At 36.9% G+C, this 115,343-nt stretch carries 86 protein-coding genes and 2 tRNA genes (2 of these 88 only partly in view); 28 read left to right on the forward strand and 60 right to left on the reverse strand.

Annotated elements, in window-relative coordinates:
* The 3 genes from BXY64_RS17435 to BXY64_RS17445 form a co-directional block, all read right to left on the reverse strand.
* Nucleotides 1–362: the 5' portion of a TonB-dependent receptor plug domain-containing protein gene (locus tag BXY64_RS17435; RefSeq protein ID WP_170150695.1), read on the reverse strand. The gene continues 310 nt to the left of window position 1, outside the view; the window shows 362 of its 672 coding nt (coding positions 1–362); it begins with the start codon at nt 360–362; the stop codon falls past the left edge of the window.
* A gap of 220 nt (nt 363–582) precedes the next feature.
* On the reverse strand, nt 583–1,851 hold the full coding sequence (locus BXY64_RS17440) for an ABC transporter permease (RefSeq protein ID WP_120241261.1): 1,269 nt from the start codon (nt 1,849–1,851) through the stop codon (nt 583–585).
* Nucleotides 1,852–1,902: 51 nt separating this feature from the next.
* On the reverse strand, nt 1,903–3,129 hold the full coding sequence (locus BXY64_RS17445) for an ABC transporter permease (RefSeq protein ID WP_120241262.1): 1,227 nt from the start codon (nt 3,127–3,129) through the stop codon (nt 1,903–1,905).
* A 616-nt stretch (nt 3,130–3,745) separates the two neighbouring features.
* Between BXY64_RS17445 and BXY64_RS17450 the strand changes: the two genes are divergently transcribed.
* Complete coding sequence (locus tag BXY64_RS17450; protein ID WP_120241263.1) at nt 3,746–4,372, forward strand: class I SAM-dependent methyltransferase; 627 nt, start codon at nt 3,746–3,748, stop codon at nt 4,370–4,372.
* Here BXY64_RS17450 and BXY64_RS17455 read toward each other — a convergent pair.
* The 3 genes from BXY64_RS17455 to BXY64_RS17465 all read right to left on the reverse strand — a co-directional run bounded on the left by BXY64_RS17455 (nt 4,369) and on the right by BXY64_RS17465 (nt 9,185).
* Nucleotides 4,369–4,773 (reverse strand): acyl-CoA thioesterase, encoded by a 405-nt coding sequence (locus BXY64_RS17455; protein WP_120241264.1) that lies wholly within the window; start codon nt 4,771–4,773, stop codon nt 4,369–4,371. The genes BXY64_RS17450 and BXY64_RS17455 overlap by 4 nt on opposite strands.
* A 57-nt stretch (nt 4,774–4,830) precedes the next feature.
* The gene (locus tag BXY64_RS17460; protein WP_120241265.1) at nt 4,831–5,910 is read right to left on the reverse strand and encodes an adenylate/guanylate cyclase domain-containing protein; all 1,080 of its coding nucleotides are present in this window, start codon (nt 5,908–5,910) and stop codon (nt 4,831–4,833) included.
* 326 nt (nt 5,911–6,236) lie between these two features.
* Nucleotides 6,237–9,185, reverse strand: a complete 2,949-nt coding sequence (locus tag BXY64_RS17465; RefSeq protein WP_120241266.1) for a C25 family cysteine peptidase — start codon at nt 9,183–9,185, stop codon at nt 6,237–6,239.
* Nucleotides 9,186–9,745: 560 nt separating this feature from the next.
* Between BXY64_RS17465 and BXY64_RS17470 the strand changes: the two genes are divergently transcribed.
* Nucleotides 9,746–10,444, forward strand: coding sequence for a DNA-binding domain-containing protein (locus tag BXY64_RS17470; protein WP_120241267.1), 699 nt, complete (start codon nt 9,746–9,748; stop codon nt 10,442–10,444).
* 447 nt (nt 10,445–10,891) lie between these two features.
* Here the strand turns inward: BXY64_RS17470 and carB are convergent, their stop codons facing one another.
* From carB to BXY64_RS21380, 10 genes are all read right to left on the reverse strand, one after another.
* Complete coding sequence (gene carB, locus BXY64_RS17475) at nt 10,892–14,134, reverse strand: carbamoyl-phosphate synthase (glutamine-hydrolyzing) large subunit (protein WP_245996692.1); 3,243 nt, start codon at nt 14,132–14,134, stop codon at nt 10,892–10,894.
* 74 nt (nt 14,135–14,208) lie between these two features.
* On the reverse strand, nt 14,209–15,291 hold the full coding sequence (gene carA, locus BXY64_RS17480) for a glutamine-hydrolyzing carbamoyl-phosphate synthase small subunit (RefSeq protein WP_120241268.1): 1,083 nt from the start codon (nt 15,289–15,291) through the stop codon (nt 14,209–14,211).
* A 62-nt stretch (nt 15,292–15,353) separates the two neighbouring features.
* Nucleotides 15,354–16,691, reverse strand: a complete 1,338-nt coding sequence (gene argH / locus BXY64_RS17485) for an argininosuccinate lyase (protein WP_120241269.1) — start codon at nt 16,689–16,691, stop codon at nt 15,354–15,356.
* A gap of 25 nt (nt 16,692–16,716) precedes the next feature.
* Nucleotides 16,717–17,793: a M20 family metallo-hydrolase gene (locus BXY64_RS17490; protein WP_120241270.1), complete on the reverse strand. Its 1,077-nt coding sequence runs from the start codon at nt 17,791–17,793 to the stop codon at nt 16,717–16,719.
* Between the two features lie 7 nt (nt 17,794–17,800).
* The gene (argB, locus tag BXY64_RS17495) at nt 17,801–18,577 is read right to left on the reverse strand and encodes an acetylglutamate kinase (RefSeq protein ID WP_120241271.1); all 777 of its coding nucleotides are present in this window, start codon (nt 18,575–18,577) and stop codon (nt 17,801–17,803) included.
* 34 nt (nt 18,578–18,611) lie between these two features.
* Nucleotides 18,612–19,748: an aspartate aminotransferase family protein gene (locus BXY64_RS17500; protein WP_120241272.1), complete on the reverse strand. Its 1,137-nt coding sequence runs from the start codon at nt 19,746–19,748 to the stop codon at nt 18,612–18,614.
* Nucleotides 19,749–19,763: 15 nt separating this feature from the next.
* The gene (gene argC, locus BXY64_RS17505; RefSeq protein WP_120241273.1) at nt 19,764–20,729 is read right to left on the reverse strand and encodes an N-acetyl-gamma-glutamyl-phosphate reductase; all 966 of its coding nucleotides are present in this window, start codon (nt 20,727–20,729) and stop codon (nt 19,764–19,766) included.
* A 1-nt stretch (nt 20,730) separates the two neighbouring features.
* Nucleotides 20,731–21,930, reverse strand: coding sequence for an argininosuccinate synthase (locus BXY64_RS17510; RefSeq protein WP_120241274.1), 1,200 nt, complete (start codon nt 21,928–21,930; stop codon nt 20,731–20,733).
* Between the two features lie 30 nt (nt 21,931–21,960).
* A complete protein-coding gene (locus tag BXY64_RS17515; RefSeq protein WP_245996695.1) occupies nt 21,961–22,548 on the reverse strand; it encodes a GNAT family N-acetyltransferase in 588 nt (195 codons plus the stop codon).
* A 10-nt stretch (nt 22,549–22,558) separates the two neighbouring features.
* A complete protein-coding gene (locus tag BXY64_RS21380; protein WP_170150696.1) occupies nt 22,559–22,699 on the reverse strand; it encodes a hypothetical protein in 141 nt (46 codons plus the stop codon).
* A gap of 843 nt (nt 22,700–23,542) precedes the next feature.
* Here BXY64_RS21380 and BXY64_RS17520 point away from each other — a divergent pair.
* The 4 genes from BXY64_RS17520 (at nt 23,543) to BXY64_RS17535 (ending at nt 30,980) form a co-directional block, all read left to right on the forward strand.
* Nucleotides 23,543–23,818 (forward strand): hypothetical protein, encoded by a 276-nt coding sequence (locus BXY64_RS17520; protein WP_120241276.1) that lies wholly within the window; start codon nt 23,543–23,545, stop codon nt 23,816–23,818.
* Nucleotides 23,819–24,265: 447 nt separating this feature from the next.
* Nucleotides 24,266–28,786 carry a glutamate synthase large subunit gene (gltB, locus tag BXY64_RS17525; RefSeq protein ID WP_120241375.1) on the forward strand — a complete coding sequence of 1,507 codons (4,521 nt, stop codon included), beginning with the start codon at nt 24,266–24,268 and terminating at the stop codon, nt 28,784–28,786.
* Nucleotides 28,787–28,871: 85 nt separating this feature from the next.
* Nucleotides 28,872–30,293, forward strand: a complete 1,422-nt coding sequence (locus tag BXY64_RS17530) for a glutamate synthase subunit beta (RefSeq protein WP_120241277.1) — start codon at nt 28,872–28,874, stop codon at nt 30,291–30,293.
* Between the two features lie 183 nt (nt 30,294–30,476).
* Nucleotides 30,477–30,980 carry a DUF6155 family protein gene (locus BXY64_RS17535; RefSeq protein WP_120241278.1) on the forward strand — a complete coding sequence of 168 codons (504 nt, stop codon included), beginning with the start codon at nt 30,477–30,479 and terminating at the stop codon, nt 30,978–30,980.
* On the opposite strand, the gene BXY64_RS17540 is transcribed toward BXY64_RS17535, so the two are convergent.
* The 7 genes from BXY64_RS17540 to BXY64_RS17570 form a co-directional block, all read right to left on the reverse strand.
* Nucleotides 30,981–31,928, reverse strand: coding sequence for an NAD(P)H-dependent flavin oxidoreductase (locus tag BXY64_RS17540; protein WP_120241279.1), 948 nt, complete (start codon nt 31,926–31,928; stop codon nt 30,981–30,983).
* Nucleotides 31,929–32,001: 73 nt separating this feature from the next.
* Nucleotides 32,002–32,083, reverse strand: a tRNA-Leu gene (locus BXY64_RS17545).
* Nucleotides 32,084–32,291: 208 nt separating this feature from the next.
* Nucleotides 32,292–33,623: a Na+/H+ antiporter NhaA gene (nhaA, locus tag BXY64_RS17550; protein ID WP_120241280.1), complete on the reverse strand. Its 1,332-nt coding sequence runs from the start codon at nt 33,621–33,623 to the stop codon at nt 32,292–32,294.
* A 201-nt stretch (nt 33,624–33,824) separates the two neighbouring features.
* Nucleotides 33,825–34,478, reverse strand: coding sequence for a response regulator transcription factor (locus BXY64_RS17555; protein WP_120241281.1), 654 nt, complete (start codon nt 34,476–34,478; stop codon nt 33,825–33,827).
* Nucleotides 34,479–35,732, reverse strand: coding sequence for a sensor histidine kinase (locus BXY64_RS17560; RefSeq protein WP_120241282.1), 1,254 nt, complete (start codon nt 35,730–35,732; stop codon nt 34,479–34,481).
* A gap of 263 nt (nt 35,733–35,995) precedes the next feature.
* Nucleotides 35,996–36,934: a universal stress protein gene (locus tag BXY64_RS17565; RefSeq protein WP_120241283.1), complete on the reverse strand. Its 939-nt coding sequence runs from the start codon at nt 36,932–36,934 to the stop codon at nt 35,996–35,998.
* 11 nt (nt 36,935–36,945) lie between these two features.
* Nucleotides 36,946–37,752 carry a hypothetical protein gene (locus BXY64_RS17570; protein WP_120241284.1) on the reverse strand — a complete coding sequence of 269 codons (807 nt, stop codon included), beginning with the start codon at nt 37,750–37,752 and terminating at the stop codon, nt 36,946–36,948.
* Nucleotides 37,753–37,906: 154 nt separating this feature from the next.
* Between BXY64_RS17570 and BXY64_RS17575 the strand changes: the two genes are divergently transcribed.
* Nucleotides 37,907–38,212, forward strand: coding sequence for a hypothetical protein (locus tag BXY64_RS17575; protein ID WP_120241285.1), 306 nt, complete (start codon nt 37,907–37,909; stop codon nt 38,210–38,212).
* A 109-nt stretch (nt 38,213–38,321) separates the two neighbouring features.
* Entirely contained in the window at nt 38,322–38,945 is a 624-nt protein-coding gene (locus tag BXY64_RS17580) for a YqaA family protein (protein WP_120241286.1), read from the forward strand.
* Nucleotides 38,946–39,214: 269 nt separating this feature from the next.
* Here the strand turns inward: BXY64_RS17580 and BXY64_RS17585 are convergent.
* From BXY64_RS17585 to BXY64_RS17595, 3 genes are all read right to left on the reverse strand, one after another.
* A tRNA-Leu gene (locus BXY64_RS17585) sits at nt 39,215–39,296 on the reverse strand.
* A gap of 154 nt (nt 39,297–39,450) precedes the next feature.
* On the reverse strand, nt 39,451–39,801 hold the full coding sequence (locus BXY64_RS17590; protein ID WP_120241287.1) for a hypothetical protein: 351 nt from the start codon (nt 39,799–39,801) through the stop codon (nt 39,451–39,453).
* Between the two features lie 46 nt (nt 39,802–39,847).
* Entirely contained in the window at nt 39,848–40,183 is a 336-nt protein-coding gene (locus BXY64_RS17595; RefSeq protein ID WP_147376028.1) for a DUF6686 family protein, read from the reverse strand.
* Nucleotides 40,184–40,422: 239 nt separating this feature from the next.
* Between BXY64_RS17595 and mnmE the strand changes: the two genes are divergently transcribed.
* Nucleotides 40,423–41,820 carry a tRNA uridine-5-carboxymethylaminomethyl(34) synthesis GTPase MnmE gene (mnmE, locus tag BXY64_RS17600; protein ID WP_120241289.1) on the forward strand — a complete coding sequence of 466 codons (1,398 nt, stop codon included), beginning with the start codon at nt 40,423–40,425 and terminating at the stop codon, nt 41,818–41,820.
* A 138-nt stretch (nt 41,821–41,958) separates the two neighbouring features.
* On the opposite strand, the gene BXY64_RS17605 is transcribed toward mnmE, so the two are convergent.
* The 25 genes from BXY64_RS17605 to BXY64_RS17730 all read right to left on the reverse strand — a co-directional run bounded on the left by BXY64_RS17605 (nt 41,959) and on the right by BXY64_RS17730 (nt 79,172).
* Entirely contained in the window at nt 41,959–42,954 is a 996-nt protein-coding gene (locus tag BXY64_RS17605) for a hypothetical protein (RefSeq protein ID WP_120241290.1), read from the reverse strand.
* A 491-nt stretch (nt 42,955–43,445) separates the two neighbouring features.
* Complete coding sequence (locus BXY64_RS21385; protein ID WP_170150697.1) at nt 43,446–43,586, reverse strand: hypothetical protein; 141 nt, start codon at nt 43,584–43,586, stop codon at nt 43,446–43,448.
* Nucleotides 43,587–43,932: 346 nt separating this feature from the next.
* Complete coding sequence (locus BXY64_RS17610; RefSeq protein ID WP_147376029.1) at nt 43,933–44,682, reverse strand: DUF6261 family protein; 750 nt, start codon at nt 44,680–44,682, stop codon at nt 43,933–43,935.
* 718 nt (nt 44,683–45,400) lie between these two features.
* The gene (locus BXY64_RS17620; protein ID WP_245996697.1) at nt 45,401–46,105 is read right to left on the reverse strand and encodes a transposase; all 705 of its coding nucleotides are present in this window, start codon (nt 46,103–46,105) and stop codon (nt 45,401–45,403) included.
* 256 nt (nt 46,106–46,361) lie between these two features.
* A complete protein-coding gene (locus BXY64_RS17625) occupies nt 46,362–48,149 on the reverse strand; it encodes a restriction endonuclease subunit S (protein ID WP_120241293.1) in 1,788 nt (595 codons plus the stop codon).
* A 56-nt stretch (nt 48,150–48,205) separates the two neighbouring features.
* On the reverse strand, nt 48,206–49,633 hold the full coding sequence (locus BXY64_RS17630) for a type I restriction-modification system subunit M (RefSeq protein WP_120241294.1): 1,428 nt from the start codon (nt 49,631–49,633) through the stop codon (nt 48,206–48,208).
* Between the two features lie 228 nt (nt 49,634–49,861).
* A complete protein-coding gene (locus tag BXY64_RS17635; protein ID WP_120241295.1) occupies nt 49,862–50,611 on the reverse strand; it encodes a RipA family octameric membrane protein in 750 nt (249 codons plus the stop codon).
* A gap of 12 nt (nt 50,612–50,623) precedes the next feature.
* Complete coding sequence (hsdR, locus tag BXY64_RS17640) at nt 50,624–53,002, reverse strand: EcoAI/FtnUII family type I restriction enzme subunit R (protein ID WP_120241296.1); 2,379 nt, start codon at nt 53,000–53,002, stop codon at nt 50,624–50,626.
* A 325-nt stretch (nt 53,003–53,327) separates the two neighbouring features.
* On the reverse strand, nt 53,328–55,277 hold the full coding sequence (locus BXY64_RS17650; protein WP_120241298.1) for a glycoside hydrolase family 97 protein: 1,950 nt from the start codon (nt 55,275–55,277) through the stop codon (nt 53,328–53,330).
* 9 nt (nt 55,278–55,286) lie between these two features.
* Complete coding sequence (locus tag BXY64_RS17655) at nt 55,287–57,668, reverse strand: hypothetical protein (RefSeq protein WP_147376030.1); 2,382 nt, start codon at nt 57,666–57,668, stop codon at nt 55,287–55,289.
* 368 nt (nt 57,669–58,036) lie between these two features.
* Nucleotides 58,037–59,671, reverse strand: a complete 1,635-nt coding sequence (locus BXY64_RS17660) for a RagB/SusD family nutrient uptake outer membrane protein (RefSeq protein WP_120241300.1) — start codon at nt 59,669–59,671, stop codon at nt 58,037–58,039.
* A 42-nt stretch (nt 59,672–59,713) separates the two neighbouring features.
* A complete protein-coding gene (locus BXY64_RS17665; RefSeq protein WP_120241301.1) occupies nt 59,714–62,803 on the reverse strand; it encodes a SusC/RagA family TonB-linked outer membrane protein in 3,090 nt (1,029 codons plus the stop codon).
* Between the two features lie 69 nt (nt 62,804–62,872).
* Nucleotides 62,873–63,127: a hypothetical protein gene (locus tag BXY64_RS21245; protein ID WP_147376031.1), complete on the reverse strand. Its 255-nt coding sequence runs from the start codon at nt 63,125–63,127 to the stop codon at nt 62,873–62,875.
* A gap of 363 nt (nt 63,128–63,490) precedes the next feature.
* The gene (locus BXY64_RS17675; protein WP_211334535.1) at nt 63,491–66,094 is read right to left on the reverse strand and encodes a helix-turn-helix domain-containing protein; all 2,604 of its coding nucleotides are present in this window, start codon (nt 66,092–66,094) and stop codon (nt 63,491–63,493) included.
* 701 nt (nt 66,095–66,795) lie between these two features.
* Nucleotides 66,796–67,254, reverse strand: coding sequence for a V-type ATP synthase subunit K (locus tag BXY64_RS17680; RefSeq protein WP_120241304.1), 459 nt, complete (start codon nt 67,252–67,254; stop codon nt 66,796–66,798).
* Entirely contained in the window at nt 67,254–69,083 is a 1,830-nt protein-coding gene (locus tag BXY64_RS17685; RefSeq protein ID WP_147376032.1) for a V-type ATP synthase subunit I, read from the reverse strand. Before BXY64_RS17685 ends, BXY64_RS17680 begins: the two co-directional genes overlap by 1 nt.
* An 8-nt stretch (nt 69,084–69,091) precedes the next feature.
* Nucleotides 69,092–69,700, reverse strand: coding sequence for a V-type ATP synthase subunit D (locus tag BXY64_RS17690; protein ID WP_120241306.1), 609 nt, complete (start codon nt 69,698–69,700; stop codon nt 69,092–69,094).
* Nucleotides 69,700–70,185 (reverse strand): hypothetical protein, encoded by a 486-nt coding sequence (locus BXY64_RS17695; protein WP_147376033.1) that lies wholly within the window; start codon nt 70,183–70,185, stop codon nt 69,700–69,702. Before BXY64_RS17695 ends, BXY64_RS17690 begins: the two co-directional genes overlap by 1 nt.
* Nucleotides 70,186–70,208: 23 nt before the next feature.
* Entirely contained in the window at nt 70,209–70,811 is a 603-nt protein-coding gene (locus BXY64_RS17700; protein WP_147376034.1) for a hypothetical protein, read from the reverse strand.
* A gap of 19 nt (nt 70,812–70,830) precedes the next feature.
* Nucleotides 70,831–72,141, reverse strand: a complete 1,311-nt coding sequence (locus BXY64_RS17705) for a V-type ATP synthase subunit B (RefSeq protein ID WP_120241309.1) — start codon at nt 72,139–72,141, stop codon at nt 70,831–70,833.
* Nucleotide 72,142: 1 nt separating this feature from the next.
* Nucleotides 72,143–73,909, reverse strand: coding sequence for a V-type ATP synthase subunit A (locus BXY64_RS17710; RefSeq protein WP_120241310.1), 1,767 nt, complete (start codon nt 73,907–73,909; stop codon nt 72,143–72,145).
* A 475-nt stretch (nt 73,910–74,384) separates the two neighbouring features.
* The gene (locus tag BXY64_RS17715; protein ID WP_120241311.1) at nt 74,385–75,314 is read right to left on the reverse strand and encodes a universal stress protein; all 930 of its coding nucleotides are present in this window, start codon (nt 75,312–75,314) and stop codon (nt 74,385–74,387) included.
* A gap of 12 nt (nt 75,315–75,326) precedes the next feature.
* Entirely contained in the window at nt 75,327–76,112 is a 786-nt protein-coding gene (locus BXY64_RS17720; RefSeq protein ID WP_120241312.1) for a hypothetical protein, read from the reverse strand.
* 448 nt (nt 76,113–76,560) lie between these two features.
* A complete protein-coding gene (locus tag BXY64_RS17725) occupies nt 76,561–77,856 on the reverse strand; it encodes a hypothetical protein (protein ID WP_120241313.1) in 1,296 nt (431 codons plus the stop codon).
* Nucleotides 77,857–78,146: 290 nt separating this feature from the next.
* Entirely contained in the window at nt 78,147–79,172 is a 1,026-nt protein-coding gene (locus tag BXY64_RS17730; RefSeq protein ID WP_120241314.1) for a hypothetical protein, read from the reverse strand.
* 603 nt (nt 79,173–79,775) lie between these two features.
* Here BXY64_RS17730 and BXY64_RS17735 point away from each other — a divergent pair.
* The 15 genes from BXY64_RS17735 to BXY64_RS17805 all read left to right on the forward strand — a co-directional run bounded on the left by BXY64_RS17735 (nt 79,776) and on the right by BXY64_RS17805 (nt 97,297).
* Complete coding sequence (locus BXY64_RS17735) at nt 79,776–83,024, forward strand: FtsK/SpoIIIE domain-containing protein (protein ID WP_120241315.1); 3,249 nt, start codon at nt 79,776–79,778, stop codon at nt 83,022–83,024.
* A gap of 8 nt (nt 83,025–83,032) precedes the next feature.
* Nucleotides 83,033–83,299 carry a hypothetical protein gene (locus BXY64_RS17740; protein ID WP_211334536.1) on the forward strand — a complete coding sequence of 89 codons (267 nt, stop codon included), beginning with the start codon at nt 83,033–83,035 and terminating at the stop codon, nt 83,297–83,299.
* A complete protein-coding gene (locus BXY64_RS17745) occupies nt 83,289–83,552 on the forward strand; it encodes a hypothetical protein (protein ID WP_120241317.1) in 264 nt (87 codons plus the stop codon). The genes BXY64_RS17740 and BXY64_RS17745 overlap by 11 nt, the downstream gene beginning before the upstream one ends.
* 90 nt (nt 83,553–83,642) lie before the next feature.
* On the forward strand, nt 83,643–84,674 hold the full coding sequence (locus BXY64_RS17750) for a hypothetical protein (RefSeq protein WP_120241318.1): 1,032 nt from the start codon (nt 83,643–83,645) through the stop codon (nt 84,672–84,674).
* 30 nt (nt 84,675–84,704) lie between these two features.
* Nucleotides 84,705–85,142 (forward strand): hypothetical protein, encoded by a 438-nt coding sequence (locus BXY64_RS17755; RefSeq protein ID WP_120241319.1) that lies wholly within the window; start codon nt 84,705–84,707, stop codon nt 85,140–85,142.
* Nucleotides 85,143–86,035: 893 nt separating this feature from the next.
* Nucleotides 86,036–86,161, forward strand: a complete 126-nt coding sequence (locus tag BXY64_RS21615; RefSeq protein WP_262706524.1) for a hypothetical protein — start codon at nt 86,036–86,038, stop codon at nt 86,159–86,161.
* 116 nt (nt 86,162–86,277) lie between these two features.
* Nucleotides 86,278–86,499, forward strand: coding sequence for a hypothetical protein (locus tag BXY64_RS17765; RefSeq protein WP_120241321.1), 222 nt, complete (start codon nt 86,278–86,280; stop codon nt 86,497–86,499).
* A gap of 46 nt (nt 86,500–86,545) precedes the next feature.
* Nucleotides 86,546–87,469 (forward strand): carboxypeptidase-like regulatory domain-containing protein, encoded by a 924-nt coding sequence (locus BXY64_RS17770; protein WP_120241322.1) that lies wholly within the window; start codon nt 86,546–86,548, stop codon nt 87,467–87,469.
* Nucleotides 87,470–88,073: 604 nt separating this feature from the next.
* On the forward strand, nt 88,074–88,820 hold the full coding sequence (locus tag BXY64_RS17775) for a hypothetical protein (protein WP_120241323.1): 747 nt from the start codon (nt 88,074–88,076) through the stop codon (nt 88,818–88,820).
* Nucleotides 88,821–89,067: 247 nt separating this feature from the next.
* Entirely contained in the window at nt 89,068–91,878 is a 2,811-nt protein-coding gene (locus BXY64_RS17780) for a TrlF family AAA-like ATPase (RefSeq protein ID WP_120241324.1), read from the forward strand.
* Between the two features lie 546 nt (nt 91,879–92,424).
* Nucleotides 92,425–92,970 carry an HD domain-containing protein gene (locus BXY64_RS17785; RefSeq protein ID WP_120241325.1) on the forward strand — a complete coding sequence of 182 codons (546 nt, stop codon included), beginning with the start codon at nt 92,425–92,427 and terminating at the stop codon, nt 92,968–92,970.
* Between the two features lie 175 nt (nt 92,971–93,145).
* Nucleotides 93,146–94,822: a DUF262 domain-containing protein gene (locus tag BXY64_RS17790; protein WP_120241326.1), complete on the forward strand. Its 1,677-nt coding sequence runs from the start codon at nt 93,146–93,148 to the stop codon at nt 94,820–94,822.
* Between the two features lie 194 nt (nt 94,823–95,016).
* On the forward strand, nt 95,017–95,607 hold the full coding sequence (locus BXY64_RS17795) for a DUF6624 domain-containing protein (RefSeq protein WP_120241327.1): 591 nt from the start codon (nt 95,017–95,019) through the stop codon (nt 95,605–95,607).
* A gap of 342 nt (nt 95,608–95,949) precedes the next feature.
* Entirely contained in the window at nt 95,950–96,687 is a 738-nt protein-coding gene (locus BXY64_RS17800) for a class I SAM-dependent methyltransferase (RefSeq protein WP_120241328.1), read from the forward strand.
* A 391-nt stretch (nt 96,688–97,078) separates the two neighbouring features.
* Nucleotides 97,079–97,297, forward strand: coding sequence for a hypothetical protein (locus BXY64_RS17805; protein WP_147376036.1), 219 nt, complete (start codon nt 97,079–97,081; stop codon nt 97,295–97,297).
* A gap of 401 nt (nt 97,298–97,698) precedes the next feature.
* Here BXY64_RS17805 and BXY64_RS17810 read toward each other — a convergent pair whose 3' ends face one another.
* A complete protein-coding gene (locus tag BXY64_RS17810) occupies nt 97,699–99,750 on the reverse strand; it encodes a TonB-dependent receptor plug domain-containing protein (protein WP_120241330.1) in 2,052 nt (683 codons plus the stop codon).
* A gap of 397 nt (nt 99,751–100,147) precedes the next feature.
* On the opposite strand from BXY64_RS17810, the gene BXY64_RS17815 reads away from it, so the two are divergent.
* The 4 genes from BXY64_RS17815 to BXY64_RS17830 are packed head-to-tail and all read left to right on the forward strand — an operon-like array spanning nt 100,148 to nt 102,698.
* Complete coding sequence (locus BXY64_RS17815; protein ID WP_120241331.1) at nt 100,148–100,405, forward strand: hypothetical protein; 258 nt, start codon at nt 100,148–100,150, stop codon at nt 100,403–100,405.
* Between the two features lie 25 nt (nt 100,406–100,430).
* The gene (locus BXY64_RS17820; protein WP_120241332.1) at nt 100,431–100,775 is read left to right on the forward strand and encodes a hypothetical protein; all 345 of its coding nucleotides are present in this window, start codon (nt 100,431–100,433) and stop codon (nt 100,773–100,775) included.
* A gap of 21 nt (nt 100,776–100,796) precedes the next feature.
* Nucleotides 100,797–101,039 (forward strand): hypothetical protein, encoded by a 243-nt coding sequence (locus tag BXY64_RS17825; RefSeq protein WP_120241333.1) that lies wholly within the window; start codon nt 100,797–100,799, stop codon nt 101,037–101,039.
* 3 nt (nt 101,040–101,042) lie between these two features.
* Nucleotides 101,043–102,698 (forward strand): hypothetical protein, encoded by a 1,656-nt coding sequence (locus BXY64_RS17830; RefSeq protein WP_120241334.1) that lies wholly within the window; start codon nt 101,043–101,045, stop codon nt 102,696–102,698.
* A gap of 657 nt (nt 102,699–103,355) precedes the next feature.
* Here the strand turns inward: BXY64_RS17830 and BXY64_RS17835 are convergent.
* From BXY64_RS17835 to BXY64_RS17870, 8 genes are all read right to left on the reverse strand, one after another.
* Nucleotides 103,356–103,619, reverse strand: a complete 264-nt coding sequence (locus tag BXY64_RS17835; RefSeq protein ID WP_120241335.1) for a hypothetical protein — start codon at nt 103,617–103,619, stop codon at nt 103,356–103,358.
* A gap of 84 nt (nt 103,620–103,703) precedes the next feature.
* The gene (locus BXY64_RS17840) at nt 103,704–105,026 is read right to left on the reverse strand and encodes a DUF4302 domain-containing protein (protein ID WP_170150699.1); all 1,323 of its coding nucleotides are present in this window, start codon (nt 105,024–105,026) and stop codon (nt 103,704–103,706) included.
* Nucleotides 105,027–105,047: 21 nt separating this feature from the next.
* The gene (locus tag BXY64_RS17845) at nt 105,048–105,956 is read right to left on the reverse strand and encodes a zinc-binding metallopeptidase (protein WP_120241337.1); all 909 of its coding nucleotides are present in this window, start codon (nt 105,954–105,956) and stop codon (nt 105,048–105,050) included.
* 84 nt (nt 105,957–106,040) lie between these two features.
* Nucleotides 106,041–107,552: a RagB/SusD family nutrient uptake outer membrane protein gene (locus BXY64_RS17850; protein WP_120241338.1), complete on the reverse strand. Its 1,512-nt coding sequence runs from the start codon at nt 107,550–107,552 to the stop codon at nt 106,041–106,043.
* Between the two features lie 31 nt (nt 107,553–107,583).
* Entirely contained in the window at nt 107,584–111,186 is a 3,603-nt protein-coding gene (locus tag BXY64_RS17855; RefSeq protein ID WP_211334537.1) for a SusC/RagA family TonB-linked outer membrane protein, read from the reverse strand.
* A gap of 149 nt (nt 111,187–111,335) precedes the next feature.
* The gene (locus tag BXY64_RS17860) at nt 111,336–112,520 is read right to left on the reverse strand and encodes a FecR family protein (RefSeq protein ID WP_120241340.1); all 1,185 of its coding nucleotides are present in this window, start codon (nt 112,518–112,520) and stop codon (nt 111,336–111,338) included.
* Nucleotides 112,521–112,661: 141 nt separating this feature from the next.
* Entirely contained in the window at nt 112,662–113,180 is a 519-nt protein-coding gene (locus tag BXY64_RS17865; protein ID WP_147376037.1) for an RNA polymerase sigma-70 factor, read from the reverse strand.
* A gap of 301 nt (nt 113,181–113,481) precedes the next feature.
* Nucleotides 113,482–115,343, reverse strand: the 3' portion of a protein-coding gene (locus BXY64_RS17870) for a tetratricopeptide repeat protein (protein WP_120241342.1). The gene runs 1 nt beyond the window's last position; the window shows 1,862 of its 1,863 coding nt (coding positions 2–1,863); only part of the start codon is in view: it crosses the right edge, with 2 bases visible at nt 115,342–115,343; it ends in the stop codon at nt 113,482–113,484.

Consider the following 115,343-nt stretch of genomic DNA (forward strand, 5'->3'; position numbering starts at 1 on the left):
AACTTATCCAACTCTAGTATATGAACAGCTTTAATTGCCTTCTCTCCTGAACCTGTTTTAGAAGAAAGCTTCAAATCAATGATAATATTTTCACTCTCGTTCTTTTTAATTTTATATGTTTTCTTAATAAAACCTATTGCTGAAAATGTAATTTTATCCTTCATTTGGCAAACACATGTAAATGCTCCCGTCTCATCAGTTTTAACAGTCTTTTTACTACTTTGAATAATTACATTAGCGTTTACTACAGGTATTGCTTTATAGGTTGTAAGTTTTCCTTTAATTACAATTTCTTGGCTAAAGCAATTTAAATGAGAAAATATTAGCAATAGTAGAATTATTGTGCTTGTGAAAGTTTTCATGATAATTAATATTTTATGATTCTTCCAAATTAACAAAAATAACATAAAATTCAAACCATTCACTTTACTGATATTCATCCAATTTTGAAATCTTTATGAACAGTATTATAATCAATGGCCGACCTGGTTTTTATTAGCAAGGCCTTACCTTCCTCATAAAATTTCATCCACTCTTAATGCAAATTATCAGCCAAAATAAGATAGTAATGAAATTAAAAAATCATCCATCATCTCTAATTGCTTCAATTGGACGAACCGCCATTGCTTTTTTAGCTGGAATTATCCCGGCAACCAAGCCTGAAATGATTAAAATTACCAAAGCAATTATTGCAATATTAAAGTCAACCTCTGGATTGGAGAACATGCTTTGATCTCCTCCACCATTTTGGATCGCTTTTGTAATGATCTCCAATAAAAACACGCCAAAAACAAGACCAATCCAACCTGCTATGGCTGTTAACACTACAGATTCTGTAAGTATTGAACTAATGATTACTGACGGAGAAGCTCCCAAAGCTCGTTGTATTCCAATTTCTTTGGTTCGCTTTTTCACGATGAATAGCATGATATTACTAACTCCGATGATTCCTGCAAGGAGTGTGCCTGTTCCAACAATCCATATTAAGCCAGCTATACCTATAAATAGATTGTTAATTTGAATAAACTCTTTCTCTACATTGTTACTTCCAAATGCTCTTTGATCATTAGGATGAATTGCATGACGTCTTCTTAACAAATTCTTCACCTTTTCTTCAACCAAACTTGCAGAGTATTCTTTTTTTGAAGTAATAGAGTAATGCCCCACTCGATTGCCGTAATTATATGTCTTTTGCAATGTTGTAAATGGAATAATAACACATTGATTTTGCCAGTCACCCCACCCTTGATTATGCATGGATTTAAAGGTTCCTACTATTTGAAAATAAACTCCATTAATTTTAATATACTTTCCTAAAGGCTCCTCGTCTTCTTCAAATAGAACTTCAATTACTCGCCTACCAATTACTGCAGTCTTTCTCTTGTCTCTAATGTCCATCTTGTTGATAAATCTACCTGCAGTAATCGTCACAGGATCAATATCATTAACCTCTGGAACATCTCCTAGAATACTAAATGCACCCGTTTTTAATCCTCTGATTACATTATTCTCACCATCTCCACCACCCCAAGCCTGAATACGGGGTGCTAAAATCTCAATTTCGTGAATGTTATCCAAAATGGCTTTTGTGTCCTGATTGGTGAAATTATATCGTCTCCCTTGTTTGTATCCTTTATATGGTTTACTCGTTGGCTGCGCCCATATAAATACTGAGTTTGTTGCAAAATCTCCCATGCCATGGTAAACACCATTCTCTAGACCTCTCCCAGAACCTAGCATGATGATTAACATGAAAATCCCCCAGAAAACACCAAAAGCAGTTAGGAATGTTCTTAATTTGTTACTCTTAAGTGCCATATATATTTCGGTCCATCGATCTCTGTCAAACATGATAATTCATTTAGCGGTTTAAAGTTTATTTTATTGAAATGAGTTTTACTTTTATTCGTCAGCCAAAGCTTCTATTGGCTTTACATTTGCTGCCTTCCAGGCTGGGAAAAATCCTGCCAATAAACCAGCAATAACCAGTACAGCCGTTGCCTGTAAGCCAACACTCAAGTCTACTGATGGATTCATAAAAAATTCTATTTGGGTATGTGGGGCCAGAAGCTCTAATAACAACACTCCCATAACCAAACCCATATATCCTGCCACAGAAGTAATTAAAACAGATTCTAGTAAAATTAATGCTACAATAGATTTAGGAGTTGCACCAAGTGCTTTTCGAATCCCAATTTCACGGGTTCTTTCACGCACAACAATAATCATGATATTACTAACACCTACAATTCCTGCAATAATGGTAAATGCTCCAATGATCCAAACAAAAATTCTAATGCCTGAAAACAATGCCATAGTGCGCTGATAACCTTCCATGTTGTTATTAATCCACATGGCTCTTCTGTCTTTTGGATCAAACTTGTGACGGGCAGCAAAACTCTTTCTTAAATGATTCTCCATTTGTTGTAATGCCTCAATATCATTAGTATTGGTTGTAAAAGACATATTGGAAATTCGATTGGCTCCATTAAACACTCTTTGAGCAGTTGATACTGGGACATAAACTCTTTGTAAATCTCTATCTGAATGATCGGTAAAGACTCCTATAACCTGAAATGGAATACCATTGATTTTAATGTATTTTCCAACAGGTTCTTCTTTTTTAAAAAGCGCATCTTCTAAAATGGTGCTTATTGCAACCACTTTTCTAAATTGATTTATATCAACATCATTTAAGAATCTTCCTTTAAGTGATGTTGTGTTCTCTAAAACTTCAGTGTCGGGATGTACTGCAATAATTTCATAGGAAACGTACTCTGATTTGTATGAAATCACGTTATTTCTATAAATGGAATAGCGAGAACTAATTTTATCTACATCAAGTCCAGAATCTTTAGTGCGAGTATAATCCTCATTAGTAAACTGTATTCTTCTGCCAGGTTGCATGCCATCAAAAGCCATGCTGGTTCTACCGCTATAGATCCAAAGACTATTCATAGCATCGCGTTTGAACTGATCTAAAACCCCATTTTGTAGTCCATTACCAGATCCCAAAAGGATAATCAGCATAAATATTCCCCAGGAAACACTAAAGCCTGTAAGGATGGTTCGAAGTTTATTTTTTCGGATGGTTTCAAAAATCTCCTGCCATTTGTCAAGATCAATCATCAATTAAAGTATTAGAGTTACACAATTAGCAATGAAAAAATTCAGTGCCACAATTTGTGATATCCTAATATTTTGGTGGTAATAAAATAATTGGAAGGCTTTCTACCTGCAATATAGAGAAACTAGAAATAGATGTCAATGTAAAAATGAAAAAAGATCATCATCTCAAGTGTTAAATAATGTTTAAAAATGCACATTTTCTACACTGAAGGCTTGCTATTTCACAAATACTTTCTACTTTTGCGGCGAATTAAAGCTCACATAGGTATTACTGCTTGTTATTGTCAGGATATCAAGCCAGTAGACCAATTGAAAATTAGGGGATTTTCATAAACTGAGTTTTTAGTTAGTTGGTTAATGGTTAGATAAAAATGGCTGAAGAATTCAGCCATTTTTTATTCTATTACATTTAATCTTTTTTAACTTTCCTTTGCAGCTCTTAACCGCGTATTGCCTTACCTTTGAAATGTATTCAATAAGAAAAAAGAGTAGAGTAGTTTTATCATAGATTGAGATTAAGGTTAACACTTAGTGTTAGGAAAGGATCGGAGGAGTTCGATCCTTTTTTGTTGCCTTAACTTGATAATTCTTCTGTTTTTTTCTTCCTTAGATAAGTATGAATAGGAAAGACATTTATAAAGGAATACCTTTTGATAAAATACCATGGAAACGTGAGACTCCTCCTGATATTTTAATCAATACCATGAGCTTAGCTCCATTATCTTCGCATTTACTCGATTTAGGATGTGGATTGGGACATTATGCAGCCTATTTTGCACAAAAAGGATACAAAATATCAGGAATTGATATTTCTCATACAGCTATCAAGTATGCTAAGCAATTGTTTGAAACCAAGAAGTTAAAGGGAGATTTCTATGGGCTTGATTTGTGTAAACCAACCAATATTGCATTGCCCCCAATAAAACTAGCCTACGAATTTGAAGTCCTACATCATATTTATCCCGAATATAGGGAAAGGTATGTGCAGAATGTTTGTAAGCTTTTGTCCGAAAAATCATATTACCTTTCTATCAGTTTTAGCGAAAAGGATCAAAACTTTGGAGGAAAAGGCAAGTATAGAAAGACTCCAATTGGAACCGAACTCTATTTCTCATCCGTAAAAGAAGTTCAGGATTTAATGAGTAAGTATTTTAGAATATTGGAGATTAAGGAAATAGAATTGGAAGGAAAGCCTATTCCACACCAGGCAGTATTTTGCCTGATGCAGAAAGTTAAATTTTAAACAAGATATTCTCCAAACAGTTCATCGAAGACCTCTCCTTTACTCAATCTGCCATTTACAAGGCAAATGACAAATACTTTTCCTTTGGCGCAAAGTTTATTATCTGAAGTTCGGTAAATATCCTCGTTGAATACCAATTTTAAACCTTCTCTTTCAATATTTAAACGCACTTCAAACTCATCACCACTGGTTAAAGAGGTTTTGTAGTCAATCTCTATGCGTGACACCATTGCATCAACTCCTTCTTCGTGCAATTTCTTAAAATTACTTCCAATCGATTCTAAAAACTCATGACGAGCATGCTCTAAATAGTTTTGGTAAACCGAGTTGTTTACTACTCCTTGAATATCGCACTCGTAATCGCGTACTTTAAGTGGTAATGTATAGATGTATTTGCTCATTTGATATTTGTTTTGAAAGCATAAAACTATACAAATGATTTGAGGAATTTAAAGGTTTTATGAATTTTGAATGTAATCGTTAATGGAATATACAATAAGCGGCCTCATTTTTCCTTTTAACCTGAGTTGAGCTGTCGGCTTATAATTGCTAAAACCATTTTGTTTCTTCAGCTCATTCATTACATTTTCAGAAACCAAAATACTACTATCAAACTCATTGCATCTTTTACACAAGCGAGAAGCTGTATTAAGTGGATTACCGTGATATGCCAACTCTTTCTTGATCTCTCCTACCTCTGCAACTGTAACCATTCCCAATTCCGATCCAGCTTTAAACTTAGGTATCATCCCATATCTTTTGGTATAATAGGCACTCTTTGTTTTCATCATGGTTTGATATCGAAAAAAAACATTCAAACAATCTTTGTATTTGATATCTGCATTTTGTTTCCAGGTTAGTACAACTTCATCGCCTACATACTGATAGATTTGCGCTTCTGTATTGGATATTATCTTAGTTAAGTCATAAAAACAATCCTGAATCATCTCACTGTACTTAATATGGCCTAACTTCTCGGCATAAGTGGTTGACGAATTAAGATCCATGATTAAAAATAACCTTGATTCTTCGCGCGGACGATGATACTTGCCCAACAGAAAATTCACCAATACTCCTTGTCCAAATTTCTCAGCAACACCAAGCACAAACAAAGCAAGAAATACACATCCAGCCCAAAATAATATTCCTGTGAACATTCTCCATGAAATAACATAGTCGGTATAATGTATCCATACCTGGCGATCGAGCTTAAATCCTTCCTGTTTAAAGGCAGAAACAAGCATTATAACAAGAGAATTAAATATGATGATATTGAACAAGTAGAATGAGGATTTTACCAAAAGAGCATAAAGAAAACTCTTTTTACGAAACATTCTTGACAAGTATCTAATTTCGAGAAAGGCTATTAGCCCTGCACTTAAAAAAGTAATTAATAAACCTATACTTAACACGATAGGCAAATCGAAAGGGACTCCTTCAAATCGTAATACCGACCACTCGTAAATAATAATAAATACTGCTGCCAATATCCAAAATGATATCAGAAACAATACTTTATTTCTATCGGTACGGTTCATTAAATCAGGCTCAAAGTGAAAGTATTAACCCGAGTTCAATTCAAGCTGTGGCTATATTTTTAATTGAACTTAGGGTATTAGTAAAGTTACGGTTTATTGAGAATATCATTACAATAAGATTTGTTGACTCATAATAGATTGTGTACTGATATAAAAAGAACCGGAAGATCGATTTGCATCGAAAATCCGGTTCTACACTACTACTTAAACTTACGCCTAATTTTAACTTAGGCAGACCAATTGGTGTGACTCATGCACCAAATTAGTAAAGTGTGGGACTGCGATTAAGGGGATTTCAACAGTCCCGTGGCGAATAGCATATCTAATTATTTCACCACTAACTTCTTAGTCCAGCTTTCTTCTCCAGAGCTTATTTGTACAATGTATATTCCACTGCTTAAATTGCTGATATCAAACTTATCTGAGCCATCTGAAATAAATGTATTAACAACTGTACCTGCAAGGTTGATAATCTTTACACTTAGTTCTCCTGAAATTCCATTTTGTTCCAACTTAAAATAATCAGTTGCAGGATTAGGATACAGCTTAATGCTTGTATTCTCACCTAATGCTCTGTCTCTAGAGCTGCTTCCACTTCCTACCTGAATGCCATAATCCTCTATTTCACCATAGGTAGTATTTCCACAAGCCTGAGGTGTTACATTGTAAGTAACGCGCACTCTCATTCGTGTAGCACCTATGCTGGCTGTTGCAGGAACCTGAATACTACCAGTAGCTGTTCCAACACTGCTTCCGTAATTGTAGTTTAATACATATTCTTCGTCCGCTCCGCTAAACTCTCCATCGCGATTCCAATCGAACCATGCACTTACCTGGTTTCTTGAATCAGGACGACCTATGCTTACTGTAATATCATAGCTCTGTCCCTGTTCAACATTTGCTACCTGAGAAGTATTGTCAGAATACCCATTGCAAGTTGTATTGTTATTGATCGTTTCAAATGAAACGTTCGAAATGTACTCGTAAGAACTACAGCCATTTGTTGTTGCTTCACAGTAAGTTTGAGAAACTGGTGCGCTTACCGTAATCATATTGGTAATGGTTTTGGTATCGGTGCTACCGCTATTGGCTGCCGTTAAAGACACCGAGTAAGTTCCTTCAGTATTATAGGTTACTGTAGGGTTTTGAGAGGTACTTACCGTTGGAGTACCACCTGTAAAAGACCAATTCCATGAAGTAGGATTATTGGATGATAAATCCGTAAAGTTGATGCTTTCTCCAGTGGAAATACTTGTTTTATTTGCAGTAAAATTGGCTACCACTTCTTCTGCGCCACTTCCTGTGATGTTGATATCGGCAACATACGGAATCTTGTTGTAAGCTGTAACTGTTAGCTTAATCACTCCACTCGATGGCAATGGACTAATGCTCACATTTGCTGATCCATTGTTAATTTTAGCAGTACCAATAATCTCACCATTAAGCGTCATCGAAACCCATGCATCGTTGGTATTACTGTTTACACTAAAGCTGTTAGAACCCGGCGTAGCCGTTGCAGTATGATTCACCTGCATAGCTGTAGGTGTCTTGGTTCTTACTTGTAAAGAAGGATCTCCAAATACAGTCCAGGTATCAATCATCTTCTCTCCGCCCGATCCGTAAACATCTACCATTTTAAACATCCCGTTAAGTGCCATTCCAGTAAAAGTTCTTCTAATGTTATTGGCATAGCTCTCAATTAGAATGTCGTTCATCTCATTCTGTGCAATCATAGGTGGTACCCACGATTGATTAATGGTAGAAGCACAAATGGCCATTGCACCTGTAGGTTTGCCATTGTGAGTAGCGCGCAACCAAGTTTCAGCAAAACAAGTCATGTTCTTAAAGTTCCCGTTCACACAAGCCACATCGAAAATAAAAGGCAGTTTGTTATCATTGGTAAGGTTGTTCACATTGGTATTGGTATACACCATACTTGCGAAGCCGGTATTGGATCCGTGCCCAACATAATTTATGATTCCTTTACCGGCATTCAGCAAGTTGGTTAATTGTGCAGCCGATCCACCATCCTGGTAACAGTGAGAAATGGTATATCCATAACCTTCCAGTTTGGTTTGAATGGCGTTCATATGCTCTTCGTCAGATGGGTTATACCCTTCGTCGGATGCAATTCCTACACCCGATGCAAGCCATGTATCGGTAGAATTAACATCACGTTCGTAATGTATGGTTCTTTCTACTTGAGTGGTAACCTGTGCAGCGGTTTGTGCCGAAAAACGACCCACAAAAATGTCGATGTAATGATCGTTCCCTACAATAAAACCATAGTTATTATCTGAGTCACCTGCACTTGTAGATGATGTAGGAACCTGTGGTGCATCACCAACCAATAACAAATAAGTTAAACCATTGGTGTTGTAATAATTGCTTACATAGGTTTTAATAGCCGATGCACTACCAATGGTGCTGTATGCAACCATCTCAACAGGAATCCCTTTCTGCTTTTTCCAGGCAACGAAATCAGCCATTTCGTCCATATAGTCGTCGTAACAAATAATCAGCATGTTACCTGGTTCATCGTTCAAGGCCGTGTATTTGGTATTCGATGGCGCATAGTTCAAGAAATGAGATTCATATACCTTATCGAATCCTTTATCAGGTGCTGCAGATTTGGCTCCGGATAAAGTGTTCTTGGTAGATGCTTTTCCGGTTGCACTCACCTTCAGCTCCATATGTGTATAGATTCTTAAGATATTCTGAATCGGATTGTATGCAATTGGGTTCACTACCAATGCCTGACCACGAACGCTTCTTAAGATGTAAGGATCGTTAAGTGAAGCCAAATTAGTTGGGTAGTAATCATCGTGCTGATATGCCTCTCCATAGGCATAAGGAATAGACTTTGGATCGATATCGCGAGTAAGATCACCTTTTGAAGGAACCACATTGAAATTCTTGATCTCGATAAATTCTGAGGACAAAACTTCCACTTGCATATCCGCACTCGATGGAATCATAATGGACTGAGCAAAACGTGGTAAAGCCGGGTTTCCCTTCTCAAGAATGTCTCCCATATTGTTGGCTTCCACCTTGTAAGCATTCTCTGAAGCTATGTAGAGCAAATCATAGGAGTTTAGCTTAAAGTCGATTAGGTAATCACTACCAACGGCCGATTTTAAAACCAGCTCATTCTTGTCGTAACGAGTGTTTGGATCAATCTTAATGTGTTCTCGCTTCTGAGCCGAAGCACTTACTGAAATGAGCATGCCTATGGCAATAACCCATACTCTAAAAAAGTAAATATTCTTTTTCATAAATTAAAATTTAGAATTAGTTAATATGTATTATCAATAAATAAATATTAAAATGGTAGTGAGTCAAGTTACCACCTATCTTTCGATAGATTTATTCATTTATTACACCCCTTAATTCCGAATAAAGCAAAAAGGTAACCCTCGAAATAAGAAAAATTATAGTTTATTTTAAATATTTATTATTTGAAAGCTCTACACCTCCTACGAACACTACATGTGTAGCATAATAAAATAAAGTAAAAAAAAATTAAAACCTCTATAAAGCACTAATAACAAGTGGTAATACATCTTACAATACAACTACACTTATCTGGTGAATATTCTTATTTAGAATAAAAATTACTTTAAAAACCACTTTAAAACACATCTATAAAATGAGAATCAATTCATTAGCCTGTTAAGTAAATATTTTTCTTTTTGTTGTTCACCGACGAAAAATGGCGGTGAAGTATAGCTTGGAATGAAAACAGAGAATAATATTTACATATTAATTGATTAATTTTTTATCATGCAATTAATAAATCTTAACTTTAACTTCATGTAAATGAAATAATATCAGTATGATTCCCTATTACCTACAGAAAAACCCTTTTAATAAGGATGCAAAAAAGTACATTGGAAAAGCAGTTTTAATGGAAAAACTGGATGTCAATGAGATTATTTCACTCTGTGCTGCAAGAGGAAATAAAATACCTGAGTATATGGTTGAAAGTGTTCTGAAGCGATTTGAAGAAGTAATTGAGGATGCTCTAAAGAAAGGAATTGCAATAAATACTCCCATCATTAACATTGCTCCTACTTTAACCGGCACTTTCAATGGGCAACATGATCAATTTGATAAGAACAGACATCAACTACATTTTCGTGTATCAGAAGGAACATTTTTAAAAAGACTTGCAGAAGAAAGTGAACTATTTAAAGTGGATCCACCAAATTCCTTTGTACAGATTCACTCCGTTAAAAGTTTAAGCTCTCCTACTGAAGACTATCAATTTGAAGCTGGGTCGATACTTGAATTAAAAGGGAAAAGCCTCAAATACGATAAACAAGATCAGCAGCAAGGCATATTCCTGGTGAATGAAGAAAGTCAAAAGGAGTACCGAATGGAATTAAGCATTAAAAGTACCAAGAGTTATCAAATGTTCCAGATTCCTTTGGATATTGAAAAAGGTAGTTACATGCTTGAAATACGATGCCTGCCTCCTCGTTACACAAGCATTAGGCATGGTCGCTTCTACAAAGCCATTAGTATTTTATAAACTTCGTCTACTACTTGTTATCGTATTAAGTACTTGAAATGGACCGTATCAAGCCTATGATACGGTGTGAATCAAGACTATGAAACGAAAAGGATCAAGCTTATGATACTGTGCGAATCAAGGCTATGAAACGTAACGTTGCAAGGCTTGATACGATTGGCATGAAGTATCTGATACGGTAGGTTTCCTTATAATTAGATAGCATAAAGTTGCTGGGGAATATAGCTTTCGTTAGTCTACTACGAGACACTACTCTCCGGATAGATTGCTTTAATTATTGCTATACCTGTCAGGTTAGAAAAACAAAAACCTGTCAGGAATAATACCTGACAGGTTTCGCATTTTATATACTTTCTGAGGGTATCACTCAAAGTGATGCTCTCAGTTTTTTTATTGCAAGTAGCCATTGATACCCTCACTTGGAGTGAGAGCATCAAAGAATCTTTTCTACCAATCCTGCTTTTGCTCTACGTAATCGCTAAAGCTTTCGATTTTAAGATCGGCTTCGGACTTTTTGCAGATAGAATAGATGAAGGCAGATGCCAAACGTGCATTGGTTACCAATGGAACGTTTAAGTCGATGGCAGTACGTCTGATTTGGTAATCGTTGTTCAGCTCATCCTTGCTTAAGTTCTTTGGAATATTTACAACCAAATCAACCTTACGATCGCGAATCAAACTTACTGCTGTTTGCTCCTCGTTTTCATCTGGCCATGCTACGGCTTCAACCGTTACACCATTTTCCTGAAGGAACTTTGCAGTACCTCTTGTTCCGTATAACTTATAGCCACGCTCTTCCAGCATCTTCGAGCTCTTCAATAGCTCTATCTTCGAGCGAATAGGACCACTACTAATCAACACCGCCTTCTTCGGTACGCGATAACCAACTGATATCATTGATTTTAATATTGCATCGTAGTAGTCGGCGCCCAAACAGCCAACTTCACCGGTTGAAGACATGTCTACACCCAATACAGGGTCGGCTTTTGACAGTCTTGAGAAGGAGAATTGTGATGCTTTTACACCAATATGTTCCAGCTCAAACATTGATGGAAGATTGTTTGGAATCGGTACATCCAACATGGCCTGAGTTGCCGTTTCTACGAAATTATAGTCCATTACTTTCGATACAAATGGGAAACTACGGCTGGCACGAAGGTTACACTCGATTACCTTAATGTCGTTGTCTTTTGCCAACAACTGCATGTTGAATGGTCCAGTAATGTTCAATGATTTTGCAATCTTACGCGCAATCTTTCTGATTCTGCGTATGGTTTCGAAGTACAATTTCTGTGGTGGGAACACCAGGGTTGCATCTCCAGAGTGAACCCCTGCAAACTCAACGTGTTCAGAAATGGCATCAATCACAATTTCACCATTCTTGGCAACTCCGTCGAACTCAATCTCTTTGGCTTCCTGAATAAACTCACTCACAACTACCGGATACTGCTTAGAAACCTGTGCAGCCAAATCAAGGAAGTGTTCCAACTCCTCGCGGTTCGATACCACGTTCATGGCAGCTCCTGAAAGCACGTAACTCGGACGAATTAATACAGGGAATCCCACTTCATCAATAAACTCGTGAATGGCTCCAATACTGGTCAACTCGCTCCATCGTGGCTGATCAACTCCCAATTCATCCAACATGGCCGAGAAAGTCTGACGATTCTCTGCTCTGTCAATCGATTCAGGAGAAGTACCCAATACATTCACATCAGCATTATGAAGACGCATTGCCAGGTTCTGTGGAATCTGTCCACCAACCGATACAATCACTCCTCTTGGCGATTCCAAATCGATGATATCCAACACTCTTTCGAAGGAAAGTTCGTCAAAGTACAATCTGTCGCAAACATCGTAATCGGTACTTACCGTTTCCGGATTGTAATTGATCATTACCGAACGTAAACCTTCTTTGTTTACTGCATTCAGGGCATTTACACTACACCAGTCGAACTCTACCGATGAACCAATACGATATGCTCCCGATCCCAACACAATAACTGATTTGTTATCGGATACATAGTCGATGTCATTTTCATCGCCACTATAAGTCAAATAAATGTAGTTGGTTTGTGCAGGATACTCCGCTGCAAGGGTATCAATTTGCTTCACAACCGGAACAATTCCCTTCTCTTTACGATGCTTTCTTACTGCCAACAATTCGGCTTCCATATTGGTATTTTCCGGCTTCAGAACGAATCTTGCCAACTGGAAATCCGAGAATCCATATACTTTAGCTGCTTTAAGCAATTCATCAGGTAAAGTCTGTAAGTTACTATGCTTTTGCAGATCCCACTTAATCTTAGTGATGTGCTCTAACTTGCTTAGGAACCATTTGTCGATCTTGGTTAGGTCGTGTACCTGATCGATGCTGTAGCCCTGTTCGAATGCCTGTGCAATGGAGAAAATACGCATATCGGTTGGATGCGTAAGCTCCTTCTCTACATCTTCGAACTTGGAGTGTACATTCCCAACAAATCCGTGCATTCCCTGTCCAATCATACGCAAACCTTTCTGTATGGCTTCCTCGAAGTTACGACCAATGGCCATTACCTCACCAACCGACTTCATACTCGATCCGATCTCTTTGGTCACACCTTCGAATTTGTTCAAATCCCAACGAGGAATCTTACAAACTACATAGTCAAGCGCTGGCTCGAAACATGCAGTTGTGGTTTGTGTTACCGCATTCTTTAGCTCATGTAGTGCATAGCCTAAACCAAGCTTGGCAGCTACAAATGCCAATGGATAACCCGTTGCTTTCGATGCCAGTGCCGATGATCTCGACAGACGTGCATTCACCTCGATCACACGGTAATCTTCTGATTCAGGATCCAGTGCATACTGTACGTTACACTCTCCCACAACGCCCATGTGACGGATAATCTTAATGGCCAAAGCTCTTAACTTGTGATACTCCGAGTTGGTAAGTGTTTGAGATGGTGCAATTACAATACTTTCCCCGGTATGGATTCCCAGTGGATCGAAGTTTTCCATATTACAAACCGTAATACAGTTGTCGTAAGCATCACGTACCACCTCATATTCTACCTCTTTCCAGCCTTTCAGCGACTCTTCAACCAAAATCTGGCTAGAGTAGGATAAAGCGTTCTCAGCAAGCTTTTTCAGCTCATCCATATTGGAACAGAAACCTGAACCTTGTCCTCCCAAGGTAAAGGCTGCACGCACAATAATCGGGAAACCTAATTTCTCTGCTGCATCCAATGCCCCTTGCACCGATTCTACAGCATAAGATTGAGGCGTTTTTACATCGATTTTGCGCAATTCGTTGGCAAAAATCTCTCTGTCCTCGGTTTTGATAATGGCTTCGATTGGTGTACCCAATACCTTTAGGTTGTACTTTTCAAGAATTCCTGATTCGAAAAGTTCTACCCCGCAGTTCAGCGCAGTTTGTCCTCCAAAAGCTAAAAGAATACCATCAGGTTTTTCCTTTAAGATTACTTGTTCCACAAAAAAGGGAGTAACCGGCAAAAAATAAATTTGATCGGCAACTCCCTTGGAAGTTTGTACGGTTGCGATATTCGGGTTAATCAATACGGTGTAAATACCTTCCTCTTTCATGGCTTTTAATGCCTGCGATCCGGAATAGTCAAATTCACCAGCTTCACCAATTTTCAGGGCTCCTGAACCTAATACGAGTACTTTCTTTATTTTATCTTTAATCATTTCTGTCATCTTTTATCCACTAGCTAAAGCTTGTGGCAATTCATCAATTACCTTTTTCCTTTACACTTTTTCCTTTACCCTTGATTCTTTTCCATCATTTCAATGAAATCATCAAAAAGGAATTCTGTATCAGTTGGACCGCTGGATGCTTCAGGGTGAAACTGAGAAGCGAAAAATGGTTTGCTCACATGCTTGATTCCTTCACAGGTATTGTCGTTGGCATTAACGAATAATGGCTTCCACTCTTTCGGTAAAGTATCATTGTTGATTGCATAACCATGGTTCTGAGAGGTAATAAAACAGCGTTTGGTTCCTTCCAAAACTACAGGCTGATTGTGACTTCTATGTCCGTATTTTAGTTTATAAGTATCAGCTCCGGCAGCCAATGCCATTAACTGAGTTCCCAGACAAATTCCCATAATTGGTGTATCCTGCTCAAATGCTTTCTTTAGGTTAGCAATGGCAGCTGTATTTTGCTTCGGATCACCGGGACCATTAGAGATGAATAATCCGTCGTATTCTTCCTGGGTAAAGTCATAGTCGTGTGGAACTCGAATGACTGTTGTATCGCGCTTTAAAAGACATCTGATGATGTTGTTCTTTACTCCGCAATCCAACAATAGTACCTTGTGCTTTCCTTCGCCATAAACTTTCTTCTCTGGTGTGCTAACCTGTGCAACCAAGTTTTCAAGGTTAGGATCTTTCCATTCAGGTTCATTCTCTTCAAAAACAATTTTAGCCAGCATACTTCCCTGTTCACGAAGTTTTTTGGTCAATGCACGTGTGTCTACACCGTAAACTCCTGGAATTTTGTGCTCTTTCATCCAATCTGCAAGACTTAAACTTGCATTCCAGTGACTAAATTCTTCTGTGTAATCCGATACAATAAATGCTGATACCTGAATCTTTTCTGATTCGTAAAATCGGAACAGATCATCCTCTTGCAATGTTCCCGGAACACCGTAGTTCCCAATCAATGGGAAGGTACTCACCAAAATCTGCCCTTTATACGAAGGGTCAGTCAAACTTTCCGGATAACCGGTCATTGCTGTGTTAAACACCATCTCTCCTGCCACGGAGCCCTCATACCCAAAAGATGTACCGATGTACTCTGATCCATCTTGTAAAATTAGTTTTGCTTTTGTCTGTTGTGACATAAAAGTTCTATAAAATGGTTATTAAATTCGATTAATAGTTAAATGTGCAGTTTCTACTACCCTTATATTCTATTTAGTAAGTTCATATAAGCCTCCTTGGTCTTGTGGAAATTGAATGCCACGAATGTTTCATTCATTTTGCATACAATTCTGTCGTTGCATAAATTCCCAAGACTTCCTTCGTGAACATGATTAATTTCGCCCTCGTGCTTAAACGCTCCTTCTTCTACCAATTGTCCTACCTTCTTGTATGCATCACGGAAAGGAACCCCGTCCACAACCATCTTGTTCACTTCTTCAACCGTAAACAGATACTGGTAACGCTCGTCATTTAACACTTCTTCGTTTATCTTCACTTCTGATAGCATGATTCTGGTCATTTCCAGGCATGAAAGCATCTTATCAAACGAAGGCATAAAGAATTCCTTGGTCAGCTGATAATCTCTGTGATATCCTGATGGAAGATTAGAAGTTACTGCCTGAATTTGCGCAGGAAGCATTTGCAATGCATTGGCATTTGCTCGAATAACCTCGAATACATCAGGATTCTTCTTGTGTGGCATGATACTACTACCTGTTGTTAACTCATCAGGAAAACTTAGGAAGTTAAAGTTCTGCGAGTTGTACAAGCATGCATCCATGGCTAGTTTGGCAATGGTCATGGCCATATTGGCTAGTGCTGATAGAACTGTAAACTCCATCTTTCCACGCCCCATTTGCGCGTATACAACATTGTAGCTAAGGTTATCAAAACCTAGCAAATCGGTTGTCATTTGACGATTTAAAGGGAAAGATGAACCGTATCCTGCTCCCGATCCCAATGGATTTTGATTTACTACTTTATATGCTGATTGAAGCACCAGTAGGTCGTCCGTTAAACTTTCAGCATATGACCCAAACCACAAACCAAAAGATGATGGCATCGCCACTTGCAAGTGTGTATACCCTGGAATCAGGACATCCTTATATGTATTACTTTTTTCAATCAACAAGTCGAATAGTAATCTTGCCTCACGAACGATCTCCTCTAGTTTGTTTCGAGTAAACAGCTTCAAGTCCAAAAGAACCTGATCATTTCTCGATCTTCCACTGTGTATTTTCTTACCGATATCTCCTAAAGCTTGAGTAAGTAAATATTCAATTTGAGAGTGAACATCCTCGATACCGTCCTCAATCACAAAAGCATCGTTTTTAATGGATGAATATATTTTTCTTAGTTCTTCCTGAATTAACTTCAATTCCTTCTTTTCCAACAGACCAATAGACTGTAGCATTTCAATGTGAGCAAGTGATCCAAGTACATCAAATGCAGCCAGTTCCAAATCTAATTCACGGTCCATTCCAACCGTAAATTGTTCAATCTTCTTATCAACTTGTACGCCTTTATCCCAAAGTTTCATATTCGTGTGATTTAAGTATTTTAGGTTATTTATTTGTTGTCAATTTTAATCCGTTCAACAAGTTATAATATTTTTCGATGCCTTCCCCAATTTCTTTCACATAGATAAACTCATCTGCTGTATGTGATCTTGCTGAATCTCCTGGGCCCAATTTTAATGTGGGAAATCCTTTCATTATTGCCTGATCGGATGTGGTTGGAGAGCCATAATAGTCCATTCTTTGCTCTAAACCAGCTTGAATTAATGGGTGTTCCAAAGGAATACCTGACGAGTTCATTCTGAATGATCTTGCCTTTACATCGCTTTCAACATTCGCTTTAATAATTTCAAAAGCTTTCTCGTTAGAGTAATGCTCGTTGGTTCTAACATCCACAACATAGGTACATGATGCTGGAATTACATTGTGCTGTTTTCCTGCATTAATCTGCGTTACAGTCATTTTAACCGGCCCAAGCATTTCTGATTCATTCTCAAACTTAAAAGAATGAAACCATTCGATATCTTTTAAGGCAAGACTTATGGCATTTACACCTTCGTTTCTGGCAGCATGTCCAGGAACTCCAATGGCTTCACAATCAAGCACCATTAGTCCCTTTTCTGCAATGGCCATTTCCATTAGGGTTGGTTCTCCTACAATGCCAACGTCAATTCTTCCAATTTCATCCTGAACCAGCTCAAAGCCATTCTTTCCTGATATTTCCTCTTCTGCTGAAGCACAAAATACTCTATTGTACTCTTGCTCGGTCTCATCCAGTGCCATGAAAGTTGCCATTAGTGATACCAAACAACCTCCTGCATCATTACTTCCCAATCCGTAAAGTTTATCATCTACATCTTCAGGATTGTAAGGATCTTTGGTCCACTTTTCGTTTGGCTTTACGGTATCCAAATGAGAATTCATAAGCAAAACTGGTTTACCTTCCTTAAAATTCTTATTGAATATCCATACGTTATTGCCTTTTCTGTACACCTTATATCCAAAGTCTGATAGCTTCTTCTCCATCACATCAGCAACAAGGTTTTCCTCTTTACTGAAAGACTGGATCGAAATCAGCTCTTTTAATGTACTTAGGGCGATATTTGTGTATTTATCTAAATTCATAGTTCGTCTATTGAATAATCTGCGTGCCTGATGAATGATTGCTCTCCATTGAAACAAAATTACCGATGATTACTTCCTCAACTCCTTTCGATAAAGCATAAAATGCATTTTCAGTTTTTGGCATCATCCCAGTATTAATGACACCATCTTTTACCATTTGGGCACACTGTTCTGTATTCAAAACCGGCATTACACTACTATCATCATCGGCATCCATTAAGACTCCTAACTTTTCGAAACTGTATACTAGCTTCACCTTGTAAAAACGGCTTAAAGCAGCAGCAACTTCGGTTGCAATGGTATCTGCGTTGGTGTTTAGCAATTGACCTTTACCGTCATGTGTTATCGGCGCAATTACCAAAGTAGAGTTGCACTCAATCTGTTTGCACAAAGCCAATGTATTCACTTTCGTGATGTCGCCTACAAAGCCAAAATCAATTGTTGGATGATTACGCTTTTCTGCCAGAATTAAATCTTGATCAGCTCCACACATTCCCATCGCATTAACTCCTCTGGCCTGAAGTGATGCCACAATATTCTTGTTCACCAATCCAGCATAGACCATGGTTACCAGCTTTAAGTTTTCAGCATCGGTAATTCTTCTGCCATTCACCATTTTGGTTTTCACTCCAAGTTCTCCTGAAAGATCCGATGCCAGCTTTCCTCCTCCATGTACCAAAACCACTTTGCCACTCAAGTTTGAAAATGCATCCAGAAAGTCATTCAGTTTATCTGGATCATCAATTACGTTTCCACCAATTTTTACTACTGTTAGTTCGCTCATTTCTCTTTACAATTTGGGTTTTTACTAGTTTGTGTTAAGCCGCGCAAGTGCTTGCCAATACACAATTAAATGCTTCAATGAATTGGTCTGCCTCTTCCTTTGTAATCGAAAGTGGTGGCAACAAACGAAGTGTGTTCTGTCCTGAAGAACCTGTAAATATTCCATGTTCTTTCAATAGCTTCGTTCTAATTTCCGACATGTTTTTAATGTCGATACCAATCATTAAGCCTTTCCCCCTTATTGCTTTTATCGCTTGGTTTTCTTTTAATTTATCGATTAAATAATTACCAATTTCTACTGCATTTTCAAGCAGATGCTCTTCTTTAATTGTTTCCAGAACAGCTGTTGCAGCAGCACATGCCAGATGATTTCCTCCAAATGTGGTTCCCAACATTCCTTTCCATGCTTTGATTTCTGGTGCTATCAGAACTCCTGCAATTGGAAAACCATTTCCCATTCCTTTTGCTGTGGTAATGATATCTGGTTTTACATCTGAATACTGGTGTGCAAAAAACTTTCCACTTCTTCCAAAACCCGATTGAATCTCATCCAAAATCAACAGCACATCATTCTGTTCGCATGCTGATTTTGTTGCTTTCAAGAAATCGACACTTGGTTCAAATACACCATTAACACCTTGAATTCCTTCTATGATCACCGCTGAAACATCACCTTTTTCAAGTTCTTTTACCAGACTCTCCGTATCATTCATTTCAACAAAAATCACATTGTGTTTTGCATTGAATTCTGACGATAATTTTGGATTGTCAGTAATCGAAAGTGCTCCCCCGGTTCTACCATGAAATGCTCCTTTAATAGAGATTATTTTTGATTTCTGATTGTGGAATGATGCTATTTTCAATGCATTCTCATTGGCTTCCGCTCCCGAGTTGCATAGGAATAGCTGGTAATCATCATATTCGCTAAGCTGGCCTAATTTACTGGCCAGCTTATCTTGCAATTCGTTCTTTACCGCATTGGAATAGAAACCTAAACAATGCAGTTGATTTTCAATCCTAAACATGTAATGTGGATGAGAATGACCTATGGAGATCACTCCATGGCCGCCATAAAAATCCAGGTATTGATTTCCCTTGTCATCAGAAAGTTTCATGCCTTTTCCGTTAACAAGATTTATATCGTAACAATTATATACGTCGAATAATTTCATCTTTTTTTCCTCCTTTTAAAAACCTACAGGTTTTAAGCCTAATCCTTCTTTTTCATTCAATCCAAACATGATGTTCATGTTCTGAACTGCCTGTCCTGATGCTCCTTTTAATAGATTATCTACGACCGAGATAATCATTAATTTATTTCCATGTTTCTCAAGATATAACACGCATTTATTGGTGTTAACTACTTGTTTTACATCAGGTGTTACATCAGAAATTGAAACAAAAGGGTGTTCTGAATAATAAGATTGATATTTCTCTTTTGCTTCTTCAATGCTCCACTTGCAATCAGTATAGATTGTTGCCATGATTCCTCTGCTAAAATTCCCTCTTACCGGAATAAAGTTGATTGCTTTTGAGTAATCAGGCTGCAACTGAAGCATAGATTCAGTAATTTCAGCCAAATGTTGATGTGTAAAGGCTTTGTAAACTGCTACATTGTTATTCTTCCAGCTAAAATGAGAAGTTACCGTTGGATTTTGTCCTGCTCCGGTCGATCCTGTTATAGAATTTACATGGATTTCTTCATTTAATTGCTTTTCTTCTGCCAATGGAAGTAAGCCCAATTCAATACAGGTAGCAAAACATCCTGGATTTGCAATTCTATTAGCCGTTTCAATGCTTTCCTTATTCAATTCTGGCAATCCGTAAACAAAACCACCATTATTGTTTTTAGGTCTGTAATCAGTACTTAAATCAATAATATACAAATCATTCGGCAAGTTATTCTGTTCTAAGAAAGCCTTGGTTTTTCCATGGCCCGAACAAATAAATATCACATCAACCACTGAATAATCAGCTTCTCCAAAAATTAAATCTGTATCACCAAGTAAATCCTTGTGCACATCAGTAATTGAATGGCCTGCATGGCTTGTACTTTGTACAAAAGCAATATTTACAATTGGGTGCCAAACTAATATGCGTAGCAATTCTCCTGCAGTATATCCTGCACCACCTATAATTCCAACATTCACCATCTTATTGCTTATTTACGGTATGATAAATTTGAAGAGAATTTGCAAGGATGTTTGTAAAACCTTTTACATCATCTGCTGTCCAACCTTCATTGCTTTCGCCATATTGACCAAACAAGTCAGACATCAAATCATTTGGAGATTCAATTCCTTCAACAAGAAACTGTTTTGGGCTCATATTAATGAAAACTGTACCATTCACATTCTTTTGTGAATCAAGAAGGAAAGTTTCCATATTTCTCATTACTGGCTCCAAATATTGCGCTTCGTGAAGCAACATTCCATAGAAATTGGAAATCTGTTCTTTCCAGTACATTTGCCACTTTGTTAAAGTGTGCTTTTCCAAAGTCTCATGAGCTTTTATAATCATTAGAGGAGCTGCAGCTTCGAATGCTACTCTACCTTTCGTACCAATAATGGTATCACCTACGTGCATGTCTCTTCCGATACCGAAAGCTGCACCAGCGGCTTCTATTTTTTGTATTGCCTCTAAAGCGTGGGCTACCTTTTCGCCATTAACTGCCACCAATTCACCTTCTTTAAACTCAATGCTTAACTTCTCAGGCTCTGTTTTTTCAACTTGCTTTGGATAAGCTTCCTCAGGCAATGGCTCGCTTGAAGTTAGCGTCTCTTTTCCTCCAATACTGGTTCCCCAGATTCCAGCATTAATCGAGTACTTCATTTTCTCGAAGTTCGCATTAATACCATGATCTTTCAAGTACTGAATTTCAGTTTCTCTGCTTAATTCAAGATCTCTGGTTGGAGTAATAATTTCGGCATTTGGAGCCATGATTTTAAAAATCAAATCGAATCGAATCTGATCATTTCCAGCTCCCGTGCTACCGTGAGCAATATAATCTGCATTAATGGAATGAGCATATTGAGCAATGGCCATTGCCTGAAATGCTCTCTCTGAGCTTACTGATAATGGGTATGTATTGTTTTTAAGCACATTCCCCATAATCATGTACTTGATACATTTTTCGTAGTATTCTTTTGTAATATCCAGCGATACGTGTTCAACAACGCCCAATTGTTTGGTTCTATCTTCAATTTCAGCCAGTTCTTCATCGCTAAAACCACCTGTATTTCCTAATGCTGTGTACACATCCATCCCCAACTCCTTAGAAAGGTAAAGTGCACAATATGTTGTATCTAATCCGCCGCTATATGCTAATACTACTTTTTTCTTATCTGTTGTCATTGTTTTTTCTTTTTAGATTGATTGAATTGTTTATTTGCTTTCGTTTGGATTGGGTGTACCATTTTTACTCGGATTGAATAACATCCCTGTACAAAGGCACATTTTCCTATCCGTTCTTTGCAGAATATCGTAGTTCACACAACTACTACATCCTTTCCAAAATGATTCATCAGCTGTTAATTCTGAGAATGTTACTGGTCTGTAACCCAAATCCGAATTGATCTTCATTACAGGAAGGCTGGTGGTTAAACCAAAGATTTTAGCTTGAGGATATCGCTTCCTTGACAACTTAAATGCTTCTGCCTTGATTAATTTCGCTAATCCTACCGCTCTGTATTCCGGATCAACAATTAAACCTGAATTGGCAACATACTTACCATGTTCCCAGGTTTCTACATAACAGAATCCTATTACTTTAAAATCGTCAAAAGCAATGATAGCTTTTCCTTCCTGAATCTTTTGCACTAGGTACAAAGGATTTCTTTTTGCAATTCCGGTACCGCGAATTTTTGCAGCCCTTTCAATCATATCACAAATTTCTGTCGCATAATCAATATGCCTTAAATCTGCTACAATGACACTTATTTTTTGCTCAACTTCCATTAATGTGTCTATCATTTGTTAGTCTCTAGGTTTCCCAAAATAATGCTACACCAGTAAGGCATAACCACTTGTTATTAATATCAATAAAGAATGTTTCTTTTAGTTTGCTGTTGTTTAAATTCCGAAACCATCGTCGTCGGAATTCTAAGGAGTTGTTTCTAATCATCTTATTTTGTTTTAATTATTTCACACAAAAAAAGCCTACCGCAGGAACGGTAAGCTTAATACAGTTTATATATATCTGACAATCAGATACAGCAAGCTCATCCGTCCCTCCTGGGTAACAGTTACTTCGCAAATGGCGTCGGCTTTCTGTATAGATTATACTTTTCATTTTTATATTCTTTAATTCAATTGCTTTTCAATAGTTCAAAAAAAAGGCTTACCGGGAAAAACGGTAAGCCTTCTAAATATTGTTCTTAATCATTGATTACACGACAACAAGACTAAATCCGCTTTCCCTAAAGGTGCGCTCATTCGTCGTCGTCGGATGTAAAACAATTGAATCATTTGGTTTTTCTTATTCATTAAATTTCAAAAAAAAACTTTCCGAATTGGAAAGCTTGGAAAAAATCATACCAACACTTGTCCTTATCGTTACAATAAAGATCTTAAAATGCGTCGTCGAATGATTAATACTTTTTCCATGTTTCTTTTGATTTGTTGGACACAAAGATAAGGGCAAAAAATATTAAAATCCTAATGAAAAAGTATTTTTTTTACAATACTCTATTTTGAAAACCTTTGCGTAAGAAAAACTGAAATAAATTACTAATACCCCATTAAAAAGCAAGGGTAAAGATTTGATTATCTTGCTTTATAGCACCTTTTAGCATATACACCTTCTACATGTAGACAACAATTAAAGATACATTAGTCTTTTTTTATGTTCTCACTCATAGCTTAATTAATGATTTTTAACACTTTAAATGTTGATTTTTTTCAAACCATTTATAAATTACGTCGTAGAATTGCTTTAGTTGTCAAAAATTAAATAGTTGAAATCATTATGGAGTGGAAAAAAATTGTTGGGTTTGTGTTGTTTGGTTTAGCTGTTGTTACTTTTATTCTTACTTTCTCCTTTCCTTTTATTCTTGCCGGAACTAAAAAAGTTGTTTTCTTAACTGCTTCTGTTTACGTCTTAAATAAAGTATTCTTTTATTCTTCTTTGTATATTTTGGGTCAGCAATTCATTACAAAGATTGGCAAGTATCTTCCTAAATGGATTGAAAAGAAACTTCTTAAAATTTTAAGAGTTCAACCAGTTGTTGAAACTACAAAATAATGTTCGACCATTTGAATATTAAAATGCTGTCGGTATTAATATCCTTTTTTAGGATATTTTTTTGCCCAACTATCACTTAACATTAATTTTAAATTAGTATTTTAGGTGTTCTATTAAGCTTTCAGATAGGAAGTTTTGTAATCAACTGAATATCACGAAAACCTTTGCAAGAAAAAAATATGACTTTTTTCAGGTTTTAAAACGTTTCCGAAGATGAACTAAACAATAATAGTTGTTTAAAAGCATTTTTTTAAGCTATATTTGTTGCAACGGATTAGACAAGCTTAAATTTTTATCACTACATTTTTAGAATGAATTCTTAAAAGACAGCGACAATCGGATTCATTGTGTCGCTACTGATTAGTAAAGAAAGTTGGGGACTTTTTCATTAATCAGTGTCTTCTAAAAAGAAAAATCATGTCCTGGCTTCGCACTTAAATAATGCCTATGCGAAACCTAAGACCAAGCCGACAGGGTCTGTACGACCCGATGAATGAACATGACAATTGTGGAATTGGCTTTGTAGCCAATATTAAAGGAAAAAAATCGTACGAAATTATTACGCGCGGTCTGGAAGTTCTATGCAATATGGAACACAGGGGTGCTCGTGGTGCCGATAATGTAAGTGGAGACGGTGCTGGTATCTTAATGCAAGTACCACACAACTTTTACAAGAAAATCGGTATTAAACTGCCATTACCTGGAAAATATGGTACTGGCTTAATATTCTTGCCTCAAGACGAAGCAGAAGAAAAATTCTGTATTGAAGTTTTAATTCAAATTCTGGAAGAAGAAGGATTGGAATTTCTTCAATTACGTGATGTGCCTACTGACACTAACGCAATTGGGGAAATTGCAAGACAATCAGAGCCAGTAATTAAGCAAATCTTTGTTGGCGGAAACTACGAACAAGATGATTTGGAACGTCGTTTGTATCTTGCCAGAAAACAAGCAGAAAGCTATGTTAGAGCAACCAAGATGAAAGAAAAGGAGATGTTTTACATACCAAGTTTATCATCCAAGGTACTTGTTTACAAAGGAATGTTTGCCAGTGACCAACTGGGAAAATACTTTGGAGATTTACAGGATCCGAGAATGGAGTCTGCCATTGCTATGGTACACTCAAGGTTTAGTACTAATACCTTCCCTTCGTGGGATTTGGCGCAACCTTTCCGCATTGTTGCTCATAATGGTGAGATTAACACCATTAAAGGAAACAGATTGTGGATGCAAGCTCGCGAATCACTTCTTAAATCAGAATTGTATGGTGAGGATATCAAGAAATTATTCCCTGTTGTAGAACCAAATAAAAGTGACTCAGCATCTTTTGACAATGTATTGGAATTCTTATTCTTGACAGGCAGAAGTTTACCTCATGCCTTAAGTATGATGGTGCCTGAATCATGGAATGAAAAGAATCCAATTCCAGATAGTTTAAAGGCCTTTTATGAGTACCACTCAACTTTTATGGAACCTTGGGATGGTCCTGCATCTTTGGTATTCTCTGATGGTAGATACATTGGAGGAACCTTGGATAGAAACGGATTGCGTCCATCTCGTTATGTCATTACTCAGGATGATATGATTGTTATGGGCTCGGAAGTTGGAATCCAAAACTTTAAAGCAGAAGAAATCAAGGAAAAAGGAAGATTACGTCCTGGTAAATTACTGTTAGTAGATACTCAATTGGGGATTATTATTCCTGATCAGGAAGTAAAATCGCAATTGACCTATAGAAATCCATATCAGAATTGGCTAAAAGAGAATAGATTAGATCTTAAAGCAATTCCTGTAGAAAAAAGGATGCCGTCAGATATCGGAGATCATTTTGAAGTTTGCAAAGATGTATTTGGTTATTCCAAAGAGGATTTTGAGAGAATTATTTTACCTATGGCTACAGGTGGTCAAGAGCCTGTTGGATCAATGGGTAATGATTCTCCTATTCCAGCATTATCCGAAAAGCCTCATTTACTTTTCAACTATTTCCGTCAACTTTTTGCACAAGTTACCAATCCACCTATTGATTCGATTCGTGAGAATTTGGTAATGGATTTGACTAACTATATTGGAGCAGTTCAAAAGAATCTTTTGGATGAGACACCACAGCATTGTAAGTTGATTCGTTTTAAAAGTCCACTGATTACTAATACAGATCTTGGAAAAATCAAGAAACTGAGACATGAAGAATTTAGACATGCAACACTTGATATGTTATTCAAGGCGGCAGATAATGGACAAGGGCTTGAAGATGCTTTAGATTCTCTTTGTAAGCTTGCAGAAAAGGCTGTAGATGATCAAAAGAACTATATCATTCTTACAGATAGAAATGTAAGAAAAACAATGGCACCTATTCCTGTTTTGTTAGCAGTTGCTGCTGTTCACCATCACTTAATCAAGAAGCGTAAGAGAATGCAAATTGGTTTGGTTGTTGAAACAGGAGAAGCTCGAGAGGTGAATCATTTTGCATTGCTAATTGCCTATGGTGCAAGCGTTATAAATCCTTACATGAGTTATGCCGTAATTGATAAGCTTGTAAAAGAAGGTAGAATTAGCTTAGAATATAAGTCAGCACGTAAAAACTATATCAAATCTGTTGATAAAGGATTGCTTAAAGTAATGTCGAAAATGGGAATCTCGACCATTGGAAGTTACTTGGGAGCACAAATTTACGAAGCATTAGGTATCAGCAATGATGTAATCAGCAAGTATTTTACAGGTACTGCATCCCGAATTGGTGGGGTTGGCTTAAAAGAAATCTCTGAGGAAATGTTATGCCATCATAAGAAAGCATTTACAGAGAAAAATCCTTTTGAAAATCAGGACTTATTAACCAACAATGGAAGTATTCACTACCGTAAGAATGGTGAGAAACACAGTTGGAATCCAGAATCAATTGGATTATTACAGTGGTCGACAAGAACAAATAACTATGCAAAATATAAGGAGTATTCTAAATTAGTTGATACTGAAACAAGAAATCCAAACTTCTTGCGTGGATATTTCGATTTCAAATCAAATCCGATTGATATTACTGAAGTTGAGGCTATAGAAAATATCATGAAGCGATTCTGTACAGGTGCAATGTCTTATGGATCTATTTCCAAGGAGGCACATGAGGCACTGGCAATCGCCATGAATAAGATCGGTGGTAGAAGTAATACTGGTGAAGGTGGAGAAAGTTCCAAAAGATTCTTCTCTAGTGCACGTAGTTCCATCAAACAAATTGCTTCTGGTCGATTTGGTGTGAACACTGGCTATTTGGTAAATGCTGATGAGTTACAAATTAAAGTAGCTCAAGGTGCTAAACCTGGAGAAGGTGGACAGTTACCTGGATTTAAGGTGGATAAGATTATTGCCAAGTTGAGAAATTCAACACCTGGAATTACCTTGATCTCTCCTCCTCCACACCACGATATTTATTCGATTGAGGATTTGGCACAGTTGATTTATGATTTAAAGAATGTGAATCCAACGGCATGTGTAAGTGTGAAATTGGTATCAGAAAATGGAGTTGGTACTGTAGCCGCTGGCGTTGCGAAAGCTAACGCTGATTTAATTGTAATTAGTGGTGCTGAAGGTGGAACAGGTGCAAGTCCATTGAGTTCTATTAAAAATGCAGGTTTACCTGTAGAACTTGGGCTAGCTGAAGCTCAGCAGACATTGGTGCTTAATGACCTTAGAGGAAGAATTAAGCTACAAACCGATGGACAGTTGAAAACTGGTAGAGACATAGTTTCCATGGCTTTATTAGGAGCTGAAGAATTTGGTTTTGCTACAAGTGCACTTGTTGTACTAGGTTGTGTAATGATGCGTAAGTGTCACCTAAATACATGTCCTGTTGGGATTGCAACTCAAAATAAAGAATTACGAGAAAAATTCCTTGGACGCTCGGAATGGGTAGTTAACTTCTTCACTTTCCTTGCAGAGGAATGTCGTGAATTAATGGCTGAACTTGGAGTTCGTAAGTTTGATGATTTGGTTGGTAGATCTGATCTATTAGTAAAACGCAAGGATATCAAGAAATGGAAAGCTGATACAGTTGATATTCAAAACTTATTACACCTACCAGAAACAGACGGACATGAACTGTGTGGTGTTAATGCAACAATTAAATCGATTGGTGAAGTATTGGATCATGAACTAATTAAACAAGCTGAAAAAGCCTTACACGATGGTGAAAAAGTATGGATTGATTCTAAAATAAAGAATACCGATCGTACAACAGGCGCCATGTTATCAGGTAAAGTTGCGGCTTTAAAACCAAAACGAGAATTAGAAGAGGATACCATATATTGTCGATTTAGAGGCTCTGCAGGACAAAGTTTTGCAGCATTCCTTGAGAAAGGTATCACATTTAAATTGGAAGGTGATTCCAACGATTATTTCGGAAAAGGTCTTTCAGGAGGTAAAATTGTAGTACAACCACCAAACAAAACAATCTTCAAACCAGAGAAGCAGATTATTATAGGTAATACTGCAATGTACGGTGCAACAAATGGTGAAGCCTACATCAGAGGTATGGCAGGTGAAAGATTTTGCGTAAGAAACTCTGGTGCTAAAGCGGTAGTTGAAGGCGTTGGTGATCATGGTTGTGAATACATGACTGGTGGACGAGTTGTAATTCTTGGACCTACTGGTAGAAATTTTGCTGCAGGTATGAGTGGTGGTATTGCTTATGTCTTGAATATGGAAGGTCAATTGGACTACTTCTGTAATCAAAGTTTAGTATCTCTTGAACCAGTAGAAAATTTACAAGATATTCATGAGTTACAAGGCATGATACATCAACATTTACTTCTAACTCAAAGTAGTGTTGCCTCTAAAGTTTTAACTCACTGGGAAGAATATCTTCCTCACTTTGTTAAGGTAATTCCTTACGAATACAAGAAAGTATTGGAAGAGAAGAAACTGAAGAAGATTCGTCGCAAGCTAAAGCAGGCGCAATCACAAACAGAGGTGCATGAGTAAATCAATGAACAGTGAACAGTTATCAATGAACAATACTGTTTTTCGGATTGATAACTGGTTACTGATAACTGAAAATTGAAAGATTATGGGAAATCCGAAAGGTTTTTTAGAGATAAAAAGAAAAGAGGCCGGTTATCGTCCGGTAAGAGATAGAATTGGAGATTTTGGAGAAGTAGAACAAACTCTGAACTTAGAAGATAGAATAGATCAGGCATCCAGATGTATGGATTGTGGTATTCCATTTTGTCACTGGGCTTGTCCTACTTCAAGTAAAATACCTGAATGGCAAGATGCAATATATAGAGAAAACTGGGAAGAAGCAGCTAAGATTCTTCAGTCAACCAATAGTTTTCCTGAGTTTACAGGAAGAGTTTGTCCTGCTCCTTGCGAAAAATCATGTGTATTATCATTGCACAATTCGCCAGTTACCATTCGCGAGAATGAAGCATCGGTAATTGAGAAAGCATTTGATTACGGATATATCAAAGCAAGACCTGTTACAAAAAGAACAGGTAAAAAAGTAGCTGTAATTGGGTCAGGACCTGCTGGCTTGTCTGTGGCCGACCTTTTGAACCAGGCAGGGCACAGTGTAACTGTATACGAAAGAGATGATGCCATTGGTGGTTTGTTAAGATATGGCATTCCAGATTTTAAACTTGATAAATATGTAATTGATCGCAGATTAGAATTATTTATTGAAGAAGGAATTGTGTTTAAAACCAATCAAGATGTTGGAGTAAATATTTCATTTTCTGATCTGGAAAAGGAATATGATGCAATATGCTTGGCTATTGGCGCTATGAAACCACGTGATTTACCCATAAAAGGTCGTGATTTAAAAGGAGTCCACTTTGCTATGGATTTTCTAAAACAACAAAATAAAGTAGTTCGCGGTGATGAATATAGCAAACAGGAAAGAATCTCTGCTAAAGGTAAAAATGTAGTTGTAATTGGTGGTGGCGATACCGGTTCAGACTGCGTTGGGACCTCAGTACGCCAGAAAGCAAAATCAGTTACACAAATTGAGTTAATGCCAAAACCTCCTGAGCAAAGAGAAGAACAAAACCCTTGGCCTTATTGGCCTGACACTTTACGAACCTCAAGCTCTCATATGGAAGGCTGTAAAAGACGGTGGTCATTAAGTTCGAAACAATTCAAGGGAGAAGATGGGCAAGTTAATGAACTTGAAATTGTACAATTAGACTGGACAAGAGGTTCAAATGGCCAATATCAAATGAAAGAAATAGCAGGAACGGAAGAAATTCTTGAAGCAGATCTAGTATTATTAGCAATGGGATTTGTTCATCCTGTGCACGAGGGCCTAGTAAATGAGTTGAATATTGAGTTGGATTCCAGAGGGAATATTAAAACCGATATCAGTGGTAAAACCTCAAATGAAAAAGTTTACTGTTGTGGAGATGCTACTACCGGTGCAAGCCTTGTTGTGCGTGCCTTAGATAGTGGAAGAAAAACAGCCCATTCCATCCATAAGCAATTGATAAAATAAAGATTAGGCAATAAGTTAACACTAAGCATAGGCAGTTAAATGTGAGAGCCGATAGTTAAATTTTAGTAGCTATCGGTTCTTTTAATTGCTTCTATTGAGCATGGTTACTAACCTACAAAATGCCACTAGTCAAATCTTGATTCACATGCTATTTATCGTACCTTTGGATTTCAATTTCCAGATATGAGCAAGAAAGACTTAAAAGAATACATTCATCAACTTACTAAAGAGCAATTACAAGATCAAATACTTGACTTGTATACCAGATTTAAAGATGTTAAGGAATATTATGACTTTGCTTTTAATCCAAAAGAGAACAAACTGATTGAGGAATGTAAATTCAAAATCTCCAAAGAATACTTTCCTGTTAATGGCAGAAAAGCAAAAATGAGACGATCGGTTGCCCAAAATTACATACGACATTTTAAAAGACTTGGCGTAGATTCTTCCTTAATTGCGGATATCATGCTCTATAATATTGAAGTTGCTCAAACCTATACATCTGAGCAATTTATCAAACAGGAATCATTCTATAAAAGTATGCTTAAATCATTTCAGGAGGCTGTAGCATACATTCGCGACAATGGTCTGGATAATGAATTTAAAGCTCGCTTGAATAAAATCGTAGATGAATCAATAGATCAGAGCTGGATGAATAGCAAGGGATTTATGTTGGCTTACAAATGATCACGCCTCAATTAAATCCTGTATAATTTCCTTTACGGATCGAATCTCACTGATCGCACCAATTGCCGGTCCGGCACACCACACATTGTCATATCCTGCCTTGAATGCTGATTGCTGCACTTTTTGCATTCCTTTCCATGCCAATAACATTTTAGCATACTTTTTCGTTTGTGGACTGTTATTGATCAACCATTCCAGTAAGTTTGCCTTTGTTCCGATTTTCTGTACATATGGAGTATTGATTACTGTTAAAGGAGATCCAGTTAATTTTGTTGTTTTTACAATATCACCTGTGCCAAAATCCACAAGAGCCTGTTTATATTCACTACTTACTGGTGACTCATGACTTGCAATAAAAATAGTTCCTACAGACACACCAGCAGCACCAAATTCGAGCATTGATTTAACATCATGAGCATTACTTACCCCTCCTGCTGAAATAATTGGAATATTGATTTCTTTTTTTAGCTGCTGAATCAATTCTTTAGCCTTAAAACCACCACAATGTCCACCTGCGTCCGAATTTACAGCAATTACGGCATCAGCGCCAATATTTTCAACCTTTTTCGCATACTTCACATCAACTACATCACAAAACACTTTAATTCCCAATGGCTTACATCTTTCAATTACCTCATGCGGACTCCCTAATGAAGTAATGATAAAATCAACCTTAAGATCAAGAAGGCTTATGAGTTGCTTTCGGTATTTGGGATTCGATTTATTCACAATCAGGTTAAAACCAAAAGGCTTATTGCTTTTCTTTCTGACTTCATGAATAGCCTGTCGCAATTCCCTATCAGTTCTGTAGTTATGTGCAGGAATAGCCCCCGTACAGCCCATTTCCAAGGCAGAAATAATCATATCAGCATTCGACACCAAAAACATTGGTGCCATCAAAATAGGATGTTTGATGTTCAGAATATGAGAAAGTGTTTTTTCTGTCATATTCTGAAGATACGAAATCTCACTAAACGGCTATATAAAAAAAAGGATCAACTGTTGTTGATCCTTTCTTAAGTGCGGATGAAGGGACTCGAACCCCCACGCCCGAAGGCACTAGATCCTAAGTCTAGCGCGGCTACCAATTACGCCACATCCGCCTTGCGTTTGATTGCGATGCAAATATGGTGGATTTTTTCTTTACTACAAAACATTCTGATAAAAAAATATCTCCACATTCCCCTATTTTAGGGCTATTCAACACTAAACCATCTGATAAACAAGCAAATTATATGATGGTTTTTTTTCAAAAAAAAGCCGAAGTATAAACTTCGGCTGTCAATTAAACAATGAAAACTTATGAAAAAACTATTTTTGATTTTTACAAAACAGTTTCAGTATTATAAATCCTGTTATTCCCGAGAAAAGAGATGCAATTAATACCGCAAATTTCGCTAAACTCAGAACTTCAGAATCCGTAAATGCCAATTGAGACACAAAAAATGACATGGTAAAACCAATTCCTCCCAGGAAACCAATTCCCAATATCTGTGACCAACATATTTCACTTGGTTTTTGTGCTAGCTTTATTTTTACGCCGATCCACGAAAACAAGAATATTCCCAATGGTTTACCTGCAAAAAGCCCTAGAATAATTCCAATAGATATAGGCTCAAATACCTTATTGGTTAATTCTGTATCAATAATAACACCCGCATTTGCAAATGCAAACAGAGGAACAATTAAATAAGCTACCCATGGGTGGAACATATGCTCCAATCTTTGGAGTGGTGAGATTACCTTTATACAATTGCTCTCAATAGAACTAACTGATGCTTGTATAAACTTCTCGTTTGGTTTATTAGGAAGCTCAGCTGTTTTTGCTTCCAGGTTCACCAAAAGCTCCTGATTTGAACCAATAAACTCGAATAGATTTCTACTTGCCCGTGCTGGTATGGTAAGAGCCAATAAAATTCCTGCCAAAGTAGCATGTACACCCGATTTTAAAAGAACATACCAAAGGAATACTCCTAATATCAGGTAAACTGATATATTTCTTACTTTTAAACTATTGAGAGTCCAGAGGATCACATAAATTCCTCCACCATATACAAGGTAAATCCAATCAATTTCGCTGGTATAGTACAATGCAATTACCATTACAGCGCCAATGTCATCAACAATAGCGATAGATGTAAGTAGCAATTTAAGCGAAGTTGGTATTCGTTTGCCCAAAAGAATCAAAATACCCAATGCAAATGCGATATCTGTTGCCATTGGCACTCCCCAGCCATGGGTACCACTTCCCTGCGTATTAAAACCTACATATATTAATGCAGGAATTAACATTCCACCAATGGCCGCAAAAATTGGCAAACTTGCTTGCTTTATGGATGACAAACCACCTGTCAACAATTCTCTTTTGATTTCTAATCCGACAACAAAGAAGAAAATTGCCATTAAGCCATCGTTAATCCAATGAAGGAATGATTTTTTCAGAGTCCATTCACCAAACTGAACGCCGAAATAATTGGTCCAATAAGAAATAAAAGATTCTCCTATGGCAGAATTGGCAAGCACCAATGCCATAATGGTAAAAAACATTAAAACAATACCACTAAACGCCTCTAATCGAACGAACTCAGTTAAAGGATCTTTAATCCTTCGAAATAATTTTTGTCTTTTTAAAAATTGAATCATCTTTCCCTAAAATTTAATGCTAACACCCTATGGTTTTATCTCGAAAACTATGGTGTAAGCATCTCGTTAACCAATCAAATATGTTGCGAAAATATCAATCAGAAGTGCTATATACAATGGGGGTTTCCCTACTTCGCACCTAAATTTAAGGAATAACAATTGAGACCAATTGATTGTTCCAAATAAAAGATATGGTAAAATCTAAAATTTAATGATTTGATGCTTAAATGCATAAATCACCAAATTAACAGTATTGTAAGTTCCTGTTTTTTGGAACAAACTGCTTTTATGCTTTTCTATGGTCTTAATACTTAAAAAAGTTGCCTCTGCAATTTGCTTGTTGCCGTATCCCTTGCAAATCAGTTCCAATACCTCTTTTTCTCTATCTGTAAATTCAGGTAAGTCATCTTTCTTCTTTCTCTTTTTACGAAGCATATTCAACTTATCAGATAAGAGGCTTACAATCTCATCAGAAAAATAATTTCCTCCTTCATATACCTTTACAATGGCCTTTTCAAACTCTTCTATTTCGGCACTTTTTAGCATATAGCCTTCTACTCCAGCCATAAGCATCTGTTCCAGGTAATCATCATCAAGAAATGTGGTTAAGGCAATAATTTTTAGATCAGGATACTTTTCGAGTGCTTTTTGACTTGCCTCTACTCCATCAAGCTGTGGCATATTAATGTCCATAAAAATAATATCGGCCTGATGATCTTCAATCAAATCAAGAAACTCATTTCCATTTGATGCTTCGGCAATGACTTCCACAAAGGAAAAAGACTGTAGTAGCATGCGAAATCCATCTCTAAATATCTTATGATCGTCAACTAATATGATTCTTATTTTATCCATCTATTTTTGATTTGATTTACTAAGTGCGAATTGTATTTTTATCTTAAAGCCCTTATTCTTTGAAGTTTGAATATCATAACTTCCATTAATGGATTCAACTCGCTCAATTATATTCTGTAAGCCCATGCCTTTGCCATTTTTGGCTTTCATTCTGTCAAAATCAAAGCCAACACCATTATCAGAGTACTGAAGTATAAGAATCCCTTCTCCAGATAATTTTATTTGTATATCGCTTGCTTTAGCATGCTTTAAGGTATTATTTATCAATTCGCTACATATCCTATAAATTACCACCTGCGTACTTTGCATAGGTTTACCCTTAAATTCATTCAATTGTAAAGTTACATCTACATTATCAAGGTTGTTAATTTTATCCACCAAACGCTGTAGTGATTCCTGAAGATTGTAACGGTTTAAAACAGAAGGATTCAAATTGTTAATCACTTCGGATACAGTATCAAGTGCTTGCTTTGACAGTTGATTGATTTGTTGCACTTTATCCAATGAACTTTTGTTCTCTGTTAACTCTTTTCCCAACATTTTGCCATACAAACCAATACTGGATAGCAGAGCCCCCAGCCCATCATGCAGTTCTCTTGCAATTCTTTTTCTTTCGCGTTGTTCCACCGTCATGGTATTGCGTACCAATTGTAAGTGAGCATTGGTTAATGAGTTCATTAATCGGATGACCAAAAACAGACTTCCGAAAAGTAAAACCAGGATAAAAGAAAGTAGGAAAAAGATATTTCGCTTAAACTTTTGATTGGTTTGATTGATATAAAGGTGCAATGCCTTCTCGTAATCAGCGAAAGCCTCTGTAAATATCTTAACCTTTTGTTTGAAGTTTTCATCCTGAGCAGGAACTTGTTCATTCTTAATTAATGAATCGAGATCGAGAATAGCACTCTTTAGTTTCATGAGAGCTATGATGAAATTGCTATTCTCGCTTGTATTGAATTCATACTCACGAGAAGCAATGGTTTGAATGTTTTCGATATTCTGGTAGGCTTTTGCAAAGAGCGAATCGATAGCGAAGGATATTACTGCATCTACTTTCTCCTGATAGTCGTCATACTTGATACGAATATCATACACCTTAATTTCAATTTTTTCTGAGTTTTCAACCAGTGCAATGTGCTCATTATCCAGTTTTGAACTACGATCTAAAGTATACAAGATGGCAGCTATAGCCACAAGGCTAAAACCAATTAAAATCAGGGCAATCTTTTGCTTTACAAAAAACCTTCTATTCATCGAAAATTATATCCAGATATTATATTTAAATCAAATCTACTAAATATTTTATTGTAACGAATATTTGATGAATAGTAATCGTAAAAATTTAACTTGCACGATCAGAGAGGAAAGCTTCCTGAAACTAACTATGGTATCATTATCTCAATATTAAATTGGAAGCTTTCCAAAGAAAATCATTCGTATATCCCCTAATAATCAATTATAAATTATGATTTTCCCTTCTGATCTGCCTTGGTTAGTTTGTGTATGTATAATTGTAATTACCACTTAAATGCTCTATTGGATATTCTTTCCGACAGTTCTACCTGTTTGCTTTTCATCATTAGCAAACTGGAAACAAGTCCTTCGTCTTTTACCGGCAAACTGAAAATTGGTCTGCTCGAACTTTGCAAGAAATCACTCAATAGTTTTTCGCTTGTCGAGTTACTAAACATTAATTCCTGAGTTCCTTGAACCAATAGGATATCCGCCGATGTTTTTCTTGCCCCTTCAATCAAAACATCGTTTCTGGCGTGATTCTCCTTCTCCACAATATCCACCGAACACTGCACCCCTTCACGTTCGATAAGATGCTTCATGATCATGGTTTTCTTATAAGCCAAGCTTCGCTTAAGCTCTATATTAACCGTTAATGCAGCAAGTAGTTTAATTTTTGCATTGAATACTGTGCCCAGCTTTATCGACCAGTTCACCAAATCTCTCGATTGCCTTGAAATATCAACCGGAACCAATATGCTTCTAATGCCACTTCCCGTCCATCTATCATTTACACTTATAATTGGACATCTTGACTCGCGTACGATCTGATTCACACTATTGCTATTGTATCTTTCCGACAAACCATCAATTCGATTGCTTCTGTTTAGAATAACCATATCGAAAGGTTCTGAATCGATTATACTTTTGATTGTTTGGACATGATTGCCCACTTCCACTCTAAGATTCACATCGTCTGGTATTCTTCCCCTGAAATGCATTTTAGCAAAACGAATTAAGCGAACCATTCCCCTTCCTTGTAGACTGTTTTTAAGATTTGGCTGAAACACATTAGATAAGCCCCCCATCTTCTGAACCACATGCAACAAAGTGATTTCAGCTCCAAACTTTTTCCTGAAATACAATGCCTGCTTAAAAGCTGTAGTACTTTCAACAGCCAAGCTCACTGGTACCAATATCCGATTAAATCTATTTGTTTTCATCCTCACTCACTTTAAAAATTACCAACAGTTATCCCCTTACTCTTCACAAACCATTTGTCGAAATAGCTAATCAGATTTTTCTCTTCGAATTCGGTTTTCTTCTCATTGTATATCCATAGCATACAATCATTTCGTGTTAGGTCTGGCTTATGATTTTTTGTTAGATTCTCAAATCTTAAGGTAGCATCATGGCATGAAGCTGAATACAATTTTACCAGTTTCGCTTTATCATGAATGGAAATATCGTTTATGTCTAAACCTATATGAAACTTACATTTCTGATTTGTACATATTTTTTGCAATGGCACAAGTATAGATTCTGAAACTTTTGAATTCGAATTGCTGATATATATACTCTTCACATTGGCCCATGGCTTACAATTATTTAATACATAAAGAGGTTGATTTACCGATGCAATGATATTTTTAAACCTTGGATTAAAGTGCAAATCGTTGTGCAATTCATTTAAAGCGAACACAACCTGCCAGGAATGCTGCTTATAGGTTTCTGTATTGAAAAATTCGGTCAATTCACCTTCATATGATAGCAAGTCAATATCTGAATGATTCACTTGATAATTCTTTACAGCATCCGCTTTTAAAGCTTGTAACTCTCGATTAGAAATATCTTTCAGGATTGGAGTCAAATCTCTTACCATTGACGCTCCATATGAAGGTTTTTGCCAGGTTTGAATAAAACATATCTTTGAACCTTCAGTAAAAAGATAATTCATAGCAAAATCTACTGCTGCCTGATTTCCTTCTGAGAAATCTGCCAGAATCAATATTCTGTTGTGATCTTTGTTCCTGTTCTCCATATCATTTTGTTTTGATACAAAAGTATGGCTGTATGCAAAGATGTAAAACAGGCGCAATCCTAAATCGTGTGGGGGTTTTCCCTACTTGTTAAAGTTTCATAATTTTCCCTTCAATAGGTTTTTTGTATGTCTATTTTTAATACTTTTGCCTATCATGTTATCGAAAATGAAAGAGAAACCAATATTTGTTTTGCTGGTAAGTTTACTACTGGTACTGGCTACCGTGCTGAATTCAATCAACATTCAGCAGGAGACTTCTCTTTCCTTTAATGTTGAAAATTGTTCCGATTCACAGGATACATCTTCCGATTTAGAAGAAATGGACAGTGAAGATCTGGATGAGTTTTCGAAATACAATTATGTCTTTTTCGCTAATGTAATTACTCAGGGGCATGTTCATAATTGCCTGATATCTGACAGTAAAGTCTTTCAGTTAACTACCCCTCCACCCCAGGTGTAAACCAGTATTTTACCTTATCTATTACCTTATTAAACTCCTTTTTTACGAGTTAGGTAGTTCATGTTTAATTTTTTAGATCTTGCTTAACTGCAAGAATTACAGTTGTTTTATGAAATTACAATCAAGCAAGAAGAGCCGTAAACCAAGACTTGTGCTCTTACATCAATACTATTCGTACACCGGATTTTATAATTTTATCATTACAAATTTGAAGAAGGCGATTTTACCCTTACTTCTGATTGTAGGATTATTGTTCTTTCTGGAATACTATGTGCTCGATTTTGAGAACCTATTCTATACAACTACTAAGGATCTGCCTACCATTGGCCTGTTGAGCGTATTCTTTATCTCGGAATCCTTCCTTGGACTCATTCCCCCGGAACTATTCATAGCATGGGTTAAAACCCTTCCAAGTCCTATCGTTTACCTATCGATATTGGCGCTTCTATCCTATTTGGGAGGTTGTGTTTCATATGCCATTGGGCGATTGGTACTACGTATCCCAAGTTTGAAGAACTGGATTGAAGTAAAGATTGGCAAACACATCCAAAACATACGAAAATGGGGAGGCTTTCTGATTATTGTAGGAGCATTGCTCCCAATTCCTTTCTCCATTGTAAGTATTGCTTCCGGTATTATCCGATTTAGCTTTAAAAAGTACTTGTTCTATGGTTTATTCCGCTTTTTGCGATTCTATCTGTTCGCTATCGCGATATTTAAACTAATGTCTTAATCAGTGATCAGTAAACAATGAACAGTGAGCTATAAAAAGAATACAAGCAAAAGTCCCCTTTCTGGGATTTAGGGGTAAACGAAAAAGCTTGCTTTTAAATTTACTTGGACAATAATTCTCCTTCGTAGATACGGCAGGAATGCCGTATTTACAAAACCAATTTGAGGAGCCTCTCCTTGCACGTTCATCAGTATATAAAGAAGCCTGAAACATCACATCAGAATTATGGATATAAAAAAAAAGGACCAACTTTCGTTGATCCTTTTCTGTGCGGATGAAGGGACTCGAACCCCCACGCCTCTCGGCACTAGATCCTAAGTCTAGCGCGGCTACCAATTACGCCACATCCGCGTTTCGTTGATTGCGGTGCAAATATGAGGTTTTTTTCTTTTCCCACAAAATTCTTTTCGATAAAAAACCTCTCCAATCCCTTTAAAAATGCAAGATTCAGCTACAACAGCCTGATTTTCAAACGAAGATTTTTTACAAAAAAATTTCACTTTAATTACTCAATTGGTTTCATCACAAAAACACCATAACACTCATGGTGATCGTAGCTGTGACCCACAATTTGGTTCTGAGAATTTAAGAGCCCTTCCCAGGTATCCAAATGATACTCAAACTGTTTTTCACAATCCAAAAGCTCCACTTTTGTACCAGTTACACTAAAGTTAGTGCCATCAAAACTTCCTTCTACATCTTGCTGAACACGAAAAGGAGTTTCTCCTTCAATTCTTTCGGTATAAACTACAACTCCGGTAATCTTCTCTCCTTCTTGGGTAAATTCGGCAAAACCTTCATCGGTACCAAAGCCAAAATCTTCGTTAAATGACCAACGTCCTGTAATGTTCTTCATTAATTTGAGGTATTTAATAAATGAGAAGCAAAAGTAGGAAACTTATTTAGTTTAGGCTAAAATCGATCTCAAGTTTCGACATGTTGAGAATATTTGTATCGAGCTGCAGTAGGCAAAGTCTTTTTAAGTCCTCTAACTCACCAGGATGCAACATGAAGTTACAACCACCGCCTCCAATGGGAATTACAATTTTTCTTTGATAAGGTGAATGAGCATTCTGCTTTACCGCCGCCTCAATATTAATATCGTGCAGGTATTCAGCAAACTGATAGTATTTATCCTTTGTCGAGAAATTGATATTCATATTATTGAATTCCATATGGATAGACTGGCAAGAATCACATTTAAATAGACAGCCATTGGACGTTCTGTTGTATATCATACTGTTCTTATTTAGATTAAATATACAAATCAATCGAAAATATGATGCTTTAACAATACCAAGATGTTGGGATATTTGATAATCAAACCCCAAAAACAAATTCCCAAATCCCATTTTTAAAATTCACAATTGATAATTCATCATTCCGCATTTATAATTCATAATTCTCAACTATCTTTGTTGATTCTAAATCTGGAACGGGCAATACTGCCTGTATTCAATATTTAAATGATTTGTTTATGATCGATCAATCTACCATATGCGCAATATCAACTGCTCCGGGTAATGGAGCCATTGCCATTGTGCGCCTTTCGGGTGAACATGCTCTCGACATTTGCGAGAAAGTTTTTACGCCTGTTAAAAGCAAAAAAATAAGCGAACAAAAAGCCAATACCGTACATTTTGGAACCATTCAGGATGAAGGTGAGATTATTGATGAAGTACTGGTAAGCTTGTTCAAGGCTCCTCATTCTTACACTGGTGAAAATTCGGTTGAAATAGCTTGTCACGGTGCCCCTTTTATTCAGCACCGCATTCTACAAACTTTGATTAAGAATGGAGCTCGTACAGCCAATCCGGGTGAATTTACCCAGCGTGCCTTTTTGAATGGTAAAATGGACCTTTCACAGGCCGAGGCAGTTGCCGATTTGATTGCTTCCAACTCTGCTGCCGCCCATAAAGTTGCGCTACAGCAAATGCGTGGTGGCTTTTCAAGCGAAATTGCCGGTTTGCGTGAGCGATTGCTCAACTTCATCTCTTTAATTGAGTTGGAGCTTGACTTTAGCGAAGAGGATGTTGAATTTGCCGACAGAACGCAATTGACCAAGCTGGTGAACGAAATCAAATCTTTGATTGAAAAACTAGTGAATTCCTTTGAATTGGGGAATGTAATTAAGAATGGAGTTCCTGTTGCCATTGTTGGAAATACCAATGTAGGGAAATCTACCTTGTTGAATGCCCTTTTAAACGAAGACAGAGCCATTGTATCGGATATTGAGGGTACTACACGCGATGTGATCGAAGATACCATCAATTTGGGTGGAATTACCTTCCGATTTATCGATACTGCAGGTATCAGAACTACGAAGGATCGTATCGAAAGCATGGGGATTGAACGTACCTACAGCAAGATGAAGCAGGCACAAATTGTGATGCTACTGGTAGATGCCGACCGCGATATGGATCGTATTAACGAATCGCTTGTAAGCGTGAATAAAACCATTGATCGCAATTCCCAGCATCTTGTGGTTTGTATCAACAAAATCGATTTGATTGAAAACCCTCAGGAAATTGCCAAGAACTTAATTGGCATGCAAGCAGAGGACAAATTGTTGTTCATTTCGGCCAAGCAGAAACAAAATATAGATGCACTAACTGCCGAATTGCTGAAATCGGTGAATATGAACAAGGTAAACGAGCAGGATGTAATTGTTACCAACATTCGCCATTTTGAGGCCCTTAAGAACGCCTTGGGCAGCATCGATCGTGTGAATGATGGATTGCAAACCCAGATTCCAACCGACTTCCTGGCGCAAGACATCCGTGAATGCCTTCATTTTCTTGGCGAGATCACTGGTGACATTTCAACAGATGAAGTCCTTGGGAACATATTCAAGAACTTTTGCATCGGAAAATAAAAACTCAATAACACACACATATAAAAGCCCTGTTCTAAGTTAAAACAGGGCTTTTTGCATTATCCTCTCCTTATCCAAACTTTAGCTTAAAGGACTGTATTTTATTCAAGTCAGATACAGTCTAACCAATTGGCACAACTATTTTACACTTATCAAATCAGTGCCCATAAAATTGACACCATCATAGGTTTCTCCTGTTAGAACTACCTCAGTATCTGTTTGGGTAATTCCCGATTCAGAAGTCTTAAAATGTAAGATCAGGTCTATATCTCCATCCAGGTCAACATCTTCAAGGTGGCCATCATCATGCACGATGCCAATATTAGCCGGACCAAATTTTACTGTTGTACAATCAACCATTGTTGCATCAAAATAATCGGTAGTAAGAATGGCTACCGGAATAACACCTTTTGATTTTAAATTAATTGGATTCACATCACTGCCTGGCTTTACGTCCATTTCAACTTCCACAATTGAATGGAATACCTCAAATTCATAAATCCATCCATGAATGATATCACAGTTGTACATTGACAAACGTACTTTGCTTGCCTCCACAATATTAAATACGTTTTCGGTTGGCACAGAGCCCGCACCTGAAGTAGTTCTCATATCCCAACGCACATAATTAAGACCTGTATTGGTAGAAAAAGCATCAACCCAAGTACTTCCGTCCCAGTATTGTATTTTATAAGTATTAGGAATATGGTTATCGCCATGATGCCATACCAGAATGTGATTAAAGCGCACTGTTTCGCCAAAATTGATTACCGCATTTCTCCAACCACAAGGAGCAATATATGGCCTTAGACCTCCGGTAAATGCCAATCCATTGGCCCAGTATCCATAGGATCGATTGCCATCAACAATATCCCATTTATCTCTTCCTCCTCCCCATCCATTATCCGACTCAAGAGGATGTGGATACCCTGATCGACTTGTATTTTCTGCAAGATTTAGTGTGAGATTTTGTAATTGAGATGACTTTGTAAAAGAATTATTTTCGATTACAATGGCCGTATTTTCCATTTCAGAATCACTTATCACATCATTTTCTGTTCGATCGCATTGTGTAAAAAACAATGCAATAGCAAGTATGAATAAGCTTTTGCATAAAGATTTTATGAGTTCCATTATAAGTATTTTAAAAGTTAAAGTCTTGTTTATTGCAATTTCATCCAGAGTTTTAAAGTATGCAGGAATTATTATGACAGTAGAAAGGAACCTTTAGTATGCCTTAAAATCAGTCCTCTTTTTGTAAAGTCAAAGCAGGGAGTGTAATGCGACAGTCAATTGAAACCACTATAATTTTTCACTTCCTAAAATTAAGATGTAAAAAACGTTTATACTAAATAGCGATACCAAATCGGCGAATAAGATATGACATTCGTAATCATTTCTAATGCAAACACATAAGTTAATTTATAAAAGGGTCTTTAGTATAGATTAAACCTTCATCAGGCAATTCCATTAACCCGTCTGATAAATAGATCATTATCCCTTATTCATCTTCAAACATTCACCTGGCATTTAGAATCAAAACCACAGGAGCTTTTGATAAGAGTTTACATCTCTTCCAGTCGCTTTTAAAAAGTTTAAAGCAAACTAAACAATGCAATTTTAAGTTAGATTGATTTATCACTCAACAGATATGAATCTTCCTTTTTATAGAATATCTTATTCAAAACTTCAACAATTTCCATCTTAAACTGATACTTCTGAATCTGCTCTTCTTTATTATACTTATTAGCAATGGTAGAATTCACTCATGAGTATATGTCATACAGATGGGTAAAATTTTTCCATGAGAGGATGTACAGCGATTGAATATTCTTTTCTCTTTCCACTTATTCTACAAATGACAACAATAAATCCCACAAGCCAATTTCCTGTCCTAACGAGATGATGCTGTAGTGATCCCACAAAAAAAATCCCCCTTAAAAAAGGAGGATTAACCCGTTAAAAAATGTTGTTGGTATAAAAAATTTTCGAGGATAGATAAATACTAACAAAATGCTCTTATTTTTGTCAGTAAGCCGAGGCCCTTAATTCCCTTTTAAAACTTTCGTCGGTTTAACTCGAGAATTTGTGGAGCCTCTGCTTTTTTTTTATTTATACCTCTTGTTCTTCTGTTTCTTCGCTTACTTCTTTTGCATTTTCGTTTTTGGTCGAGCGTGTTTTTGCTATGGCCTGATAACGCTGTGTACAATCGTTAATGAAATTAATCATTTCCGTGTACTTTTGGTTTGGAGCAATACGATTCAACACCTCAATGCTTTCAAACAATTGCTCACATGTAACCTGTAGCTCCTTGTACACTTCTAAAGAATCGTAATCCTCTTCAGAAGCCTGAGCTTTGGTTTTGTCTTCCTGCAATTGTAAAAAGGCCGCATTATCATCAAGCAAGTCCTGATACCACTCTGTTGCAGACAAACTTGCAAGTGCTTGGGTATTTTCGGCTGACGATAACTCTTTTGCCAAACTTGCCAATTTAGCCGATTGCTCTGCCCTGCCCAATCGCTGTAAAGACCAGTCGTGTGAGCGAAGCAATACACACAGGTTTTCCGCGGTTTCGGCTATCTCAGCTGATTTGCGATGCGTACAGGCCTCAATCATGTTGCGAAAGGCAATATAAGATTCATCTCTGCGATGATCCTTCTCTTTCAACAACTCGGTATATCGACTGGACCGATTACGATTGGCAACCTCAATTGCTTTTTCATAATTAGAATCAAAACCATCAATAATGGTATTGATTTGTAAACCTTCCTTATCCATTGCTTTTAGAAAGGCAATGATTTCGCCGCAATAACTTAAAAACTCATTTAAGCGCAGCATGCTAAAAATTAATTTTATTATCATACGAAAAGATTTTTATTGATGAACCAACAACATCATCTTAACGAATATAAATTTATATTATTCTGTAAAACACACAAAGTTTTTTCTCATTTTTTACACCTCACATCTATTACATTAAACATTTGATCACTCCGCATTTGCCAGAATTACCAAGCACATCACCCTGCAACATCACAAGTAAAATATTTTATTATTGTCAGTATTTGACAATTCTGCAATTTCTCAGGCATATTGCCAAAACAGACCAATTCCATAGCTTTTTTTTAAAAAGGGCATGCATGCACAAATAGATGCTAATGTCATACGCCCAGAAGACATCTCTACTTTTTAGGAACAACAAATTTTACTTTTTGAAAGGCCCGCACGCTGGCGGATCGAATCATTTATTTTTTTGGGAGGTTCGTCCGCTGGCGGAAGTACTCAAATTTTTTTTTGGGGAAGCTCGTCCGCTCGCGGAACAGGTTATTTATTTTTTTGACAAGCCCGCACGCTGGCGGAAGTGATCATTTATTTTTTTGAGAAGCTCGTCCGTTGGCGGAACTACTCAAAATTTTTTTTTGGAAGCCCGTCCGCTCGCGGAACAGGTCATTTATTTTTTTGACGAGCCCGCACGCTGGCGGATGAAGTCATTTTTTTGCAATAAGATCAATTTAAAACACGCATAAACACTAACAATTCAGCATTTTCATGGCAATCCTCCGTAAAACCAACAGTCTAATTATGGTGATGTATATTCATCCTCTTTCCAGCTGGCAGGATTGTTCTGAATGTATTGTTCTATTCGGTGGTAGGAATCAAAATCACGTATGATGTGATCGTGAAAACGGGTTTGCCATGCGAATTTGGGGTTTATTTTACGGGCCACGGTTGTTACCGATGATTTGAACCCACGAATAATGGATGCCAAATTTTTCGATTGTGCCCCAAAGGTAGAGACGCCATGCCTGGCGTCTTTGTTATTTTTGGTTTGATCAAACGTAGAGACGCCATGCCTGGCGTCTTTTTGTTCGTTTTTATTTAAGACGCGAGGCATCGCGATTAAACCTGATTCTGATTCGTTTTCATATGAGACGCGAGGCATCGCGTCTCTACGGGTATTGTATTTGTTTTTACCGATGGTGATGATGGCATGGAAATGATTGGGCATTACCACAAATTCGCCCAATTCCAAATTCATATCTGGCCTTAATTCGGGTGTTTTTATCCATTCTTTCTGCACCAATTCCCCAATGGCATTTAATTGCATTTTGCCATTGATGATTTCACCAAAATAATGTTCCCGATTTTGTGTGCAAATGGTTACAAAATAAATGGCATTGCTGCCATAATCCCAATCCTTTAACCGGGCGCTGGCTATGCGGTATTTATTTTGGAATTTTTGGGTCATTATTTTCGATGTTTTTCCTGTAGAGACGCGATGCATCGCGTCTCTACCTGGCGTATCCATTTCGTATTATTATTGATTTGCATTGTACAGAGACGCGAAGCATCGCGTCTCTACGGAATACCAATTTAATGAAAATCTGTGATAAATGGGTGGAATCCTGTACAGACGCAAGGCCTTGCGTCTCTACCTGATATGGATTTATGAATTTTTGGGATGCATTTATAATTATGCCATTTAAAATGCCAATCGGTATTATTGATACCCTCACCCAAAGTGAGAGCATCAATGTTTTTTATTTGTATTCTGCCTTTGGTTCGGCGGCGAGTAGCAATTCTTCTTGTTCCTTAGGTTTCCCCTGAAAAACTTCGCGCAAAACCGATTGCATTAGCTTTGTGGCAGCCTCTTTGTTTTTGGCTATCTCCTGCTCCAATGTATCGCACAAAGCCATGAGTTCGTTTACTTTGGTGACGATGGCTTTTTGTTCGGCTAGTGGAGGTAAAGGAAAGAATAAGAGTTGAATATCAGATAATCGGAAACTATTCTTAATTCCCCTCTGAGGTTCATTAAATTGTTTTTTTGTCAATGGAGATAAAAAGTAATATCCTATATATAAGCTTCTCAATCGTTCCATCATCCTTACTACTGCTGTATGCTGATTAATGTATGCTTCTCCAAAATTTTCAGGAATTAATCCTAAATTTCCAACGTCACCTGTTATCGACAACAAGAAATCCCAATGTTGTAATTTTGTTCGCGTTCCTTCACCATTTTTAGGAGGCGAAACATATCTCATTTTATCCAACCTTAACTTAAAGCTATTTGAAGATAAATTACCCATCGTAACAAACTTAGCACCTCTTGATGAGTAATATTTAGCCCAATCTCGTGAACCACTAGATATAAACTCAGTGATAAGACCTAACCTACACCACTCCCATCCTTCAGGCAATTCGTATGGAATTTCCTCTTGGGTGATTGGTGGTAAGGCTTTTTCCTTTTTGATTTTCTTCTCTTTGATGAGTTGGGCTTTTTCGGCTTGGATTTGGGCCAGTAGGGATTTGGCGTTGTTGTCAGCGGACACGCCATGGCGTGTCCCTACGGTATTACGCCATTGCTTGGTTAGTTTGCCTTGTACGGCCAACTGCAGGATGCATTCGCGTAGTTTTTTCACATTGCTCTCTTCGGTCATGAAGGTAGAGAAATGTTCTTGCAGAAATGCCCATTCTTTTTCTACCTCTCCTTCGCTTAATCGATGTAAGGCAGAAGTGATAAAATCCTCTTTTAGCTGTACTCGTTTTTGGGTTAAGTTCTCTAAGGCTTCTACCTCTTTGAAAAGGGTATCTACGATTTGGACGATGGCTTTTTGTTCGGCTAGTGGGGGAATTGGAATTAAGAAATTTAGCAGTTCAGATTGTTTAATCCCTGCAACAGTAACTCCAGTTCCTTTTATATTTAATGTATTGTAATAGTTATAAAAAAAATCATTTTCTATTTGATCAGGTAAAGTTAAGGCCTTTAAATCTTGATTTATTGTAATTGGAATTTTATTAATACATATTTTTCCTAATCCCATTCTAGTACAAATAATTAAATTTCCTATTGGAATAAGATTACTACTACTATTATTCAGACCTTCATTTGATATATAATCAATTGTACTTTCAATATATTTGCCTTGCTTTAAGTCTTTTACACTTGCCCAAGGTAAATCTCCATTCCAATATTTTTGATTATTTTTACTAGGAGTACCACCACCCTTTATTTGGATAATGACGTTTCCTATCTTCTCCCACTCCCAACTTTCAGGCAATTCAAAAGGAATTTCCTCTTGGCTAATTGGAGGCAAGGCTTTTTCCTTTTTGATTTTTTTGTCTTTAATGAGTTGGGCTTTTTCGGCTTTTATTTGTTCCAATAGGGCTTTGGCGTTGTTGTTAGCGGACACACCATGGCGTGTCCCTACGGTATTACGCCATTGTGCGGTCAGTTTGCCTTGAATGGCCAATTGCAGTATTAATCCCTTTAGCTCTTTGGCATTTTGTGGGTATATGCTGAGTTCTTTAAAATGTTCTAATAGTTTCATTCGGTAGCATTTAAACGCTGACAAATGCAAGCATGCTGTCAGGTTATTGTAACATCCTAGCTAAGGGCTTGAGTTAATACATCTACAATTTTGTCTTGCGCGCTGCTGATGTTTTCTTCACTGGCACGGAATTCTTTCAGCAATTCTTCTGGGCTCGCCAAATTATCAGCTTCCTGGTAAGGGTTTTTCACATCCAAATTGTAGCCACGTTTTACAATCTCCTCAACAGGAACTTTCCATGCATATTGATTCTCTTCACGCTTGTTCCACCATGCCTTTTCGCGGTCGAATTCCTTAATGTTGATGGGCTTGGTTTTGTTGTAGCTCTTTACACCATTCGGGTAAGGATGCTCATAGTACCAAATCTCTTTGGTTGGTGTTCCTTTCTCGAAAAACAGCAGGTTGGTTTTAATGCCTGTGTACGGATTGAATACCCCGTTTGGCAATCGTACAATGGTGTGCAGGTTACACTTTTCCAACAGCTCTTGTTTGATGCGTGTTTTTACACCTTCGCCAAAGAGCGTACCATCTGGCAATACCACCGCGGCACGTCCACCATCTTTCAATAGCTTAATGATTAAAGCCAAAAACAGGTCGGCCGTTTCCTTGGTGCGGAACTTGGCAGGGAAATTGGTTTCGGTTCCATCCTCTTCTACTCCACCAAATGGAGGATTGGTTAGGATCACATTCACCTTGTCCTTGCTGCTCCAATCGCTGTATGGTTTGTTTAGGTAATTGCCACGCTGTACGGCTGGCAAATCGAACCCGTGTAACATCAGGTTTGTTGTACACAAAAGGTGTGGCAATGGTTTCTTCTCTACGCCACGAATGCTGCTTTGCATGTTGCGTTCCTCATCGGCATTACTCACCAGTTTCTTTTTGTGATCGATGCTACAGGTAAGGAAGCCTCCTGTACCGCAGGCTGGATCTAATACCGATTCGCCCAATTGCGGATTGGTAATGTCTACCATAAACTGGGTAACGGCGCGCGGAGTGTAATACTCACCCGATGATCCTGCCGATTGCAGTTCTTTCAGTATGGTTTCGTAAATGTCGTTGAAGGTATGTCGGTCGTCGCTGTTAAAATCTATCTTGTTTATCTCATTAATCACCTGACGAAACAACGTACCGTTTTTCATGTAGTTGTATGTATCCTCGAATACCGACTTTACAATTTTCGCTTGCGGATTAATGTTGATGTCAATCTCCTTTAGCTGAGGAAATAGGTTGTTGTTGATGAACTCCATTAAGGCCTCACCGGTTAATCCCTCCTCGTTGGCGGCCCAATTCTGCCATTTCAAGTCTTCAGGTATGGGCGATTCAAAATCATCTATGGTAATTTCCCACTCCTCTTCCTTATCGGCAAATATTTTTAGAAAAAGCATCCATACCATTTGCGAAATGCGCTGTGCATCTCCATCTACTCCTGTGTCCTTACGCATGATGTCGCGTATGCTTTTGATATTGGCTGTAATGTTGCTCATGTATTGAATTAAAAAGTATAAAGACTTTAAGTATAAAATCTCCCCCTATATCCTCCCGATGAATCGGGACAGGTTCTAAAGGGGACTTTGATTTGTATTATTTATAAAACGCTGTCAGGACTCCGACTCTGACAGGTTATTTTTTATTATAAGACCTGTCAGGTTTTAGATACCTGACAGGTCTGCAAATTTAATATTTATATTTCCGAAACTCTTATATTAATAAGGTTACTCTTCTAATTTTTTTCGAACAAAATCCGCCTCCTTATGTCTATTCAGAACACTCTTGTATTCATCATTATCCTTTAAAAAGCATAATGACTTCTTGTAAAATACGTAAGAAAGCAAAACCAATATGACAAATACAAGGCCTACAAATAGACAACGAATTACAAATTGAAGAAAATAAACATCAATAAATTTACTTGCTAATGGAATATCAATTATAATAAAAGAGCTATAAATTGTTGTACAAAACCAAAATATCACCATCATGAAACTCAAATTCTGATTTACTTTTGAAACGGAAAATGGATATGCTTTAGATAAATTATAAAACTGACCTTTAGGAACTCTAACCGTCGCAAAAAGAGGCCTATGAATTATACTCTCTAAATATAACACGTGTTCTTCCCAATTTTTTTGCCATAATTTAGACCCTCTATTTACAAAATACCATCCTAAAGAAAAGAAATACCCAATAATTGAAATAGGAATAATAAAACCAGAAGAAACGCCACCTTTATTCCAAAGTGTAAAATAAGCAACAAAGGTAGCTGCGATAAATGCCCAAAAATATGTTGCTCTCTTCCAATATAATTCAATTTCAAGCTTTCTTGTATCTACTGCGATCGCAAGTGCATCTTTTATATTATCCCGTAATTCCTTTTTATCATTTTCAGCACCGTCACTTTTTTGTTCTTTATAAAAAAGTTTTTTGTATTCTTCTATTCCTTTAACTGGTTCTATTTTACTCATTAATTCTAATATTTAAGCAATAGTGTAGATCTGATCTTCCAATTCTTTCACGGCTTTTTCGAAGTCGGGCCGCTTGCCAAAGGCTCTCACCAATTTAACTGGCGTTCCTATTTGACTGAAAGGTTGTAGCTTTAGAACGGCTGTATCTTCTATGGAAACGATGCCTTCCTCTTCGTATTTTTCCAGGAGTTTGTCCAATACTTCGCGAGCTACTTCGTTGTATTTTCCAAAGTAGTTGCGCTTTCTAACATTGTTGGCTCTCTCCTGCCTTGTTAATGGCGGCTGGTCAAAAGCAATGTGGCAAATCAGATCATAGGCATCCATGTCCTTGCCTACTTCTTCCCTTAAGGCTTCCAATAAGATGCCATGCTCTGCCAGTTCCTTTATCAACTCCTCTTTCTTTTCTGCGGCATTCCACTTTTCGAAGAATACTTCTCGTGAGGCAAACTCACGTTTGATATTCTGCTTGGTATAATCCTTTAAGGATTCGGTGATCAGTTTGCCATCGGCTCCATAATAGTGTACACGTTCGTTGGCAATGGTAACTGCCACATTATTTACATGGTATTTCTTGGGACGATCGTCCTCGTCATCATCAATTGTAATTTCAGGTCTTTCACCATTTATTTCATCACCATCCTGACCTGTTGGATCGTTGCTTGGAGTCTCTTCGCTTTCTTCCTCCTCATGTGGTACCACAGGGTCTTCTGGAGCTGGCTCATAAATTTGAACGGGTTCTCCATCAAAATCAGGATCGGCAAACAGGTTGGTAGCTCTTCTAAAGTCCATAATGGAAAAGAACATTTTTCCTTCAGCCTCGCGAATGCGAGTACCGCGCCCTATGATCTGTTTGAATTCTGTCATGGAACCAATATTGGCCTCCAGTACCACCAATTTTACCATTTTGGTGTCGATTCCTGTTGTCAACATTTTCGAGGTTGTCGCAATTACCGGGAAACGCTCTTCCACATCGGTAAAGTTGTCCAGTTCGCGTTTGCCTACCTCATCGTCGCCAGTAATTTTCACCACATAATGTGGATGTTTGCTCACCAAATCGGCATTCTCATTAATCAATGCCTGGCGCATGCGATTGGCATGATCAATATCTACACAAAATACAATGGTCTTGGCATAACGATCAGTGGCTTTTAGGTACTCCGTAATTTTGCGAGCCACCAATTGTGTTCGCTCATCAATGATTAGTTTTCTATCGTAATCTCTCAGGTTGTAAATTCTATCTTCAACTTCGTGGCCAAATTTGTCTCTTAATCCTTTTGTCGGACGCCACTCATCATCTACTGAAGTATTGATTTTAATCACCTTATAAGGCGCAAGGAAACCATCTTCTATTCCCTGTTTCAATGTATAAGTATAAACTGGTTCGCCAAAGTAGTTGATGTTGGAAACATCTTTGGTTTCCTTTGGGGTTGCCGTCATACCAATTTGTGTTGCCGATGAAAAGTAATCCAAAACTTCACGCCATGCCGATGCCTCGGAAGCACTACCGCGATGACACTCATCAATGATTACCAAGTCGAAGAAATCGGGACTGAACTCCTTGTAAGCGTTCTTGAAATCTTCGTTGCCTGTCAAGCCTTGGTATAAGGCAAAATAGATCTCGTATGCTTTATCAATCTTTCTATTCTTAATGATATGCATGATCTCATTCCCGAATGGAGAAAAATCACCAGTTTTTGTTTGAGTCAACAGTGCATTTCTATCGGCAAGGAAAAGAATACGTTTCTTCACTCCTGCTTTCCACAAGCGCCATACAATGTTAAAGGCGGTATAGGTTTTACCTGTTCCGGTTGCCATTACCAATAAGATTCGGTCCTGTCCCTTTGCAATCGCTTCAACGGTTCGGTTAATGGCATTGGCCTGATAGTAGCGAGGTGTCATGCCATCCTCAGCTACATGATAATCTTGTTCGACTATCTTTCTAACTGGAGCTTCGTCCAGCTGTTCATGCTTTAGATATTTGTTCCATAGCTCTTCTGGTGAAGGAAATTCATCCAAACTCAGTTCTGTCTCTATTTGCCCTTCGCTTATGGTCTTGTCATGAAACAGAAAACCATCACCATTACTGCTAAATACAAATGGAATTTGCAGAATTTCGGCATATTCCAAAGCCTGTTGCATGCCTGCTCCCAAAGAATGTTTGTTGTCCTTGGCTTCGATGATAGCAATCGGAATATCTGATTTATAGTACAGAATATAATCTGCTCTTTTTTGCCTACCCCTGGTGTGTAATTTTCCTTGCACTATGATTCTACCATCAGTAAAAGATTTCTCTTCTCTCACTTGTCTTTTGATATCCCAACCTACTTTTTTAATGGCAGGTGTTATGTATTTGGTACAAATGTCTCTTTCAGATAGGTTCTTCTTATTCATAGTCATTGGGACTTGGTAGTTCTTTTAGGTAACACAAACCCAAAATTAACAAAATATGCAACAAGGAAAAGAAATAGACCTTTTGAATTTTTAGTTTTCCTATAAGTCTTATGTAACCAAAAGTAAATAAGCTTATCAATTGATTTTAGCAACATACGAACTGATACTATTACCCTATTGGTATTTATTGCATGCAAAAGAAGGAGGTACATTCCTGCACCTCCTTCGCAAACATCTATTCTTAAAGCAAGCTTTGTTTAAAACCTCAAATGAAAATTTATGATTTATCCACGATGCAAGCTGTATATGTTTTTTATTTTATCAATTAAAGTGGCTGAATCATGGCAGCCATACCTCCGCCTGGAGCCATTTTTAAGTCATACTGAAAAGTATGGTCCACAATGATTTCTTTCATTTTAAAATCTGTGGCATTTCGATCTGCATTGATCCCATCCTGATAAATGGTCATTTTGTATTTTTTCCCCTTTGGTAAGAAAGAAAGATCAAATTGCAGTGTGCGTGCATCCCAATCAGTCATGGCACCCAAGTACCATTCATTCCCTTTTCTTCTGGCAAGCAACAGGTAGTCGGATATTTTGGCATCCAATACTTTGGTTTCATCCCATACTGCTGGAACTGCCGATAAGAACTTCATGCATTCAGGTTCCTTACGGTAATTCGATGGGTTATCACAAAGCATTTGCAATGGGCTCTCGTAGGCAACATACATGGCCAACTGATGGCAACGTGTTCCCATACTCATTGGACGATCGAATATCGGTTTGTAATTTTTCTTCTGAGCATTGTTCATTGCCCCGGGAGTATAATCCATGGGACCAGCCACCATGCGTGAAAATGGAGTTATCAGGTTGTGTTCCGGTGTTTGTCTTAAACTCCATTTGTACTGCTCTCCCCCATTTACTCCTTCACGTGTTAGCACATTCGGATATTTTCTTCTCAAACCTGCAGGCTTATATGAACCGTGGAAATCCACGAGAATCTCTCTCTTTGCCGATTCTTTGGCAATCTTGTGATAGTAGTTCACCATCCACTGGTCGTCCTTGTCCATGAAATCCACCTTGATGCCTTTGATTCCCCATTTTTGGAACTGATCCAATGCTGGCTCTAACTGGTCGTCTAATGTTTTCCAAACCACCCATAGAATCAGCCCTACACCTTTCTTTTTTGCATAGCTGGTGAGTTCCTCCATATCCATTTCCGGAACGATCTTCAGTAAATCTCCCAGCTCATACCAACCTTCATCCAGAATGATGTATTCCAAACCATAATCGGCAGCAAAATCGATGTAATACTTATAGGTTTCAGTATTAATTCCGGCACGAAAATCAACACCATACACATTGTTGGCATTCCACCAATCCCAGGCCACCTTTCCGGGTTTAATCCAGGAAGGATCTTTAATTTCGCAAGGATCAGCCAGCAACCAGGATAATTGATTGGTTATTAAATCTCCATCTTTTTCGGCTATGGCTATGTATCGCCATGGAAATGTTCTGGTTCCATCTGTTTTGGCAATGTAATCCTTTCGATCTCTAACAAACACATCTCTATCGCCCACCTGTTCTGTTTTATTTGGGTAAGCTGGAAAAGTGGAAATCAGAGCATTCCCTTCTGTTCCATTGAACCACATTCCCGGATAATCTTCCAAATCAGTTTCACCGATCACCAGCTTTGCGCCTTTACCTGTATCCATTAAGACCGGTAAACTTCCCAGATCTTTTGAAGAAAGTTCTCCCAGTGAGGTAAAATCATAATACACCTGGTTGTTGGAATGGAAGCTTCTTTCCTTTGGCCAATATACCATATTGTTTTCCGGAAAATTAAAATTTCCCTTTTCAGATTTCACGGTTATTTCACCAGGCAAGTGAGTGCCAAATCGATAGGCAACACCATTGTTGTAAGCCCTGAAAACCACATCAAATCTCTTTTCGAAAGTCAGTTTCAGTTCGTTGAAGTTTTCCTGAATCAGTTCACTCTTTTCACATACTTCCGGTTTAATCTCTCTGTTTACGGAATTGGTATTCTTTTGGATTACTTTCGGCTCTTTACCCAGGATAACTCCCTCCAGTTCCAGGGCAATTACCGTAGGATTAAGCAGAGGGGTTTTCTTGTATTGCACTGAAAAAGTTAAGTCCTCTCCCGTATGCACTCTTATGATTGTTTTTTTATCTGGCGATTGCAATTGATAGTCTTTTGCAAACACTGCGCTTATACACAGGCAAAGGCTAAAAAGACAAATTATTTTTTTAGTCATGATTCTCGTTTATTTGGTTAGTTCTAAGATTTGTTCTTCATAAGGTGATGGATAAGCAGAAATCCATACTTCCGGTTTGAAATCCAGATTTTCCTTGTCAAATCCCAAAACAAATACTTCAATCTCTTTTCCTTTCATGTTTTCATTTAATGGAAGATAGTAAGTGTAATTGCTATCTCTTTTAGCGTTCACAAACTCCCAGGTATTGGATGGAAAGGAAACGCTTCTATCGGGACATCCCACCAGTTCACCATCTATTTTTGCCGCAGCATAGGCTCCCTCAACTCCGTGTTTCCCATCAATGGCGATTGACAAGTAGCTTCCCTCAGGAATTTCATTCAGATTGAATTTTGCACTCCATGCTTTTTGTGCTTTTTTCCTGTTTGTATGCGCAAATAGGTTGGATGCTCTCCATTTGCTTCTATCCAACATTTGTCCATCCTTCCAGGCTTCAATTTCCACAATTCGTCCTGGTTGATCCCACAATCGGATGTAACGAACGGATCCGTTGATATCAATTCTCATTTCTTCCCCTGCATAATAAGTAAGGGTCTTCCAGCTTTTCAAATCTGTAGAAACTTCAGCGTAATTTCCTTCATCTCTTAAAAGTGGTTGCAAAGAGAAATCATCAGGAACTCTAATCATTAACTGGTCCACATCTGTGATTTCACCCAAATCAAGACGAAAACATCCTCCTTCTACTTTCTGGTCGATATTGTATTTTCTGCTAGGCCAAAATCCTGTCTTCCTGTCGCCATCAAACAAGTTTTTATCCCACACTCCTCTGTCTACAAAAACAGATTGATTAAAGAACGCATCACGTGCCTTTTGAACCTGAGGGATGTTACTTGTACCCGATCTCTCCAAGGAGCGAACTTCCAGTGCATTGTTGTCGGCCGCATAACAAGTTGCCTCATAAAGAGCTTTTGCATCCTGTGGGATTTCAATCTCTGCTAAATCAGCCAATTTTCGGTGAGCTTCCTGCTTCAAGGCTTCTCCTTCAAATTTAAGCTTAAGCGATTTTCCTTTGAGTAATGAGGAAACTGACTTTCCATTAAGAGTTGCTGTGTTGTAATTTGCAGCATTCACAAGCTGAATTTTCGAATTGGTACCAGACATTCCCAACAGCTTGATAAGAGTAGATTTTCCAGGAACATTTCGTACTACTTCATAATCTGTACCTATTACGCCAGGCTCATCGCAATGATTGGAAGTTGCAAGAATCAAACAGGAACGAAATGGCGCTACTTCCACTTCAACTTCACTCCCTGCCTGATAGGAGCCCAATATTTTTTCCGTAGGGTGGAACTGGCGTACTTCAATTTCACCTTTTGCATTCAGTCCAATTTCATGATCTAGTTTTATCTTGTAAGTAATAGGTTCCCAGGTCAAATTTCTTAGCGTAAGTAATCTGCTTGCATCATCTCCCCTTGAAACCGCAGATTTCCCATACTTTTCTTCAGGTAACACCATTCCATTAACCAGAATTTTACCATACTTGCGATGTAGGTTGTAAATTCTTGCCAGCTTGGCAAATTCCTCATCTTTCAATAGCCATGGGTTGCCATAAATCTCCGGTGCCAATATCATACTACGGTTAAAAGCCTGAAGAATCAAATCATCTTCCCAATAATCCAAACAGGAAGAAATACATACCCCATGGTCCTCGGTTAACCTTTTCAAGCCTGGTACTAATCCTCTTTCCAATGCTCCTGCTCTGTGATGTGGAGCTGTGGTGGTATTGGATGTAAACACATCAATATAAGTCTCCTGTCCTCCCCATAAAAATGTTGTTGCATATGGTTTTCCTTTTTTCAAGCCCAAACGATGATTCAGAAGAATTAAATCAGGACTGTAGATTCTGCACTCTTTCATCATTTCGATAAATGCATCTTCCTTTTCCGGACGCAAAGGTCCACATACCGCATCAAATTTAAAAAGGGCAAACTCATAATCTTTACAAAGGCTTACCATCTGATTGATACGTGCCTGTTTTTCCTCTTCACTCTCTCCAAAACCATCGGGTCCTCCCCACACACCCAATCGGGTTCCCATGGCCTTTGCCTTTTTATACATAGGGTCAAATCCATTGGGAAACTGCTTCTTAAAACGCTCTGAATAGACACTTCCGTAAAAGCGCTTTCCATCAATAGCTCCTGCATCAAAAGCATAAATATCCAAAATCATCCCATACTCATCCTGAAGCCATTGGAAAAAATCCAGGTTAATTAAAGTATGCTCTTCAGTTGCTCCCTCATTGGTGTTGTTGATCCAGGAAAAATACTGGGCCTTTGATGGAGTTTGTTCATCAGCCCCCGGAAATACCTTTTCCTGCCCCATTGCATTTTGAATGAGACACCAGAAGACCATTGCTACAATTGTTCTTTTCATATGATTATAATTTGTCTACAGTTGCCATATGGAACTCTCATGAAAATTTTAATCATGCACCTGTGTGCAACTTTTTAATTAAAATTTACATGTTCGTTTCATCTGGTTATTATTTTTTCCATTAGTCAGATGGTCCCGATAACCATCGGGATTACCATTCGCAAATAATCACCCTCGTACGTGAGTTAATAATTATTTACTCATGGACGTTTCATATAAAATTCATTTTTCATGCCTTGGAATCATGTTCTGTGTTTCCCAAGACATGCCCTTTAAGTGTTTGAAACCAATTCTATTCTCTCAATCATTTTAGGGCTAAGTATTTGTTTAAACATTCCCGGAGGAAATCCTCCGGGAATAAATGGTTTTTACCATCCAGGGTTTTGTTCTAAATGTGAAATGTCTATTTCCGTTTGTGGAATAGGCCACAGATAGTGTTTATTCGGATTAAAAGTGCGTTCTCCCCATGACAGAGTTACCTCTTCTCCTGAATTTGGATCGGTATATGTAAGTCCTTCTGGTACTCCAGGCATTACATTTTCTGCGATTTTCCATCTGCGAATATCCATAAGACGCAAACCTTCAAAAGCCAACTCTACTCTACGCTCACGACGTACAATGGTACGCAGTTGTTCTTTGGATTTGCCGGTGGTAATCAAAGGCATATTTACATCCGGGCGCTGACGCACTTCGTTAATTGCATCATAAACTGACTGATCGATATCATCATTCTCTATTTTCGCTTCAGCATAAGTTAATAATATTTCAGCATATCGAATCAGAATAAAGTGTATGGCTCCGTTCCAATAATCTCCGTTGTCAACATCATCTTCAGAGATGTACTTCAGCCAGTTGTAGCCTGTTGCTGTCTTGTTCCATTGTCCTCCTGTTCCATCGGTCAAATCGTCGCCTGCAATAATTTCTTTTCCTGGGTATGTTGCTCCAGGAATGGAATTAAAAACACCACCACGCCAATCATGACCAGGGTAAAGAATCGAGTGAGTCAAACGTGGATCACGGTTGGCATATGGATCGTTTGGATCGAATAATGGTGATACATCAATTGTGTTACCATCAGTACATTCGTAAGTATCAACCAATGACTGCAAAGGGCAACCACTACTCCAACCACCTACAGAGTTAGGACCATAATTCTGCAATGTGAAATTCCATTGTTTCTCGTGCATTTCCTGCAAGTCGAAAATCACCTCTGAATTGTTAATTCCCTTATAGGTAAACATTTCCTGATAGCTTGGATATATGGTATAAACAGCCAAATCCATGACCTCTTTGGCAGTAGTGGCTGCTTCTCCCCACTTTTCCTGGTAAAGCAAGATGCGGGCTTTTAATGATAGCGCTGCACCCTTGGTTACTCGCCCAAGATTATCGCTGGAATAAGAGGTCGGAAGATCAGCTGCTGCTGCAGTAAGGTCAGTAAGCATTGCATCAAGAATTGTTTGCTTTGCTGTTCTTGTACTTTCAGCAGCTTCATCAGGCGTTAAACTATTGGTTATATATGGTACATCCCCAAACAGGTAAACCAAATCAAAATAGAAATATGCTCTTAGAAATTTTGCCTCTGCCAACAAGCGAGCCTTTTTCTCAGCATTTATATCGCTTACACCATCAGCACCTTCAAATATTCTGTTCACTCTTTGTATACCTCTGTATCGCTCTCTCCAACGATGTTCCACATACCAATCGTATGCAGAAGCCGTTCCATCTGCCAAACGGAATCCAGCATTCCATGAATGATGATCCAGAGCATTATCGGTTAAGTTTTCAATGCGTAACAAATCTGTTGAATATCCATAGGTTGTTTCCCAGCTGTTAAAACCAATGGATGCATAAACCGCATTCACAGCATAAACCAAATCTTTCTCTTGTGTAAAGAAGTTTGTTGAAGATACCTGGTCGCTAGGTGAGCGCTCCAGAAAATCCTCGCTACAGCCCGCTAAAACAAATAGTAAAGCACAAGCCAGACCTATTATATTATTTTTCATCTATATAGTATTTTTCAAGTTAAACTAATCAATAAACCACCTCTAGAAACGAAGTTGTACTCCCATGGTATAGGTTGATACCGGAGGATAATAATTTGGTCTTCCATCGTAGGTTTCAGGATCCAATCCTGATTCCACATCTGTTATCGTGAACAGATTGGTTCCTCCAATATAGAATCTCATCTTATCGATTTTCCATTTCTCCAAAACAGATTTTGGAAGAGAATAACCAATTTGAAGATTTTTGAGTCTTAGGTAGGAAGCATCTCTTAGCCAGAAATCATTATACAGGTAGTTGTTCTTGTTCGAAGCAGCTTCCAATCTTGGGAAAGTTGCATCTGGATTTTCAGGAGTCCAGCGATCCAGCACTCTTTTGGTTGTAAAAATCTCATAAGCTGGCCCTTCGTTTGGAGCACCATAGAAATAATTTTCAGCTTTCATGACACCTTGCATAAAGGCAGAGCAATCAAACCCTTTGTACTCCATATAAAGATTTAATCCTACACTGTATCGAGGAATCGAAGAGTCTATTACCTTACGGTCTTCATCGTTAATTTCACCATCGCCATTCTGATCAACCAATTTAATATCACCAGGCTTTAACTGCGATTGGTTTGGCTGGCTTGCATGGTTATCAATCTCTTCCTGCGACTGGAACAAACCATCTGATTCATATCCGTAAAATGCATTCACAGATTCACCTTCTTTCAATATGGTCCATCCGCTTATGGAAGGTTCATTCCCTGCAAAATCTACCAACTCATTTTTTACATCAGAGATATTGAAACCTACAGAATAGTTAAAATCATTAATGGTATTTCGGTGTGTTAAAGAAACTTCCCATCCGGTATTGCGAACTTTCCCGGCATTGGTTTCCGATGCTCCCAAACCTGTCAGGTAGGAAATTGGCAATACCAGCAACACATCTTTTGTATCTTTCTGATACCAGTCTGCAACTACTTCCAGCTTGTTATTAAATAAAGTCAAATCAAAGCCAAAATCAATCATTTCAGTGGTTTCCCAGGTAATATCAGTATTTGCATAGTACCATTGAGAATAACCGTTTACTTCTGTATCATTAAAATTGTATGGATAGTCGGCATAGACTGTAGAAGTAAATTTATAGTAACCAATATTCTGATTTCCTAACTGTCCCCAACTTCCTCTCAACTTCAAATTATCTACAAACTCAAGCGAAGTCATAAAGTCTTCTTCTGACATTCTCCATCCCGCTGAGAAGGACGGAAAAACACCCCACTTATTACCTTTAGCAAAACGAGATGAACCATCGTAACGGATGTTTCCTTCCAGTAAATATTTGCCCTTATAGGTGTAGTTTACTCTTCCCAGGTAAGAAAACAATGCCCAGTCTTCCTGATACCCCTTATTGGTTTGTCCTTCTGCATCACCAGTGTTTAGCTCCACATAGTCATCGCTATAAATATTGTTTCTTTCACCTTTAAGAACGTAAGCTTTGTTTTCGGTTACATCAATACCTGCCAATGCATGAAAAGAATGATCTCCGAATGTTTTGTTATAATCCAACAATGCTTTAAAGTTGATTTCCTGCTGATTCCAACGTCCATCTACCAACTTACTTGGTGTCCATCTGTGAACTATTTCATCAGGATTTTCAGGATTCCTGAAATCATAGGCTGCAGTATAATTCTTATACCTGTTATTCATGCTTTTATAGGAAAGATCCGATCGCAAGGTTAATCCACTCAACACTTCCAAATCAGCACCAATTTTCAAATTAAGAGCCTCTTTGTTTTCTTCATTCATTCCTCCTACTTCCAAACATGCCAAAGCGTTGGTATTGTCCTTGTTCAATCCATAAACACCATTTGGATGTTTCAGTACAGTAACTGGTGAAGTTCCTACAATTGCACCTATGGCACTATTCATCCTGTTTGGTCTTTCATTGTCTCGTCGGTTAAAAGAAACATCAGCTCTTACTTTGAAGTTATCTTTCACCTGAAAGTCTGTATTCAAACGAAAACCAAAACGCTCCGATTCCACATTCTTCAGCATACCATCCTGCTTCATGTGATTTAGAGATAATGCAATTTTTGATTTCTCATTTCCCCCGCTAATTCGAACCGATTGGTTAAAAACCGGTGCGGTTTCAAACAATTCTTCAAACAAATTCACATATGGGTAATTTATCGGATCGTTTCCTTCAAGTGTTTTCTGAATGTACTCCTGCGAGTATTTAGGGTTCATACCTGCATTTACCAAGGCTTCGTTCACCAAGTTCAAGTAATCTTCCGCACCAACCAATTCAGGCAAGGTTGCCGGGGTTTGCCATCCATAGTATCCATTGTAATCTACCTTGTATCCACCTTCTTTGCCTCGTTTTGTTGTGATAAGAACTACCCCATTGGCAGCTTTTGCACCATAAATCGATGAAGATGCAGCATCTTTCAATATGGATACACTTTCGATATCATTTGGATTCACATCACTCATCGACATTTCAATCCCATCAACTAAAATCAATGGATATGTACTTGCTGATAAGGATCCGATACCACGAATATTGATATTCAAGTCTTCCTCTCCTGGAGCTCCACCACGATCCACAATCGTAACACCGGTTGAAACTCCCTGAAGTGCCTGTCTGGCATCCGTCATTGGTTTCTTCACCATTTCGTCTCCTTTTACTGCAGATACAGAACCGGTAAGATTGGCTTTCTTTTGAGTTCCATATCCTACCACTACCACTTCATCTAAGCCCAGTACATCTTCTTCAAGGGTAACATTAATGGTGCTTTGGTTTGCCACGGTAACCTCTTGGTTGAGATAGCCAATAAAAGTAAATACAAGCACTGCTTCATCTGATACATTCAATTTGTAGTTCCCATCAAAATCTGTAATTGTTCCTGTTGTGGTTCCCTTAATAATGATGTTTACACCAATTAAGGCTTCACCATTTTTATCTACCACCTTACCTACCACCAGTTTTTCCTGGTTTTGTTCTGCAGTTATAACTGCCTCTTCATAACTGGATGAAGCAAATGCTGGAGTGACCGTAAGTAATGATACACTACAACACAAGCCTGCAATCCATAAAAAACGTTTCTTTAGCAAAGAGCTTTCCCTTGCCAAACTTCCTGTGATTTTTTTCATAAATTTTCAGTTGGGTTAAAAATTAATAATTGCTTTTCACAAGGGAAGGTGGGAGCATCCCTGGCTCATTTAACTTGTCATTTTCATTCTGCATGAATGATTCAAACAAGCAAACAAAGTCAAACATTGACTTGTCCAAAACAACTGAAAACAGGGCATTACAGCTTGTAAAAGCTGACCAAAATTCTGTACGGAATGACCAATTTGCCTTAAAATCACAGGATTTTGAGCAAGGTCAACTGAGAAATCAGGAAATAGAGACAAAACAGGCTTCTCCTTGTCGCTACACGAAAGTTTTCGGCCTTTCTTTGTTGTCTTTTTCATTAGTGTTCCGAACTCTAGTCGGGAGACCAAAGTGGGAAGATGGAGGTTTGGCTTTTCAATTCCCCTTTTGAGAGCTACTCGTTATACACATTTATTTTCCAGAATATAATTCGAAGGAGAATTAAACGATTGTATATTTAATTCTAAATTCTCCCCTTCTAGGGGAGATGGCGACAGCCAGAAGGGTGTGTTTTTGATTATATTATTCTTATTTCACCCTTTTCCCTGTCGGGATTTTCCCTAGGAGGGAAAAACTCAATTTGAAAATGCTTTAAATAATTCAGCATTGCCATATCAAAATAATTATTTCAGATTTGTTTATAAAGAGTAGTTCTTGAGAGGGGATAAAGGGAAGTGTTTAAACTAAAGTGCTTTTTCGGGTGCACAACAAAGCGTGTTGTAATGCTCTTTGTATTCCGATGGGGCGATGCCAAACTGTTGCTTAAAGCATCGTGTAAAATAAGAAGGCGAATTGAATCCTACTTCGTAGGCTATTTCATTGACACTTTGTTTCGCCTCAATTAATAATTGTGCGGATTTTCTCAATCGAACGAAACGAATCAGTTCATTGGGCGACAAATCGGTAAATTTCTTCAACTTGCGATAGAAGTTCGATTTGCTCATTTGTATTGCCAGATAAAGCTCATTCACACCAAAAGAATTATCCGAAAGATTCTCTTCAATAACGATTAGAGCCTTTTGCATGAACTCATCCTGAGTCCATTCCCTGTAGATTTTATCTTCCGGTGTCTCTGGTTGCTCTTCCTCCTCAACAACTGAAGCCAAGTCTGCTTTTCTTGCCTTCCAATACCAGAAAACAATACCTGCCAATACAATTAGAATTATTCCCCACAAGCTTAGCCTAGCATTCAGGGAGCGCTTGATCTGGAAATGGAATGATTTAAAGTTGTCATTCATGATTCCATCTGCATTAATTGCCGCAATATCCAATTGATATGAACCCCTGTCAAGATGGGAAAAATCCAATACAGACTTGTCTACTGGCAGGTAATTCCAGCTTGAATCGGGATGAAAGAATCGATAAGCGAGTCCATTTTCCTCCTGATGATTGTAAGAGTAGTTGTATACATTAAATATGGATGCTTCCTTTTTCACACCCTGTTCTACTTTAAACATTGGCTTAGGAAGATAGCTGCTTGCCTGAGGATTAATTGAAACCACACCATCATTGCTCCCCCAGTAAAATTCACTATCCTGAGCTTGCAATAACTTAGCATGGTTAAAACTATTCGCTTTTGATCCTCCTACAATTTGATAGCTGGCAAAAAGTTTGGTTTGCGGATCGAATCGATAAATCCCCATTCGGGATCCCAACCAAAAACTCCCCTCCTCGTCCTTTCGGAGAGATGTAAACTCGATTACCTTCTTTGCCGGATTGTAAAATATAGGCTTTGCATTCACATTTCGCAGAAATGCCACTCCTTTGCCTGTAGCAAGCCAAACTTCACCATCATTACCAATGTGAAAGTCTGAAACTTCAGTTCCAAACTCCAATTTTTGTTGATTGAAATAAAGCTCCATTCTATAGGATAGAATCCACCTGTTATTCAAGGAATCAAGGGCAAAATTAATGGAAGGCACAGAATCTAACTTCGAAAAACTATTATCATCAAATCCGTAAACAAAGGTCCCTTTAGAAGAGCAGATGTACAAATTCTCATCAAAACGCTTCAAAGCATAGATGTAGTCATTTTTTGCCAGGCCTGTTTCTTTGGAGAACAATTGTCCCGATGCAACTACCTGTGTATTATCACCTGCCTCTACCGATGTGGTAATGATACCCATATGCCTTGTTCCCACGTAGAGCTTGTCCTTGTACTGTAAGATGGCTTCCACATACAAGTCATTCAAATTCCCGGGGAAAATAGGCACTGAGCTTAAGCACTGCTTTTTCCGATCGAGATAGTACAAACCTTTGCCTGAAGTTCCTACCCAAAGTCTCCCCTTCTTATTCTGAAAAAGTGCATTGATATAACCTGCTTCAGGCTCTCGATCCTGAATATCACTTTGGTATTTTTTGTAGGTTATCTTTTTTCTATCTATTCTATCCAATCCCGCTCTATTGGTACCGATCCATACTGATCCGGAATGATCCTTAAACAGCACATTGATTTGAGCATCGTAAAAGTCATTAAATATCTCATTGTCCCTGTTGATGTAATCCTTTAAGGCATACTTTTCTCCTTCTTTGTATACCTGCTGAATGAATTCACCAAAAGTTCCCAAAAGTATTTCATTGTGTTGCGAGATGTTCATCGAGGAAAAAGAGCCTTCTATTACAGGTACCAGCTTTTCTTCTTGCATCACCCACAGCGCATTTTCGGTAAGCATAACAGGCTCTCTCTCATTTAGAAATGAAATTGCCTTCACAGATTCATGTTGCAGTTCAGGATAGTTTCTATTGAGTACTAATACAGAGTCCGAACTCAATTCTGCTTGCCAAATTCCGCTAGCTGCTGTTCCCAACAGCAAGTTCCCATCCGGCGAAAGCTGTTTACAAGTAATCGAATGATCAAATCGTTTCAGGCCAATCCTGTTCTGATCATCCAATTCATAAATTCCTGATTTTGTACTTAAATAGCTTCTGTTATGAATTTTAAATAGAGTGGTAATCGTCGAAAAATCTTCCGGATCATCAAGCTTATGATATTGTTTGCTTGAGATTGAAAATAAATAACTGCCATTACTTGTTCCCAAAAGGAGTTGATCTTTATTAATCTGATCAATTAAAGTAATGGGATATCCCGTGATAGAATCTGTCATTGGATAGGAAGAAAATACAAGTCCATTGTAAGAACTTAAACCTTCTAAAGTTCCAAACCACATTCCTCCTGTCGAATCCTGAAAAATAGAATAGATGGTGTTGTTTACAATACCATGTTCGGTAGTAAATTTACTTAACTTTTGAAAATAATTTGTCGCCTGAAGCTGAATACTACAGCTCAAGAGAAATATAAAAAAACAAGTTACAATCCTTCTTTGCATCCCAATCATTTACTAAAATTCAAAGATAGAAAAAACAAGAGTGGCTCCCAATCTCCCACATTGTATAACCACTCTTGCAACGCATCTAAATTTAAAATATCTGAATCTTTTACTACCAGTTTCAAGTGTGCATATGCCAAAAATCAACTAGTAATATCTGATCAAAGTATTAGATCGAGACTACCAACCCCAATCTTAACACTTGTGTAAAACAAGCAAAAACAAAGGCTTTCCGCTTGCACAATATGACCAAAAAAGAGTATAAACTGACCAAAGAATCGATTTGTAGCAACAATGTATCGAAGAACAAGAGAATAATTATAGAAATGGGTTTTTAATGATTCTCATTGGCAGATTTAGAAATAGATTATGCTTACATGATGTACACCTGAATACAGGAATAAAAACTTTTCAATAGAGAATGCTCAGCAATTGAATTTTCCTTTCTGCTTTTGCTTAAACTTGATACTAATAATTCCAATAGTTCAATAAGACATTTGGAGGCACTATCAATCAAACCATATTTAAATACTACAATCAGCTATTTACGATTTAGGCGCAAATCGTATTTTATCTTCCCATATCAAAAAGTAAAAGCAGTTTCCTATTGCTAGGAAACTGCTTTTCAGTCTAATTAAATATTTGAAAAATTGATACTATTCCTAAGCTCCCGGAATTCCTCCCATACCAAATACCATAGCAAGAAGGGCAACCGTTTCAATAATTCCCATGGCTGCGATGTACATCCCTGATCCCTGTTTGGCATCTACAGCCAGATTGGCACAGGCAGCAGCACCTACTTTACCCTGCATAATTGCAGAAGCAGCAATGGCAATACCAATAAAAAATGCCCAAATTATCTGATTCGTATAACTGTCGGGACTCAAATTTGCTCCAATCATGGAATTCATAAAAATCATTCCATAAATTACCTGACTTAATGGCATTCCTACCATAGCCAATGCCAGCGATGGTAATTTTTTCTTCTCTTTAATGGCCTGTTTCCACAATCCCAATGCACCCATTGCGGCAATTCCTGTTCCAATAGCAGAACCTACTCCTGCTATACCTAAAGCAATGGCATGTCCTCCAAAGCCTGTTACTACTGTTGATAACATCATTATTTACTTTTTAACGTTTGATTATTTTTTAATTTAAAAGGGGTATACTCGCTACCTGAAAACTCTACAGATGCATGGCCCGCATATTCGAGCATATTCAGACGAACTCCATGCACCAATACCGCCATAGCAGCAAGTATCATATTTAAACCATGTCCCAGAATGAGGACCAAAGCTGCACCAATTCCTGATGCAAGTGTTGAAACACCGTCTCCCAGTGCCATTTGGTTAAAACTGGTTGCCATTAATACAGTAGACAAGCCAACTGCATACAACCTGATGTATGAAATGATATCGGAAAACCCATTGATAATGCTTAAAGGCAAACCAGCCAGTGAGGAAATCATTCCTTTGAAAATATTTTTTCCTGGTTTGGAGAACAATGCAATAAGTGAAGCACCACCAATAAAAAGCCAAATCATAAAATCAGGAGCAGCAACTCCCAGCACCATTTGATTTACGATTAGGTATAGTCCCCAGATTATTGACACCCACCCCAACTGGGCTATTGCTTTTACGCTATTTATATATTTCCAGGCAATTTGTAAATGACCCATTGTGAGATGGACTGCTCCAATTAGAAACATTAGTTTCTGGATGAATATGCTGTCGCCACCAAAACTTGCCAGTTGATCTACTCTTAACAGTTTTAAGAATGACAATTCAGCAATCATTTCTGATCCGAAATAAGTGCCTGTAAGCACTCCCCAAAACAGGATGGCCACAGATAGCGTATAGATTAAACTAAACTCTATTTTTTTAACGAATTTCTGTTTACGATGAACCAGGAAAGTAATCAGTAAAAATACTAGACCATAGCCTGCATCACCTACCAGAATACCGGTGAAAAATGTAAAGAATATCATGAATACCCTGGAAACATCCAGCTCTTTGTATCCGGGAACCAGTCCCATAAAATCCATTACCGGTTGAATGCACTTTGCCCAATTCGATGTTCGTACCAGGGTAGGCACTTCATCCATTTCTTCCTCTGTTGGATCTTCCGTCACATATCCCCAATTGTATTGGTCAGCCAGCTGAACAAATTCATCAATCTTATCTTCAGGAATAAAACCTTTCCAGCATCTCACCTGATTGTCAATGGCAATTCCTCCATACTGAATATTGCGCACATCAAATCGCCTGTTTCGTTCATCAAGGGCATCCTGAAGCACACTTTTTTGGGCATGAAGCTGATGCAGAAGCATTTCCAACTCATCCAATTGGGCATTGGTCGAGCTCAATAAGGATTTGGCATGCTCACACTCTAATTTCGGCATTAAAACCTCATTAAAATCAAGACTTTCACTGGCATTTTCAGAAATCAATGCCAATTGGTTCATATGCTTGTTTTTGCCAATTACATATACATCCTCACGCTTTGCGATTTGTTTTAAGTCCTTGTCATTAAGCTGGTATAATTTTATCCAAATCCCTTTTCGATTCAGCTTTTCGATATCATCAATGGAAATATTTCCCCACTCCTTATACCATTCCAGATCATGCTTTATACTGAGCTTTGTATCCTTCAGTTGAGTTCTTTTTTCTTCGGTTTTCAGGACTTTCTCCATCAAACGGATTTCACCCCTTTCCAAATTGGAATAATCACAAATATCGGCAGCATTAGACTTTGTATGCGGCTCATCATACCTGTCCAGAATAGAAATGGCCTTTTCCAATTGCTTGATCCTTGCATCTACCCGGTTGATTGATTCATCTTTAGCCATCTGGAAAGGAGAAACATGCATTACTCCAAGTTTCCCAAGAACTGTTAGATCCTTATCGACATCTACTGAAGATTCCGGCATCAGTAGTATCAGTTTTTTCATTTTAGTAATCATGGGCTTAGCTCTTTTTGTTTGCTTGTTTTCACCACTTTTGCGGTAGCAATGGTCAATCGTTCATCATCCTGAAGTTTTTGTCCAATTTTTCGAATGGCTATTTTGGCATTAGGTATCCTACGGTTTTCGAATAACTTTACCCTTGCACGAACATCGAGTAGTTCCTCCTCCAGTAGGACAATTTGCTCCTGTAAACATTTGATTTCTGCCAGTAATTGCAATTGGTTCTGCATTAAAATGATGGCATCGTCTACCCACAGTGGAGTTTCCTCACCAATTGGCATAAGTTCAAAATCAACAGATTCGAATTGCTGCACACGCACACCAGCCACATCAACCGGTTTGCTTATGATCTTATTTATGGAGATGAAATTGCTGATATCAACCCACGAATCACTCATTACGGCTACCCAATCACGGGCGGCCAATCGATTCTGCTCAATTTGCTCCCGAATTTGCTCAATTCGCTCAGAAATGCTGTTAACACTTGCCATTAAGGATTTCTCCATGGCTTCGAACAAAGGCAACATTCTTTCCGAAACCTTTAGGATTTTCTTCTGACGAGCCCTTTCGGTTTTTGTATATTTAATTTTTAAGCCTGCCATTATTGCACCTCTTCCTTTTTTGATGGATTTACAACTGAATCAAGTACTGCAGCACCTGCATCTATATTAAATGAATTCAAGCGCCATAAAATCTGCAATTTCAGTTTATAAACCATTAGCTCTGTCATGCTAAATCTCTTTCCCGATTCAATGGAATCCAGTTCCTCCCACAGGTAGTGCATGATTTGTTTTTCACGCACCAATGGATTCCCATTGGTAACAAGTATGGGTAAACGTTCCAGTTTCGCTTGTCGGTTATGCCGTTTGGCCTTTCGCAATTCAGAAATATCCTGATATACTTCACTCAACAGGATATTTACAGCCCCGGAGCCTGACTCCGCCGTATTACTGATATCCATTTGAATATCTGTAGATTCCATAATATGAAAATGCTTACCAGACAACTGATCTTTTGCATCCTGATTAAATTCACTCAACGAAATGGGTGGTATCTCCTCAAAGCTAAGGGACGGCAAACTACTCATAAGATATACCAGGTTTGACATCGCTAGACCTCCTGATTTTTAGTAATTCGTTCCACCAGATCCTTGTTCAAAAGTGAAAACAATCCATCTTCCACATCCTGTGAACTCAAGACAAAGTGCATTCCTTTACTCTCTGAAGAATTCACTACAAGTTTGGCTTCATTCCCTTTAAATGGCTTGATCTCCACCTGCTCTCCAAATCCTTCTTTCAGTAAAAAGGATTCCATGGCATTGGCTGTATCGGAAGGAAGTTCGATGCTCTTCTTTCCCGATATTGAGTCGACCACAACTTTTAATAATTCCTCCAGGTATTGATCCTGTGTAAACAATTTATCTGATTGCTTTTTAAAGGCAATTTTAAGATTTTGGAGTATTGCAATTTTTGTAGCTTCTACCATATCGCGAGAAGCTTGTGCAATAGCAACTTCGGCATTTTTCTCTGTTTGAGAAGCTTTTAACTGTGCTTCCTCAATTATTTTCTTTCTCTCTGTTTCAGCTTCTTCAATTAAAGATTCGGCCTGCTTTTTTGCATTCTCAATAATGCGTAGCTTTTCCTCTTCGCCGGCATTTATGCCTTTCTCTTTTAGCCTGGAAACAATGCCTTCCAAATTTTCTTTATTATCCATTATAATGCCTCCTTTTTGTTTATTTTTTATTCCAGTAATCCTCAATTAACTTCTTACTCAAACCTGTTTCGGTTGGCTCAAAGTGTTTCTTTAGAATGTTCCAGCATTTGTCCAGTGCATCTTCCAATTCTATTGAGTCGCCAAAAGGTTCTTCCAGATTGTAAATAAAATCCTCACGATAACGAAGTAACTTTTGAGAAAATGCATCATTGGCCGCTCCTACTTCTGCTGCCTCATAGGCTTTCTCGGCATCTGCAAGCAAGGAAGCCATAGCTGTCATTATTGGTCGATGATCTTCTCTTGTTTTACCGTTTACCTGTTGCTTTAGGCGCGATAGCGAACGTGCCAGTTTCAGCTTTCCACCTTCCAGGAAAAACTGTCCTTCGGTGATGTAACCTGTATTGTCGGGCACAGGATCTTCCAGCGACTCCAGTGTTGTTGCTCCAATAATGGTAATCGACCCGGCCCCTTCGATATCGGCAGCCACCTCGTAACGCTTCGCCAATTCTGAATATAATGAGCCTGGATATCCTTGCAGCGAAGGAATTTGATCTTGGTAATTGGCTACATTTCGCAGAATGTTCGACCAGTTGGTCATATCGGTAAGCAGTACGAGTACGTCTTTCCCCTGGTCGGCAAATTCGCGTGCCACCCCAAGTGCCACATCCGGTAACATCAAACCTTTAATCTGGGAATCGCCTGCCAGATGGGTAAACATGATGGTTTTATCTATATTTCCTGAATTTGAAAGTTGTTCCTTGAAGTATTGGTATTCATCGAATTTTAGACCAATTCCTGCAAATATGATTACATCTGCCTGTGCTCCCTGTGCAATCTGCGACAGCAAACGATTATAAGGCTCGGTAGGGCTGGCAAAAATTGGTATTTTCTGCGATTTTACCAGTGTATTAAATACATCAATCATAGGAATACCTGTCCACAATGGCTGTTTTGGCACCAGGCGAACAGTTGGATTCAAAGTATCCAGACGGGTAGAAACCTCTTTCTCAAAAATAATTTCAGGACCATTATCGGCTACATTTCCAACTCCATCGAAGCTTCGTCCCAGCATATTGTATGAAAATCCTGCACTTAAAGGAAGTTCATGCATGCGTATTTTTGTTTGGGTACTCAGTCCCTGGGTTCCATTAAACACCTGGAAACGTGTTGAATCTTCGGTAATATTTATAGCCTTTGCAAAGGAAAGACTTTGGTTGGTATTTGCCTCGAGAAGCTCCACCACGTGATTTAGTGCTACACCTGGATTTCCTTCTACAGATATTAAAGCTTTTCCTACTTCGCTTATCTTATTTATCTCTTTTCGAATCATTTTAGGCTTCCTCCTGTTTAATAAATTGTTCTACTTTCGCTGGAAGTTCATTGATTAGCTCATCTCCCTGAGCATTACTGTTCCAATCTCTCCACCATTGACGCAATTCGTCAAACTTGGTTTTAATCAATTCTTTTAGCTCATCATCTTCCATTCCCTGTTGTGAAAATTCAATAGGACTACTAATGAGTTGTTGTACTGCATCATTTATCACTTTCAATCTTTCCGGTCGTGTACAGGCATCCATCTCATGAAATGCATCTTGTTGCATTACACAAAAATCAATGGTTTGTCCTTTTTGATAGCTCACATATTTTTCAACAGGAACCTTCTTTAAGCCGATGGTACTAATGGTTTGATCGATATCATTTGCTTCGAGAAGCGAGTGTAGCATTTTGTTTCTATCCTTCCAGGAAATAAAACTGTCGTAAACCGAGTTGGTATACACCAAAGGATCAATTGCAGGGTACTTCTTTGCATCGGCACGATCTTGCGACAAGCCCCAGAATCCACCTGTTGCATCCATAGTAGCCTGTGTAACCGGCTCCTGGAAATTACCTCCTGCAGGCGAAACGGTTCCAATAAAGGTAAGAGACCCTCCTGTTGCATGATCAGCTCCAGCTCTTTGATACATTCCCTTGATCTGGTCGGGAATGTCCATTGGAAAGGCTTCCGGTCCCGGAATATCTCCCTGACGTCCGCTTCTTTCGCGCAAGGCTTGAGCCCATCGGGAAGTAGAATCGGCCAAAAGGATAACACTGTATCCCTGGTATCGATAATATTCGCCTACGGTTAAGGCAATAAATACACTGGCTTCACGAGCGGCAACCGGCATAGAACTGGTATTTCCAAAAATACACATGCGGTTCATAAGCGATTCTCCTGTTGCAGGATCTTCCAGTTCTGCAAAATCTTTAAATACCTCAACGGCTTCACCTGCTCTTTCGCCACAGGCTGCCATAATAATGATATCTGCCAGGGCGTATTTACAAAGGGAATGCTGCAGTACGGTTTTTCCAGCTCCAAATGGTCCGGGATTTCCCACTGTTCCTCCGTATCCTACTGGTGCCAGCAAATCGATAACGCGAACACCTGTTGAAATTGGCTGGCTTGGAATGGCTCTCTCTTTAAACGGAATTGGTGACTTTACGGCATGACGAAAGGCCAGCTTTAAGGTATGACGATTATTATGAGCATCCAGAACCACCGCAACTTCCTGGGTAATATTTAATTCTTTTTTATCAACAATGCTTTCTACTCTACACTTGCCAAGGCTAAAAGGCACCAGGATTTTATGCTCCATCCTGCCTTCGGGCACCACTCCTATGGCATCTCCTCCACTTACTTCATCGCCTTCCTTTGCCAGGGGAGTAAATTCCCATAATTGCTCTTCATCAAGTGCAGGAGCTTTCATTCCCGGAGCAAGATAGGCTCCCTGTTCACTAAGTTTGTACAATGGGTTTTGAAGTCCATCCCAAATGCTGGTCAACAATCCCGGACCCAAAAGCACCGACAATGGTTGTCCTTTAAATTCAACAGAATCGCCAATTTGTGCTCCTGTTAAATCTTCAAAAACCTGCATCTCCACTATTCCCGCCTCCTTGTTTTTGGGATCGGTATCAATTTGAAGTACTTCTGCCTGAAGTATTTTACCATCTACAAAAACTTCGGCAGTTTCTCCCATGATTACTTCTCCAAAAAATCTAGCTTTAACCAATGAATCCTGAATTGAAATAAGGCTTCCTGTTCTTTTACTATTATCGTTCATAATTAAGATATTCTTATATCCAACAAGCAATTACATCTATTTTATTATCATCATTTGCCCTTTTAGAGATTTCCGGCAAAGCGATTGCTTCAAATCATTCATCCTCTCTCTTTTAGTCCCAATGGGACATTGAGGCAACTTTTCATCATCGCGCCAGGGGCAATTGTATATCTCGTATATTTTGTATTCAATCAGATCAGAAACTTAGCTTCTGCTGATGTTAAGGCATACTTTAGTTAGATTAGCCTATTGAGTTCTTAAACAGCTCTGTTGACAAAGCAATTTACAGGAAGGAATAAAGGAGGGAATATTCGATCAGATCGGAAAACTTCCATGACTTAATTATATCTTCAGCATATCAATAATTAAAGGAAGCTTTCCAAAGAAAATCAATCTCATGTACCTAAAATAATCAAATTAATTCCATGATTTTCTTTCTGATCATCACCACTTGTTTATACTTATAGCGATAGGTCTACTCATCTGATTCAAATTCATTCAGCAAGACCTCGCTGTTTTTATTTACCTTCAATAAACTGCTTACAAAACTCTCTTCCTTTATGCCTAAACTGAATATTGGTCTACTCGAATACTTTAAAAAGTCAACCAATAAACGTTCGCTCTGAGTATTACTAAACATCAAATCCTGAAAGCCTTGTACCAGCAGCATATCTGCCGATATTTTCCTGGCTTCTTCTATCAAAGCTTCATTCTTTCCCAAATTCTCTTTTTCTACAATGCTAACAGAACAGGATACTCCTTCACTCTCAATTAAATCTTTCATTAGCCTGCTCTTTTTGTAAGCCAAAGATTGAGTTAAGTCAATTTTTACTGTAAGGGCTGCCAATAGCTTAATATTGGCATTAAATATCTTTCCCAGAAGGATAGACCAGTTTAATAAGTCTCTTGATTGTCTCGAAATATCAACAGGAACCAGGATATTGCGAATTCCTTTGCTTGTCCACCTGTTGTTTACACTAATTACAGGACAGCTCGATTCCCGCACAATCTGGCTTACATTATTGCTTTTGTACCTTTCCGGCAAAGCATCAATGCGATTCCTCCTGTTTAATACAAGCAAATCGAAGGATTCATTGCTTGTGATCGAATTGATAATGCTTACATGATTTCCAACTTCAACCCTTAACTTTACATGCTCCGATATTTTCCCCTCAAAGTTCATTTTTGCAAATCTTACCAGGCGCACCATCCCCTTTTTCTCAGCCTCACTTTTAAGATCAGGCTGAAACACTTCCGAGATTCCTCCCACATTGGGTACAACGTGAAGCAAAGTAATTTCTGCGCCTAATTTTTGCTTTAAAAACAGGGCTTGATTAAATGCTGTGGTACTTTCAATTTCTAAACTTACCGGTACCAATATCTTTTTAAATCTGTTTGTTGTCATCTTAAAAAAGCATTAAAAATTTCTCACTGTAATCCCCTTGCTTTTAACAAACCATTTGTCAAAGTATGATAACAAGTCACTTTTCTTTTTTACTGATTGATCGATGTGGTAAATCGAGAGTGATTTACTACCTGGCGTTTCCTGACCATTCTCCGATCGATTTTTGGTTTTGACAGATGCATTTCCACAAGCATTTTCAAAACGCTTCATCATTTTAGCTTTTTCATCACTTGTTATGTGGTTGCTATCGAGATCTACCAGCACATTGCACTTTTGTTCTGAGCAAATTTTCTGTAAGCTGCCAAGAATCGGTGTAGATATGGTGGCCTTGTCATTTCTTACATAGATTTGATTGATTTGCTCACCAGGATTGCAATGATTCAAAATGTATAAAGTTTGATTGCTTGCTTCAACAATCTCCTTAAATCGTGGGTTGAATTGTAGATCGGAACTATTCTCTTTTAGAGAAAGAACTACTTGCCAATTTTCATTCCTGTACACATCCGATTTAAAGAAATTCAATAGGTCTCCTTCAAAAGATAGCAGTTCAACACGATCGTCCTGAAGCTGATATTCTTTAAGAACCTTATTCTTTAAGGCATTCAACTCTCCATTTGAAATGTCTTTTAATATGGGTGCAATGTCTCTAAGCATAGAAGATCCAAAAGATGGTTTTTGCCATGTTTGCATCAAATATATTTTTGAGTTTTCGCTGCATAGATATTTTAACGAAAAATCAATTGCACATGCATTTCCTTCCGTGAAGTCTGCCAATATTAGTATCCTGTCTTTGTTCATACCCTTCTGCCTTAATTTTGCTTCAAAAGTAAAAGAGGCTCGTTTCTAATGAAACAGGAAAACACCTATATTTTATGGGGGAAAACCCTACCTGATTAAATTTTTTGGCAAGAATGCCATTTGCCTAAAGGAGCTCAACACTTGGTCTGGCTGGGTTTGAACAGTTAGCAGTGAACAATTATCAATTAGCGGTTGACTGAGAGCTGTATTGATGTGATGGAGACTGAGGAATAGTTGGGGATTTGATCTCAATATAAACAAAAAGACCTGTCAGGTTTTTTGGCTAAAATTTTAAAACTCTGGCAGCATTGTTGCCATAATCCCAATCCTTTAATCGAACCATGCTATGCGGTATTTATTTTGGATTATTGATCTTCTTATTGTACAGATGCAAGACCTTGTGCCTCTGCAATATATTGATTAATGGGAGTTCGGAATTTAATTGAATTTATTCTATCTCATTCACATCTTCTACCAAAAGCTCCTCAACATCTTCAGCCCCTTCGTCGAATAGTTCGGTTTTGCCACGTTTAATGTATTGCGACAAGGCATTCCAGTTATAATCCTTCCCATCTGATTCATGTCCGTGGTTAATCTGCATATCGAACAAATGACTTAAGCCAGCTTTTTCAAATAATTCTTTCATTTGTTCATTCTCTCTTAAATTGGCATCAATAAAATTTTGTAAGGTATCTATTTTCCAATAGGAAATTTCTTCCTTACTAAGTCCGGATATTTCTCCCAATTTATCGCCCTCGGGTGTTGAATGGTGAGTTAAAAATAGGAAGGTTTTAATAATAAGTCGATTCTTATTTATAGTGGTAACAAAATACCCCAACTTACTTTCGAAATAGTATAGTGGAATTAAAATGCGTCCATTGTAAAATTCAATGTGTAAATCATGTCTCAGGTGGTAATTCATTGTCCAAACCACTTCGGTATCGTAGAAAGGTTTAAGCCTGCTTAAAACTCTATAATAGGCATGTCGTTGAATGCATACTGGCAAGTATTTCTTTTTGCCCTTGTATAAACCTTTCAAATCTTTGGTTCGTGCAAAAATCCAATTCATTTCGAAACCATTGCTAACATATCCGAGTTGAAAAACAGCCCTATTCCTTCCCTCTTCCTCATAGAAACTTTCTCTTGGTGCAATACTTTCTAAAGATGATTCCCAATTCATTCTCAATGTGGGATAATCTCTAACCTTTGCATTCAATTTTAAAATGTACACATTATCGTCGAAAAGATTTGTGGCATTGACTGAAAAAGCGTAGTGTTGAATCATTTTTACAAAATGAGTTTCAAAATCACCAATGTATTCTACCATGGGTTGAAAGGCATCCATTAAAAATTCATGGCGTTCGGGGTAATCCTTATTAAATGAGGTAATAAAGTAATTTGCCACAAGAACTTCATAATTTGTAAGTTCAATTGCTTTGCTTTTACACACACAATTCCTTGGATTTGAGAAGAAAACGTTTACAAAATCTTCAAAGAACTTTATACAATTCGATGTATAGTGCTGTTTCTTATAGGTTTTTAATTTTAGAACAAAAACGGAACACCCAAAAGCTCTTATTTTTTCTTCCTTGCTGAGTAACTTGTATGAATCGGCACAATTCATTTTTTCGCAAACTGCCTCAACAATTTTTAAATATTTCTTTCTGAGTAGGCTATTATTATAAGGAGAGTTGTTTTGCTTCCTTTTAACCTGGGGTTTTGCTTTTTTCCTCTTTTTAGCCATAAGATTCAATTTTATGGTAGTCACCTATAAAATTAACAATATAATTTAGAAACAAAGCCATTTCTTTGGATTAATAAAATATCACTGACGATTTCACCTGACAAACCCCTTAATTACTGACAATAACACAACTAACTCTTGAACCCCACAAACATTTAATCGTATTCGCATTAAACATTTTAGATCATCGAAGGATAAAGATTAACAGGATAGTACTCCCCTTTAATTGCAACAGGAGACACATTCCTGCCCTCCTTCTCATAACAACTATTCTTACAAGTGAGCTCCATTTAAAACCTCAAATGAAAATTGATCGTTGGTCCATGGTGCAGGACATCAAAATCGGTTTCAAAATCCACATCTTCATTACTGAACAAATTGGGTCCTGTAATCTTATCGCTAAACAAATAATTCAGATTGTATCCTAATGAAAAATCGATTTTACAGCTTTTTGAATTGCTGACAATAAAATTGAAATAGGCCTCCAAAGAGAAATCTATTGCCCAATGCATCACATCTTCGTTTACGTTGGCATAATTGCATTCATCCTGAAATAGTGCAATATAAATATCAGACTTCCATTTGGGCGTAATGAAATACTTTAGTCTATCCTTAAATGACAATCGTTTATCGCTACGTTCGGTTTGGGTATGTAGTAATTTGTTATTTAATACGCCCAAACCAATTCCCAGGCTATGGATGTCTTTAATTTCTGGATCTGAAATCCAATTGTACTCTACGTCTTCATCTTCCGATTTTTGATAGTAAACAATAGGAAGGTTCAGGTTTCGATATCGGACTCCCCAATATACCGCAGCAATATTTTTGATGGGATGTACTACTTTAAAATCAATTTGTGTGAATTTGGAATCAAAATCATTGGCCTCATCCAAATCTCCATTTCCATTGTATTTTTTTAAACTTGAAGCAAAGCTGGAGTTCTGAAATTCTAAAAAGTAATTGCTCTTTTTGCCAAAATATCCAAGGGCAAAACCAAGTAAATCGCTTGCCAGTCTTTCTTTTGATTCATGGGAATCGGACAAAGCCAAAACCGAAAACAAGAGCTCCACTCCTATTTTCTTTCCCCTAAGTGCAACAGTAGTAGTTTCTATCCAATTGTGTTCACTCTTTAATTTATATTCCTGACCATTGATTTTAGCTTGAAGAAAACTAACATTGTAATTGCAATACCAATAATTATTGGTTAGCTGAAAGTATTTAAAGTTATTGGGTTGATTGTAAAAGGTTAGCTTATCAGCTTTTGATGGTAAGCAAAATGATAATGCGAATAAGAGTAGTGGGAATACTTTTTTCATAGATGTATAGAATCAGTTTGGTTTGTTATGTGTGGTCAATATCAAAAACGAAATTACACACATCTGCATTGATTCAAAGCCAATTCCAGACTTAGCCAGCAAACTGTAATTGTTATTGTTTGAGCCAGGCATATCATTTAGCGAATAATGAATTCTATGGCACATTTACAGAAGCCAGGTGCCTAAATGTATTTTTAATGAATTTACATACTACCCGATACCTAAATAAAAGCTCCTTTTTTTAGTATAGTGTCAATGTAGCGTTTACGGACTATATCCAATGAAGCATACCGACAAACACTCTAAAATTTAATACCCCAACAAATATTAAAATCATTCCAAAAGGCACAAGCTATTTTTTACCAGGTAAAGCTTCATTTTAATTTAATAAATAAGTTCTGGAACTTATCAACATCACTATTGCACTTCGATAATTTAGAACCCCTTTTCGATAATTGAAAGACCAACACCTCTAATTCTGAAGAAGCAATTTGCATCATTTACTTACATTTAGAAGTCGATAAAATTAAACAAAACCCTTAGCAACAAAGGCATTTTGCAGTAATAACAAAATATTATAAAAATAACTCTAAAATCTGTTTTATGAAGTTATCAACAAACGAAAACCAGACCTTACTGGATAAAAGGATAGAATACTGGGAAAGCTTCGAACATTACGATGGAGAGATCGAAGAATTTAAGTCTATGATAGATTCTGTGTGCGACGCTGAGACAAGCCTGCACATTGAAGATACAGATGAATACTCGGAAATCAGTAGTGATTGTAAAACATTGGTAGAAAGACTTAAGAGTGTCGCAGAGAATTCGAATCAACTTAAAGATGAGATAAACCATTCTCACAATTTAATTTTTGAGCTAATTGAGTCTGGTGCTAATATTGAAGGTGAAATCAAAAAGGCAGAAAGCAACATTAAAACCTGCTATTATCTATTCTTTTTAATCATACCCTTATTGTTTATTGGCAGGTATAAAAAACGCAAATTAGACCTACAAGCAAAATTAGAAGACAAAGACAAAACAAAAACGGAATTAAAAGCTAAAATATTTGCAGCTAAAGACGAATTAGAGAAGCTAAAAACTTCTTTTTCTGAGAAAGTTATTTCTATCGAGAAATTAATAACCGATTATTTCATAAATGAATTAAACCGTTTTGCAATCAAAACCAAAGAACAACTGATTAAGAAATCGGTAGTTAATTATTACGATTGGGATGAAGCGGTTTGGTCGAAATGGACAGAAAAGGATTTTAAAATAAATTCGGAATTGTGCATTGGTAAATTTCAGGAAAAACGTACCAACCTTTCCTTTAATTTACCTGCATTGGTCCCATTTATTGGAAAGCGAAAAACAATAATACTTGAATCGGCAACAGGCAATTCGAACCAGGCAAAATCCTTATTCGAATCCTTAATTATGCGAATTGCCCTTACCCTACCTCACCAGGTATCTTACACTTTCTTGGATCCAAATGGTTTGGGTGAAACTTTTAGTTCGATAGCAAAAGACGTTGAAGTTCGCGAAAACAATGGAGATACCTATCGGGTTTTGGAGGCGTTAATGGAGGATACTCAAAGAATTATTGCTACCTATGGTTTATCTAAACAAAGACCTTTTGATTCCATTGCGGATAACATCCTGATCAATGAGAAATTCGAAATGATTTTTGTTGCTGATTTTCCCAAGCAATACGATAGACGAGAAATTGAATTGTTACAAAGAATTGCAAACAATGGTCCTACGGCGGGTAAATATGTATTTATTCATCACAATAAGAACTTTGAATTTCCACGCGAATTAAGCATGGATATTTTTGAATCGACTTACGCTCTTAATTTTAACAATTTAAACCAATATGGTGGTGGCGAGTGTGAACTGGAGTTCATTCCGGACAGCAAACCAAACGAACAAATTAAAAAGGTTTTAATTGAGAAGCTTAAAAACAGCAAACCTCCAGAGCGTAAAGTAGAATGGGCTGATGAAATTGCCCTGGAAAAAGACAATTGGTGGCTGGAAAAAGCAATCGAAAACATCGAAACCCCAATTGGGCGAAGCGGTAGTTCCGATAAGCTTAACATTTGGTTTGGAGCCAAACAATCAGAAGGTGGACGCCCTTGTGCGCATGGAATGCTGGCTGCAATGACTGGTTCTGGTAAATCCAATCTATATCATGTTTTAATCTTAGGATTAGCCATTCGATACAGTCCTGCCGAGTTGTCGATGTATTTAATAGACGGGAAAGATGGTGTAGAATTCCAATCCTACAAAAATCTACCACATGCCGAATTCATTTCATTAAAATCGCAACCCAAATTATCGCGAAGCATATTAGATGAATTATTAGAAGAAAAAGAACGTAGAAATAATCTATTCTCAGATCATGGTGTAAACGACTATGTAAATTTCAAAAAGAAACATCCAAAGGAAGTGTTGCCGCGAATTCTCTTGCTGGTAGATGAGTATCAGGAATTGTTTGAAGGAGACAAGGATGGCTTGGCTTCAAATACACTAATGGCTATTGCACAGCAGGGACGTAGTGTTGGTATCCATATGTTTCTGGGATCACAAAGATTTAATGTAGTAGGAATGCTTCATCAGGCAGCTATTATGGGGAATATCCACATGCGTATTGCCATGAAAATGTCGCTTTCCGATCGTCAGGCCTTAACAGAATTTGGCAAGGAAGGAAAACTAATTATCGGCAATTGTAACCTGCCTGGTAAAGCAGTTATTAATGATCAGAGTGGTGATGATGGAGCCAATCAATTTGGTAAGGTGGCCATTATGACAAAACCTCAGCGCGACGAACTTATCGATCAGCTAATAGTTAAATCCAAGGAAAGTGAAATATCTGAGGATTTATTGACAACCAATATATTTAATGGATCGGAACAACCGGATTTACTTGATAATCCTTATCTAAATCATTTGATCAAATCGAACGATTGGTTAAGCGAGAATGAACTTCAGGACTTTGCACGCAAGGAACTCCACAAAGGTGGTTTAGGCGAACCGGATTGGTTCTCAGGCGAACAGCCTGTTACAGGTTGGTTGGGACAAGAGTTCAACGTACGTGGTTATTCTAAAATAATTGTTCGTCGCAGACAGCGCGAAAATGCATTAATGATTGGAGATAATAATGAAGCACGTTTCGGAATGATGCTTTCCTTAATCACCAGTTTGGTCTTGAACCATAAAACTGAGAGAAATGTTTTCTATATTATCGATAAAACCATTAAGGGAGCTCCTTGGAATAAAGCACTCCGCTTTATTACCGATGACTTGTTAAGTCCATTGGGAATCAGTGTTAAATTGATATCGAAAAACAGTGAAATCAACGATATCATTCATCAAATTGACCAAGAGCTTGAACAAAGAAAACAATCTGAAGAGCCTGAAGAAGAAGCTAATATTTTCTTATTAGGGGCTGATTTAGACAAATCGGATGATTTTTGCCAGGTGCCTAATAAGTATGGTACAATGGAGGATTCTGAATTGGGTAAGTTACTGCAAAAAATCTTTACCAATGGACCTTCGAAAGGAATCTATTCGTTCTTTTCTTTCGAAAGTGTGATGTCGATGCTAAACGTTATTTCAAAACGAAATATCGATTTCTTCCGTCATCGCGTAGCATTACAAATGTCTGAAGACGATTCATTTACTTTCTTAAAGAAAAGAGATGCTTCTCGCCTGCAGCTTGATGGTAAAAAGCCTATCTGTGGTTTCTATATTGATATCAATAACAACAAATCATCATTCTTTAAGCCTTATTGCTTAAGTGACAATTTGTATCAACAGATATCAGAAATTGGTCAAACTCTTAAAAACAGGTAATTATGGGAATGGATGAAGTACATAATGTGATGAACATCTTCACACAAGAATTGGAAGAATTTAATGAATCCGTTAAAATCTCTTTTGATGACTTAAAACAAAATCACGATGCCGTTTCACCAATTTGGAACGATTCTATGCGAAAGGAATACGATTCTAAATGGTTATCGCTGGAAGAGAGAATTGAGCAATACATTGGCTCGGAAGGAAATTCCTATGTTGAGGTATTAATAGAAAAAATAGAAGCAATTAAAGGATATTTATATGGCAGTTAATGTTGATCATTTAAAAGAAGGTTTAAGAGAATATAATCTAAGCCTAAACAATCATTTGGAACAATTGCAATCTGACTTTGACTCTTTAATGGGGCATTACGCTCATTTTAAGCAAGAGTATGAAGGTCAGGCTGCAGAAGAATTTAAAACCGTTTGGGAACAAACCGCAATATGGTTTGACGACTATATTAAATCAGCTAAAAATTTAGCCTCTACATTGGAAGAAAGAGTTGATTCCCTGGATCCTATGTAGTGTATTCTGTTATGGTAATTGATTGATTTCAATTGCCATAACAATTTTAATGTATAAAGTTTTCCTCTATCCTTTTTAAATATCATTATTATGGGAATTAATAATCCGGATGTGCTTGTTCCAATTCTTGATGAGCTAGATGACAAATTTAAGCGATGGAATTATTTAGCGTCAGATATTGCCAACGAATCGGAACAACTGCAAAAAATATCATTCGACCAGCTTAGTAGCAAGAAGAACAAAGTTTTTCTTTTAAGCAACCAGGTAGAAGATGATTTTGAAGCCATTAAGAAAGTTAAAGATCAGATTTCCAACTTGGAACGTCAATGCCAAAAAGAACTGGACGAAACCGATAGACTAAAAAAACAGACCTCTAAGCTATTACAGTCATCAAAATCGGAACTCTCCTACTGGAATGAGGAATTGAAAAAAGCAATTTCCTGGTTAGAAAGGGCACAAAACAGGCTTAAGAAAGCCATGGTAAACCTGAAAAGAGCACAAGATGAAGTAGAGAGAGCTACCATTGAAAAACAGAGAGCTTTAGAAAGACTCAATAGATGTGAGAGCAATTACACAAGAGATAAAGAAGGCAATAAAGTGTATCCTGACTGTAGCTATGAAAGGGGTATTTATAATGACGCGCGTGAATATTATAACAATGCGGTTTATCAGCTAAATTTGGCAAAGCAAGAAGTAGAAGCTGCCCAAGAAGAAGTGCGAAAGGCCGAAATTTGTCTTACACGTTGCAAAAAAGGTGTCGACCTTTCAGATCTGAGCGTAAAATTAGCAAGTAAATCAGATAAATTGGCTATAGAGGCCTTGGGAAAAGCCGAAAAATCAGAGGAAGAATGTCATTCAGCTAAGATGCACGCTCGAAATGCAGAAAACATTGCTTTCGAAGAGAAAAAGCAATTGGAAAAAGCCCAAAGTAGTGTAAATAGAGCATCGGAACAGTATGAAGAATCGGAACAGAATTCGAAAAGTGCATTGGAATTAAACGATTCTGCTCAAAACTATTGCTCAAAAGGGACTCAAGAATTAGAAGTCCGTGTTGATTATTTAAGAAAATTTGCAAACTCGGTTAGCATACATCCGAAAAAGACAAATTACAATTCTAATTAATCCGCGCAAAAAGCTCATAAGCCGTAAATCATGGATAAATTAACAAAAAACATAGAACTCCAACTTTGGGATTTTGGACAAAACACCAGAACACTTCAGGAATCGAGACAGGAAATAGCAAGTGGATGGGAGGATAATGCTTCTCGCGAGCTCAACTCACGTTTCTTTAATCCACATGAAAACGATTCAGAGAAATCAATCCGTTTTCTTCATGATCAAGTAGATAATGTAAAACAAATGGAAAATGAGTTCGTGATTATTGAAACTGCAGTTGAAGAGGCCAATAGACTATCTGGTGAAATCGATAGCTCACTACAATACAGTAGAGCAGATATCAAACATTCCTATCATACATTAGATGAATGTATTTATTCCAAGAACCGATCTCTTGATTACTGTAAAAACACTCAGGACAAATTGAATAAATTGGCAAAATTGAAGCAATTGCATAATTCTGGAAAATATTAATACATCAAAAACATTGGTTTAGCTGAATTGCATAAAAAGAAAATAATTTGCCAAAACTAGTTAATAAGCTAGTAGACGATACGATACTAATAAGAAAAGGAGGTGCTATTACACCTCCTTCTTCATTTATCCCTTTACTACAGCCAAATGTTCCAGTTCTACTCGAATTTTCACCAAGTCTTTTGGGTTTTCCATTACCTGATGGATGTCTTTATAGGCACCGACATAAAATCGTCGCAACTGCAAATCTTAATAGATCTGGAATAACCTTTGCGACGAAATAAATTTGGAATTTAATTTGTCCTCACCAAACAGACCACTAATCTTTGCACAACTTCCTCCTTATAAAAGGGAAAAGAACGCGTAATGTAGAAAAAATGCATGCCCCATATTTTTCATTTGCCTGAAAGGCATACATCATTCTAGCCCAGGGCAAGGGAGAGAAAGCGACCGCCGCCCTGGGTTTATAGCACCGTCATGAAATCGTCGCAACTGCAAATCTTAATAGATCTGGAATAATAACTGCGACGAAATAAAATTGGAATTTAATTTGTCCTCACTCTAAAAAACACTTCCGCCTCTACCCTTCTCCCTAGTTTTAAAACACTAACACCTCACATAGTTACAAATGGATGTATTTACCTGATAAACAAGCAAAATTAAAATATTACTTACGCTTTTATTTGGAAATTAAAGAAATAATTCTCTAAATTTATATAACAATTCAACCAAGAAACTACACGAGTAGTAAATCATAAGTGGAATAGATTCTACTATATACTTTAAATACCGAAAAGACCTTCGGGTCGGTGTATTTTACATTTGCTGAATGACTCCCTCGATTCCGTTTTGCATCGGAACTTCGCTGTTAGCAATATTTAAGCTCCTATTTATTGGACCTGCATGATCTGCAGATTGGTGTAAATGTGCAAGAAATGGAAGAATACACTTCCAGAGAGCAGGAAAGCCAAAAATTACCAGAGGTAAACCCTTCCAGAATGGAAATAGGAAGTCCATAAGTGGAAATAGATCCTCCGAGAATAGAAATAGATCCAACAAAAAAAGAATTAAACTGTACGAAAATGAAAATAAATCGATCCAGAATGAAGGAAAATCGATTCAGGATGGAAGAAAATTGATTCTGAATGAAGGAAAATCAATCCAGAATGAAGGAAAATCAATTCAGGATGGAAGAAAATCGATTCAGAATGGAAGAAAATTGATCCAGATTGAAGGAAAATCAATTCAGAATGGAAGAAATTCGATTCTGAAAGGAAGTAAATCGATTCCGATCCTAGGAAAATGGAAGAAGTCGGTTGCTGATTCGAAAATGTGTAAGGGATTAAAAACGAAATAATTTACTATTGTTTTAATTTGGAGTAAACTACTTAAACTTTATAAAAATGAACAGAGCCAGTAATTTAAAATTAGATTCTTATTTGCAAACACAAGAGGCTTTGAGCCAGAATGTGAGCATTTATGAAAGCAATGTGAGCATCAAAGTCCAGGTAGATCAATTTACTTTTGATTTACAAGGCTTGTTGAAATTGAAAGAGGAAGCAGATCAGTCCATAAAGTGGTTGATTGATGAAAAAAATACCATTAAGAAAGCTTTGGAGCTGAAAGTCTATACTCTTTCCAATGCCTTGGTCTGTTTTGCCAACTCGGTATGCGATAGCGAGATATTGGAAAAGGCATATGTTTCGAAAAAGCACTTAAAGCGGCTCAACGAATTGGATCTGATTGATTATTACAAGCAAAGCATCGACATAGCCAAAGAGCATATAGCAGCTTTGGAACCCTTTGGCATTAGCAAAGCAATTGTTGCAGATGTAGAGAAGGATTGCAAAACCTTTGAGCAAAAGCGATTCAAGCTGCTTGCTTTAAAAGAGGAGAAGGCCAATGCAAAAAATGAATACAGAATGCTACAGAAGAAGATCAATCAGCTTTTGAACGGCAAGCTAGACCATAGCATAGAGAATTTACGCTCTCTCCATCCCGATTTTGTGAAATACTATTTTGCTACCCGACAAAAGAGCAAAGAGATACAACATCATTTCGATGTGTTGGGCTACCTAAAAGACAAAGCCACAGGCGAACCCATTGCCCTGGGCAAGGTATGGGTGGAAGGTTTGGACCTATCTACGCACATTACTGCCAAAGGAAGCTTTCGATTTAAAGATTTTCCTGAGGGGGAATACCAACTGATTGTAGAAAATATCAATTACAAAAGCTTGTGCGTGCCCATTCGCCGCTACAAATCGGAACAAAGCAAAATGTATTTGGAAATGGAAGCCATTCCCTTAGAAGCTGAAACTTCGGTGTAATCAACATACAAATATAGTAGGTGTTTTATCCCCTGCTAAGCTTCGAATTGTACCTAAAAGGAAGCAAACAAAACCAAGCTGTGGCAGTAATGTCAAAACTTGGTTGATATTCCATCATAATTATATAGATTGATTCTAATTTTCTTCCTGAATAGTGCGCAAATACCAGTTTATGGGTAAAATAGATAATTCTCTTAAAATTTATTACTGTAAAATATTTGCTTTAAAAATGATTGTTTATAAATTTGATTTTCACCACACATGAAAATGATGTGAAAAGAACAAAGGAAAGATTTGCCAGATGTGAAAATGAGCATGGGACATGAAGCTAGTAGTGCAACTGAGCGTTATACTCATGTTGCAAAAAGCGAAATTTCAAAGTTTAAAAAACCAATAGGTAATATTTTTAATCACTCTACCTAAAGGTTGGGTTAGCCACCCAAACTTAATAAATAAACAAAATGATATAATCTAAATAAACCAACTAGGTTGGGTTAGCCCAACGTTGGCGTGCATTAAGAAAGCATACAAATATGTATGTTGGTTTTAAATAATGAGCTTATCGATTTAAATTTGCGGTAAATAATAATATTGAAAAAATAAAATGCTAGATTTTCATAAACTAAAGAATTCAATAGAAAAGGGATTATCAAACTCAGTGTATTTAAGTAAAGAGTTAAGTGGTGAAATAAACGGTCTTATAACTGCTGAATATTTTATAACTACAAATATCGCACTTGCAATTAACAGTGATTTCAATAAGAACTCGAATAACGAGTATTCACAATTCCTAAAAATTGTCATAGAAAATAGAGTGAATGAATTCTATGACAAGTCATTTCCTGAATTTAACAAAGACTTGTTTAATATGGAATTGTTTAATGCAAGCAACTTAACATTAAAGAATCAGAATTTAAGATATAAACGAGGGAAGATTGATATTGGTATTTATTCAAACAACAATACTCCAATTACGCTAATAGAAGTGAAAAAATATTCTCCAACTCCAGCAGAATTCGGAAAAGATTTAAATAGGATTAGAGCTATAATAGATAATATTGAAAACACAGGAAGCTCTATAATATCAAAAGGATATATTGCTTTTGCTTTCCAAAATGATAAAAGATATAAAGGAAGTCCTAAAACAAGAACTAATAAAACGATCAACAAATATGAAAAAATAATTAAACAAAACGGGTTAAAAGATAGAGTCTCTATTTCAAAATATATTTTTTCTAATTCTTATAACGGAGATTTAGAAAGGGATGATTATGCGATTAATGATAATCATTTTTTTGGTGGTTTGATAGTTGAAATCAATGAAAAAACGTTGCCCAACAGCGGGTCATAGCGCATGCCGCGGTTTGGCTCGGCTGGATACGGAAGTGAGAATTTGAACGACAGAACAATAAACAACAGACCTGCGGATAAGGCGGCACGACGCCATACCCGCTAAACGTTAGGTTTCATGCAAAAAGAGATACAGCCAACGCGCATTTAGCACATTTACAAGCTCTAACACACTTGCTGATTCTTCAGCTTGTAAAAGAGCCAATTTTTTGCCAACACACAATTAAAATTCGAAAAACAGTAGTAAAATGACATATAAGATTGAATTCAAAGGTACAAGATGGTATAAATGTGATTTTCATATCCATACAACTGCTAGTGAATGTTTTCAGGACAAGGAAATTACAGCAAAACAATGGGTTGATAAGGCGATTGAGAAAGGACTTGATTGCGTTGCCATTACTGACCATAATTCAAGTCTTGGAATTGATGAAATAAAAGAAGCAGCAAAAGAATATGGCTTAACAGTATTCCCCGGAGTTGAGTTAACATGTGATACATCCAAAATTCATTTATTAATTCTATTTGACACTGATAAAACTTCAGCTGATGTAAATTACTTCTTAGCTAGAACCGACATAAAAAGTGAAGATTATGGAAAACAAGGAACCATTACAACTAAAAGTATTTTGCAAATTGCAGAATTAGCACAAAATGATGGAGCCCTAGTAATTCCAGCACATATTGATGAATATAATGGATTAGGTGCGATAAGTGTAGATATCTTAAAAAAACTGTATTCAGATTATGGTATCAATGCTGTACAAGTTGTGCATAAGGAGTTTTTAGAGAGAGGTTTCCAAATTACAGGAAATAGTGAGTTAAAAGCCTTGCTTAATAACTATTATTCTAATCCTAATCCAGCAATAGATGACGCTACTATAAAAGAATGGTATACACCAGTTAAATACGCTTTGGAGGCTAACTTGGGAATACTTACTTTTTCGGATAATCCACATGAACCTAATAATTCAAAACATGGACTATGGGGTATTGGCGAGAAGTATTCTTGGATTAAAATGGATAAATCACCTTCTCTTGAGGGCTTAAGACAAGCTTTTTTATTACCAGATTTCAGAGTTAAAAATATGTTTGATTCTGAAGATAGACCTTACATCCTTCCTGATTTATGGATTAAGTCTCTAAGAATATCTAATACGACCGTAACAGATGATTCACATCCATTGCAAGTCGAATTTAGCCCACAGTTAAATACAATAATTGGTGGTAGAGGAAGTGGTAAATCAAGTATTCTGAGGTTTATAAGAGGAGTTTTTAATAGAAACGAAGATATTCAGACGTTAAATGATATCTTAAATGACCAAGTTGAATTCTATAAGAAAACTGATAATAGGACAAAGAAAGGTGTATTGACTGATACATCTGTAGTTGAAGTTGAATTTGTAAGAAATGAAGAATTATACAAAGTCAGCGCAGAAAATATAACTTCATCGACTTCACAAGACATTAGTATTTTCAAGTTTAATTACTCGTTAGGAGACTGGGAAGTCGAAGATTCTGAGGGTTTTATTGATTTTCTTCAATTTGAACAATATTCACAAAAACAAATTTATGAAATCGCTCAGGAACCAAACTCTTTACGTGAGCGAATAGATAACTCAATCGAAAATTTTGTACAGCTGAAAAGGGATAGACAACTTTTAAGGACTTCTTTTCTTGAAAAGGCAGCTACATTAAGAACAAAATATCAGCAAATAGCAGGCAAAGGAAAACTTCAGACTGAAATAAAAGATATAGAAGAACAGATTAGAAAGTATCAACAAAGTGGAATATCTCAATTGTTAACAGGGAGAGAAAAATTTACAACTCAGAAAAGTACTATTTCTAATTTCATGAATAAGCTGAAAGAGAAAGAGGATTCATTAATTACTCTTATAAATGATTTTCAACTTGAGGATATAAACTATGTAACCTTTGATAAAATACATTCCGATGAACTCTCATTGTATTCAAAAGACACAATAGATACCTTTATTCAAATTAAACAAGGATTAGAAAATCAAAGAGTAAAACTTAATAAAGCTCGCGTAGATTTTAGTAATAATGTAGTAAAATCTCAATGGAAGAAGGATTTTGATGTTAATCAGGCAGAACTTGAGACAAAGAAACAAGAGCTTGAAAAAGCAGGTATTAATGACATTGCAAATTTTGAGAAATTAAATGCAGCAAAAGAAGCTAAGGAAAAAGAGCTAGCAAGTGTTGTAATAATAGAGCAAAGTATAGCCCAAGAAATAGCACAAAAAGATTCATTTCAAGAACAGTATTTATTGAAAACAAAGGAAATAACTTCTTTAAGACAATCTTTTGTTGCTCAAAACATGCAAGATGATAGAGTAAAAGTGTCTGTTAAACCGTTCCGTAATAAAACTGATTTCGAAAATAAATTAAGGTCAATATTGCAAAGACCTAATTCCTATGATACTGATATAGACAACTTAATTAGTTTATGTTTTCAAGGTAATGTTGAGCAAAAAATAAAATCAGTTAGAAAAGTGTTTAAAGATATTCTGGCAGAAACGACTGTAACAGATGTCGTAATATCGGGTCATTTTATTAATCTGGTAAAAGGTTTATCAAATGAACAAATTGATGAAATAGAATTATTGCTGCCTGAAGATGAAATAGAAATTCAATATAAACCAACAGGGGCTTCGACTTTTAAACCATTATCAACAGCTTCCGCTGGTCAAAAAACAACAGCAATATTGACATTCATATTATCTCAAGGTCTAATACCATTAATTTTAGATCAGCCTGAAGATGATTTGGATAATAGATTGGTTTATGAATTAGTTGTTGATAGGTTAAATAAAGCTAAAGACCATAGACAAATAATAGTAGTAACTCACAATGCAAATATTCCTGTAAATGGCGACTCTGAATTTATTATATCTATGAATTCGGAAAGCAAAAAGTTAAGTAAGATTTGTTCTGGTTCCGTTGAGAAAGCAGAAATTAAAAAGGAAATTTGTGATGTGATGGAAGGTAGTGAAAAAGCTTTCAAAATGAGATACAGGAGATATGAACACATAAGATAACACCCCTTCGCAACCATACACATTGCCAAGTCGCTCAAAAGCTGACACACAAACCAAAACTTGTCAAAGAGTATGGCTGCCCCAACGCACAGGCAGACTGCGGAGAATAAAGCACGAAAACCTAATCGAGTAGGCAGCCGCTAGGCCATTAGCCTAGCGGAGAACCTCTCACACCACAGTATCCCGAAATAAAATCAGGACAGGCTGTATACGGCAGTTCGTTAGGTATTAGTGCTAAGCTCTTTTGACCAAATATTTGCATATTTATCTTTTTCAAGAGCTTACACGTAAGTGTGCTCTTGCTCATACAGGGCACACACAAAAGCTAAATTTCATGGGCGGTGGCAAGTCGTTTGAGATTTAGTTCAATTAATAAACACAGCAAGCCAGAAGAATGACTCACCTACCCTGTTTCAAAAGGTGTTCGTGATTTATAAATGAGTTTGCTAAAAAATATAAATAAATTTAAGCGGCTTGCTTATTTGGCGGTTTAATAAGACATTAGTTTTAAATTGCCCAAGAAACTTAGCAAGACCGTTGTACACAATGAAGCGCGAATTGGAAATAATTGATTTACCAAATAGAATAGTTGAATTATTAGAGGAAGTAGATTCACCTGAAAGGTTAAAAAGACATTTACAAATCGTTTACTCTACAGCCAGTGAATTAGTTAACCAAATAAAACAGGAATGGCCGACATTTGTTTTTAATGAAGAGTTGATTTTATTTGGAGCAGGCACGCATGATATTGGAAAATCTGAAATCACAAAAGAGCTTTATGAAAAAGGTAGGAAACATGAATTAAAAGGCAAATATCTACTTCAAAATCATGGGTTTAAAAAAGAGGAGGCAAGATTTGCATTTACACATGGGAATTGGCAAGAAGAAAATTTAACGATTGAAGACTTAATTGTAAGCTTATCAGATAAAATATGGAAAGGAAAAAGAATTGCGGAATTAGAAGAAAAGGTCGGAAATATCATTTCTGATAATTTGAATATTGATTATTGGGAAGTATATGTAAAACTAGATGAGATTTTAGTAAAACTTTCTAATAAATCTGATGAATTAATCTTATGGCAAAATCAATAAAAAACTGTACAATCAAGTAGGAAACCCCTCGCTGGTGCGCGATTCTATCGCGTTCCTTTTTAGAAAACCACACGAGAAGACTCTTGCGGTAGCAAGGGGGTTGTAAATCGCCCACAAAATTTTAACAAGACCATTAGCGGTAATTTTAAAAAAAAACTCAGAATTAAAAAAATATATGCAAACTGGAAAATCAACAGTAAAATCAATTTTTGATGGAACAAGAATATTTAATATTCCTATTTATCAAAGAGCTTATTCTTGGAGAGAATCAAATTTAAATGACTATTTAACTGACATTATAAATCAACAACCCAATAGACCATACTTTTATGGTACATTTTTGTTTCATAATAATGGAGAAAGAGGGGATTTTAAAATCATAGACATTGTGGACGGGCAACAACGTTTAACTACGTTTTTGCTTTTTATGAGTGAATTATTAAAAACTCTTAATGAAAAGAAATCCGATAAAATTTCTAAAAGAACAGAACGTATCTTTATAAAAGATGACGATGTTTTTAAATTAGAATTATCAAATGAAGATAATTCATTTTTACACGACTATATATTTTCAGATAAACAGTTAGGAAAAGAAAAAATCGCAACTCCTTCACAACGCTTACTTCTTGAGGCAAAGAATTTCTTTAAAACAAAATTAGGGGATTTTAGTCTTGAACTTTTAGAAAAGATATACACAACTATAACTGAGGCCGATGTATTATTATATGTAGTTGATGAAATTAGTGAAGCAACTCAAATATTTGCACTTTTAAATGATAGAGGTAGACCTTTAACAGATTTGGAAGCAATAAAAAGTTTTTTGATGTATAATATTGGACTGACATCAAAAAATCCAAACCAACTAATTGGCAATATTCAAGAGAATTTTTCTAAAATATATCGTTTAATTGAAAAACATAATTTAGTAGAAGAGGATATCTTAAGATATCATACCGTAGCATTTGAACATACATCAAAGACAAACAGCAAAGCTTATATTAAAGACAAAATCTCAAAACTTGTCAATAAGCATGAATTAGAGAAAGCAAAAGAATCTATAATGAGCTATTGCTTACGTCTTAAAGAAACATTTGAGGTATACGTTGAAATTCAGGAGAACATAGAGAATATAAATGGGCTTGAAGAATTTTTTATGATTGGAAAAGTAGCACCTTTTTATCCACTATTGATTAACGCTAAAAAGAAGTACCCTAATCGATTTGAAGAACTCATATCATACCTTAACAAATTTGTATTTAGAGCGACTTTAATGAGACTTAGAAGTAGTGGAGAAAGTTATATAAATACTCGTTTGAGAAATAAAGAAGATGCCATTGGTATAGTTGATGAATTTACTAAGTATAATTGGTGGAATATAAATAATCGTGTAAAAGCCTCTTTGGATTATAAAAACTACTATGATTGGCTGAGCAAAAACACTGTTCGGTATGTCTTATTTACTTACGAGAATGAACTGCGTGAGGAGAAAGGCTATCCTAAACTTACGATAAAAGAGTATTTTAAAACAACACCTAATGGTGCACGATTTTTAAATATTGAACACATTACAGCTAAGAAGACAAAGGGAATTACCTTCGATGATGACTTCAAAGAAAACTATGTGAATAATATTGGTAATCTTGTTATTGATTACATCGTTCCAAATATTAGGAAAGGGAATAAAGACACAGATGTAAAAATGCAAGAATATAAACAGGCTCCGTTAATCTCTCAAAATATGATTGATGAAGCCAACTGTGATTGGAGTAATATTGAAGAAGTAAAATGTTTTATTAATAAAAGAGAGCAAGTGATAAAGGAATTTATTATGAGAACTTTTGAGATAGAATAAAATCCTATAATTGAGTAGGCAGCCGCTAGGCCATTAGCCTAGCGGAGAACCTCTCACCTCCCGCTGCCGCACGAAACGAAGTTCGATGAAATGAATCCCTTCGTGTGGCTCCATTTCTAAAGCAAACCACACGAGAGGACTCGTGCGGTAGCTGGTGGTGTGTGATATAAGTAAAAACAAAAAAATAAGAACAAATGAAAAAGATTAAAGTGTTCCTCATTATTTTATTATCTCTAATATCGATAGTATCGATATTCTTATACATCAACAGAGATAAATTTACTTACGTTGGTTCCGTTGACTATGTTGATGTTGACTGCAGTAAGAAAATCGAAATACTAAATGAAGTCTATAAAAGTGACCAAAAAATAAGACGAGAGAATAATCTAATTAAGAATGCAAAGGAAGACCATAGGAATCAAGAATTAGTTATAAGTATTATTGAAAAATGTGGAATGCCGACCTTAAAGGAAGTAAATCAAAAACAAATGAATGCAATTTGGTTGGGATTGCAACATACCGAATATAAATATCGAAAAAAGTATTTTCCTCTTATTGAAAAAGCGGTAAAAAATGGCGACTTAAGCAAAGAGCATTATGCTTTAATGAAAGATAGAATTCTGATGGATGAAGGGAAACCTCAAATATATGGAAGCCAAATTAAAAATGGCAAACTGTATGATTTAGATGAGCCAGAAACTGTAAATGAAAGAAGACAGAAAATGGGATTAGAACCGATAGAAGATTATCTAAAAAGATTTAACATTACATTTGACGCTAACTAGAAATGCCTCCCGCTGCCACACAAAAGTTAGATGAAATCAATCCCTTGGTGTGGCTCCATTTCTAAAGCAAAACCACACGAGGGCACTCGTGCGGTAGCTAGGGAGTATAGTACATGATACCCTCGCTGATGCGCGATTCTATCGCGTTCCTTTTTAGAAAACCACACGAGAAGACTCGTGCGGTAGCTGGGGGCAAATAATCTCTTGCAAAAATTAAAAGTCCGCCAGATAGGATTTTAGAAGTTAACAAGCACAACAATAGAAATTTACGAAAACAAACAATTAAGTGATCTAAAGTGCATTGCACTTTAGCCTTACATTGTGAATCATTTAACCGAATTTATGGATACAAACAAACTAAACAGTGAAAATAAAGATATTTGGGATTCTAATGCTAAGGATTGGGATGACTATATGGGAGAAGCTGGCAATGACTGGCATAAAAAACTGATAGCACCTCAAACCGAACAATTACTGAATTTAAAAAGAAATGACAGACTTTTGGATATCGGTTGTGGTAATGGACTTTTTGCTCGGAGAATGGCAAAAAAAGGAATAAAAGTTACTGCTTTTGATTTTTCTAATTTAAATATTGAGAATGCACAAAAATATGATACTTCCAATATCAACTATCTGACATTGGATGCAACACTTGAAAGCGATTTAAAAAAACTAAATAATAGAAAATTTGAGGGATTAGTTTCTAATATGGTTTTTATGGACATGCCAGATATTGAATACATATTCTCTCAGATAAAAGGCTTGCTGACAGATGATGGAGTATTTGTTTTTTCTATTCAACACCCTTGTTTCAATTCAGAATTTGCAGAAGTCAAAGATGATGATAGTTTATTGCTAAAAGATTATGTCCATCGTGACATATCGAAAGGCGTTGCAATCCCAACGCAGACAAAAGAACAGTATTATTTTCATCGCCCTATTAGTTATTATATGAATTTAGGATTTGCAAATGGACTTGTTGTTAGTGGATTTGTAGAATCATCTTTTGACTCAAAGACAAACGATGGAGTTTACTCAAAATTCCCTCCCATATTGATTATAAAGATGATAAAAGGATAAAAAACGAACGCACAACAATGTATATACAAAATAGGCGAAACAGTTGTAAATTCAGCGGTTGTAGCCCGCGTCAATATCTAAACAGTTTAATAAGTTTGAAATCCATAATCGCCCCGCTGCCGCACGAAACCAAGTTCGATGAAATGAATCCCTTCGTGCGGCTCCATTTCTAAAGCAAACCACACGAGAGGACTCGTTTGGTAGCTGGAAAAGACTTACTGTCACTGCAAATACAAAAGAGAATCAATAAATACCAATAGGCCTACGGCATTGTCCAAGCATGTTTTATTCTTTATTTGGAATTATTTTGCGAATAAAACTCAACTCTCCTAATAATCTTTTGTTAATTTTATCAAACGAAAGGATAAAACACTTACTTAATATTATATTTATGAAACCGTTAAAGATCGGAAAACTATACTTCAATAAAAAAGCTATACTTTTAATTGCTTTTTGTCTTTTTCTTAATGGAATTTTGATTGGAGCATTAGTTGCTTACCAACAAAATAGAGGTGAGTCCATTAGCCCTATTCTATTAATGGCATTGATGTTTGTACCATATATACTTTTTTCAAAGGGCATTAAAAAAAACATAAATGAAAGCAATTAAAGCTGTTTTAAATCTACTTTCTCTCCATCTTAATAATTACTCAATTTATAACTTGATTGAAAGTATATTAAGCTTAAAAAAAACGAAATGCTAACAAAAGTAACCGTTGCACAATCAAGTAATATTTGTAAAAAATAAGAACAAAGCCTTAAGAGTATGCGGATTTGCAAGCTTTTAAGGCTTTGTTTTTACAGTTGGTTTGGTTTGTGTTTTAAATTATTGAGTGTTTAAACAGGCTTGAAGCATTCCTGTGCATTATATTTCTATGATAAAAAAAAGGGAGTAGCATGATACTCCCTTTTTATTTAATCTTTATTTCGAAAAACCTTAGAATATAACGATTTTATTCAGCCTAACTCTACCAATTTTATAGATTAGTATGAAGAATAAAAAGTGATACCTTACTTAAACTTCAACTTGTAGTTTAGTCCAAAGGTAAACCATCTGCCTGGTTGATTTAGGTTGCCAATATCGTTGTATTTTTCATCCAACAGATTGGTAATACTTGAATACAATAACAAATTCTTGTGCTGCCATTGCAATTTTAAATTCAACAAGTAGAAAGGATCGTAAGCTACTTCTCCGGTATATTCACCATTCTCGAAATTCATATAGCTGCCATTTCGGTCCTGATAACTCAGTTGCCAATTGGCCGACAAATTATTCCATATGCCATGATTCACCGTTAAATCGAATTTATGCTTCAGGTTATCCAATACATAGTTGGAAAAATACTCATCACTTCCCTTATCCAGTTTAATGTAAGAGTAATTCAGCTTCACTTTTTTAAGGAAGATCGATTTCCCAAATAATCTCTCTGGTGAAATATCAAGTCCGGTCTCAATTCCAAATGAGTTTACCTCTGTTAGATTTTGAGTTTTCCACTTCTCTTCCTCATTTTCTCTTACCCAATCGATTAAATCCTTTCCATTTCGGTAAAAAGTATTGATATGTGCTTTTAAGCTTTTGTTATTGAATTTAAAACCTCCTTCGAAAGTCAGCGATTTTTCCGGCTTTAAATCGGGATTACCAATATTGGTAGGTCCATTGTAGTACAAATCGGTAAATGTAGGCATGCGCATAGAAGAGTTTACCGACGAGTATACTTTTAAATCATCGCTAATTTGATAGGCTACATCAATACCCGGATAAATCTTCCAGTCAAAATCCAGATCGGAAATCCAGTTGAACATGGCTCCTACCGAGATACTCCACTTGTTTAGATATAAGGAGTGTTCGGCAAAATAGGAAACATGAGACCTGGAGTGAGATCGGGTAAAATACTGACCACTTTCTCCTGGAACTTTAATGGGCTCATCCATTTCTTCACCTAACACATTGCTCCAAATGTTTTCTGATCGGAATTCAGCTCCAAAGGAAGTTTTTCCCAGACTGGAACTGAACCATGTATTTAAACCGGCTCCTAATACATCTGTTAAGTGATAGTTGTGCGTTGTATACCAACTTGCCGGATTATCGCGAAACAATTCGAAACGATCCTGATGGCGGCGCCAGTATAAGGATGGTTTAAAGTGTAGTTTCTTTCCTGTTTCGTATTGCAGGGATGCGAATGTTGTTTTGGTTTTTTCGTACTGATTAGGAAATTTAGGTGTATAGAAACTATTGGCTCCAAATCCTTTTTGTGTGTAGCCCAATTGCACATCTAATTTTCCTGGTTCACTTTCCAGCTGTGCATGGTAAAAAACATTATGCGTTTCGAAATCGGTATTGTCGATGTATCCATCGGAAGATTTTCGATTTGCAGCTACAAAATGTTGAAGTTTTCCGGTTCTAAACGCATAGTTTGCATTCAAATCCGATAAATTGTGCTCTCCATAAACCAGATCAACATTCAATTCATGATTCTTATTTTCTCCGGTAATGATATTAATGGCTCCCGAAAATGCATTTGGGCCATATACACGTGCTGCAGGTCCTTGCAGGATTTCCACTCTTGAAATGTTTTTTAAACTTACCGGAAGATTGAAGTTGTGATGTCCGGTTTGTGGATCAGAGATATTGATGCCATTTAAAAGAATTAAGGTTTGATCGAAGGAACCTCCACGAACCGAAATATCGGCCTGAACACCATGAACACCTCTTTGTCTGACATCAACACTAAGAGCATATTCCAATAGTTCCTGAATACTCTGCACTGGGGCAGCCTCAATTTCCTCTCTCTCGATTACGGATACAATCCGCGCCACCTGCGAGTAGGTAACAGGCGATCTTTGGGCACTGACTTTGATCTCATCAAGGTCGTATTGCATGCTTATCTCCGATGACTGGTTTTGAGCAAAAACAATTTCAGGACTGATAACAATTAAGTAAGCCACAAGTAGAACTGTAATTTTCACCTGCTTGCTAATTGCCTGAAATAATGAATAGTTTTTACCACCCCAGCGTCGGAATGTTAACATACTAGCCCATTGGCTTTGTTTTAATACTTTCATTTACTTTTTATAATAAGGATGGCAAAAATAGAAATAAAAATAATCTTCACAGCCTAAACTTACTTTTATTTAGTCTACATTAAGTTTTTCACTTTCGCTCCAGAGAATTGTAATGACTCCCATAGCTATTAAGTCAATGATTAAAAGTTGATGTTTATTCGATTGTAAGCCTATCTACTGCAACACTCCTTTATATCTTGTTATCAGTCACTTTTATTTATTGCATCACTCCTAACATGAATTAAGTTAAGATTAATTTTGGCAGTTTCATTTTTAATTGTAACTTTTTATGAAAATTAAAAGGAGGCTCTCCATTGTGATCAAATTATACAGGAGAGCAATTAAAAACTATTACAATAATCGACTCATTAAATTTACTTAAGCGTTATATTTTAGTATGTCAGAATTTAAAAAGGCTGTTAAGGAACTGATGCAAGACCTCAACAGCAACGAAGTAGCTATCATCGAAAAAAGTGATTTTGATAGTTCATCAGCAAAGCTTCTATCCTATGGGAAGGTTGAATTAGGTGGTGATGCCGTTCAGGTATTATCGAAAGAAAATCAACAAGTCACACAACTGCACAACGAATTATTGATCTGTTCAAGTAAAAACCGCAAAGCGGTTTGGGATTTTATTAGCAGATCGCTCCTGTAATATTAACAATTAAACACAAACTATTATGAGTATCGATGTAAAAACTCTTATGGAGAAAGTCAACACTGCAATTAAAGATGTATCTACTCTTGAAGTTGCAACGCTAACCAATGCAAATGACAATAAATTTGATCTTACCAATGGATCAAACAAAAATGTCTTTGAAGCCATTCGTAAAAATATTACTCAATCCGATTTGGTAGCTTATACGCGTTTTGAACTGGATGGAGATGCGGTAAATTTTGTGAATAACAAAGAGGAACTTACTGCTTTGGTAGAAGATCATAGTATTCTGGTTGAATCTGCACTGGAAACCCGCAAAACCCTTTTTAACACTGTGGTAAGTACGGTTAAAAATGTAATTAAATAACCAGCTTTATCATCTGAAACTGTGAAACAAAAAGTCAAGTATATTTTCTGTACCCTTAATATTAATTTTAAGGAAAATTCCTTTCATGCTTCAAGCATATGGAACGAACTAAAGGCACAAAATGCCCAAGAAATCACTCCTTATTTAGAAGCCAATGAAGATCAAAATCCTACTGTAGAAGGGTATGGAAAATATGCTATTAGCATTCAAAAGCAATTTGTGAGTTTTCTACAATTTATGAGAAAGAAGCTGAATAAATCGTAAATCATGTCGATACAAGAAATTTTTAGGAGTGAGTTTTTGAAACCCGAAACAGAGGTGAACTTTACTGCCATTCACAAACTAGAGTGTGAGGAAGTTCTGGATAATTTGGGTTATATTGAACTTGATCGCAACAGTGGCAAACAAACTGCCAGCTTTGAGCAATTAGAGAAAGGTATTTCTTTATTCAGACAAGAATATGATTTGTACAAGCTGGATTTCCATAAAAGTATTGATCGCTTTGGCACATTTAAAAGCCATTTACTTTCTGAAGAGGAACTTGACTTTCTGCATGAACTATCCTCTTTGGAGGGCGAATTTGAACTTCATCATTACCCTCTAAAAAAAATTGAACAAAACCCTATCCTATCCAGAGTTCTTAACTGGCGATTAGGAATTCTATCCATATTCAATAAAAGTATTACCAATCAATTATCAAATGATCTCACAAAGCATCTTAATCTGTTAGGATCGTGGTGTAACATTTCAGGTCATGAACAAATTATTGAGCTATTGGGTAATATGGAAGATCTTTCCATGGCAATTGCAAAACAAGATTTCTACTCTGGTTCTGACTATCGACACCTTATCTATTTTAAAAACTCTTACAGAAAGTTAAAAGATAAAGGTGTTAAGTTTACAAGCAATAAAAAAAGATTCGAATCCAGATTACCATTTATTCCTAAGGAAAGCCAAAACACTTTAAACCTGGTTCGAAAAAAGAAAGTTCCATTTGATAGCTTTCAAAACGATCAATTGCATCAGCTCATGACTCGTTTGGTTCAAATTAGACTATGGTTATTGGGCAATTATCAAGGCAAGTTGGATAATGATCTTGGTCCTTTAAGCATTACAGGCATTCATTCTCTTATTTCCTACATACATGAAAGCTATGGTGGAAAGCAAGGGTATAAAATGAGTGATTTGCTAATGCGCTTAGGAAACGACAGATGGGTGTTAAATGTTAACTACCTCTTTAAAGCACTGCTTCCTGTACTTGTTAGGATGGAAAGTGATAAAAAGATGGAAACCATATCAGAAGAATTTAGCACCATTATTAACAAACTGGAAAAGGAAGAAGATAAAAAAGAGGTATTAAAAGTGATTGATCAGCAAATAAAGACTGAATTTGAATCTCCTTCGAATCGAAAATCCAAAACAAGAGGGGGCAAAAGATTACTTCGCTCGATTGGTCGATTTTTCAAACGCATTGGTGATTTTATAAAAGATGGCATTCAATGGGTTATCGAATCGATAAAAAATCTGTTTAAATGGTTTAAAAATGGAATTAAGATCTTAGTTCGCGAGTTAAAAAAGGCATTTCATATGGCCAAAACAGCATTGTCCTTTTTCTTTTCAAAAAGGATTGTAAAATCTCAAAACACCAACAGTCAACTAATCACCGATTACGATTTTAATTTCGACAGTTTAACTACAGTTATTGGAACAGACAAGGAATTAATTGAGGAACACATCCGCAAAAACAGGTGGATTACCAATGCACTTGAAGAAGTATCTGAATTTTTAGGTACTGTTATATCCATTGCCATTAAAATTGCAAAAGGGCCAATGGGTTGGATTCAGCTTGGTATCGAAGTCATAAAATATCTGGTTGACAACAAATTTCATTACAACAGGTTATCTCTTGATTTAGATAATTAGTTGAATTTTGGAAATGCTTTGAAATTTAACGGAAAATGTAAATAATAAGGAAAGAGCGATTTCATCAAACACTTCTAATCTTTTACACACTCATTCTATACTTATTAATGAAATCGCTCTAATGAAGACTAACCCTAATTTTACACACATATAAATAGTCTTCGTTGCAAAGAACTAATAAGTTACAAATTTTAGGGTTAAAATGCCAGTGCAAACTTTGCATCTGCATACATCAAGGAAATTTAGCTCTTACAAGAATAATGTGCACTTTTTACCCATGCAATGGGATAATGTAGCATATCCTGTCAGCATTTATTAAAATGTATTTAATATGATTTAAGTGCTTATAAGGACATTTTATTGGGAAATGGCAGGTGCTGTTGGTAAGTTTTGAAATGAGAACCAGTTGAATTACTGCATCCAAAGATAATTCTTTGTATCACCAGGAATTACAATCTTGGTGGCCTTTTTGAACAAACTCAAGGAGCATTTAGTACTCCTTGAGATGGTATATAAAGTAATAGTTAGTTTTGTGTTAATGAGAGAGGGCTTCCCCATTGATTTTTTAAAAGGATGTGTATGAATATTGAAGAAAGCCCTCTAACCACCAACTAAATCAATCTTTTGTGATCATTTAAAGGTTGTCAAATAGTTTACTTACTTGTTTCCTTTGTTGACATATTCCTGAGCATCGGTTTTTTGCCCAATTTCTCGTCTTCCCTTTTTGTTTAGACGCTTAAACTGTAGGTATTGAAATACCAAACCTCCTATCAAATAAATGGGAAGGGTATACAATTGTTTCCATGTTATCAGCTCATCACTGCTTTCAACTACGAACATCGTAACGCCAACAAACATGAAAACTCCCCATAGTAAACCAGGATAAATCCATGTTTTTAATCCAAAACTTGTGTCGAACATTGTTATTTTGAATTGAGATTAATAATTACCCTTCCGCTTACAATAAGATGAAATACATAAGCAGAAGGGCATTCAGTGATCTAATTAATCATCCTCATAAGTCAATCCAAAGCACATGTACATCTCTGGATCCTCATTACTTACCAGGTAATAAGATGAGCCATATTCCTTTAACTCGATAGGAACAATGGTCCAGCCTTTTGGGCTTGCTACTATATCCTTAATAGCCTGGCCTTTCTCTGTAGACATTAATCCCTCTATATAAGCCAAGTCATCAAATGGTGCAGACCATCCTGTTCTATAACCTAAAAATTCCATTACAACAACATCCTCTGTTTTCTTGTTATAATTAACCTTAATCTTAAGAGAATTCCAATCATCAAAATTTAAATTGAAAGTACAAGGAAACCATGAAGCCACATAAGTATCCGTAGATAAATAACTAAATGCAGCATCAGGATAGATGCCATCAATCAAATTGGCTAATTTCGGGCTGACGATCTTAGCACTACCTCCAAATGTTTTTGGGCCAAAAAACTTATCAGTCATCCCATCAAAGTGAGCAGGACAATCTGCTTCATACTTAAATGCACCTGTAACACCTTCATCCGTTACATCGAATTGATTTTTTGTTTCATCATATTTAAAAGATCTCACTCCTATACCGTTCAACACAACAGCATGATGAAATTCAAAACCTTCGTGCGTAAAGTTGATTGGCATCAGCTCATGCTTTGCTTCACCATTATCTACATAGTTAAGAAATGCAATTATCTTATCTCCACTATATACCATATTTACTTTTGTATCCCAACCTTCAACAGATAAGTTGAAATAAAAAGGTACAACCACCTGTTCATTCGATCTTTCAATATGTTTCGTATGTTTGGCGTATTCTCTAAGCTGAGCAGGTGTTTCGGCCGTAGCTTTAACCAAGACCATAGGATCACCACTCACTCTCTCTGCTAGATACAAGGTATCACCATCAGCTGATTTTTTAGTCATGCTAAACTCCAGTTCACCACCAAATCCTTTACCTGGTTCACCAATTTCCGGATCAGTCATCTTCGAGAATTTGCTATAGGTATCGAAAATCAAAACTGGCTTTTCGAACATCTTCACAGAGTATCCGGATTCATCAGGAAAATCATAATAATCCCAATTCATATTTACGATACCTGTCTCATCAAATTTGAATTGAAAGGTAAATGATCCCAATTTTGTTGGATTTGGGTAGTAATGGGTAAGCCATCCATGCTCCGATGAGATTAAAGCATCTTTAAACTCTTTAACAGCTATGGCAGCTCTTTCGTCTGGCGCAAGATCAAACTCGCTTTCAAAATCGTTGTCGCATGCCGTAAACAAAACAAGCATGGAGCATATTATATTTAAATATATTTTTTTCATAACACTCTTGTTTTCCATGAATTAATTACTCAATCCGTCTAAAACCTCGGCAATATCAGCTTGCAGTTTATAGATATCAATCTTCCAGATCTGCAACATGTAATCTGCAATCATCTTCTCTTTCTCACGGATTTTAATTCTAGCTAATTTCGATGCATCTTCATCTGTATAATAGTTTTCATCGTATACTTTGATCTTATCAATCAACTCATTCCAATCCTCATTGCTTCGGGTTAGGAATTCCGATAACATCTCCACAAAATCTTCATCAGGATTCAACAAAGAATAAGCTGTAATAAATCCCATTCCTCTTGCTTCAGAATTACTAAAATTCATCCAGTTAGAGGTGTAACCTGTAGTAAGTTTCTTGTATTCCACAGGGTATGCTATTGTCTGATGAAGAATATGACCAAATTCATGGTGCATGGTTTTAAAAACGCGAAGAATAGGCTCCATTGCCCTACGTTTCTCCCAACTGTTCAAGCCTGATAAATCAAAGTCAATGTAATTCAAGTCGAAAATGGTAATCTTTCTACCCCCTTCGGCTTGCCCCAGGACGATACCCCCATTATCTTCATAATTGTGACTACCAACCAATACCATTTGCTTGGGAATATAGGCTTTCATAAAATCTTCACCCCCATTCCTCGCATAGGGATCAACCCAAATCTCCTTCATTTTCTCCAGGAAAGGAATCACACGATCCAATGTGGTTGGCGTTAAAATTTTTGTGTTATCCAACTCCGAGTTATCCCACTTGTATTTCACTTCTACGTTGTAGGGATAGGTATAATTTTCTCTGATCCATTCATCCACCTCGTTCAGTTCTGGCGTTGAGGTATCAATCAGTGACTCTCCCAGATCTTCGTCACTGCTACAGGAGCTAAAAAACAGAACTCCCAACATTAGAAAACATATATATTTTTTCATCTCTTAAATTTTATTTGCTTATTAGCTCTCCTTTTTTAGTTTCAATAACTCCGAAAGGAGAAAATAACTAATTCCTTTCCTTATTTACCTAGGGTTTGCTTGCAAACCAATAGCTATCGCTTGTTCAGGAATTTGAATCACTCTGCGATTATCGTCCTTTGGTAAAGCAATTGAACCACCGTCAATAATATCATGAGTAATTTCAATATTGAATCGCTTCACATCGAACCACCTCATTCCTTCATGAACAAACTCTCTACGACGCAAATCCAATACATACCACAGGTAATATTTCTGTCCCTCTTCAATGGTATAATATGGAGCCAAGTCAGGTCCATCAGCCATTTCGTATTCCTTCTGTATTTTCTCAAGCGTAAGTTTATTTTCCGGATTGTATGATCTCACTCTTTTTTGCAAATAGCTATCCAAATCCTCCAATACCGATGTATAATCCTTTTTCATCGCATAAGCTTCAGCTCTGTTAAACAAAGCTTCTTCTGTAGTAAATAGTGGAGCAACCATATTGGGATACCCTTGGTCAGGATTATTGTCATGACTTTCTATTCTACCTTTTAGTTTTGGGATAAATCCCAGTTGCTGTGATCCTGCTGCATACAAAACTTTGTCACCAATCACCATCTCGAAACGCATCTCATCAGTGATTGGATCTTTACCAAACAACTCACCAATCTTAGGTGCCGAAAGAGAATAGCGGAATACAACTGCTCCATTCCCCCAGTTGGTATAACCTCTTGCCAACATGATATTGGAAGCTTCTTCGGCTTTTGTATACTGTGCCCAAAGTTCACTTGCTTCATAGCTAAGATATTTTCCGTTCCAGTCTCTCAATTTGCTTGATGGATCACTGCCCAAAACAATATCAGAATGCTCAATTACTTTATCCCAGTCACCTTTGAACAAATAGAATCGCGATGCAAAAGCATGAAGTGCAGCTTGTGTAAAGTGATATTTACCAACAGCATAACTATCATCTCTAATCAAACTTGCTGCTTCTTCAATATCAGTCTCAATTTTATCGTATATGGCTTTTACTGTAGCTCTTTTGTAATTTTTGAATACCACTTTCTCAGGTTCTTCAACAAATGGAACTCCTAAATCACTCTCTGCGGTAGTGGGATCATAGTGCTTTGCGAACAAATTCACCAACATAAAATGAGCATAGGCACGTGCTGCCAAGGCCTCTCCCTTTTGCGCGGTATAATTTTCTTTGTCCGAAGCCTTTTCTATCGCATCTAAAGCGTGATTTGCTGCAGCAATTGCAGCATAACAAGCATTCCAATAAAAGGTAGGCGTATCATACGAATCAGATGCTGTATCTTCCCAATAGTAAGCATCTCCATTCGGTATATATTCTGCAACATATTGTCCAACTCCCTTATCACCGACATTATCAGACATTACCTCTGCAAATCCATGATAGAAAGCTTCTGGATATGCTGATACCAACAATTCACTCACTGCTTCCGGTGAATCCAAAACAGTCCTGTTATCAGGTGTTTCGTCTAAGTAGTCATTACATGAAGACAAGATGGTCATCCCCAAAAAGACTAAGGCTATATTTTTAATTTTTTTCATTGTTTTACTTTTTATCGATCTTCTTCACTATTTAAAAACCAAGTTTTACCGATAGGGTATATTGTTTAGGAACCGGCATTGCTACACCACCAGAGCCCATAAACTCAGGATCTTGTCCGTTCAGTTTGTCATCAGAATGTATTAAGAACAAATTCGACCCTTGTACCTTCAAGGAAGCGCTGCTAAATCCAAGACCAGATAAGAGCTTCTTAGGTAGGCTATAAGCTAGAGAAATCTCTTTCATTCTTACAAAAGAACCATCTGCAACACGAGCTGTAGATAAATTATATCCGTTGTAAGCCTTGCTATAGTTTACATTGTACTGACGCTGAGATAAAATCGTTGGAATATCAGTAATCTCCTCATCACCCTTTAACATCCAACGGTCGTAAAACTCCTTTGGCATCGCATCCAGATCAGAGTATTTCGCTTTAAATTGAGGACGTAATCTTACCTTATTACCAAATTGGTAAGTCATGAATACATTCAACTTCCAGTTTTTATAAGTAAAGACATTACCTAAACCACCCGTAACTTTCGGATCAATAGATCCCTCATACTTTAGATGATCTATTTTTGTCGACTGGAAATCCAAGTCTGAAACAGTTAACTCTCCTTCTTCGTTAATAAATGTTGGCAAACCTTCATTATTTAGACCCTTGTATTGAACCGAGAACAAACTTCTTACCGGATATCCCTCCAGTGGTCCTCCCACATCCTTTACCAGATTGTAAATGTTCTGGAAAGATTTCAACTTTGTAATCTCATTCTTGTTATAGGCAAAAGTCAAATTGGTTTTCCATTTAAAATCATCAGTCTTTATATTATGCGTGGTTAAGGTAAACTCAATACCATGGGATTCCATATCGGCATAGTTGGCAAATTTCCAGAATTCACCACCAATACCTGAAGTTTTAATGTATGCAATCAAATCAAAACCTTTACGTTGGTAAGCATCCACACTCAGGTTGATTCTATTACGGAACAAACCCAAATCCATCCCCACATTGGTTTCATACTGCTTTTCCCATGTTAACTCCGAGTTCTCCAAGCCATCTATATACATTTGAGATTCCTGTTCTGAAATGTAAGGACGGTCTGTTACCTGATTCATCAACACTAAAGTTGAATTATTTGCAGCTCCCATACTTGCAGTAAGTCCATAAGTTGCTCTAAATGACAAGTGAGAGATTGTGTTGGAATCGTTTAAGAAATCCTCCTCATGTGCATTCCAGGAACCACTCACGTTCCAGGTTGGTAACCAACGAGCTGAAGTTGATTTCCCCAACTGGTTTGAACCATCGTAACGGAAAGTACCATTAATGGTATATTTTCCAGCATAAGAATAACTTCCGGTAGCAAAAAAAGCAGCAAAACGATCGCGATACTCCTGCATTCCGTAATAAGATACTCCATTCTGCAACTGATGTCTCATAAAATCCGGATCAATATAAGGTATTCCACCTCTTTCCCACTGGTAACCGACACCATCAAAGGAACTATTTTGGCGGTTAGAAGATTTTATCTCCGTACCCCCCATTACATTTACAATGTGCGTTTCATTAAATATCTTATTCCAATTTGCAGTACCTCTAAAATAATAGTTTAGCAAGCTGTTGTCGCTTCTGTTATAAAATCCTCCCTTAGGCAGAACAACCTGAGGTAATGAGTTAGGCACTTCTAAATCTTTGAATAGAAACTTATTGTTTTTAGCTATCTCATACGTTTCATCTGCTCTGTATGCTGATGCCATATTCGAATTCTCCAAAATCTTATGCTCCTGAGTAGATTTCACATATCTAATCGAACCAACAAAATTCAGGTCCAGCCCCTTCAATAATTCATAATCAATATTGGCTTGTAATTTTAAATCCAACATATCAATATCCAGATAGTTATTCTTCATCTCATTTATGATATTGAAATCGGCATAATTCATTCTATAATATTCCAAATTTCCATTATCATCATACGGACGCAAGACTCTACTGGTGTTTAATGCATAAGAGAATGGATTGATATCAAAATCACGACTATATTCTCCATTAATCGGATCTTCTGTACGGCTCACTGTTCCAGGTGCTTTTTGCTGACGAAATGAACCTGCTGTAATAAATCCAATCTTCAGTTTTTCATTCAGTTGTACAGAAGCATTGGCATTTACTGTATATCTGTCTACCTCATCTGCAATAGACCATCCCTTATCTCCGTAATAACTTGTCGAGAAATAGAAAGCACTCTTATCATTACCACCTCTTAAACTAACAGAGTGGTTTTGAGTAATATTATTGGTAAATAATTTATCAAACCAATCAGTATTAGTCATTTCATATTTCTGTAAAAATTTAGCTCTTGCTTCAGGGGTATTTTGAAGACCAAAACCAGTTGTCGGATCGTAAGTATTGATTAAGTCGTACATCTTCTTATAAATACCACCATTTTTCTGACGAGAAATTTCCGCATGATTCAACCAGCCCTTCGCTTCCAATTCACGATAAACAGACATCTGCTCACGAGAATTCATGATGTTATAGTTTGAATAAGATGGTTTTAATCTCATTGTAAATTCTCCGGAATATGAAACGGAAGTGGCACCTTTTTTCCCACGCTTGGTGGTAATAACGATTACTCCATTCATTGCACGTGCACCATAAAGAGCCGTAGCCGAAGCATCCTTCAAAATCTCAAATTTTTCAATATCATCCGAGTTCAAACCTGCAACTGCAGAACTAATTAGAGTAGCAGCATCTCCTGATGACAAATCATCTGGAGAAACATCCACAACATCCTCCAGTACAACACCATCAACAACCCAAAGAGGTTTCTGATCTCCATAAATAGAAGAGGCACCACGAACACGAATTTTTGGTGCTGCACCAAAAGTTCCGGATACAGTTTGAACAGATACACCAGCAGCCTTACCTTCCAGCATTTGTCCTACATCAACCACACCTGCAACTTTGGCCTCTTCAGCTTTAACGGTAGTAGCCGAACCAGTAAATAAACGTCGATCCGTTTTTCTAAAACCATCAGAAACCACCACAACTTCGCTTAATTGCTCAGAGTCCGTTTTCATGGTAATTTTCAAACTTGTTTGATTGCTTACCACTACCTCCTGAGATTGCATTCCAATAAAAGAAATTAGCAGTACTGATTTTCCTGAAGTGGGAATTTCCAATGTAAATTCACCATCGAAATTGGTAGATACACCAGTTGTTGTACCTTTTATTAAAACAGATACACCAGGTAGAGAAAGCCCCTGATCATCTACGACCACTCCAGAAATCTTTCTTGTCTTCTCTTGTTGAGCCTCGCCTGCTGACTGATTTTGCTTTACACTCTTGCGAAGTGTAATCGCTTCTTTCTTGAATTCATATTCAAGTTCACTGTCTTGTAAGCAATGCTTTAGTACAGATTTAACTGTTTCATCCTTTGCTTCAACGGATACATCTTTTACTCCCTCAACATCTTCCGAACTGTAAAGGAAGATCAGGCCTGTTTGTTCATGAATCTCCCACAATACCTGCTCCAGGTCTGCCCCATTCAAGTTAAGGGTAACTCTGGCATCTTGCGCTAAGGTATTTGCCGATACGCTCATCACACTGGCCAATAAAAACAAGGCTAGCATCTTCATAAATAACAACATTTTAAACAACTTTCGGGGTCGAAAGCCGTCGTTCCAACATTTTTTCATAACTTTGTGTTAATTTAGGTTGTACTTAAATTTTTATTTCTGTTACAGCAGAAATATCTGACGCAGGAAATGTTACAGCATTTCCTGTTTTATTTTGCACTAATTAGAATGGTTTTTCCATTTACTTCTACATTTATTTTTCTGGTTAATTCAAACATTTCCATAATTGATTCAATTTCTTCGTCCTTGTTAAAATGACCTCCAAAACGAAGATCTTTTACCACTGGATTCATGTAAAAAACTTTTAAATCATACCAACGAGTCAATTCATTCATAATATCTTCAAGTCTCTTTGCCTTAAACAAAAAGACACCTTCCTTCCATGATGTAAACAGATCTACATCAACATCCTGAACAAGTATTCCTCCCCTTTTATCATCAACTACAGCTTGTTGTCCAGGTTTGAGTAAGGTAGATTTCCCAATCTCGGAAGCATTTACCTTCACACTCCCCTCAACCAGAGTGGTGACAATTTCATTTTCATCACTGTAAGCTTTTACATTAAAGGAAGTTCCCAAAACCTCTATTCTGGTTCCTGACACATTCACTAAAAATGGATGTTCCCTATCTTTGGCTACCTCGAAGTAGGCCTCTCCGGTTAATTGCACTTCCCTTGTTTTACCAGAAAATTTGGTAGGAAATTTCAATGCACTCATCGAATTCAAATAAACTTTGGTTCCATCGGTCAAACAAAGCTGATAATTGGCTCCATTGGGAATTTCTACAGTATTATAAAGAACCTTTGATTTCGCATTTGCTTTATTCTGATATTTCAGACTACCTGCATCTCTTTCAATCAAAGTCCCATCTTTCTCTTTCAAAGCAATATTTTCTTCATTCTCAAGGTTTACTTTGCTACCATCTGCTAAAATTAATCTTGCCTTTGGTTTCGATTGTTTTGAACTATTGACTTGTGTATACTGTTGAGACAAGTTGGAAATGTCATTGTATATATAGTATCCAATACCAGATAAAAACAGAGGAATCAGAATAACCGCTGCATATCTTAAAACCGTTTTAAAAACGTCAATGCTTCTATGTGGTTTAATGGTAGATTCGAATCTATTCCATCCCTCTACAGTATTTATTTGATGTAATTGTTGATCCCAATCCAAAAATTTTTCACGATTGCGAATGCTATAATACAAATCAAGATTTTCTTTGCTTTCATTCAACCAATTGTCTAACTCAAGTTTCTCTTCTCTGGTGAGTTCATAATTCACCTCTCGAGCAATCAATTGAGATATTCTTATGTGGTGGTCAATTTTATCCATTTAAAAATATTTAGTGCTAAAACAATTCAGAAATAAAAGTGGGTGGGTGTCAACTATTTTTTTTGCAAAAAAAAATGCCAGAGCTCATATAAGCCCTAACATTTAATAATTATTCAACCCTTTATAAGTATAATAATGTCATCATAAAGACAGTAAAATCATCAGGATAACAACAACATCCTGTAATCTTAAGCGAAGTAAACGATATGCATTGGCCTTTACAGATTTTACCGTGTTTACTGAAATGCTTAATCGTTCAGCAATTTCTGGATTTTTTATCCCTCTCATACTCATTTCAACTACGCGTTTCCCCTGTGATGGTAAAACTTCTATGGCATCATGAATCGCCTTGTAGGTTTCCTGTTCTATAATATGATCTCTATAAAATAAGTCTTTCTCCATAGCTTGTAAACTGTAGTCTAAAACAATTTTATTGTGTTTTAAATAATTCAGACAATTGTTTCGTGTCACAGTATACAGGAAAGCTTTAACCGCATTTTGATTCTTGAAATCATCCTTTCCTTTCCAAAGCTTAATGAAAGATTCTTGAACCATATCTGCTGCCACATCTGAATCTTGAACATACTTTTGAGCAAACAAACACAGCATGGGGTAAAAACTTTCAAAAAACTGTCGGAATTCTTTTGTCTTCCTTTTCACTCTGGCTGGTATTTATTGTTGGTTAATAATTTTTCAAAGAATTCAGAAGCTTTGGGAGACTTCTAATTCTTGCGTTTAAAATTATCTCAACAATTGCGTAAACACCTAACTTACAATATAGACAAAAGGGGTCGCAAGCTTATAGCATACCCAGACAAAAGGGGTCGCAAGTTAAAAAGTAGAATTTCAATGATGATTTTTGTCCAAGTTTTCTATAAGGGCAGATAAAGTTTCAGCATGTAAATCATCACACCCTTATTTGCTATGCGGTGAACATTTAGAACTTACTTTTAGCATGAAATTAGAATCGATTTATATATTCAAATAAGCTATCAGTTGACTCTAAACTTAGCTTTTTTCTTAGTCTATATCGACGTTTCTCAATGGCATTAACAGAAATATTTAGGATTCTTGCAATTTCTTTGGCATCCAAATTCAACCTCAGATAGGCACAAAACCTTAACTCATTTGTGTTCAGATCGGTATGCCTATCCAACAAACTCTTAAAAAATCCTTGATGCACCTCCTCGAAGTGCATTTTAAATTTATCCCAATCCTGGTCTAAGTGAATGTTACTTTCTATTTCTTGAATCAACTTTCTTAATGCTTTTTTCACTTCAGTATTTTGGGCCAACAATGCATCTTCTGCGAGTTTTTTAAAACTATTCAGTGTTTCGTTTTTACTTACCATATGCAATGCATTGGCTGCCAACTCACGCTCTTTGTGTTTTAATTCTGTCTTATACTTGAGTTGCTTCAACCTGTTAATTTCCTCGTTGGCCATCATCTCTTCGTTCAATCTCAAGTTCTCCTGTTCCTTTTCTCTTGTTTCAGCTTCCATTTTTTGCAGGGCAAGCTGATCCATCTGTTTTTCTTGTTCTAAAAGAAGGTTTTTCCGTTCCAAATTCGACTGCTTCAGTTTTAGCACCCTTAAAATCAAAACACTAATCACAAGCAAGCCACCCAAAATAATAAGAAGATTTCTCTTTTGTGTTTTTATTCGATCTTGCAAAAACTCTATTTCATTCTCTTTCTTTTCGGTTTCGTATTTTATTTGAATCTCGCTAATTTGCTTCTGAGTTTGCTCATTATAGATTTCATCCTTGTAGGATAGATAAAGTCTTGTATTACTCAAAGCCATTTTATAGTTCCCAGATAATTCATATGCATTGGCGAGTCCTTCATAGCATTCCATTACACGCGCTTTATCATGATTTTCAAGTGATATTTTTAGTGCATTTTCGAAAAAATCGATTGCTTTTTCATGTTTCTTATTAAGTATATAATACTGTCCTAAATTTATAGATGAAGAAATAATACCACTTTCAAAATTATTCTTTTCCGCAATTTTTAATGCATCCCAATAATCAGTCAATGCCTTATCAAGCTGTCCAACTTTTGAATATATATTTCCTCGATTATTCAAAGTAGATGAAAGTTTCAGTTTATTTCCCGAAGAAATAAAAATAGGAATGGCTTTGTTCAAATACTCTAATCCCTCTTCGTATTTTCCAAGTTCGTCGTATATATTCGAAATATTAACTGATGTAAGTGCAATTTGAATTGAATCATTCTCAACTTCGTAGATATTCAACAATTTAGTAAATAATTCAAGAGCTTTATCGTGATTTTTATATATGGAATAGATAATTGCAATATTATTCTGTAAGCCAATCTCTCTTTCTTTGTATTTTATTAGTTCAGCCTTTTCCAGAGCTTTGAAATAATAAGTCTGGGCCTCTTTATAGTTCCCTATATGAAAATAGGTGATTCCTATTTCGTTCCAGGCATCCACTAAAGAATGATCTAACTTATTTTCAATGGCAATTTTTTGGGCTTTCTTAAAATTCTGTAGACCTTCAAAATAGTTTCCCAAATTAGAATGTTCACGCCCCAAATATATTAATGCCTTAATTTCGAGATTTGGTTGTTTCAATTTTCTTGCCAAATCAAGAGCTTGTCGACTGTAAAGGATACATTTCTTAGAATCTTTCTCTACCAGACATTCACACAAATCCAGTAAAACTTCAAGCTTTTCACGTCCGGAAGAACCAATTAGTTTTGTTTCCAAACTGTCAAGCTCATTGATTTTTATAGAATGATCCGCATTAGAATGTGAAATAAATAATATTAGAAGAAGTATTGTTAGTAGGAAGCTTTTCA

Origin of the sequence: Marinifilum flexuosum (assembly GCF_003610555.1) — a bacterium.
Lineage (GTDB): Bacteria > Bacteroidota > Bacteroidia > Bacteroidales > Marinifilaceae > Marinifilum > Marinifilum flexuosum.

Coding starts and splice junctions, on each gene's coding strand:
- BXY64_RS17440 (WP_120241261.1), bottom strand. CDS start 1,851: ATGTTTGACAGAGATCGATGGACCGAAATATATATGGCACTTAAGAGT.
- BXY64_RS17445 (WP_120241262.1), bottom strand. CDS start 3,129: ATGATTGATCTTGACAAATGGCAGGAGATTTTTGAAACCATCCGAAAA.
- BXY64_RS17450 (WP_120241263.1), top strand. CDS start 3,746: ATGAATAGGAAAGACATTTATAAAGGAATACCTTTTGATAAAATACCA.
- BXY64_RS17455 (WP_120241264.1), bottom strand. CDS start 4,773: ATGAGCAAATACATCTATACATTACCACTTAAAGTACGCGATTACGAG.
- BXY64_RS17460 (WP_120241265.1), bottom strand. CDS start 5,910: ATGAACCGTACCGATAGAAATAAAGTATTGTTTCTGATATCATTTTGG.
- BXY64_RS17465 (WP_120241266.1), bottom strand. CDS start 9,185: ATGAAAAAGAATATTTACTTTTTTAGAGTATGGGTTATTGCCATAGGC.
- BXY64_RS17470 (WP_120241267.1), top strand. CDS start 9,746: ATGATTCCCTATTACCTACAGAAAAACCCTTTTAATAAGGATGCAAAA.
- carB (WP_245996692.1), bottom strand. CDS start 14,134: ATGATTAAAGATAAAATAAAGAAAGTACTCGTATTAGGTTCAGGAGCC.
- carA (WP_120241268.1), bottom strand. CDS start 15,291: ATGTCACAACAGACAAAAGCAAAACTAATTTTACAAGATGGATCAGAG.
- argH (WP_120241269.1), bottom strand. CDS start 16,691: ATGAAACTTTGGGATAAAGGCGTACAAGTTGATAAGAAGATTGAACAA.
- BXY64_RS17490 (WP_120241270.1), bottom strand. CDS start 17,793: ATGAATTTAGATAAATACACAAATATCGCCCTAAGTACATTAAAAGAG.
- argB (WP_120241271.1), bottom strand. CDS start 18,577: ATGAGCGAACTAACAGTAGTAAAAATTGGTGGAAACGTAATTGATGAT.
- BXY64_RS17500 (WP_120241272.1), bottom strand. CDS start 19,748: ATGAAATTATTCGACGTATATAATTGTTACGATATAAATCTTGTTAAC.
- argC (WP_120241273.1), bottom strand. CDS start 20,729: ATGGTGAATGTTGGAATTATAGGTGGTGCAGGATATACTGCAGGAGAA.
- BXY64_RS17510 (WP_120241274.1), bottom strand. CDS start 21,930: ATGACAACAGATAAGAAAAAAGTAGTATTAGCATATAGCGGCGGATTA.
- BXY64_RS17515 (WP_245996695.1), bottom strand. CDS start 22,548: ATGATAGACACATTAATGGAAGTTGAGCAAAAAATAAGTGTCATTGTA.
- BXY64_RS21380 (WP_170150696.1), bottom strand. CDS start 22,699: ATGATTAGAAACAACTCCTTAGAATTCCGACGACGATGGTTTCGGAAT.
- BXY64_RS17520 (WP_120241276.1), top strand. CDS start 23,543: ATGGAGTGGAAAAAAATTGTTGGGTTTGTGTTGTTTGGTTTAGCTGTT.
- gltB (WP_120241375.1), top strand. CDS start 24,266: ATGCGAAACCTAAGACCAAGCCGACAGGGTCTGTACGACCCGATGAAT.
- BXY64_RS17530 (WP_120241277.1), top strand. CDS start 28,872: ATGGGAAATCCGAAAGGTTTTTTAGAGATAAAAAGAAAAGAGGCCGGT.
- BXY64_RS17535 (WP_120241278.1), top strand. CDS start 30,477: ATGAGCAAGAAAGACTTAAAAGAATACATTCATCAACTTACTAAAGAG.
- BXY64_RS17540 (WP_120241279.1), bottom strand. CDS start 31,928: ATGACAGAAAAAACACTTTCTCATATTCTGAACATCAAACATCCTATT.
- nhaA (WP_120241280.1), bottom strand. CDS start 33,623: ATGATTCAATTTTTAAAAAGACAAAAATTATTTCGAAGGATTAAAGAT.
- BXY64_RS17555 (WP_120241281.1), bottom strand. CDS start 34,478: ATGGATAAAATAAGAATCATATTAGTTGACGATCATAAGATATTTAGA.
- BXY64_RS17560 (WP_120241282.1), bottom strand. CDS start 35,732: ATGAATAGAAGGTTTTTTGTAAAGCAAAAGATTGCCCTGATTTTAATT.
- BXY64_RS17565 (WP_120241283.1), bottom strand. CDS start 36,934: ATGAAAACAAATAGATTTAATCGGATATTGGTACCAGTGAGCTTGGCT.
- BXY64_RS17570 (WP_120241284.1), bottom strand. CDS start 37,752: ATGGAGAACAGGAACAAAGATCACAACAGAATATTGATTCTGGCAGAT.
- BXY64_RS17575 (WP_120241285.1), top strand. CDS start 37,907: ATGTTATCGAAAATGAAAGAGAAACCAATATTTGTTTTGCTGGTAAGT.
- BXY64_RS17580 (WP_120241286.1), top strand. CDS start 38,322: ATGAAATTACAATCAAGCAAGAAGAGCCGTAAACCAAGACTTGTGCTC.
- BXY64_RS17590 (WP_120241287.1), bottom strand. CDS start 39,801: ATGAAGAACATTACAGGACGTTGGTCATTTAACGAAGATTTTGGCTTT.
- BXY64_RS17595 (WP_147376028.1), bottom strand. CDS start 40,183: ATGATATACAACAGAACGTCCAATGGCTGTCTATTTAAATGTGATTCT.
- mnmE (WP_120241289.1), top strand. CDS start 40,423: ATGATCGATCAATCTACCATATGCGCAATATCAACTGCTCCGGGTAAT.
- BXY64_RS17605 (WP_120241290.1), bottom strand. CDS start 42,954: ATGGAACTCATAAAATCTTTATGCAAAAGCTTATTCATACTTGCTATT.
- BXY64_RS17610 (WP_147376029.1), bottom strand. CDS start 44,682: ATGATAATAAAATTAATTTTTAGCATGCTGCGCTTAAATGAGTTTTTA.
- BXY64_RS17620 (WP_245996697.1), bottom strand. CDS start 46,105: ATGCATCGCGTCTCTACAGGAAAAACATCGAAAATAATGACCCAAAAA.
- BXY64_RS17625 (WP_120241293.1), bottom strand. CDS start 48,149: ATGAAACTATTAGAACATTTTAAAGAACTCAGCATATACCCACAAAAT.
- BXY64_RS17630 (WP_120241294.1), bottom strand. CDS start 49,633: ATGAGCAACATTACAGCCAATATCAAAAGCATACGCGACATCATGCGT.
- BXY64_RS17635 (WP_120241295.1), bottom strand. CDS start 50,611: ATGAGTAAAATAGAACCAGTTAAAGGAATAGAAGAATACAAAAAACTT.
- hsdR (WP_120241296.1), bottom strand. CDS start 53,002: ATGAATAAGAAGAACCTATCTGAAAGAGACATTTGTACCAAATACATA.
- BXY64_RS17650 (WP_120241298.1), bottom strand. CDS start 55,277: ATGACTAAAAAAATAATTTGTCTTTTTAGCCTTTGCCTGTGTATAAGC.
- BXY64_RS17655 (WP_147376030.1), bottom strand. CDS start 57,668: ATGAAAAGAACAATTGTAGCAATGGTCTTCTGGTGTCTCATTCAAAAT.
- BXY64_RS17660 (WP_120241300.1), bottom strand. CDS start 59,671: ATGAAAAATAATATAATAGGTCTGGCTTGTGCTTTACTATTTGTTTTA.
- BXY64_RS17665 (WP_120241301.1), bottom strand. CDS start 62,803: ATGAAAAAAATCACAGGAAGTTTGGCAAGGGAAAGCTCTTTGCTAAAG.
- BXY64_RS21245 (WP_147376031.1), bottom strand. CDS start 63,127: ATGAAAAAGACAACAAAGAAAGGCCGAAAACTTTCGTGTAGCGACAAG.
- BXY64_RS17680 (WP_120241304.1), bottom strand. CDS start 67,254: ATGATGTTATCAACAGTAGTAACAGGCTTTGGAGGACATGCCATTGCT.
- BXY64_RS17685 (WP_147376032.1), bottom strand. CDS start 69,083: ATGAAAAAACTGATACTACTGATGCCGGAATCTTCAGTAGATGTCGAT.
- BXY64_RS17690 (WP_120241306.1), bottom strand. CDS start 69,700: ATGGCAGGCTTAAAAATTAAATATACAAAAACCGAAAGGGCTCGTCAG.
- BXY64_RS17695 (WP_147376033.1), bottom strand. CDS start 70,185: ATGAGTAGTTTGCCGTCCCTTAGCTTTGAGGAGATACCACCCATTTCG.
- BXY64_RS17700 (WP_147376034.1), bottom strand. CDS start 70,811: ATGGATAATAAAGAAAATTTGGAAGGCATTGTTTCCAGGCTAAAAGAG.
- BXY64_RS17705 (WP_120241309.1), bottom strand. CDS start 72,141: ATGATTCGAAAAGAGATAAATAAGATAAGCGAAGTAGGAAAAGCTTTA.
- BXY64_RS17710 (WP_120241310.1), bottom strand. CDS start 73,909: ATGAACGATAATAGTAAAAGAACAGGAAGCCTTATTTCAATTCAGGAT.
- BXY64_RS17715 (WP_120241311.1), bottom strand. CDS start 75,314: ATGACAACAAACAGATTTAAAAAGATATTGGTACCGGTAAGTTTAGAA.
- BXY64_RS17720 (WP_120241312.1), bottom strand. CDS start 76,112: ATGAACAAAGACAGGATACTAATATTGGCAGACTTCACGGAAGGAAAT.
- BXY64_RS17725 (WP_120241313.1), bottom strand. CDS start 77,856: ATGGCTAAAAAGAGGAAAAAAGCAAAACCCCAGGTTAAAAGGAAGCAA.
- BXY64_RS17730 (WP_120241314.1), bottom strand. CDS start 79,172: ATGAAAAAAGTATTCCCACTACTCTTATTCGCATTATCATTTTGCTTA.
- BXY64_RS17735 (WP_120241315.1), top strand. CDS start 79,776: ATGAAGTTATCAACAAACGAAAACCAGACCTTACTGGATAAAAGGATA.
- BXY64_RS17740 (WP_211334536.1), top strand. CDS start 83,033: ATGGATGAAGTACATAATGTGATGAACATCTTCACACAAGAATTGGAA.
- BXY64_RS17745 (WP_120241317.1), top strand. CDS start 83,289: ATGGCAGTTAATGTTGATCATTTAAAAGAAGGTTTAAGAGAATATAAT.
- BXY64_RS17750 (WP_120241318.1), top strand. CDS start 83,643: ATGGGAATTAATAATCCGGATGTGCTTGTTCCAATTCTTGATGAGCTA.
- BXY64_RS17755 (WP_120241319.1), top strand. CDS start 84,705: ATGGATAAATTAACAAAAAACATAGAACTCCAACTTTGGGATTTTGGA.
- BXY64_RS17770 (WP_120241322.1), top strand. CDS start 86,546: ATGAACAGAGCCAGTAATTTAAAATTAGATTCTTATTTGCAAACACAA.
- BXY64_RS17775 (WP_120241323.1), top strand. CDS start 88,074: ATGCTAGATTTTCATAAACTAAAGAATTCAATAGAAAAGGGATTATCA.
- BXY64_RS17780 (WP_120241324.1), top strand. CDS start 89,068: ATGACATATAAGATTGAATTCAAAGGTACAAGATGGTATAAATGTGAT.
- BXY64_RS17785 (WP_120241325.1), top strand. CDS start 92,425: ATGAAGCGCGAATTGGAAATAATTGATTTACCAAATAGAATAGTTGAA.
- BXY64_RS17790 (WP_120241326.1), top strand. CDS start 93,146: ATGCAAACTGGAAAATCAACAGTAAAATCAATTTTTGATGGAACAAGA.
- BXY64_RS17795 (WP_120241327.1), top strand. CDS start 95,017: ATGAAAAAGATTAAAGTGTTCCTCATTATTTTATTATCTCTAATATCG.
- BXY64_RS17800 (WP_120241328.1), top strand. CDS start 95,950: ATGGATACAAACAAACTAAACAGTGAAAATAAAGATATTTGGGATTCT.
- BXY64_RS17805 (WP_147376036.1), top strand. CDS start 97,079: ATGAAACCGTTAAAGATCGGAAAACTATACTTCAATAAAAAAGCTATA.
- BXY64_RS17810 (WP_120241330.1), bottom strand. CDS start 99,750: ATGAAAGTATTAAAACAAAGCCAATGGGCTAGTATGTTAACATTCCGA.
- BXY64_RS17815 (WP_120241331.1), top strand. CDS start 100,148: ATGTCAGAATTTAAAAAGGCTGTTAAGGAACTGATGCAAGACCTCAAC.
- BXY64_RS17820 (WP_120241332.1), top strand. CDS start 100,431: ATGAGTATCGATGTAAAAACTCTTATGGAGAAAGTCAACACTGCAATT.
- BXY64_RS17830 (WP_120241334.1), top strand. CDS start 101,043: ATGTCGATACAAGAAATTTTTAGGAGTGAGTTTTTGAAACCCGAAACA.
- BXY64_RS17835 (WP_120241335.1), bottom strand. CDS start 103,619: ATGTTCGACACAAGTTTTGGATTAAAAACATGGATTTATCCTGGTTTA.
- BXY64_RS17840 (WP_170150699.1), bottom strand. CDS start 105,026: ATGAAAAAAATATATTTAAATATAATATGCTCCATGCTTGTTTTGTTT.
- BXY64_RS17845 (WP_120241337.1), bottom strand. CDS start 105,956: ATGAAAAAATATATATGTTTTCTAATGTTGGGAGTTCTGTTTTTTAGC.
- BXY64_RS17850 (WP_120241338.1), bottom strand. CDS start 107,552: ATGAAAAAAATTAAAAATATAGCCTTAGTCTTTTTGGGGATGACCATC.
- BXY64_RS17855 (WP_211334537.1), bottom strand. CDS start 111,186: ATGAAGATGCTAGCCTTGTTTTTATTGGCCAGTGTGATGAGCGTATCG.
- BXY64_RS17860 (WP_120241340.1), bottom strand. CDS start 112,520: ATGGATAAAATTGACCACCACATAAGAATATCTCAATTGATTGCTCGA.